We start from the raw sequence: 101,372 nt of genomic DNA, 5'->3' as shown, positions 1-101,372 counted from the left end.
ACACCTGTTCCCATGCCGAACACAGTAGTTAAGCTTTCCAGCGCCCATGGTAGTTGGGGCTCGCGCCCCTGCAAGAGTAGGACGTTGCCAGGCAATTTTTAAAAACTTCTTAGTCATAGGACTAGGGAGTTTTTTTGTATGCTAAAATAATGTTTAAAGAACCGTTTTTTTGGCTCTATACTAAATCTGGTGGTGCTTCCTAAAATGATAGTGGTTGAAAGAAAAGCAAAAAAATACACCCATACTCTCGCTATCGAGAATAGGCTTAGGGATAATAGATATGACCAGCGTGGGTAAAACCCCAACTGATCATGATTATAGTCTCACTTTATAGATTATTACCGACATTGTACGAAGCAAATGCAAAAGTACTGCCTTATTCTATGAAGGAACATAAGCTGTGAAATTTACATTTATCAGGGCAGAACGGAATATATATAATAGAACAAAACCAAGGGAAAGAAGGGGTAATGGAAATGAACAATATTACGAAGCTAGATGAAACGTACTATAGGGAAATTATGGATTTATCACAATATGCCTTTCAATATAAATTGTCAGATGAAGAAATAGTAGCAAATAAAGAACAGATGAAAAATCATACTGTTTGGGGATGGGTGGAAAATAATCAATTGGCTGCGAAGGTTCATGTCATCCCACTAAAAGCACATATTCAAGGTAGAATAATGAAAATGGGAGGTGTCGCATCAGTTGCATCATGGCCTGAATATCGAAGAGGAGGAAAAGTGAAACAACTATTAAAGAAAGCACTACAGGAAATGAAAACGAAAGGACAAATTATCTCCTATCTACATCCATTTTCTGTACCATTCTATCGAAAGTATGGTTGGGAAATAACTTTCGACAAAGCAAATTGTAAAATACCAATTCGAAGCTTAGCGAAACGATGGGATGGAATTGGATTTGTAAAAAGAGGTAATAATAATGATCAAACAATATCAATGCTACATAGTATTTATACAGAATATGCGAGTGCATTTACAGGTCCATTAGCAAGAGATCAGCATTGGTGGAAACATCGGATCCTTAACAAAGATGACTTTATAGCAATTGCATACCGGGATGATCATACACCAGAAGGATACCTAGTATACAACGTAAAAGAGAATATATTCACAGTAAAAGATATCGCTTTTTCAACTATAAATGGGCAGAAGTTGTTGTTACAATTTATGCATGATCATGATTCCATGGTGGACGACATAGTTGCTAGTTTACCAACTAACGACGGGGTTACGCTTTTGGTCGAAGAGCCTAGATTTGAACAGAAGGTAACACCTTATTTTATGTCTCGTATTGTCGATGCAGAGGCATTTCTTGCACAATTTCCATACAATAAGTCTGGTCATTTTTCTTCTTTTGCTATCCATATAGAAGATGAATTTCTTCCAGAGAATACAGGGACGTATCAGTTATCCATGAATGAGCATGATGAGATGATAATTGATCGAGTAGATAATCAAAATTCCTTACCAACCGTAACAATGAAGATACAGCAAATGACACAGATGTTTCTTGGTTATAAACGTGCTCATGAATTATTGAGTTTAGAACTTTTGGATGGTGATCAAAAGGCTATTGGACAGTTGGAGGAAATCATTCCAACAAGTCATCCATACTTTCCAGATTTCTTCTAGCAAAGGTCGTTTTTGTACTGTCCCTGTGTACGTTTCTATGTTTTTTATAGTACAGGGTATATGGTTGGTATCAAGATTTATATATATAAATGTAAAGGGGGCGCCTTTATGTGGGATCAGCTCTTTGATGCGGAGTTTGTAGAATCTGTTACAAAGCTGATGATTTCGCTTTTTTTATCAGGATTGATTGGTTTTGAACGGGAGGTAAATAAACATTCTGCTGGCTTTCGAACACATATACTAGTTGGGGTCAGTTCCTGCTTGATGATGCTTTTATCTGTTTACGGGTTTCAACACTTTATTGAAAATCACCAGAACATTCAATTTGATCCAGCTCGTATACCTTCCTATGTCATTAGTGGTATTGGATTTTTGGGGGCAGGTACGATTATTGTTCATGGGGGTACTATTAGAGGTTTGACAACAGCTGCATCTATATGGGCAGTTGCTGGCTTAGGATTGATTGTTGGCATTGGTATGTATAAAGAGGCCTTTGTGACAACTTTGATTATTTTAATTAGTTTAGTTGTCTTGAATAAATTTGAAAAAAGGCTACACCGTAAAAGTCATCATATTGTCTTTGAAGTAAAGCTTTCTAAGGAACAAAAAGCTTCAACTTTCCTTAACCGTGTACAGTCATTTCCGATCGAAATTCGCGAGTTTGATATCTCTAATGAAAGTTCCGATACAACAAAAATCAAAATGTATATTGATGCCATTCATCAGAAAAAACGCGAAAATTTGTATGAATGGTTATTAGAGCAGGAAGAAGTAAAAAAGATTAAAATCCGTTTTCGTTCATAAGGGTTTGAGAGACAGCAAGAAAGGTTATAATAATGAAGACCAAATAGTTTTCAACCAAGCCAACTTACAGTATAATAAAAATATATAGTCAAATATAGTCAAAGTCAGATTGGAGGAGGGAAAATGCGTAATATTTCAGATATTATTGAAGAATATTTGAAAGAAATCATGCACAGCAACCATCATAAAATCATTGAAATAAAGCGAAGTGAAATTGCTGATCGCTTTGAATGTGTACCTTCTCAAATTAATTATGTCATCAACACTCGGTTTACTTTGGAGAAAGGTTACTTAGTAGAAAGTAAACGTGGTGGTGGGGGCTATATCCGCATTAGTCGTATTACCAATGAAGACAAAGCAAAATTAATAGACGAAATTATTGAAATGATCCAACCTAAAATATCACAGCAAAAAGCGGTCAATATATTAGAGCGCCTCTTGGAAGAAGAATTAATTACCGAACGAGAAGCAAAATTAATGGTTGGTGCGATTGATCGTAATACGCTCTCTTTTCAACTGCCAATTCGGGATGAGATTCGTGCTAGAATTTTATCAGCAATGCTCAATGCCTTAAAATATCAATTTTAGGAGGTGTACGGTATGGAATGTCAAGAGTGTAAACAAAATCCGGCAACCGTTCATTTCGCACAAGTAATAAACGGTGAGAAGACAGAAATTCACGTCTGCCAGCAATGTGCAAAGGAAAAGGGTTATGTGTCACAAGAAGAAGATGCCTATTCATTACACCACCTTTTATCAGGACTGTTCAACCCAAAATCTAGTGCTATGCATCACCAGTCACATAAAGCAACAGATAAGGAGTTACAATGTGATAAATGTGGCATGACGTATCAACAGTTTGCTAGAATTGGAAAGTTCGGGTGTGCAACTTGCTATCATACATTCTCTGAACATTTAAATCCGCTTTTTCGAAAAGTGCATAGTGGTAACACTGCTCATGAAGGAAAAGTACCAAAACGAGTAGGATCTGATATTTTTCAACGTAAAAAGCTACGAGACTTAAAGGTGAAATTACAACAAGCAATCGCTGAGGAAGCTTTTGAAGAAGCAGCTGAAATTCGCGATGAAATAAGGTCATTAGAGAAGAATCTAAACCACCACGAGGAGCGTGATGATTCGTGAGTTTAGAGCAATTTATCAATGAAGCAATTAGTCCTTGGTTAAAAGAGGACGGTCCTGACAGTGATATTGTAATGAGCAGTCGTGTTCGTTTAGCTCGAAACTTTGAGCAATCCCCTTTTCCATTAATTGCGGACGAAAAGCAAATGGAGAGTATTCTTTATTTTATGGAAAAGGAATTTAATCACCGCTCTTATTTACAATATAAAGATTTAGAATTTGTCAAAATGGCTGAGTTAAAGCAAGTAGAAAAGCAAGTATTAGTAGAAAAACATTTAATAAGTCCACATTTAGCTGATAAATCGAAGCAGGGTGCTGCGCTTATCTCTAAGAATGAACAAGTATCGATCATGGTTAATGAAGAAGACCATATTAGGGCTCAATTATATTTTCCTGGTTTTCAATTAGAAAAAGCCTTGGAACAGGCGTTTCAATTAGATGACTGGTTAGAAGAAAAAATAGATTATGCCTTTGACGAAAATAGAGGATATCTTACAAGCTGTCCTACGAATGTAGGTACTGGCTTACGAGCATCTGTGATGATGCATTTACCAGCGCTTGCGATTACTCGTAAAATTAACCGGATGATCCCTGCTATCAATCAGTTAGGTCTGGTTGTTCGAGGTATTTATGGTGAAGGCAGTGAAGCGCTAGGTAATATTTTTCAAATTTCCAATCAGGTAACATTAGGTCGGTCTGAGGAGGATATTATCGAAGACTTAAAAGGCGTTGTCGATAAATTAATTGAGCATGAACGTCATGCTCGGAATTTACTGATGGAACAATCAGAACTGGAATTAGAGGACCGAGTATTTCGTTCCTATGGGATATTGCAGCATAGTCGTATTATCGAATCGAAAGAAACGGCAAAATGCCTGTCTGATGTCCGACTAGGTATTGATTTGGGATTCATCCATCACATATCTAAATCTATTCTGAACGAATTGGTTGTTTTAACACAACCGGCGTTCTTACAACAATATGCAAAAAAAATGCTGACACCGAATGAACGCGATGTGTTTCGTGCATCCTTAATTCGGGAACGCTTTACATTGGAGCAAAAGGAGGAATATTAAAATGATGTTTGGACGCTTTACAGAAAGAGCGCAAAAAGTTTTAGCATTATCACAAGAAGAAGCTGTACGATTAGGTCATAATAATATTGGCACTGAACATATTTTATTAGGACTTGTAAGCGAGGGAGAAGGTATTGCAGCAAAAGCACTTCAAGCGATTGGTCTTGGCGCAGATAAGATCAGAGATGAAGTAGAATCTTTAATAGGTAAAGGCAGTGAAGTATCCCAAACTATTCACTATACCCCTCGAGCAAAGAAAGTCATTGAGTTATCGATGGATGAAGCTCGTAAATTAGGACACTCTTATGTAGGTACAGAACATATATTGTTAGGGCTAATTCGAGAAGGAGAAGGGGTAGCTGCTCGCGTTCTAAATAACTTGGGCGTTAGTCTAAATAAAGCACGTCAACAAGTGTTACAACTGTTAGGAAGCTCAGAATCAGGTGGTTCTCAAAATGGTCGTAACAGTTCAAGTAATAGTGCAAGTACCCCAACGTTGGATTCGCTTGCCCGTGATTTAACCTCCATTGCAAAAGAAGGGAACATCGACCCTGTTATCGGCCGTGAGAAAGAAATCGAACGCGTTATCCAAGTATTAAGTCGCCGCACAAAAAATAACCCTGTCTTGATTGGTGAGCCAGGTGTTGGTAAAACAGCGGTAGCGGAAGGTTTGGCACAACAAATTGTTCAAAATGAAGTGCCGGAAATTCTTCGTGATAAGCGGGTGATGACTCTTGATATGGGGACGGTAGTAGCAGGTACTAAATATCGCGGTGAATTTGAAGATCGCTTGAAAAAAGTGATGGAAGAAATACGTCAGGCGAATAATGTGATCCTTTTTATTGATGAGTTGCACACATTAATTGGTGCAGGTGGTGCAGAAGGTGCTATTGATGCATCTAATATTTTAAAACCATCATTAGCTCGAGGAGAATTGCAATGTATCGGTGCAACCACATTAGATGAGTACCGCAAGTATATCGAAAAAGATGCCGCATTAGAACGTCGTTTTCAGCCAATTCAAGTCGATGAACCATCTGTAGAAGAATCTGTACAAATCTTACAAGGCTTAAGAGATCGTTATGAAGCACACCACCGAGTGACGATTACAGATGAAGCAATTGAAGCAGCAGCAAAGCTTTCGGATCGTTATATTACTGATCGTTTCTTGCCAGATAAGGCCATTGATTTAATTGATGAAGCAGGGTCCAAGGTAAGATTACGTTCTTATACAACACCTCCTAATTTAAAAGAGTTAGAACAGAATTTAGAAGAAGTACGTAAAGAAAAAGACGCCGCTGTTCAAAGTCAAGAGTTTGAAAAAGCTGCTGCATTACGTGATGATGAACAACAATTAAGAAAAGAACTAGAAGAGACGGAAGCGAAATGGAAAGAGAAACAAGGACAGGAGAATTCAGAAGTCAGTGTAGAAGATATTGCTAGTGTTGTATCGACATGGACCGGGGTACCGGTATCGGCACTTACTAAGGATGAGAGTGAAAGGTTATTACACATGGAAGACATTTTGCATGATCGATTAATTGGTCAGGAAGAAGCAGTAAAATCTGTTTCCAAAGCAATTCGACGAGCAAGATCTGGCTTAAAAGATCCAAAGCGTCCAATTGGTTCGTTTATTTTCCTAGGACCAACTGGTGTCGGTAAAACAGAGTTGGCACGTGCGTTAGCTGAATCCATGTTTGGTGATGAAGACGCGATGATTCGTATTGATATGTCAGAGTATATGGAGAAGCATGCAACATCACGACTTGTAGGTTCACCTCCTGGATATGTTGGTTATGAAGAAGGTGGACAGTTAACCGAAAAAGTACGAAGAAAGCCATATTCTGTAGTACTATTAGATGAGGTAGAGAAAGCACACCCAGAAGTATTTAATATATTACTCCAAGTCTTAGAAGATGGTCGCCTAACGGATTCTAAAGGACGTACGGTAGACTTCCGAAATACGGTGTTAATTATGACATCCAATGTTGGAGCAAATGAATTAAAACGTAATAAATATGTAGGTTTTAGCCTTGGTGATGAAGAACAAGATTATAAAGACATGCGTTCTAAGGTAACGGCGGAATTGAAGAAAGCCTTCCGTCCAGAGTTCTTAAATCGTATCGATGAAACGATTGTTTTCCACTCATTAGAGAAGAAACACATGAAGCATATTGTTGAGCTAATGGTAAAAGAATTACAGAAACGTTTAACTGAACAGGAAATAGACTTTGTATTATCTGATAAGGCAATTGAAAAAATAGCAAATGAAGGATTTGATCCTGAATATGGTGCAAGACCATTACGCAGGTCGATTCAAAAGAACGTGGAAGATTTACTATCAGAAGAATTGCTAAAAGAAACCATTAAAAAAGGCCAAAAAGTAACCATTGACCTTGATGACGCAGGCGAATTCCAGGTTGTATGAATCTTAAAAATCGGAAGGGGGCTCCCTTCCGATTTTTTCAATAAGGATCATGCCTCTTCGATCACTTTTATACTGAGTGATAGGAAAGTTATTTTGCATGAAATTTGGGATTGCATTTTCAGTAGCCTCGGGTCGGAAACAGTCTGCCCAGCATGGTTTGTATTTAGAATAGTATATAAAATACAATATCTTTATGTGTAAGGAGACGAAATTTAAAGATTATCCTTTTTTTACACTTTTTACATACATCTTTAACTAAATTGATAGATCTCTGTAACTTATAAGGGAGTCTTTTCGTATATAATGAAAGGGAGCGATACTTTTGGCTAAGCGAAAATCTAAATTTGTTTGTCAATCTTGTGGTTATGAATCACCTAAATGGATGGGGAAATGTCCGGGATGTCATGAATGGAATACGTTAGTAGAAGAAGTGGAAGCTACCAAAACAGCAAGAGGTAATTGGGCAACAGGCTCAGGCACAACACACAAGCCAGAAAAGATATCCAGTATTCAAACACAAGAAGAACCAAGGATTAAAACGAAAATGCAAGAGTTAAACCGAGTGCTTGGTGGTGGTATCGTACCTGGTTCGCTAGTGCTAATCGGTGGAGACCCAGGTATCGGGAAATCAACGTTATTGCTGCAAGTTTCCAGTCAATTGTCACAGCGTGATTTAGATGTGTTATACATTTCTGGAGAAGAATCAGCAAGACAGACAAAACTAAGAGCAGACAGATTAGATATTTCATCAGAAAGACTATACGTACTTTCTGAAACAAATCTAGTAGATATCGCAAATCAAATTGATCAATTAAAACCAGGCTTTGTTGTGATTGATTCGATTCAAACTATTTATAAAGAAGAAGTAACCAGTGCTCCGGGTAGTGTTTCACAAGTTCGCGAGTGTACTAGTGAACTGATGCGCATTGCGAAGCAAAATCATATACCTGTTTTTATTGTTGGGCATGTGACGAAAGAAGGATCTATAGCTGGACCCAGATTGCTTGAGCATATGGTAGATGCTGTATTGTATTTTGAAGGGGAAAGACACCATACTTTTCGAATCTTACGGGGAGTCAAAAACCGATTTGGCAGCACGAACGAAATGGGCATATTTGAAATGAAAGAAGAAGGGTTAACAGAAGTATTAAACCCATCTGAAATTTTTCTAGAAGAACGATCACAAGGTGTCGCTGGTTCAACTATTGTCGCATCGATGGAAGGAACAAGACCAGTGCTAGTGGAGATTCAGGCACTAATTTCCCCTACCAGCTTTGGTAACCCAAGGAGAATGGCGACAGGAATAGATCATAATCGTGTTCCATTATTGATGGCTGTATTAGAAAAAAGAGTAGGTTTAATGCTGCAAAATCAAGATGCATATGTGAAGGTAGCCGGTGGCGTGAAATTAGATGAGCCTGCCATTGATTTAGCGGTTGCGATTAGTATTGCTTCTAGCTTTAGAGATCGAGCTCCACATACAGATGATGTATTGATTGGCGAAGTTGGGCTTACGGGAGAAGTAAGAAGAGTATCGCGAATTGAACAACGTGTACAAGAAGCCGCTAAATTAGGATTTAAAAGAGCTATCATTCCTGCTAAGAACATGGATGGTTGGACAGTCCCGGCGTCTATTGAAATCATAGGGATAAATTCTGTGCAAGAAGCAATTAAAGAAGCATTAGGAGATTGAAAGTTTTTAGGTGTATTGTTTCAAAATGTGCTCTCCAAGGAAGATTTATTCTTTCTTAAAAGTACTAAAAAAATGTTTAAAATTTTAGTAATAGGAGAGACTAATCTATAGGAGGTGACTGTGGTGCTAAAACGATTTGTGCAACTATTTTTTATTATTGCAGGTGGTACCGCTGGATATTTATATATTCCAAGATTATTGGAATTAATAGGGTTAGCTGAAGGTACATGGTTAACATCTAATTATGTAGGACCCTATGTGGGGTTAGTATTAGGAGCAATTATTTTATTTATTCTATCTTTATGGATTTCTGATTACATTATGAGATTCCTTGCTTGGATTGAAGAGCTATTAATGAAAGCCCCAGTGTCGGATTTATTGTTTGGTAGTTTAGGTATTATTATTGGTTTAATTATTGCGTATTTCTTAAATGACCCGATTCAATCAATTGATATACGGGTTGTGTCACAGGTGGTGCCGATCTTTTTAAGTGTCTTATTTGCCTATTTTGGATTTCAAGTAGGCTTTAAAAGAAGAGATGAATTCTTAAATCTATTTACTTTACCGAAAAAGGAAAAGAAAAAAGCTTTGATGCCTGAAGAATCTCACGCAGATCCAGAATTACCAAAACCGAAGATTTTAGATACAAGTGTAATCATTGATGGACGAATTGCAGATATATGTCAAACAAACTTTTTAGAAGGAACGATTATTATTCCTCAATTTGTTTTAGAAGAATTACAGCATATCGCGGATTCATCAGATGCATTAAAACGAAACAGAGGTCGCAGAGGCTTGGATATATTAAATCGTATCCAGAAGGATCTACCGATTAATGTAGAAATTTATGAAGGTGATTTCGAGGAAATCCAAGAAGTCGACAGTAAATTAGTTAAGCTTGCAAAAGTGATGAACGGGATTGTTGTAACGAATGACTTTAATTTAAATAAAGTTTGTGAGTTTCAGAAGGTACCTGTCTTAAACATTAATGATTTAGCAAATGCTGTTAAACCAATTGTGTTACCAGGTGAAGAATTAGCAGTACAGGTTATTAAGGACGGTAAAGAACAGAACCAAGGTGTTGCTTACTTAGATGATGGAACGATGATTGTAGTAGAAGAAGGTAAGAACTATATTGGACAGAACATCGAAGTCGTGATTACAAGTGTGTTGCAAACATCAGCAGGCCGAATGATCTTCGCCAAACCAAAATTACTTGAAAAAGCACTCTAAAAAAGGTATAACTTATAAAGGATAGACAAAAGTGATAACATGATTGTTATCACTTTTTGTTAGTTTATAATTCACTTTCGGATACATGCAAAATGAATACAAACCTACAGATCAACTATAAACTGCGAAGTAAAGTGAGCAGGGATATGTTCTCCTCCGTACTGAATTTTGATGAGTGTATAATCGTCGCTGCGGAAAGCGCAGTATTCTGCCGGAGGGTATGTGAGCACTCATCATTAGGTAGAATGGGAGAAAGCCTCACTTTTTCTCCTTTCACTAGTTCGCAGTATATATCTAATTCGAACTATATAGAACACGTAAATAGAATTCGATTCATTCTGTTATATGCAGATGTTATAATCAATGGAGATGATCTCTGGAACGAGATTGGGAGAGCATTATAAGCTAGTTAATTAGAGATTGGGGTGGCCGCATGATAAAATATAATGTGATCGTGTTAGCGGCAGGACAAGGTAAGCGAATGAATGTAGGCAAAAACAAACAATTTATCGAACTATTAAATGAGCCTTTAATTATACATACGTTAAAAAATTTTATAGATGACAACTGGTGTCAAAATATTTACTTAGTCATCAATCCAAATGAGCAAAAGCAAATGAAAGATTTAATAGTTTCTTATCAATGGCAAGACCAAATCACTTTTGTTCACGGTGGTAGAGAACGACAAGAGAGCGGCTATCAAGGGTTGCTCGCCATCAGTGAAGAAAACCAAGACATGATTGTCATGATCCACGACGGAGCTAGACCTTTTGTGGAGGAGTCACATTTACACGAGCTTGCTCACGCCGCAAAAGAGAATAACGCAGCATTGCTCGCCGTTCCTGTTACCGATACAATAAAACGAAAAAATGGGGACAAAATAGAAACATTGGATCGTTCAACATTATGGGCTGCACAAACACCACAAGCCTTTAGTTATTCATTAATTAAAAAAGCACATGAGCAAGCAATTGCATCAGAATATCTTGGAACAGATGATGTGTCGCTCGTCGAAGCATTAGGAAAACCGGTAGATATTATTCATGGCACTTATCAAAATGTAAAATTAACTACTCCAGAGGATATTATGCGAGCAGAAATGATCTTAGAGCGACAGGAGGGAAAATAATGTTCCGTATCGGACAAGGTTTTGATGTACATCAGTTAGTCGAAGGAAGGCCTTGTATTATCGGCGGTATTGATATACCGTTTGAATATGGTTTGTTAGGACACTCTGATGCAGATGTGTTATTACATACGATTTCAGATGCGTGTCTAGGTGCAATTGGTGAAGGGGATATTGGGAAGCATTTTCCCGATACAGACCCCGCATTTAAAGATGCTGATTCACAAAAATTATTACAAGAAGTATGGAGACTAGTAGAAGAAAAAGGTTATAAGCTTGGTAATGTCGATTGCACAGTGATTGCACAAGCTCCTAAGCTTGCACCGTATATCCCATCAATCCAAGATAATATCGCTAGTCTATTGAGAACTGATAAAGAGAAAGTCAATGTCAAAGCCACAACGACAGAAAAGCTCGGTTTTACCGGAAGAAAAGAAGGAATAGCGGCACAAGCTGTTGTTCTTCTGATGAAGAAATAAAAACGTAACATTATGTCGAAAATAATGATAAAATAAGATAATAGGTGAAAAGACCGTTACAAATGATGGAGGGACAATAATCATGGGAAATGAAGTACGCGTACGTTATGCACCAAGTCCAACAGGGCATTTGCATATCGGAAACGCTAGAACAGCACTTTTTAATTATTTATATGCCAAACATTTAGGTGGATCATTCATTATCCGTACAGAAGATACGGATGAAAAGCGTAACGTGGAAGGTGGCGAAGAAAGTCAATTACGCTATTTGAAGTGGCTCGGATTAGAATGGGATGAAGGTGCAGATATCGGTGGTGAATACGGACCTTACCGTCAAACAGAACGTTTGGATATTTATCAGAAATATGTCGATGAGTTGTTAGAGCGCGGTTTAGCATATAAATGTTATATGACAGAAGAAGAATTGGAAGCAGAACGTGAAGAACAGCGTGCTAATGGACAAGTGCCGAAGTATTCTGGAGCACATCGCAATTTAACCGAAGAACAAATAAAGCAATTCGAAGCGGAAGGACGTAAGCCTAGTATTCGTTTCCGTGTCCCAGATAACAAAACATACACATTCAATGATATTGTACGTGGTAATATTAGATTTGAATCCAGTGATTTTGGTGACTGGGTAATGGTGAAGAAAAATGGTATTCCAACTTACAATTTTGCCGTTGCACTTGATGATCATTATATGAAAATAAGTCATGTATTACGTGGGGAAGAGCATATTTCGAACACACCAAAACAAATGATGATTTTTGAAGCATTTGGTTGGGAGGCGCCTCACTATGGTCATATGACATTAATTTTAAATGAAAATCGCAAAAAGTTAAGTAAACGTGATGAGCATATCTTGCAATTCATTGAACAATACAAAAATCTTGGTTACTTACCAGAGGCATTGTTCAACTTTATTACCTTGCTTGGCTGGTCACCAGTTGGGGAAGAGGAACTGTTTACTCAAGAAGAGTTTATTAAGATATTTGATCCAGAACGTTTGTCAACATCACCAGCAATCTTTGACCCGGCAAAATTAAAATGGATGAATAATCAATATATTAAACAGGCTTCTTTAGACGAAGTGGTGGAACTAAGCTTGCCACACTTAATCGAAGCAGGTAAATTGCCAGCTGACATGAACGAAGAGCAAAAAGAATGGGCAGTGAACTTAATCAGCTTATATCATGAGCAATTGTCTTATGGTGCAGAAATTGTCGAGTTAACAGATCTTTTCTTCCAAACAGAGATTAACTATAATGAAGAGGCAATGGCTGTATTAAAAGAAGAACAGGTACCAGAAGTGTTAGAAGGATTCTTAGAGCAGTTCAGCAATATAGAAGAATTGTCACCAGAAGCAATTAAAGCAAGTATTAAGGCAACTCAAAAAGCTACGAAACAGAAAGGTAAAAAGCTATTTATGCCGATCCGTGTTGCAACTACTGGACAGGTGCATGGTCCTGAATTGCCGAATGCAATTTATCTTTTAGGAGAAGATATTGTCAGAGCAAGAGTGGAAAATGTGTTACAATTAATCAAATAAGTAGCAAATTTTAGCAAATTCACTATAATAGTAAGTAATAAGGTACGTTGACGAGGAGAAGTAAAAGAAAGACCGCTTGTACAGAGAAAACCATCACAGGCTGAGAATGGTTGAAGCAAGTTTCTTTGAAATGCACCTCAGAGTTTCTTCCTGAATGGAGTATGGAAGAACGGTTTACCGCCGTTATCGGTCCAAAGTGGAGGGGAGAATTTTTCCCTAAACAGAGTGGAACCGCGCCAAAAGCGTCTCTGAGGTATTAAACCTTGAGACGCTTTTTTTGTTAGAAAAAAGAACACGGTTAGAAGCAATCATATATACGCAATAGGGGGGATAATGATCCGTGGGTTTCTTCAAATTACTCAAAGAAGACATCGAAGTTGTTTTTGATCAAGACCCGGCCGCAAGAACCTATTTTGAAGTTTGCTTAACATATTCCGGTTTACATGCCATCTGGGCACATCGAATCGCACACGCCTTTTATCGTAAAAAATTCTTTTTCATCGCTAGAGTCATTTCACAAATTAGCCGCTTTTTTACTGGTATCGAGATTCACCCAGGTGCGAAAATTGGCAAACACTTCTTCATTGACCATGGGATGGGCGTAGTTATTGGTGAAACATGTGAAATCGGAGATAATGTCACGATATACCAAGGTGTAACATTAGGTGGTACGGGGAAAGAGAAAGGAAAGCGACACCCAACGCTTAAAGATAATGCACTGGTTGCCACAGGAGCAAAAGTATTAGGATCGATTACAATCGGAGAAAGTTCTAAAGTAGGTGCCGGTTCTGTTGTGTTAAAAGATGTTCCGGATCATTCAACCGTTGTCGGGATACCAGGCAGAATCGTCATACAAAACGGAGAGAAAGTACGTAAGGATTTAGATCATCATAAGCTTCCAGACCCTATTAGTGAAGTATTGAAGGGAATGGATGAGGAGATAAACCGATTAAAAAAAGAGCTAGAAGACTTAAAAGGAGCGAATCGAGATGACCATTAATATATACAACACACTTACACGAAAAAAAGAGAAATTTCAATCCATTGAGCCGAATCGTGTCAAAATGTATGTGTGTGGCCCTACTGTGTATAACTACATTCATATCGGAAATGCACGTCCAGCGATTGTTTTCGACACCGTGAGGAGATATTTTGAATATAAAGGCTATCAAGTAGACTACGTTCTCAACTTCACAGATGTCGATGATAAGCTAATCAACGCTGCTAAGGAATTGGGAGAAGAAGTACCAACTATTGCAGAACGTTTTATTCAAGCATATAAAGAAGATGTCGGTGTATTGGGTGTAAAGGAAGCTGTTCATCACCCTAGAGTAACCGAAACAATGGATGATATTATTAGCTTTATTTCTACCTTAATCGACAAAGGGCATGCTTATGAAGCAGATGGTGATGTTTATTTTAAAACAAGGTCATTTGATAAGTATGGTAAGCTATCTCACCAATCAATTGATGAATTAAGATCAGGTGCGCGTATTCAAGTAGGCGAGAAAAAACAAGATCCGTTAGACTTTGCTTTATGGAAACAAACAAAAGATGGAGAAATAGCTTGGGACTCGCCGTGGGGGGAAGGTCGACCAGGCTGGCATATTGAATGCTCAGCAATGGCTAAAAAGTATCTCGGTGATACGATTGATATCCACGCTGGTGGTCAAGATTTAACATTTCCGCATCATGAAAATGAAATTGCCCAATCTGAAGCAGCTAATGGGAAATCATTCGCAAATTATTGGATGCACAATGGGTATATTAATATCGATAATGAAAAAATGTCGAAATCACTCGGTAACTTTGTGCTAGCTCATGATCTCATTCAAAAACATGACCCAAAAGTATTGCGTTTCTTTATGTTAAGTGTCCACTATCGTAACCCGATCAATTTTAGTGATGCATTATTAGAAAGTGCGAAAAACAGCTATGATCGTATTGAAAATGCGTTAACAAACTTGGAGCACCGTAAAGAGTCAAGTGTGAATTTAGCTGATGATAACCAACAATGGTTGGATAAAATAGATGGACTGAAACAACAATTTGAACAAGAAATGGATGATGATTTTAATACGGCGAATGCAATAGCGGTAATTTTTGATCTTGTTAAAGAAGCCAATGTATATCTGAAGTCAGATCATACACATGCAGCCGTGATCGATACATTTATCGATACCCTTACAACTTGGTTAGAAGTGTTAGGTATTCCACAGAATCAAGAAGATCAACTACTCGATGAAGAGATAGAAGCGTTAATAGAAAAAAGAATTGAAGCACGAAAAAACAAAGACTTTCAACTGGCAGATAAAATTCGAGATGACTTAAAAGAACGTAATATCATTCTAGAAGATACACCACAAGGTACAAGATGGAAGCGAGGTTAATGATGACAAAGCAGCAGCCAAGAGAAATGAAGAGTCTAGCTCTCGCTTATATGGGCGATGTTATTTACGAGAAATATGTGAGGGAATATTTAATCCACATGGGTACTGTCAAAGTACAACAATTACATCAACATGCTGTCCGATTTGTAAAAGCAACTTCCCAAGCAAAAGTAGTACATCATTGGATGGATACCAATCAGCTTACAACAGAAGAATTGGCTGTACTAAAAAGGGGACGAAATGCCAAATCTGGATCCGTCCCCAAGAATACAAGCGTACAAGCTTATCGTTACAGTACAGCTTTTGAGGCATTAATCGGGTTCCTATACTTGGACCAGCAGCATGAACGGTTAGAGCTACTAATCAAACAGGCGATAGCCATTACAGAGAAGGGAGATGGTCAAGAATGAGCGGAGAATGGATCATTGGAAAGAATACCGTAATGGAAGCATTGGAATCTGAACGTTCTATCCAAAAATTATATTTGACTGAAAACCTGAATACTTCCTTGGCAAAAAAGTTGCAAGGACTAGCGAAGGCAAAAAATGCCCCTGTACAACGTGTGCCAAAAAAGAAACTGGATCAAATGGTTGAAGGGAATCATCAAGGTATTGCTGCGCTGGTTGCCGCTTATGACTATGCATCACTAGATCAGTTATTCGAAATAGCAGAAAAAAAAGATGAACCGCCATTCTTTTTAATTTTAGATGAAATAGAAGATCCACATAATTTAGGTTCCATTCTTCGTAGTGCTGATGCAACAGGTGTCCATGGCGTGATTATTCCCAAGCGAAGAGCTGTTGGCTTAACCGCTACGGTTGCCAAAACATCTGTTGGAGCGATTGAACATATTCCGGTTGTAAGAGTAACCAATATGGTACAAACAATAGAAGAATTAAAGTCGCGAAATGTATGGATTGTTGGTACAGAAGCAGAAGCGACAGAGGATTACCGTAAACTAGATGGTCAGCTCCCTGTTGCACTTGTCATCGGTAACGAAGGAAAAGGGATCAGCCGTTTAGTGAAGAAAAATTGTGATTGGACGATCAGTTTACCAATGATAGGGTCGGTTTCATCATTAAACGCCTCTGTTGCGGCAAGCCTATTAATGTATGAAGTATTCCGAAAAAGAGATAAACATGGTGAATCCTAATGGATGTACTTTTAGTAGATGGATACAACATGATTGGCGCTTGGGAAGAATTAAAAGCTTTAAAGGATAAGGACTTAGAGCAAGCCAGATTGCTGTTGATCGACAAAATGGCGGAATACCAAGCATACCGCAAAAGGAAAGTAATCGTTGTTTTCGATGCCTATGAAGTGAGAGGGGTGGAGAATAGACAACAGCAGTATAAAGTAGAGGTTATCTTCACGAAAGAGAATGAAACAGCTGACCAATGTATTGAGCGTCTTGTCAAAGAGTTTAAGAATGTGCGGACAAAGGTTTTTGTAGCCACTTCTGATTATACAGAACAGCGTACGATTTTTGCGCAAGGAGCATTTCGAATCTCTGCAAGGGAACTGGATATTGAATTAAAAAATATTCAAAAGGAGATTGAGGTAGATATAGAAGAACATCAACAAAATAAAATAAAGAGTAAAATTCCGTTGGACGACACCGTGTTGCAGGTGTTTGAGAAATGGCGCCGTGGTAATAAATAACAAAAGAGCAGTTGACGTAAATAAAGCGCTTCCTGTATAATGTTGCTATTATGGTCTGCAATACCTAATTTTTGGCATTGAGCCGGGAGGAGTCCCAATAACTATCATGCGAGTAGAAAATAGAGATACTGACTTTCAGCATTTAGACGATAATGAATTAGTATTGCTAGTGCAGGACGGAGACACACAAGCGCTCGAATTTTTAATTCAAAGGTATAAATCATTCGTTCGAGCGAAAGCCAAGACGTATTTTCTCGTAGGAGCTGATCACGAAGATATTGCACAAGAGGGTATGATCGGTCTTTATAAAGCGATTCGTGATTTTCAAGAGGACAAGCTTTCTTCCTTTAAAGCTTTTGCAGAATTATGTATTACCAGACAAATTATCACCGCTATTAAAACAGCTACAAGGCAAAAACATATGCCATTGAACTCTTATGTGTCTTTGGATAAACCGATTTATAACGATGATTCTGAGAGGACGTTGTTAGATGTTTTAGAAGCAACTATTGCGATGGATCCACAAGAATTGCTAGTTAATAGAGAACGTTATGGTGATATGGAAAATAAGTTAGCAGAATTGCTAAGTAAGTTAGAGCGGGAAGTATTATTACTTTACCTGGAAGGGAAATCTTATCAAGAAATCTCTGCTGAATTAAATCGTCATGCTAAATCTATTGATAATGCTTTGCAACGCGTCAAAAGAAAGCTAGAAAAATATCTAGAAGCGAGCGGTATTCACATATCTTAAACTATTCTACTAGTTGTCGTTGACAGTAATCTTTAACCATGCTACATTATAATAAGTGTGAAAACCCATATAAGAGGTGGGAAGTTTGGGTAAAAAACTAGCATTAGCGTGCGAGGTTTGTCATAGTAGAAATTATAGTACGGAAAAGAATCCATCGATTTCTGACCGGATTGAAATAAAGAAATTTTGTAAGAGATGCAACCGACATACCATTCATCGCGAAACAAAGTAGATCATGACGGTAGTTAGAAGACAGTTTGGAGGTACCTTCTGTGAAACCAGTTACTTTTTTAAAGAACGTCAACCGGGAAATGAAGAAAGTTTCATGGCCAAGAGGTCGTGAATTAACTCGTTATACGATTACAGTAGTATTAACCGTTGCTTTTGTAACAGTTTTTTTTGCGCTTATTGACTTAGGTATTACACAACTTCTTAATATGTTATTTGAATAATTCGCTATAATATATGTTATACTGTAACTAAATATGTAAGAAAAGAACCCGTTTGGCGGGTTTTTTAAATGCAAAGAAATCGACCGAAGGAGAAGTTAAATTAAGGGAGGGAAGGCCGAGCAAAGGCCCTCGATATTATGGAAAAAAGATGGTATGTCGTGCATACTTATTCAGGTTATGAAAACAAAGTGAAAACCAACCTAGAAAAACGATTAGAATCTATGGGGATGGAAGATAAGATTTTCCGTGTATTAGTCCCAGAAGATGAAGAAACAGAAATAAAGAACGGAAAAAAGAAAGTAGCGAAAAAGAAAGTATTCCCAGGTTATGTGTTAGCGGAAATGGTCATGACAGATGACTCTTGGTATGTCGTGCGTAATACACCTGGTGTAACAGGTTTCGTAGGGTCTGCGGGTTCAGGATCCAAACCGACACCACTATTGGAAGAAGAAGTGGAAATGATCTTGAAGCGAATGGGCTATGATGAGCCTGTTACGGAAATAGACTTTGAAATGAAAGAAACGGTAGAAGTAATAGATGGTCCATTTAACGGCTTTTCAGGCTCTATAGAAAACATAGATTTAGATAAACAAAAAGTAAAAGTCCATGTTAATATGTTTGGAAGAGAAACACCAGTTGAATTGGACTTTTCTCAGGTTAAGAAGTTGTCATAAGGAGCTTCAAATATAAAAATATAGGAAAACCACTTGCATTTTTACTTATATAATGCTAAAATTCTTATGTTCTTTATGCCTCGAGTATAAGGTTATTTTTTGCATATGTAATCGAGTGGGAGGGCAAGAGCCCTATTACCACATCACGGACTTAAGGAGGTGTGTCTCGTGGCTAAAAAAGTAGATTCAGTTGTAAAGCTACAAATTCCAGCAGGAAAAGCAAATCCCGCACCACCAGTTGGGCCAGCTTTAGGTCAAGCAGGTATTAACATCATGGGATTCTGTAAAGAGTTTAACGCTCAAACCCAAGATCAAGCTGGTATGATTATTCCAGTAGAAATCACGGTATATGAAGACCGTTCATTTACATTTATTACGAAAACTCCACCAGCAGCAGTATTGCTTAAAAAAGCAGCTGGTATTGAAACTGCGTCAGGTGAACCAAATCGTAACAAAGTGGCAACACTAAACCGCGATAAGGTTAAAGAAATCGCAGAATTAAAAATGCCAGACTTAAACGCTGCTGATGTTGAAGCTGCAATGCGTATGGTCGAAGGTACTGCACGTAGTATGGGTATCGTTATCGAAGACTAATCTCACAGCGTTGTACAAAAGCGGAAGGTTGCGGTAGTGGAGAATGCTTCATCAACCGCAACCTTTATCTTTGAGGTTTAGTTAGTAACGGGTTTCGCCGTTCAAATCTAACTTTTCCGCTTAAGTAAGTGGGAGGTATAACCGTTAAAACCACAGAAGGAGGAAATTAAAAATGGCAAAGAAAACAAAAAAGCAACAAGAAGCATTAAAACTTGTTGACCGTACAAAAACGTATGAAGCAAAAGAAGCATTAGAGCTAGTACAAAAAGCTTCTACAGCAAATTTTGACGAAACTGTTGAAGCTGCATTCCGTCTTGGGGTAGATCCTAAGAAAGCAGATCAGCAAATTCGTGGAGCGATGGTGCTACCACACGGAACAGGTAAAACACAAACCGTTCTTGTATTTGCAAAAGGGGACAAAGCGAAAGAAGCAGAAGCTGCTGGTGCTGATTATGTAGGAGATCAAGAATTAATCAACAAAATCAACCAAGGTTGGTTTGAGTTTGATGTTGTTGTAGCAACTCCTGACATGATGGCAGAAGTAGGTAAACTTGGTCGTGTATTAGGACCAAAAGGTCTTATGCCAAACCCTAAAACAGGAACAGTTACTTTCGAAGTAGAAAAAGCTGTGAATGAAATCAAAGCAGGTAAAGTAGAATACCGTGTAGATAAACAATCAAATATTCATGTACCAATTGGTAAAGTATCATTTGATCTTGACAAGCTTGTTGACAACTTCAACGCATTAGCAGATACAGTTGTAAAAGCAAAACCACAAGCTGCCAAAGGTACGTATATTCGCAACGTAGCTGTTTCGTCTACAATGGGACCTGGCGTTAAAGTAGATTCATCAAATTTCGCTAAATAATTTGCTTGACTTTTGCTGAAAGGTTTTATATAATTCTTAAGGGTCAAGTTGACTACTTTAAAAATAAATGAATAACATTATACCGTAGACAGTAGGTGCTCATTAAGCTTAATTTCCTACCGAGGTGTGTCTGAATAAATGACAGAAATCCTTTTTTATAAGGGATCCTGTATGCAGTCATAAACCTCCATGTCTACCAAGATATGGAGGTTTTCGTTTTATACGGGCGGTATAATGATCGCGTTCTAGGAGGTGGAATCATGTCAAAGGTGATTGAACAAAAGAAACAAGTTGTTTCTGAAATCGCAGAAAAACTTCGTGACAGCCAATCAACGATCCTTGTAGACTACAGAGGTCTTGATGTAGCAGAAGTTACGGAATTGCGTTCACAACTACGTGAAGCAGGCGTGGAATTCAAAGTGTACAAAAACACAATGACTCGTCGTGCGGTAGAAGAAGCTGAACTTACTGACTTAAATGATGTTTTAGTAGGTCCTACAGCTATCGCATTCAGTAAAGATGATGTTGTGGCTCCTGCCAAAGTTTTAAATAACTTTGCGAAAGAGCATGAAGCATTAGAAATTAAAGGTGGCGTGGTTGAAGGATCAGTAGCATCACTTGAGCAAATCAAAGAACTTGCAGATCTTCCAAATTACGAAGGAATGCTTTCTATGCTACTCAGTGTACTACAAGCACCAGTACGAAACTTTGCATATGCGACGAAGGCTGTTGCAGAGCAAAAAGAAGAGCAAGGTGCGTAAGAGTTTCTTATCAGAAGACAAACGATGTTCGTGAATATAAAATAAAATTAGGAGGAATTGAACATGTCTAAAGAACAAATTATCGAAGCAATTAAAGAAATGTCCGTTCTTGAATTAAATGACTTAGTAAAAGCAATTGAAGAAGAATTTGGAGTAACTGCAGCAGCTCCTGTAGCAGTAGCAGGTGGAGCAGCAGGCGGAGAAGCAGCTGAAGAGCAAACTGAATTTGATGTAGTACTTGAAAGTGCTGGATCTTCTAAAATTAAAGTTGTTAAAGCTGTTCGTGAAATCACTGGTCTTGGACTTAAAGATGCTAAAGACCTTGTAGATAACGCACCTGGAGCAATCAAAGAGGGCGTTGACAAAGAAGAAGCGGAAGAAATGAAATCTAAGCTAGAAGAAGCTGGCGCAACAGTAGAATTAAAATAAGTAAGAAACACAGAAAAGCTCGCTATGCACAATGGCGAGCTTTTCTTTACAACTAAGAATTTTAACAATCATCATATAAAACATAAACTGCGAAGTAACGTGAGTAAGGATATGCTCTCTTCCGTACTGAATTTTGATGAGTGCATAATCGTCGCTGCGGAAAAATACTCCCTTTCCGGGGGCACGGCCTCAGCTAACTTTGCAAAGAAAAACACTTTGCAAAGTGGATCTTCGGCTCGTGCTGTTCCCCCAGGAGTGTCGCATTTTTCCGCAGCTTCGAATAGTGTTCTGGAAAAAAGAGAGGGAAGCAAGCGTAAATATTCTAGGTGATTCTTTCCAATCTCTAATTCAGAACACTAAATGTAGCGGAGGCAGAATATGGAGACTCCTGTGGGACAGCGAGAGCTGAAGATCCACTTGGTGAAGTGCTTTTCTTCACCAAGTTAGCTGAAGCCGAGCCCACGGAAAGCGCAGTATTCTGCCGGAGCGCATGTGAGCACTCATCATTAATCAGGATGGGAGAAAGCCTCACTTTTCACCTTTCATTACTTCGCAGTATGTATCTATAGGGAATTAGATTTAACAATGGAAAGTGGGTGTGGAAATGGATCAGTATTTTTCGCGGTCTCCTGATGTTGCTAGTGATCCGCAAACGTGGGAATATCTATTAAGGGGAAAGAAGTTCACTTTTACTACAGATAACGGTGTTTTTTCTAAGGGTGAAGTCGATTTCGGCTCACGTGTTTTAATTGAGGCTTTTCACGCGCCTGATATAGATGGCCCATTACTAGACTTAGGTTGTGGTTATGGCCCTATCAGTATTGCCCTAGCTGCAACACTCCCTGAACGTTCAGTTGTTGGAGTAGATGTAAACGAAAGAGCATTATCATTAGCAGAAAAAAATGCTAAACAAAATAAAATCGCCAATGTATCCTTTAAAGAGAGTGATATATTATCCGATGTAACGGACCAGTCATTTGCCGCCATTTTAACCAACCCACCAATCAGAGCTGGTAAACAAATTGTACACAAGATGTTTGAAGAAGCAAAAAAGGCTTTGCTACCAAATGGCGAACTGTGGGTTGTTATTCAGAAAAAGCAAGGAGCACCTTCAGCAAAGAAGAAGCTAACAGAATTATTTGAAGAGGTAGAGGTAGTAAAGAAGGAAAAAGGATACTTTATTTTTCGCGCAAAATAATTTGACTCTGTTAGATGTTTGTGGTAGTATTGAAAAATGCCAATAGGACGGAAGGTTTGTCAAGTGAAAATGTTGGAAAAATGTATATTTTTTTAAAAAATAGGTAAAACTATTCAACATGAGACTTTTGTAACTTGGCATCTTTGTTGTTACTATTAAACGGCTATTAGCTAATAGAGATTGTCTACTTAACCTTTTAGAAATCCTTTTATTATTTTCCACAGAACTATTAGTAATTGAATAACATTTGCTTATCGCAAATGTCTATATAAAGCTTGTGTCCTAAAAAGATCACAGGTTTGTTCGGTATGCTAACCGGACGAGTGTTTAACACTTACTAAATTTATACGATCTATAGAAAAATGTCAAATGCCTATAGTAAGTTATGTATAAATAGTAAGTGTGGTTTCATTTGTGCTATTTTTATAGCAACTATCTTTAATATTGATCGAGGGGTGAATCAGTTGACAGGTCAACTAGTTCAATACGGACGACACCGCCAACGCAGAAGCTACGCGCGTATCAGCGAGGTATTAGAATTACCAAATTTAATTGAGATTCAAACTGCATCCTATCAATGGTTCTTAGATGAGGGCTTAAGGGAAATGTTTCAGGATATTTCTCCAATCGAGGATTTTGCCGGCAATTTGTCACTAGAATTTGTTGATTATAGCCTTGGAGAACCAAAGTATCCAGTCGATGAATCCAAAGAAAGAGATGTAACATACAACGCTCCTCTTCGAGTAAAGGTTCGTTTATTGAATAACGAAACAGGTGAAGTGAAAGAGCAAGAGGTCTTTATGGGTGATTTTCCATTAATGACGGAAACAGGTACTTTTATTATTAATGGTGCAGAGCGTGTTATCGTTTCACAGCTTGTTCGTTCACCTAGTGTTTACTTTAACCAAAAAATTGATAAGAATGGAAAACGTGGTTATGGCGCTACTGTTATCCCAAATAGAGGTGCTTGGTTAGAATTTGAAACAGACGCAAAAGATGTTGTACACGTACGAATTGATCGTACTAGAAAATTACCTATTACGGTATTACTCAGAGCGTTAGGTTTCGGTGATGACCAAGAAATTTTAGATTTATTTGGCGAAAACGAGTATTTAAAGAATACATTGGAAAAGGACAACACAGAAACAAGTGAAAAGGCATTATTAGAAATTTATGAACGCCTTCGTCCTGGAGAACCGCCAACAGTAGAAAATGCTAAAAGCTTATTGGTTTCCAGATTTTTTGATCCAAAAAGATATGATTTAGCACATGTTGGTCGTTATAAAATAAATAAAAAGTTACATTTAAAAAACCGTTTATTTAACCAAATCCTTGCAGAACCACTAGTGGACCCGGAAACGGGTGAAGTGATTGCTAACAGAGGTGATAAGTTAGATAGACGCTTGTTAGATAAAATATTACCAATACTAGACTCTGACGAAAATCGCTTCGGTGAGAGAGTGCTAGAACCGAATGAAGGTGTATTAGAGGATCCGATTCGTGTTCAATCGATTAAAATTATGGATCCAACTGATCCAGAAGGTGAAAGAACACTAACTGTATTAGGCAATTGTAATGTGGATGACGGTATTAAAAACATTACACCAGCTGACATTCTTTCTGCAATCAGTTATTTCTTTAACATTTTACATCAGGTTGGGGACACCGACGATATTGACCACCTAGGGAATCGACGTCTTCGTTCAGTTGGAGAGTTACTGCAGAATCAATTTAGAATTGGTTTGTCACGTATGGAACGTGTGGTTCGTGAGAGAATGTCCATTCAGGACACATCTTCTATCACTCCACAACAGTTAATTAATATACGACCGGTTATTGCATCTATCAAAGAGTTCTTTGGTAGTTCACAGTTATCTCAATTTATGGATCAAACTAACCCATTAGCAGAATTAACACATAAACGACGTTTATCTGCATTAGGACCAGGTGGTCTGACTCGTGAACGTGCTGGTTTTGAAGTGCGTGACGTTCACTATTCTCACTATGGACGCATGTGTCCAATCGAGACACCTGAGGGACCTAACATTGGGTTAATTAACTCTTTATCATCTTATGCGAAAGTTAATAAATTTGGTTTTATTGAGACACCTTATCGCAGAGTTGACCCTGAAACAGGTCGCGTCACTAACCAAATGGATTACTTAACGGCGGATGAGGAAGATAACTACGTCGTTGCACAGGCGAATGCGAAGTTAACTGAAGATGGTACCTTTGCTGATGAGGAAGTAATAGCAAGGTTCCGTGGTGAAAATACGATTGTAAAACGTGAAAAATTAGACTATATGGACGTTTCACCTAAGCAGGTTGTATCTGCTGCGACAGCATGTATTCCGTTTTTGGAGAACGATGACTCTAACCGTGCGTTAATGGGAGCAAACATGCAACGTCAAGCAGTACCACTTATGCAACCTAAATCACCGATTGTTGGTACGGGAATGGAATATGTATCAGGTAAAGACTCTGGTGCAGCTGTTATTTGTAAGCATGAAGGTGTTGTAGAAAGAGTGGAGGCGAAAGAAGTTCTGGTTCGTCGAATTACAGAAGTAGACGGGAAAGAAGTGGAAGGTGACTTGGACCGTTACCGTCTGCAAAAATTCATTCGTTCCAACCAAGGTACTTGTTACAACCAACGCCCAATCGTATCTAAAGGTGACCGTGTAACCAAAGGCGAAATTTTAGCTGATGGTCCTTCTATGGAAAAAGGTGAACTGGCACTTGGTCAGAACGTGCTTGTAGGCTTTATGACATGGGAAGGTTATAACTACGAGGATGCGATCATCATGAGTGAGCGCCTTGTAAAAGACGACGTCTATACTTCTATTCACATTGAAGAATATGAATCAGAAGCGCGCGATACGAAATTAGGGCCTGAAGAAATCACACGCGACATCCCTAACGTCGGGGAAGACGCATTACGTGACTTAGATGAGCGTGGCATTATCCGTGTAGGTGCTGAAGTTGAAGACGGTGATTTATTAGTTGGTAAAGTTACACCTAAAGGGGTAACAGAATTATCAGCCGAAGAACGCTTGTTACACGCTATTTTTGGTGAGAAAGCACGAGAAGTTCGTGATACTTCACTTCGAGTACCTCACGGTGCAGGTGGAATTGTACTAGATGTTAAAATCTTCAACCGTGCAGATGGTGATGAATTACCACCAGGTGTAAACCAGTTAGTTCGTGTATATATTGTTCAAAAACGTAAGATTCACGAAGGGGATAAAATGGCTGGTCGTCACGGTAACAAAGGTGTTATCTCGAAAATTTTACCAGAAGAGGATATGCCATTCTTACCAGACGGTACACCGATCGATATCATGTTAAATCCATTAGGGGTACCATCTCGTATGAACATTGGGCAAGTACTTGAACTGCACTTAGGTATGGCAGCAAGACAACTAGGCATTCACGTTGCATCACCAGTATTTGATGGTGCACGCGAAGAAGATGTTTGGGAGACTTTAGAAGAAGCTGGTCTGCCAAGAGATGCGAAAACAATCCTTTATGATGGACGTACAGGTGAACCGTTCGATAATCGTGTATCTGTTGGTGTGATGTATATGATCAAGCTAGCACACATGGTGGATGATAAGTTACACGCTCGTTCAACAGGTCCATATTCACTTGTTACGCAACAACCACTAGGCGGTAAAGCACAATTTGGTGGTCAGCGTTTCGGTGAGATGGAGGTATGGGCATTAGAAGCCTACGGTGCAGCCTATACACTACAGGAAATTTTAACGGTTAAATCAGATGATACAGTAGGTCGTGTAAAAACATATGAAGCGATCGTTAAGGGCGATAATGTCCCTGAACCTGGAATTCCAGAATCATTTAAAGTATTGATTAAGGAATTACAAAGTTTAGGTATGGATGTAAAAATGCTATCTGGAGATGAGCAAGAAATCGAACTTCGCGATGACGAGGAAGATGATAATCAATCAGCAGATAACTTTAACCTAGAAATCGAAGAAACTACTAGTTAAGGAAATATTCAAACCCGATCATTCCTCTTCCAAGGCTGATCGGGTGAGAGTTGTCTATAAATCTTAGAGTGAACGAAAACCCAAAGACTAAAAGGGAGGTTTACCCTTGTTAGATGTAAATAATTTTGAATTTATGAAAATCGGATTAGCATCACCAAATAAAATTCGTTCTTGGTCATTTGGTGAAGTAAAAAAGCCTGAAACTATTAACTACCGTACACTTAAACCAGAGAAAGATGGTTTGTTTTGTGAACGTATTTTCGGTCCACAAAAAGACTGGGAATGTCATTGTGGAAAGTATAAGCGTGTAAGATACAAAGGTGTCGTATGTGATCGTTGTGGTGTCGAAGTAACAAAGGCAAAAGTTCGCCGTGAACGTATGGGTCACATTGAATTAGCGGCTCCTGTTTCACATATCTGGTACTTCAAAGGTATCCCAAGCCGAATGGGGCTAGTATTAGATATGTCACCTAGAGCGCTGGAAGAAGTTATTTACTTTGCAGCATATATTGTGACAGACCCAGGTGATACAGCATTAGAGAAAAAACAATTATTATCTGAAAAAGAATACCGTGCTTATCGTGATAAATATGGTAATTCTTTCAAAGCAGCAATGGGTGCTGAAGCAATCAAAAAAATCTTACAAGATATCGATCTTGAAAAAGAAGTAGAACTGTTACGTGAAGAATTAAAATCTGCACAAGGTCAACGTAGAACTCGTGCAATCAAACGTTTAGAAGTATTAGAAGCATTCCGTAACTCTGGTAATGACCCAAGCTGGATGATTATGGACGTTCTACCGATCATTCCACCTGAATTACGACCAATGGTGCAATTAGATGGTGGACGCTTCGCAACTTCTGACTTAAACGACTTATATCGTCGTGTAATCAACCGTAACAATCGTCTAAAACGCCTGCTTGACCTTGGAGCACCTAGCATTATCGTGCAAAACGAAAAGCGTATGCTTCAAGAAGCAGTAGATGCATTAATCGATAATGGACGCCGTGGACGTCCGGTAACAGGACCAGGTAACCGTCCGTTGAAATCTCTTTCCCATATGTTAAAAGGGAAGCAAGGTCGTTTCCGTCAAAATCTACTAGGTAAGCGTGTTGACTATTCCGGTCGTTCCGTAATCGTAGTAGGTCCACACTTGAAGATGTATCAATGTGGTTTGCCGAAAGAAATGGCTGTGGAGTTATTTAAACCGTTTATTATGAAAGAATTAGTAGAGCGAGGTTTAGCTCATAACATTAAATCAGCAAAACGTAAAATTGAGAGATTGCATGAAGAAGTATGGGATGTCTTAGAGGACGTTATTAAAGAACATCCAGTACTATTAAACCGTGCACCAACACTACACCGTTTAGGTATTCAAGCATTTGAGCCGACGCTTGTAGAAGGTCGTGCAATCCGCTTGCACCCACTTGTTTGTACTGCATATAACGCAGACTTCGATGGCGACCAAATGGCGGTCCACGTTCCTTTATCAGCAGAAGCACAAGCAGAAGCACGTATTTTAATGCTTGCTGCCCAAAACATTCTAAATCCGAAAGATGGTAAACCAGTTGTTACTCCATCACAGGATATGGTACTTGGTAACTATTACGTAACAATGGAACGTGAGAATGCTATTGGTGAAGGTATGGTGTTTAAGGATATAAATGAGGCTTTAATTGCATATCAAAACGGTTTTGTGCATTTACACACACGTGTTGCGATTCAACCAGCTTCACTAAATAAAGAAGCATTTACTGAGACGCAAAAAGATAAATTAATGATCACTACCGTTGGTAAGTTAATCTTTAACGATATGCTTCCAGAATCATTCCCATACATGAATGAACCAACGCAACAAAACTTAGAGGTTGCAACACCGGATAAGTATTTCGTTGAGCCTGGAGCTAATATTAAAGAAGAAATTGCCCAACGAGATATTATCCCACCATTTAAAAAGGGAATTCTCGGTGATATCATTGCCGAAGTATTCAAGAAGTTCAAGATCAGTGAAACTTCAAAAATGTTGGACCGTATGAAAGACTTAGGATTTGCTTATTCTACAAAAGCTGGTATCACAGTAGGTGTATCAGATATCGTCGTGCTTGCTGAGAAAGAAGAAATTCTAGCAGAAGCACAAGATAAAGTAGATAAAGTATTGAAGCAATTCCGCCGAGGTTTAATTACCGATGAAGAACGCTATGACCGTGTAATTTCTGTATGGTCACAAGCGAAAGATACCATTCAAGAGAAGCTGATGAAATCCTTGAACCCGTGTAACCCGATCTTTATGATGAGTGATTCAGGTGCACGTGGTAACGCATCTAACTTTACACAGTTAGCAGGTATGCGTGGACTAATGGCGAACCCGGCTGGTCGAATCATTGAATTACCGATCAAATCCAGCTTCCGTGAAGGTTTAACAGTATTAGAGTACTTTATTTCTACACACGGTGCTCGTAAAGGTCTTGCCGATACAGCTCTTAAGACAGCAGACTCTGGTTATTTAACAAGACGTCTTGTTGATGTTGCACAAGATGTGATTATCCGTGAAGAGGATTGTGGAACAGACCGTGGTTTAACTGTATCTGCTATTAAAGAGGGTACAGAAATGATCGAACCACTTATTGATCGTCTTATCGGTAGAACAGTATTCCAGAATGTGAAGCATCCTGAAACAAACGAATTAATCGTTGCGAAAAACGAAGTGATTTCTGAAGATGCGGCAAAAGAAATCGTAGAATTAGGAATTGAAGAAGTAACCATTAGAACCGTCTTCACATGTAATACTAAACATGGTGCATGTAAAAAATGCTATGGCCGTAACTTAGCTACTGGTGAGGAAGTAGAAGTGGGCGAAGCTGTAGGTATTATTGCCGCTCAGTCTATTGGTGAACCAGGTACACAGCTAACAATGCGTACATTCCATACCGGTGGTGTAGCAGGAAGCGATATTACCCAAGGTTTACCGCGTATTCAAGAGATCTTCGAAGCGCGTAATCCGAAAGGTCAGGCAGTTATTTCCGAGATTTTCGGTACTGTCCAAGATGTGACCGAAGTGAAAGACAAACAAGAAATTGTTGTCCAAGGTGCGATAGAAACCAAAACCTATACAGCGCCGTATGGTGCTCGACTTAAAGTTTCTATCGGAGATGAGGTAGAAGCAGGTCAAGCACTAACGGAAGGTTCCATTGATCCAAAAGAACTCTTGAAAGTTAAAGGTATTGACGGCGTACAATCTTACTTATTAAAAGAAGTACAGAAAGTATACCGTATGCAAGGGGTAGAGATCGGCGATAAACACGTCGAAGTAATGGTTAGACAAATGCTTCGCAAAGTGCGTGTAGCTGATTCCGGAGATACAGAAGTATTACCAGGATCTCTACTGGAAATCCACCAGTTTAAAGATGCAAACAAACAAGCGTTAGTAACAGGCGGTCAGCCAGCGGTTGGTCGTCCGGTACTACTAGGTATTACCAAAGCATCACTTGAAACAGATTCATTCTTATCTGCTGCTTCCTTCCAGGAGACTACAAGAGTCCTAACAGATGCAGCGATCAAAGGTAAACGAGATGAGTTACTCGGACTGAAAGAGAATGTTATCATTGGTAAACTAGTGCCAGCAGGTACCGGTATGCAACACTATCGTCGTATCCAGGAAAAACTGGCCGTTGATCCCGCACAAGAAGAAGAAACAGACTCTGAAGAAGTTATTCAGTAACAATAAAAGCTCTAGATACTAACGGACGCTTGAGCTAGGCAATACAACAGGATTACCTGCAAAAAAAATGCAGGTAATCCACTATTACATTTACTTGAAAGAAAACAAGGTATGAATGAAACACTTTAAATAATTATTTATTTTTACAAATAAAAGTTGACATTAATTTTTTGTGATGATAGTATATTTAAGGTGCTTCCGTTATCCCTTGTTACTTTGGAGGATATGGAGATGTCTTATGAAAAAGTGGCACAGGTAAATACTGAAAAGATAGTCGGAACGAAACAAGTTTTAAAAGCCATAAAAAATGGTTATGCAAAAGAAGTAATAGTTGCTAGTGATGCTGATTCACATATTACTAGTAAAGTTTTGCGAGTTGCGACTGAACATAATGTCCCTTACTACTATGTTGATTCTATGAAGGAACTTGGAAAAGCATGTGGGATAGATGTCGGTGCAGCAACGGTAGTGATCAAACAATAAAGTTTTGGCAATTATTTGCGAAGACTTTGTTTTTTGCTCTATTATGAACCACCTGGATGTGTGGTATTACATCTTAAGAACAGAGAGGAGGAAAAATAGATGCCAACTATTAATCAATTAGTGCGTAAAGGTCGTGTAACTAAAGGTAAAAAATCAGATTCACCTGCTTTAAATAAAGGGTACAATAGTCGTAAAAAAATTGCGACTGATCAATCTTCTCCACAAAAACGTGGTGTATGTACTCGTGTAGGAACACTTACACCTAAGAAACCGAACTCTGCACTTCGTAAATATGCGCGTGTTCGTTTGTCAAACCAAATCGAGGTTACAGCTTATATTCCTGGAATTGGTCACAATCTTCAAGAACACAGTGTTGTATTAATTCGTGGAGGTCGTGTAAAAGACTTACCAGGGGTGCGTTATCACATTGTTCGTGGTGCGCTTGATACTTCAGGTGTAGAAGGGCGTATGCAAGGCCGTTCAAAATACGGTGCGAAAAGACCTAAAAAATAAGTGATTTCTGATAAAAACACAATAGAAAGGAGGGGAAGATATGCCACGTAAAGGACCAGTACCAAAGCGTGATGTCTTACCAGATCCGTTATACAACTCAAAACTTGTTACACGTTTAATCAATCAGATCATGATTGATGGAAAAAGAGGTAAAGCACAAAAGATTTTGTATCGTGCTTTTGAATTAGTTCAAGAACGTAGTGGTCAAAACGCTATGGACGTGTTTGAACAAGCTATGAAAAACGTTATGCCAGTACTTGAAGTTCGTGCTCGTCGTGTTGGTGGTTCCAACTACCAAGTACCAGTAGAGGTTAGACCAGAACGTCGTCAAGCATTAGGTTTACGTTATATTGTAAATTATTCTCGTCTTCGCGGTGAAAAAACAATGGAAGAGCGTTTAGCGAATGAAATCCTAGATGCTTCAAATAATACAGGTGCATCTGTTAAAAAACGCGAAGATATGCACAAAATGGCAGAAGCAAACAAAGCATTTGCTCACTATCGCTGGTAATCATCAAACTAACAATATTTCATGTAGGAAGGAGAAAGATTCATGCCTAGAGAGTTCTCCTTGGAGAAAACACGTAATATCGGTATCATGGCACACATCGATGCTGGTAAAACAACTGCAACAGAACGTATTTTATTCTATACGGGACGTATCCATAAAATTGGGGAAACACATGAAGGTGCTTCTCAAATGGACTGGATGGAGCAGGAACAAGAACGCGGTATTACCATTACTTCTGCGGCAACAACTGCTCAGTGGAAGGGTCACCGTATCAACATCATCGATACACCTGGACACGTAGACTTCACAGTTGAAGTTGAACGTTCATTACGTGTACTTGATGGTGCGGTAGCTGTACTAGACGCACAGTCCGGTGTAGAGCCACAAACAGAAACAGTATGGCGCCAAGCGACAACATATGGTGTACCACGTATCGTTTTTGTAAACAAAATGGATAAAGTAGGAGCTGACTTTCTTTATTCTGTAGGTACAATTGGCGATCGTCTGGGAGCAAATGCTCACCCAGTACAACTCCCTATCGGTGCTGAAGATGAATTTGAAGGAATCATCGATCTTATCACGATGGAAGCTTACTACTACTTGGATGACTTAGGTACTCGTGCAGAAGCGAAGCCAATTCCTGATGAGTACAAAGAGCAAGCTGAAGAATACCGCACAAATCTAGTTGAAGCAGTAGCTGAATTAGATGAAGATCTAATGGAACGATACTTAGAAGGTGAAGAGTTCTCTAATGATGAATTAAGAGCTGCTGTTCGTAAAGCAACTTTAAGTGTTGAGTTCTATCCGGTATTCTGTGGATCTGCCTTCAAAAACAAAGGGGTACAATTGCTAATCGATGGTGTTGTGGATTACTTACCATCACCATTAGACATTCCTCCGATTGAAGGTATTGTTCCAGGAACAGATGAAGAAATAGTTCGTAAGGCAGACGACAAAGAGCCATTCTCTGCACTTGCATTTAAAGTAGCAACAGACCCGTTTGTAGGTAAACTTACATTCTTCCGTGTGTACTCTGGTTCATTAAAATCAGGTTCATACATTAAAAACTCTACGAAAGATAAACGTGAACGTGTAGGACGTATCCTACAAATGCACGCAAACTCTCGTGAGGAAATCTCTGAGGTTTATGCTGGTGATATTGCTGGTGCTGTTGGTCTAAAAGATACTAGTACTGGTGATACGTTATGTGATGAGAAAAGCGTGGTTATTCTAGAATCTATGGAATTCCCTGAACCAGTTATCTCTGTAGCAATCGAGCCTAAATCAAAAGCTGACCAAGACAAAATGGCAGTTGCATTAGGCAAGCTTGCTGAAGAGGATCCTACATTCAAAACAGAAACAAACCAAGAGACTGGTCAAACGATCATCTCAGGTATGGGTGAGTTACACCTTGATATCATCGTGGATCGTCTAAAACGTGAGTTTAAAGTTGAAGCTAATGTTGGTAATCCACAAGTATCTTACCGTGAAACTTTCCGTGGCTCTGCGGAAGTGGAAGGTAAATTCGTTCGCCAATCAGGTGGTCGTGGTCAATATGGTCACGTTTGGGTTAAATTCGAACCTAACGAAGAAGGTGCAGGCTTTGAATTTGTCAATAAAATCGTTGGTGGTGTAGTACCACGTGAATACATCCCATCTGTTGAGGCTGGTATTAAAGAATCAATGGAAAATGGTGTAGTAGCTGGTTATCCATTAATCGATGTGAAAGCAACACTTTATGATGGAAGCTATCATGATGTTGACTCTAACGAAACAGCATTTAAAGTAGCAGCATCAATGGCGTTGAAAGCTGCCAAAAATAAATGTAATCCTGTTATTCTCGAACCTATCGAGAAAGTCGAAGTGGTTATACCTGAAGAATACATGGGAGACATTATGGGTGATATAACTTCTCGTCGTGGACGTGTTGAAGGTATGGAAGCTCGTGGCCCAGCACAAGTAGTAAAAGCCTTCGTACCTCTTGCAGAAATGTTTGGTTATGCAACTTCACTTCGTTCTAATACACAAGGTCGTGGTACTTACACTATGCACTTTGATCACTACGAAGAAGTTCCTAAGAGTGTAGCGGAAGAAATTATTAAGAAAAATGCTGGTGAATAATTGATTTTTTTCTTAATCTAAAGTATAACTTGTATTATAGGCTTAGATGACAAATGTCTAAGCCGAGATACATGAAAATATAAAAAACTTTTTACTTATTTAAAGGAGGAAATATACATGGCTAAAGAAAAATTTGACCGTTCCAAAGACCACGTTAATATTGGTACAATTGGACACGTTGACCATGGTAAAACAACTTTAACTGCAGCAATTACAAACGTTCTTTTCAACAAATATGGTAGCGGGGAAGCTCGTGCATATGACCAAATCGATGGTGCTCCAGAAGAGAAAGAACGTGGAATCACAATTTCAACAGCACACGTTGAGTATGAAACTGATAACCGTCACTATGCACACGTTGACTGCCCAGGTCACGCTGACTATGTTAAAAACATGATCACTGGTGCTGCACAAATGGACGGTGCTATCCTTGTAGTATCTGCAGCGGATGGTCCAATGCCACAAACACGTGAGCACATCTTACTTTCTCGTCAAGTAGGTGTACCTGCGATTGTTGTATTCTTAAACAAATGTGACATGGTAGATGACGAAGAACTTCTAGAACTAGTTGAAATGGAAGTACGTGATCTATTAAGCGAATATGACTTCCCTGGTGATGATGTACCAGTAATCAAAGGTTCTGCACTTCAAGCACTTGAAGGTGACGAGCAGTACGTTAACGCAATCCTTGAACTTATGGATGCTGTTGATGACTATATTCCTCGTCCAGACCGTGACACTGAAAAACCATTCATGATGCCAGTTGAGGACGTATTCTCAATCACTGGTCGTGGTACAGTTGCAACAGGACGTGTTGAGCGTGGTGTTGTAAAAGTAGGTGACGAAGTAGAAATTATCGGTCTTGCTGAAGAAGCTTCTAAAACTACTATCACTGGTGTTGAAATGTTCCGTAAGCTTCTTGACTATGCAGAAGCTGGCGACAACATTGGTGCACTACTTCGTGGTGTTGCACGTGAAGAAATCAACCGTGGTCAAGTACTAGCTAAGCCTGGTTCTATTACTCCACATACTAAATTCCGTGCAGAAGTTTATGTACTTTCTAAAGACGAAGGTGGACGTCATACTCCATTCTTCTCAAACTATCGTCCACAATTCTATTTCCGTACAACTGACGTAACTGGTGTTATCGAGTTACCAGAAGGTGTGGAAATGGTAATGCCTGGCGATAACATTGAAATGACAGTATCTCTTATCTCTCCAATCGCGATCGAGGATGGAACTAAATTCTCAATCCGTGAAGGTGGACGTACGGTAGGTGCTGGTGTCGTAGCAGAAATCATTGAGTAATCAATGATCGATTATATAAAACAGGTAGCTAGACGCTACCTGTTTTTTTAATAAGTAAAGAAATTATAACTATTGATATCACAACTTTTATAAGCAAGCATGTATAGGAAAAAGTGATTGAATACATATATTTAAGAAGCAGGAATAGCTATAGAGATGGGGTTGCCATTTTGAAAGCTAGCTAGTGCAGTCAACCGCTACGGCTGACCGTTTCGCTTTCCAAAGAGCATGCTAACGCTAAAGGAGTCGAAACGGTCGGCCTTCGCTATACTTTCTTCTACAACGAATAACAGCAAAAGCATATTGGTTTTATAACCCCTATTAGTGATTTCCTATGCCATATCTTACCCTTTCACAGGAATAATAACCCAAGTTACTTGGTCTGACAAATGTTGTAGCACATGGATAAAGCGGAGGCAGCCCACTTCCACTCCTGTGCCTGAAGATCCACTTTTTCGAGCGGCTTTTGCTCGAAAAAGTTAGCTGAAGGGCAAACCACACGGAAAGGGAAGTGGGCAGCCGGAGTGGTGGTCAAGCTGTTCAAATATTACATCATTACTATCAAAGTAATCAACATCTACATAGCATTAAATAAAGAAGGATCAGATTTTATTTGTCTGACCCCTCTTCCTTTATTTATTCATAGATTTCTTCTTCTGTGAAGTGGCCTGATTCTATAATTGTCTCGTTTATATTATCTTTGTTTACACGGATAGGTTCTAATAAGATAGAGGGTACGTCTATTTTTTGGTTATTTACAGTTCCATCTGTTGTAATTTCTGTCCCGTTTGCTACATCCATTGCCAGATTAGCCGCTTGATCGGCTAAATCTTCAATTGGCTTGTAAACTGTTCCAGCTTGTGTTCCTTCAAGAATTCTTTTAATTGCGTTTAACTCTGCATCTTGACCAGATATGGGAATATCCTCTGCTTGGTCACCAAGAACATTAACTGCTCCTTCCGCTAGTCCATCATAGCCTGTTACGATACCATCTAATTGAATGTTATTACTATTTAGAAACTCACTAAGTTGTTCTTCTGCAATATCTTTCGACCAATTGTCGGTATATTTATCATAGACAAGGTCTATATCGCCTTTATCAATTAGTGGTTGCAATACCTTCATTGCACCGTTTCGAACAAGTAATGCATTATTATCTGTTTCTGCCCCGCCAACATAAGCAAAGTTTCCGTTATTGACTTTGTCGAGTACAATCTGTGCTTGCAGCTCTCCAACTTTTTCATTGTCAAATGAAACATAATAATCGAGTTCTGTTCCTAGTATTAATTTATCATAGGCAATTACCTTAACACCTGCATCATGTGCTAATTCAACTGCTTCACTTGATGCTTCTGAATTAGAAGGGACAATAATTAACACATCAATTCCTTCATTGATCAACAGCTTTACCTGTTCTATCTGTACCTCTTGATTACCATTGGCAGCTAATGTTTTAATATTGCCACCAAGTTCCTTTACTTTACTTTCTACATATTCCTTGTCGCGGTACCACCTGTCCTCTTTCAAGGTATCTAATGCAAATCCGACATATACTTTATCTTTATCTGTGCGAAGCTTTGTTACAGCATTTTGCTCATCACTAGTAATATCACTTGATGTACAGGCAGCTAATAGTAACAAGATAATCAAGCTAAGCCAACCAATATGTTTCATATTCTAACCCCCAATTGTAGATTAAACTTTAAATTTATTTACTAACTCACGCATTCTATTAACAAGTTGTCTCAATTCGTTAGAACCATTTGATACATGCTCGATTGCTTCTTTTTGTTGAATGGCAGAAGCAGAAATTTCTTCAGAACCTGCAGCAGATTCTTCTGAGATAGCGGCTATGTGTTCAACAGATGTATTGATTTCATCCCCCGCTTTCTGGAAGTATGCCAAAGTACTAGAAATATCATCGACTTTTTCTGAGATTGTAGTAATTTTATCTTTTATCTCAAAGAAATACTGACCAGAAGTTTCAATTTGTTCTTTTCCTCTATTTACTTCACTGTATCCATTATTTAAATCAGTGACCATGATAGAAATGTCCTCTTTTATTTCATTTACGATAGAAGTGATACTATCTGAGGAATCACCGACTTCTTCTGCAAGCTTTCGAACTTCCTCAGCAACTACAGCAAAACCTTTACCAGCTTCACCAGCACGTGCAGCCTCAATGGATGCGTTTAAAGCTAATAGATTAGTCTGTTCTGAAATGGAACGTATTACAGTTACAAATTCTGAAATCGCTGAAGTTTGCTTTTCTAATGCATTTACTTTCTGAACAGATTCCTGGACTGTTTGAGTAATTATCTTCATTTGACTTAATGATGCCTTCATTTGTTTGTCTCCATCAATCGATACAGAAAGTACATCCTTTGAATATTGCGCAAGACTCTCACCATTTTCATTTGCTGAGCTGATTTTTTCATTAAATGCCTGCATTTGTTCAGAAATAGTACTTGATTCATCAGCCTGGCTTGTTGCACCGTTGGCCAATTCCTCAATGGTAATCGCAACTTGCTCACTACCTTCTTTTACGTCTGAGGCTATAGTGTGGAAGCTATTAATATGTGTATTTACAGTATCTGTGACACTAGATATTTCTTGAATCATATTTTTTAAACTACTTTTCATAAAATTGATGGAGTGGGCTAGTCTACCAATTTCATTTTTGCTGTTATCGTCTAAATCGTCGACATTTAAGTTTCCATTAGCAATCTCATCGCTAATGTCTACTACATTATTTAAGCTTTTTCTAATTGCTCGGTTAATAAACAACATCAAAGTAATCGAAAGCATAAGTGAAACAAGTAGAGATAAAATTAAAGTAAGAATCGTTGTTTGGATATTATTTTCAGCATTTGTTATTGATTTATTGTTTGATACAGTCGCTTCATCGGTTAATGTTTTTCCTAAAGCTAACGTTTCACTTTTTAATTCACTTGCTTCTTTCTGTAGTTCTGTAAAAGTGCTTGTATTAATTTGTTGAACATTTGGTACAATTTCACTAAAGAAATACTCGTCTAATAAGTGATTATTTTCGATAATTTTATTTAATGCTTCATGCTGACTATCGGATGTTAACTTTGTGCTTAGCGTTTTTGCTTGGTTCACAAAAGCCTCGCTTTTTTCTAAGTAATCAAGTAAGTACTGATCTGTTTCATTAACTAAAAATTCAGGCACAAATAAGTATTTTTCCTGATATAGTGACATTAAATTATTGACATCCACAACAATTTCATTTTTTGTTCGAGTGTTCTTTATTGAATGGTTGGTTCGGTCTAATAAGAAATATGTAATAGATACGGATGCGATAAAGAATAGTATTACAATTGTAAAGACAAAACCGTATTTCCAACCAATGGATTGGTTTTTCCAAAAACCATTAACCCTCATGTTAAATGCCCCCTGTGTTAGTATAATAATAGTTCCTAAATTATATATCGGATTTCACAGTAGTTTCTTAATCAAAACCGACTTATTTCGACAAAATTCTCGAATGTTAAATTAAATTTAGATAAATCCGTATTTTATCTTGCATTTTGCCGCTGGTTTTAATATAATAAACAATGTTGGTCATAAAACAGGCGATGATGCGGAAGGTTGTTGGCACACCCGGCCCCTTTGCCATGGCGGGTGTCTCAAGGAATTTTCGCGGAGAAAGTCTATTATCTAAATGGGCGAAAAGGAGGGAAAATAATGGCAAAAGAAAAAATTAGAATTCGTTTAAAAGCGTATGATCACCGTATTTTAGATCAGTCTGCAGATAAAATTGTAGATACTGCAAAAAGATCTGGTGCAGGAGTTTCAGGACCGATTCCATTACCAACGGAAAAATCGGTATACACAATCTTGCGTGCGACTCACAAATACAAAGACGCTCGTGAGCAATTCGAAATGCGCACACATAAACGTCTAATTGATATTGTAAGTCCAACACCAAAAACGGTTGATTCATTAATGCGACTTGATTTACCGTCAGGTGTAGATATTGAAATTAAACTATAATATAAATTTAACATTCTAGGAGGTGTAACGGATGACGAAAGGAATCTTAGGTCGCAAAGTCGGCATGACGCAAATTTTCTCTGAAGAGGGCGAGTTAATCCCTGTAACAGTAGTTCAAGCTGAACCAAACGTTGTGCTGCAAAAGCGAACAGAAGAAAACGATGGATATGAAGCAATTCAAATTGGTTTTGCTGACGAAAAGAAAAATCGTGCGAATAAACCAGAGCAAGGGCATGCTGAAAAAGCAAATACTACTCCTAAGCGCTTCGTTCGTGAAATCCGTGACGTAAATCTTGATGAATATGATTTAGGTCAAGAGATAAACGTAGAGGTTTTTGAAGCGGGAGATAAAATCGATGTAACAGGTACTTCTAAAGGGAAAGGGTTCCAAGGTGCGATTAAGCGCCACAATCAACAACGTGGACCCGAAACTCACGGTTCTCACTACCACAGAGCAGCAGGTTCAATGGGAGCTGCCGCTGACCCAGCGCGAGTTTTTAAAGGTAAAAAACTTCCTGGACAAATGGGTGGAGAACAAATTACAATCCAAAACTTAGAAGTTGTTAAAGTTGACGCAGAGCGTAACCTGTTATTAATCAAAGGTAACGTTCCAGGTGCAAAAAAATCATTCGTGAAAGTAACGAGTGCAATAAAGGCTAACTAATTATTAATCGAAGGGAGGATATGTCATGCCTAAAGTAGCACTATATAATCAAAGTGGATCACAAGTTGGTGATGTAGAAATCAACGACGCGGTGTTCGGAATCGAACCAAATGAACATGTACTACATGACGCTGTTTTGATGCAACGCGCATCATTACGTCAAGGTACACATGCAGTAAAGAATCGTTCTGACGTACGTGGTGGTGGACGTAAACCATGGCGCCAAAAGGGAACAGGTCGTGCACGTCAAGGTTCCATTCGCTCGCCACAATGGGTAGGCGGTGGAACTGTATTTGGACCTACGCCAAGAAGCTATAGCTACAAACTACCTAAGAAAGTGCGTAGATTAGCGCTTAAATCTGCTCTTTCTTCTAAAGTGAAAGAAGATAGCTTAGTAGTATTAGAAGGAATTGCAATCGAAACACCAAAAACAAAAGAAGTTGTTTCTATGCTTTCTTCATTAAACGTTGATGCGAAAGCATTAATCGTTACAGCAGATAAAGACGATGTATTAGCGAAATCAGCTAATAATCTTCAAAACGTAAAAGTACTATCAGTAAGCGAAGTAAATGTATTAGACTTGCTTACGCATGACAAGCTGATCTTAACGAAAGAAGCAGCTGAAAAAGCAGGGGAGGTGCTTGCATAATGGCAGATGCACGTGATATTATTAAGCGCCCGATCATTACAGAACACTCTGCAGACTTAATGGCAGAAAAGAAATATACTTTCGAAGTAAGTAAAGAAGCAAACAAAACACAAATCAAAGATGCTGTAGAAGAAATCTTTGGTGTTCAAGTCGTAAATGTAAACACATTAAACAAAAAAGGTAAGTTCAAGCGCATGGGACGTTATGGCGGCTATCGCCCTAACCGTAAAAAAGCAATTGTTCAGTTATCTGAAGACAGTAAAGAATTAGATTTCTTTGAAACATTATAATTTGAATTATAAAGGAGGGAAAACAGATGGCGATTAAAAAGTATAAACCAACTTCCAATGGTCGTAGAGGTATGACGGTATCTGATTTTGCTGAAATCACTACTGATCAACCAGAAAAATCTTTACTCGCACCATTGAGTAAACGTGGTGGTCGTAATAATCAAGGTAAGTTAACAGTTCGTCATCAAGGCGGTGGACATAAGCGTAAGTATCGTATTATCGATTTCAAACGTGACAAAGATGGAATACCAGGCAAAGTTGCTACAATCGAATACGATCCAAACCGTTCTGCAAACATCGCATTAATCCATTATGCAGATGGAGAAAAACGTTATATTATTGCACCAAAAGGTATCCAAGTAGGTCATGAAATTGTATCTGGTCCAGATGCAGATATTAAATTAGGTAATGCTTTACCTCTTGGAGATATCCCAGTAGGTACAACTATTCATAACATTGAATTAAAACCAGGTCGTGGTGCACAATTAGCTAGATCTGCAGGTGCTCAAGCACAAATTCTTGGTCGTGAAGGTAAGTACGTATTAGTACGTTTGGCTTCAGGTGAAGTACGTTTAGTCTTAGCGACTTGCCGCGCGACTGTTGGTCAAGTAGGTAACTTAGAGCACGAATTAATCAATGTAGGTAAAGCTGGACGTTCTCGTTGGCAAGGCAAGCGCCCAACAGTTCGTGGTTCTGTAATGAACCCTAACGATCACCCACACGGTGGTGGTGAAGGACGTGCGCCAATCGGACGTAAATCACCAATGTCACCTTGGGGTAAACCAACACTTGGTTACAAAACACGTCAGCGTAACAAACAATCAGATAAATTTATTGTACGTAAACGTAAAAAATAACGGGGTTGAACGACGGGCATTAATTCCCGTCCGACAATCGCGAAGGGAGGCTTATCCATGGGTCGTAGCTTAAAAAAAGGACCTTTCGCAGATGACCATTTAATGAAAAAGATCGACAAATTGAACGAGGATGACAAAAAGACAGTAGTGAAGACGTGGTCTCGTCGCTCTACTATTTTCCCTAACTTTGTCGGTCATACGATTGCGGTATATGATGGTCGCAAACATGTTCCAGTATACGTAACAGAAGATATGGTTGGACACAAATTAGGTGAATTTGCTCCAACACGTACGTATAGAGGACACGCTGGAGACGACAAGAAAACAAAACGTTAATTGAGAGGAGGTACTCCTAATGCAAGCAAAAGCTGTTGCAAAATCAGTTCGTATTGCTCCTCGTAAAGTCCGCCTAGTGATCGATTTAATCCGAGGCAAAGAAGTAGGAGAAGCAATTGCGATTTTAAAACATACACAACGCGGTGCTTCACCAGTTGTGGAGAAATTATTAAACTCTGCTATCGCAAATGCAGAGCACAATTATGAAATGAATCCTGAGAATTTAGTAGTGTCAGAAGCGTTTGTAAACGAAGGTGTTACTTTGAAACGTTTCCGCCCACGTGCACAAGGTCGTGCAACACAAATCAATAAACGAACTAGCCACATTACAGTGGTTTTATCTGAGAAAAAGGAGGGATAATCTGTGGGTCAAAAAGTAAATCCAACTGGTCTTCGTGTCGGAGTTATCCGTGATTGGGAATCTAAGTGGTATGCAGGTAAAGATTACGCAGACCTTTTACATGAAGATATTAAAATTCGTGAATATATCGAAGAACGTTTGAAAGATGGTGCTGTTTCTAAAGTTGAAATTGAAAGAGCAGCAAATCGTGTGAATATCTCTATTTCTACAGCTAAACCAGGTATGGTAATTGGTAAAGGTGGTTCTGAAGTAGAAGCATTACGTAAATCCTTAAACCAACTAACTGGTAAAAGAGTACACATTAATATTGTCGAAGTGAAAAAAGCAGATTTAGATGCTAAATTAGTTGCAGAAAATATCGCTCGTCAATTAGAAAACCGTGTATCATTCCGTCGTGCACAGAAACAAACGATCCAACGCGCTATGCGTGCAGGTGCGAAAGGTATTCGTACACAAGTATCAGGTCGTCTTGGTGGTGCAGATATGGCGAGAGCTGAAAGTTATAGTGAAGGAACTGTTCCACTTCATACTTTACGTGCAGATATCGATTATGGTACTGCAGAAGCAGACACAACTTACGGTAAACTAGGTGTTAAAGTATGGATTTATCGTGGAGAAGTCCTTCCAACAAAAAACAATAACTAAGGAAGGGGGCAAAGCATTATGTTAATGCCAAAACGTGTAAAACATCGTAAGCAACATCGTGGTAATATGAAAGGTAAAGCGAAAGGCGGTACGTCAGTAGCATTTGGTGAATACGGTCTTCAGGCTGTTGAAGCTGCATGGATTACTAGCCGTCAAATCGAAGCAGCTCGTATAGCGATGACTCGTTATATGAAGCGTGGTGGTAAAGTATGGATCAAAATTTTCCCAGATAAACCTTATACAGCTAAGCCTCTAGAGGTTCGTATGGGTTCTGGTAAAGGTGCTCCTGAAGGATGGGTAGCAGTAGTAAAACCTGGTAAGATAATGTTTGAGATTGCGGGTGTATCGGAAGAGGTAGCACGTGAAGCACTTCGTCTTGCATCTCACAAATTACCAATCAAAACGAAATTCGTAAAACGAGAAGAAATTGGTGGTGAAATCAATGAAGGCTAATGAAATTAGAGAACTAACCACTGCCGAAATTGAACAAAAGATCAAGTCATTAAAAGAAGAGCTTTTTAATTTGCGTTTCCAACTTGCAACAGGTCAGTTGGAAAACACAGCACGTCTACGCGAAGTGCGTAAGTCCATTGCACGTATGAAGACTGTTGTTCGCGAAAGAGAGCTAAGCGTAAATAACTGATAATAAAGGAGGTTAGCCTCAGATGAGTGAGCGTAATAATCGTAAGGTCTATACCGGACGTGTCGTATCTGACAAAATGGATAAGACAATCACTGTTGTAGTTGAGACATATAAATTTCACACTTTATATGGCAAACGTGTTAGATACTCTAAAAAATTCAAAGCACATGATGAAAACAATCAAGCAAAAATCGGCGATGTTGTACGAATCATGGAAACTAAGCCACAATCTAAAACAAAACGTTTCCGTCTAGTTGAAGTTGTGGAAGAAGCAGTAATTATTTAATTTAAGTTCGCTCGGATAAGTTCCGAAGGGAGGGTACACGAATATGATCCAACAAGAATCTCGTTTAAAAGTAGCAGATAACTCTGGTGCTCGTGAAGTACAAGCGATTAAAGTACTAGGTGGTTCTGGTCGTAAAACAGCGAACATTGGTGATGTAATTGTTTGCTCGGTAAAACAAGCAACACCTGGGGGCGTTGTTAAAAAAGGTGAAGTCGTAAAAGCAGTAATTGTACGTTCTAAGAGCGGAGTAAGACGTAAAGATGGTTCTTATATTCGATTTGATGAGAATGCAGCTGTCATCGTTCGTGATGACCAAAGTCCAAGAGGTACTCGTATTTTTGGACCAGTTGCACGTGAATTGCGTGATGCGAAATTCATGAAAATCGTATCTCTAGCTCCAGAAGTATTATAAGCACGTTACGGAAAAACCGTGTAAGGAGGTGCGGATAGCATGCATGTCAAAAAAGGTGATAAAGTACAAGTAATTACAGGTAAAGATAAAGGAAAGCAGGGTACTGTTTTAGCTGCATTTCCGAAAAAAGATCGTGTGCTTGTAGAAGGTGTTAATGTTGTGAAGAAACACGCAAAGCCTTCTCAGGAAAACCCACAAGGTGGTATCTTGAATCAAGAAGCAGCGATTCATGTATCCAATGTAATGCCATTAGATCCTAAATCTGGCGAACCAACTCGTGTTGGATATGAAGTACGTGATGGAAAGAAAGTTCGTATCGCTAAAAAATCTGGTGAATCTTTAGATAAATAGTCTTAGCGGTGAAAGGAGGTTTACGTGATGAACACTTTAAAAGAAAAGTACAATAATGAAATTGTTTCTTCATTAGTTGAAAAATTTAATTATGAATCCGTAATGGAAGTACCAAAGGTCGAAAAAATTGTTGTGAACATGGGTGTTGGTGATGCAGTGCAAAACTCTAAGGCACTTGATGCTGCAGTAGAAGAATTGGCACAAATCACTGGTCAAAAACCTGTTGTAACAAAAGCAAAGAAATCAATCGCAGGCTTCCGTTTACGTGAAGGAATGCCAATCGGTGCGAAGGTAACATTGCGCGGTGAGCGTATGTATGACTTCCTTCAAAAGCTTATCGATATATCACTACCACGTGTACGTGACTTCCGTGGTATCTCTAAAAAAGCATTTGATGGCCGTGGTAACTACACTTTAGGTGTAAAAGAACAATTAATTTTCCCAGAAATTAATTATGACCAAGTAAACAAAGTGAGAGGGATGGACGTTGTTATCGTTACAACAGCTGATTCTGACGAAGAAGCTGCAGAACTCTTAACACAACTTGGCATGCCTTTCCAAAAATAAGCGAAAAGCTAAAATAAGGAGGGAAAAGAGTGGCTAAAAAATCAATGATCGCAAAGCAACAACGCAAAGCGAAATTCAAAGTGCAAGAATATACTAGATGTGAACGTTGTGGACGTCCACACTCTGTAATCCGCAAATTCAAGCTTTGCCGTATTTGTTTCCGTGAACTTGCATATAAAGGTCAAATTCCTGGTGTTAAAAAAGCAAGCTGGTAAATCCCCGTTTAGGGAAGGAGGTAATGAGAAATGGTTATGACAGATCCAATTGCAGATATGCTTACTCGTATTCGTAACGCTAACATGGTTCGCCATGAGAAATTGGAGTTCCCAGCGTCGAAACTTAAGAAAGAAATTGCAGATATTTTAAAACGTGAAGGGTTTATCCGTGACTATGAGTATGTTGAGGATAACAAACAAGGAATCCTTCGTATCTTTTTGAAGTATGGTACAAACGAAGAACGTGTAATCTCAGGTTTAAAACGAATCAGCAAACCAGGTTTACGTGTTTATGCAAAAGCAGAAGAGCTTCCTAAAGTATTGAATGGTTTAGGTATTGCGATCGTTTCTACTTCAAAAGGGGTATTATCTGATAAAGAAGCACGTGCACAAGCAATCGGTGGCGAAGTGCTAGCATATATTTGGTAAGATATTCTTAGAAGACAGGAGGTGTAGTAGCATGTCTCGTATAGGTTTAAAACTTTTAGAGATTCCAGAAGGTGTGGAAATCAAAGTAGACGGAAACAACATTACTGTTAAAGGACCAAAAGGTGAATTAAGCCGTTCTTTTGACAGTGAAATGAAAATAAATATTGAGGATAATGTGTTGACTGTTGAGCGTCCAAGTGACTCAAAACAGCACAAGGCATTACACGGTACAACTCGAAGCCTAATCGGTAATATGGTTGAAGGTGTCCATAAAGGTTTCGAAAAAGCTCTTGAAATTCAAGGTGTAGGATACCGTGCGCAAAAACAAGGAAATAAACTTGTTGTTAATGCTGGTTATTCTCACCCGGTAGAAGTGGAACCAGTTGACGGTATCGACATTGAAGTTCCAGCTAATACAAAAGTAGTTGTTAAAGGTATCGACAAAGAATTAGTTGGTGCTGTTGCAGCAAACATCCGCGCTATTCGCCCACCTGAGCCGTATAAAGGTAAAGGTATCCGTTATGAAGGTGAATATGTACGTCGTAAAGAAGGTAAAACTGCTAAGTAAGTTTACGTAGCAAGCAGAAAGGAGTGACCTAGATGATCACAAAGCCTGATAAAAATAGTGTACGTAAAAAAAGACATCAGCGTATCCGTAAGAACCTATTCGGAACACAGGAACGCCCGCGTCTAAACGTATTTCGTTCAAATAAACACATCTACGCACAACTAATCGATGATGTTAACAATGTAACATTAGTTAGTGCATCTACGGTAGATAATGAGTTAAACTTAGAAGCAACAGGAAATGTAGAAGCTGCTAAGCAAGTTGGAGAGCTTATCGCTAAACGTGCAATCGATAAAGGATTGACAAATGTTGTTTTTGATCGTGGTGGATATTTATATCATGGTCGAGTTAAATCTCTAGCAGATGCTGCTCGCGAAGCAGGTCTTGAATTTTAATCAAAAAAGGAGGGACATATGTTGCGTACTAACATCGACCCAAACAAATTAGATTTAGAAGAACGCGTTGTAACAATCAACCGTGTAGCAAAAGTTGTAAAAGGTGGACGTCGTTTTCGTTTTGCTGCATTGGTAGTAGTCGGAGATAAAAATGGCCATGTAGGATTTGGTACTGGTAAAGCACAAGAGGTACCAGATGCTATTAAAAAGGCAATTGATGATGCAAAGAAAAACTTAGTCAATGTACCGATCGTTGGTACTACAATTCCACACGAAATTCACGGTCAGTTCGGAGCTGGTAACATCTTAATGAAACCAGCTATTGAAGGTACCGGAGTTATCGCAGGTGGACCTGTACGTGCCGTATTAGAACTAGCTGGTGTAGGTGATATTTTATCTAAATCACTAGGTTCTAACACACCAATCAACATGGTTCGGGCAACAATCAATGGACTTAGCGAATTAAAACGTGCTGAAGAAGTGGCAAAACTTCGTGGCAAGTCTGTAGAAGAATTGTTAGGATAAGGAGGGAAACGAAATGTCTAATAAGATAGAAATTACCCTCAAACGCAGTGTCATCGGTAGATCAGAAGTACAAAAAGCTACTGTTCAAACACTAGGTCTTAAAAAGATTCATCAATCAGTAGTCCGTGAAGATACTCCTGTCGTGCGAGGCATGATTAACAAAGTATCACATTTAGTTGACGTGAAAGAAGTTTAATAAAAATTGTTGTAAAGAGGAGGTGCTCGCATGAAACTTCATGAATTAAAACCATCACAAGCGAAGAAACAACGCAACCGCGTTGGTCGTGGTATGTCATCAGGTAATGGTAAAACATCTGGGCGTGGTCACAAAGGTCAAAAGGCACGTTCTGGTGGAGGTGTACGTCCAGGATTTGAAGGTGGACAAATGCCACTATTCCAACGTATACCGAAGCGAGGTTTTACAAACATCAACCGTAAAGACTTCGCAATTGTTAACCTTGAAACATTGAATAATTTTGACGAAGGTACCGAAGTGACACCTGAGCTTTTACTTGAGACTGGTACCATTAGCAAGGTCAAATCTGGTGTTAAGATTCTTGGAAACGGCACGTTAGAAAAGAAATTAACCGTAAAAGCTCATAAGTTTTCTGCTTCAGCTAAAGATGCAATTGAAGCAGCGGGCGGTCAAACTGAGGTGATTTAATGTTTCGTACAATCTCCAATTTTGTGCGTGTGGCTGATATTAGACAAAAGATTATTTTTACACTTCTCATGCTAATAGTATTTCGTCTTGGAACGTTTATTCCGGTTCCTTTTACAGATCGAACTGCTATTGACTTCATGAATGAACAAAATGTTTTTGGGTTACTGAATACATTTGGTGGTGGAGCATTACAAAACTTCTCCATTTTCGCAATGGGGATTATGCCTTACATCACGGCATCCATCATCATGCAATTATTGCAAATGGATGTCGTTCAAAAATTCTCTGAGTGGAAAAAACAAGGGGAAATGGGACGTAAGAAGCTCGCACAGGTTACTCGTTATGCAACCATTGGGTTAGCATTTATTCAAGCCTGTGCCATGTCAGTAGGCTTTAATGCTATGTCTGGTGGCCTTTTGATTAATGATCCTGGTGTAGGGAAGTTCCTAGTAATTGCGCTAGTATTGACAAGTGGTACTGCATTCTTAATGTGGTTAGGGGAACAAATTACTGCAAATGGTGTAGGTAATGGTATCTCTATCCTTATCTTTGCCGGTATCGTAGCAGCCATTCCAAATGGTATTAATCAAATTTACGCACAATATTTTGGATCTGGTGTAGGAGATGAACTTTTCCTAAACATCGTCATCGTGCTGTTGATTGTATTGCTTGTACTTGCTGTAATAGTAGGTGTAATTTTCATTCAACAAGCGTTACGTAAAATTCCAGTCCAATATGCGAAACGTTTAGTGAATCGTTCACCAGTAGGAGGACACTCTACTCATTTACCATTGAAGGTAAATGCTGCAGGGGTAATTCCAGTCATTTTTGCAATTTCATTTATCATCGCACCACGTACAATTGCAGGGTTCTTTGAGAATAATGAAGTAGCGATGACGATCTCCAATATTTTCGATTATTCAAACGTAACTGGTATGATTATTTACGTTGTGCTAATCATTGCATTTACGTATTTCTATACATTTGTTCAAGTTAACCCTGAGCAAATGGCTGATAACTTAAAGAAGCAAGGTGGCTATATCCCTGGTATTCGTCCAGGAAAAACAACGGAGACTTATTTAACACGTGTTATGTATCGACTAACATTTGTTGGATCTTTATTTTTAGCTGCTGTCGCTGTTTTACCTTTAGTATTAGGTGATGTGGCAGGTCTTCCACAATCCGTGCAAATCGGTGGAACAGGACTTTTAATTGTTGTTGGTGTTGCTTTACAAACCATGAAGCAATTAGAAGGGCAGTTAGTAAAACGTAACTATAAAGGCTTTATTAAGTAGAGTTTTTGTAGATCGGACTAGACAGAGAGCGAGGGGAAAATCGTTGAATCTAATCCTTATGGGACTACCTGGTGCTGGTAAAGGGACGCAGGCAGAAAAAATTGTAGAAAAATATGAAATCCCTCATATTTCAACTGGAGATATGTTTCGGTTGGCTATTAAAGAAGGAACTGAGCTTGGACAAAAAGCAAAAAGCTATATGGATGAAGGTGCTCTTGTTCCAGACGAAGTAACAATTGGTATCGTGAAAGAAAGATTAAGCAAAGATGACTGTCAAAAGGGTTTTTTGTTAGATGGTTTTCCACGTACTTTGGCACAAGCTGAAGCATTAGATGAACTACTCTCTAGCATGAACCGCTCGATTGATTATGTTTTACACGTTGACGTTGAGAAAGATGAATTAATTGAACGTCTTACAGGACGTCGAATTTGTCCAGAGTGTGGCACAGCTTATCATGTAATCTTTAACCCTCCTAAGGTTGAAGGGATATGTGACAAGGATGGTGCGAAACTTATCCAGCGTGAAGATGATCAACCTAGTACAGTTAGAAATCGTTTAGAGGTTAATCTTGAACAAACACAACCAATGTTAGACTTTTACTCTAATAAAGGTGACTTAGTGACAATTAACGGCTCTCAAGAAATTAATGCAGTATTCAGCGATATTGATGAGAAATTAAAAACAATTTCTTAATGAAATGTCGCCAAAGTTGGTATAATGTTACTAACAATGAAAATAGGTATAACGTAAAACCTAAATGAAGGTGATGATGGTTGAGCGAGACGGAGAGTTATCCGGAATTAGGTCAGGTTGTTCAAATCCTACAGGGACGCGAAGCAGGTCAGTTTGCAATTGTAATTGGAAGAGTAGACAGTCGTTTTGTGTTGTTGGCGGATGGAGATAAACGCAAATATGATCGACCAAAGAAGAAGAATGTGCATCATGTTGCGTACACAAGCTTTATATCTCCTGAAGTTCAAAGAAGCCTTCTCGAAACAGGGCGCGTAACCAATGGTAAATTGCGTTATGCTATTAATAAATTTGTCGAAGAAACGAAGACAGATTTGAAGAAGGGAGATCAACTCGATGGCGAAAGACGATGCAATTGAAGTCGAAGGTACGGTAATTGATACATTACCGAATGCAATGTTTAAAGTAGAACTAGAGAATGGTCACACCGTGTTAGCACATGTTTCTGGTAAAATTAGAATGCACTTCATTCGAATTTTACCTGGTGACAAAGTAACGGTTGAACTTTCTCCATATGATTTAACAAGAGGTCGTATTACGTACCGTTATAAATAAAATGCTCCGACACAAGAGGAGGTATGGAAGATGAAGGTAAGACCATCTGTAAAACCAATTTGTGAAAAATGCAAGGTTATTCGTCGTAAAGGAAAAGTAATGGTAATTTGCGAAAACCCTAAGCATAAACAAAAACAAGGATAAGGAGGTGTAATCACTCTATGGCACGTATTGCTGGTGTAGATGTTCCGCGTGATAAACGCGTAGTGATTGCTTTAACCTATATTTACGGTATTGGAAAAACAACTGCTAAGAAAGTATTGGAAGAAGCTGGTGTTAATGAGGACACTCGTGTTCGTGATTTAACAGAAGAAGAATTAGGTCAAATTCGTCAAACAATTGACAGCTATACTGTAGAAGGTGACCTTCGTCGTGAAGTATCCTTAAACATTAAGCGTCTGATTGAAATTGGTTCCTATCGTGGTGTACGTCATCGCCGAGGTTTACCTGTTCGAGGACAAAAAACGAAAAACAACTCACGTACTCGTAAAGGTCCAAGAAAAACAATGGCTAACAAAAAGAAATAAGATAAAAGGAGGTTTGCTTACTTATGGCTCGTAAAACTAATACACGTAAACGTCGTGTGAAAAAGAATATAGACACGGGTATTGCACATATTCGTTCTACATTCAATAACACAATCGTAACGATTACTGATGTTCAAGGAAACGCGGTTAGCTGGAGCAGCGCAGGAGCGCTAGGTTTCAAAGGTTCTCGTAAATCTACTCCTTTCGCAGCGCAAATGGCTGCTGAAGCTGCAGCAAAAGCGGCTCAGGATCACGGTGTAAAATCTTTAGAGGTTACAGTGAAAGGACCTGGTGCTGGACGTGAAGCAGCAATCCGTTCACTTCAAGCAGCAGGTATTGAAGTAACTGCCATTCGTGATGTAACACCAGTTCCTCACAATGGTTGTCGCCCGCCAAAACGTCGTCGAGTATAATCACAGTATATTATTTGTTAATCTGTCTATAATGGTTTATGATAGCTTAATAAAGTTTTTTAGATGTTTATTAATGACACCATTGCTTTCGACAGACACAAAATCACAATTGCATAGTGCAGAAACGGGAACTGCCTACCTGGGGAATTTCGGTTAGACCCTGAGTCTAACCGGGGTTTCGACGTTTTAGAGGAGGGTTTAATAGATGATCGAAATTGAAAAACCAAAAATAGAAACAGTAGAAATCAGTGATGATGCTAATTATGGCAAATTCGTTGTAGAACCACTAGAGCGTGGTTATGGTACTACACTTGGTAACTCCTTGCGTCGTATCCTATTATCTTCACTTCCTGGCGCTGCTGTTACATCTGTTCAAATTGATGGAGCGTTACATGAGTTTTCGACGGTTGAAGGTGTTGTCGAAGATGTGACAACTATTATCTTAAACTTAAAGAAACTAGCTCTTAAAATCTATTCAGATGAAGAGAAAACACTTGAAGTAGATGTACAGGGAGAAGGGAAAGTTACGGCTGCGGATATCATTTTTGATAGTGATGTCGAAATTTTAAATCCGGATCTTCATATTGCTACGGTTGGTAGTAATGGCCATTTAAAAATGAAAATTTCAGCTCAAAGCGGCCGAGGATACCGCCCAGCTGACTCTAATAACCATGAGGATCGTCCTATTGGTGTTATTCCAGTGGACTCTATCTTCACTCCAGTTTCAAAAGTAACCTATCAAGTAGAAAATACCCGTGTTGGTGAAGATGCCAATTATGATAAGCTTACTTTTGATGTGTTAACAGATGGAAGTATTCGTCCTGAAGAAGCAGTTTCTCTAGGAGCTAAAATCTTCACGGAACATATGAATATTTTTGTTGGTTTAACAGACGAAGCGAAAAACGCTGAAATTATGATCGAGAAAGAAGAAGACCAAAAAGAAAAAGTTCTTGAAATGACAATCGAAGAGCTTGATTTATCTGTAAGGTCTTATAACTGCTTGAAACGAGCAGGAATTAATACTGTACAGGAATTAGCTCATAAATCAGAAGAAGATATGATGAAGGTGCGAAACTTAGGTCGTAAATCACTAGAAGAAGTGAAGCATAAATTAGAAGATCTAGGTCTTGGACTACGAAACGAAGATTAATCACAACACCTTTTAGAGATTTCGAACGAAGGAGGGATATTCCATGGCTAGAAAATTAGGACGTACAACGGATCAACGTATGGCTTTGCTTCGAGGTTTAGCAACGGACCTTATTATCCATGAACGTTTAGAAACAACAGAAGCAAAGGCTAAAGAACTACGCTCAGTTGTTGACAAAATGATTACACTTGGTAAGCGCGGTGACCTTCACGCACGTCGTCAAGCTGCATCTTTCTTATACAATGCTGAAGCGAACGAAAACGAAGATGCTGTACAAAAGCTTTTCAACGACATTGCAGGTCGCTACGAAGATCGCCAAGGTGGATATACAAGAGTGCTGAAATTAGGACCTCGTCGCGGTGACGGAGCTGAAATGGCAGTAATCGAGTTAGTATAATTCCATAGCAAAGCAAAGCAAGGCAAGGGCAGGAGCAGATCTCTTTAAGAGGTGCATCCAAGCCCTTTTTTTGTTGAATTAAAAGAATTGAAGTCTCTTCACAAAAACTACGAATGCCGTTGCCGGACATTGGTTCCGCTATTTGTGACAATAATGCCGTTTTTGTTAAGTTGGTGGACATCTATTCCGCTATTCAACCAAAATTGTGTTAATTTTGGCCAAAAACCATCAAATAAAGGATTATATGTCCGCCAACATGGATAAATGGTGATAATTTGATCAAATAACGCACTAAATGTCCGTCTGCATTTTCTTTACCAAAAAATTCTAGTGTCATCTAAGTAAAATTGTCTTGATGTCATCAACTTCCACTCGTTCCCTAATTAGCTGGGCACCGGTAAACTTAGCACCAGTTGGCTGGGAGATCATGCGAAAACAAGAAAAAGTTTGTGAGATAAGCAGTGATTGGTCAGCTGTTATTTCACGAGAAGAGCATCGTTTTCGTTCTGTTGTGAGCTTATTAAAGGAAGAAGAATGGATACCAGAAGAACAATTAACTCAATTGGAAGAGATCTCGGATGAGCGTAAACAAGCACTTGAAGCTTTAAACGCTACATTATGAGATGAAAACAAAACACTAGTAGATACCGAAGCAAAAGAAATAAAAGAAGAAGTAGAAGAATGAATTGAGGAGATAGGCGAATTAAGAGAAGAGACTTCCTTGTGATTAGGGATTTTGGAAAGAGGCTAGTATATTGGCCTCTTTCTTTAGAAATATAGAGTACTCACTTGAACACTGCTTAGAAGATGATGAAACATTACCCTTCTCTTATTTCCCATTTATCTCCATATGATTCGATAGCTTTAACCAACTCGTTATCACTTATGATGTGATAATTGTACCTATCTCCTTCGATAAATAGGTTATCCTTATCATCAATACTGATCGAATAAGCACCTTTACTAGTTCTAACTGTCATTAAATATATTGGGTTTCCTCGTTGTGTTGTTTTTTTTAATTTCATATTTGCAGAATGCTCCATTATTTTCATTATCTCATCATTGTTGTTAAGATACATGTCTTTCCGTTCACGTCCGACTTCATTATTGTTAATATAGGTAATGTCAATTGCTCTAATTTCTTCATCTTCCGGAATTAAATCCGATAGTACTTCTTTATAAGTAGTTGTTCTCCATTGATCTACTATGAAAGTCCCCACAATGATAATGAATAATACTACAACAAGCTTCCAAAGTAATCGGTTATTTTTCAAAATCATCTCTCCTAAATGCTGAAGATATGTATTTACATTTTATCATGATAAATGGAAAGATGTAACAATTTGATTTCTTGTTAGTGGTGGGTTTATCTAGAATAGTGGTCTACGTCAATTTTCTTAATTTGAGAATCAAAATAAAATCACTATCAGAATATCTCAAAAAAATGAACCGGAACAAGATTTGTAGAACTTAATAAAGGGTGTATTATGATACAATAGACGTTGATGAATATTACCCGGGAAATAATGACTTTAAGGAGAAGTAATGATGACTGCGATAGAATTTCGTGATGTTTATTTTCGATATAATGAAGATGCCCCATGGGTATTAAAAAAGTTCAATTTAAAGATAGAAGAAAATGAGACTGTTGCTATTATCGGTCATAACGGATCAGGTAAATCGACCATCGCAAAATTAGCAAATGGTTTACTAGTACCACAAGCTGGGGATATCCTGGTTAATGGCAGAAAGCTGACCGCTTCTAACGTATGGGAGATACGGCAGAACATCGGAATGGTGTTTCAAAACCCTGAAAATCAATTTGTTGGAACAACGGTAAGAGACGATGTAGCGTTTGGTCTGGAAAACCGTGGTATACCTCGTAAGGAAATGATCGAGCGAATTCATACTTCTTTAACCCAGGTCGGAATGGAAAACTATCAAAATCATGAACCACACAACCTTTCAGGTGGACAGAAGCAACGGGTAGCGATTGCGAGTGTCATGGCGACATATCCAGAGATCCTTTTGTTAGATGAAGCCACCTCTATGTTAGACCCAAGAGGTAGAAAGGAAATACTGTCGACCATTCATGATCTGAAGGAAGAATTAGAGATTACGATGGTGATGATCACCCATGATTTACATGAGATTATCTTAACTGATCGGGTTATTGTCATGAATCAAGGACAGATTTATAAAGATACTACCGTAGATCATTTATTCAATGATTATCAAGGGCTGCAGTCTATCGGCTTGTCATTACCATTAACGGTCGAGTTAGCAATAGAATTAGAGCGGCAATATGATTATCAATTTACAACATATCCATTAGATAATGAGGAGTTTTTGGAAGCATTATGGACATCCAATTTGAAAGAGTGAGTTATACGTATCAAATGAATACACCTTTTTCCTATCAAGCACTAAAAGATATTAACATGGAAATAAAAACAGGGGAATTTGTGGCAGTAGTGGGACATACAGGTTCTGGAAAGTCAACACTTCTCCAACATATCAATGGATTGCTTCTTCCTACTGAAGGTCAAGTACAAGTAGGAAATTTCCGACTCTCAAGAGACAATAAGAGACAAGATTTGAAGAAGTTGCGGGAGAAAGTAGGGGTTGTTTTTCAATATCCAGAACATCAATTGTTTGAGGAGACAGTAGAACGTGATATAAGCTTTGGTTTGAAAAACTTTCAAGTGCCAGCGGAAGAAACACAAGCAAGAATTGCCAGTGCGCTAGAAAAAGTCCATTTATCAGATGATGTTTTACAGAAATCTCCGTTTGAATTAAGTGGGGGGCAAATGCGTAGGGTGGCGATTGCTGGTGTGCTTGCGATGAATCCAGAAGTATTAATATTGGACGAACCGACAGCAGGTCTTGATCCTAAGGGACAACATGATATCATGAACATGTTTTATGATTTGCATAAAACGAAAAATATGACAACGATCTTAGTTACACACCAGATGAATCATGCACTTAATTATGCAGATCATATCTTTGTACTTGCGGATGGTCGTGTGCATATGAAAGGAGCTCCTGAGCAAATCTTTTCGCAAGTGGAATCGCTAGAAGAGGCGAACCTTGATATGCCTGATATCCTTTCATTAATGAATCAAATCAATCAAAAATTCGGTACTGATCTTTGCTATAAACGGCAAAAACCAGATGAACTAGCTAAAGAAATAGTGGAGCAATTAAGGGAGAACAAGCCATTATGAAGTCATTTATGATCATAGGACAATATGTACCAGGTAATTCCTTGATTCATCGCTTAGATCCTAGGACCAAATTGATTGTTATCTTTACATTTGTCATTATTGTCTTCTTCGCAAACAATAGTTGGAGTTACGGTTGGTTAACTTTATTCGCACTTATATTGGTCCTATTAACGAGATTACGTATCGGTTATATCTTAAAAGGTATTACACCTGTATGGTTTTTAATTTTCTTTACCTTTATCCTTCATCTCATTATTACAAAGGAAGGGTCTGTTTTAATAGAAATAGCCGGCTTTACTATACATGAGGGTGGAGTTCTCCAAGGGTTAACGATCTCGTTGCGTTTTTTCTTGCTGGTGTTAGTCACTTCTTTATTAACGCTAACGACATCCCCGATGGAAATTACAGATGCAATCGAAGCGCTTCTGGGACCATTAAAGAAGATAAAAGTACCGGTACATGAATTAGCACTTATGATGTCAATCTCACTCCGGTTTATTCCGACATTGCTAGATGAAACAGAGAAAATCTCTAAGGCACAAGCGTCTCGAGGTGTGGACTTACGAACAGGATCGATAAAAGACCGTATTTATGCGATAGTTCCATTATTAGTACCATTATTTATTAGTGCCTTTAAACGTGCAGAGGAGTTAGCGATGGCTATGGAAGCCAGAGGTTATCGAGGAAGTGAAGGTCGAACGAAACTAAGAAAATTACAGTTTAAGTCGTTAGATTTTATGGCGATGATCATCTACGTTTCGATTATCATTATCTTTTTCAGTCTGCGTAATTAAGGAGAAAAGTAAAATGAGATTAAAAGCAATTATTCAATATGATGGTACGTTTTTTTCAGGCTATCAAGTACAGCCAAATGGCCGAACGGTACAAGGGGTAATCGAAAAGGTTCTAACAAAAATGCATAAAGGTAATCATGTCCGTGTAACGGCATCAGGCAGAACCGATCAGGGAGTTCATGCAGTGGGACAGGTGCTTCACTTTGATACGGAATTAGAGATCCCATCTGAAAACTGGTTACGAGCTTTAAACACCATGCTTCCAGATGATGTCGAGGTGGTATCCATTACAGAAGTTCCGGATGATTTTCATGCTCGGTATGATGTTAGTGAGAAAGAATATCGTTATTATATCTTGAACGCACAGGAGAAAAATTTGTTTCGCCGCCATTATACCCATTTTGTAGAAGGCGAGCTTGATCTGGAAGCAATGTATGAAGCAAGTCAACATTTTCTAGGCAGTCATGATTTTTCCTCTTTCTGTGCAGCAAACAGTAATGTAAAAGGAGATAAGGTACGTACGATTACAGACATTACGGTCAATCAAGAAGAAAACGACATCATCGTTCGAGTAAGAGGTACTGGCTTTTTATATAATATGGTACGGATTATTGTTGGTACTTTAATTGATATCGGACTAGGTAAACGAGAGCCAGAGGAAATTACAGAGATCATCGCTGCCCAAGATCGTTCAAAGGCTGGCAAAACCGCTCCTCCACAAGGGTTGTATTTATGGGAAGTAAGTTATGATAAAAAAAGCTGATAAAAACAACGAATCCTTGCGTACTATCTATTGACATTTGGGGTTGTATATTATATTATGGTCTATGGCATTTTATTTTCTAAACCACGAATAGCCCCGGAAAGTTACTCGTGTTAGAATATAAATTCGGAACTAGAAAAGCGAGATAAAGGAATCACAGCGACGAAGGAGCTGATGATGACTTATCGTACAGAGCGCAAGTGTTAGGCACTAGTTTTTTGGGCGCTCGGAGCTATACAAATTAAAAAACACTTAAGAAACATTGATTTAGGAGGTAACCGATCATGCGCACAACTTTCATGGCAAATGAAGATAATATTGAACGCAAATGGTTTGTTGTCGACGCAGAAGGTCAAACGTTAGGTCGTTTAGCAAGTGAGATTGCTACAATCCTTCGCGGTAAGCACAAACCAACATATACACCGCATGTTGACACTGGTGATCATGTGATCATTATCAACGCGGAAAAAATCGAACTTACAGGTAAAAAACTTAGCGATAAGTTATATCACCGTCACTCTAATCACCCAGGTGGTTTAAAAACACGTACTGCTAACGAAATGCGTGAAAAATATCCTGAACAAATGTTAGAACTAACCATTAAAGGGATGCTACCAAAAGGTAAATTAGGACGTAAAATGGGTAAAAAACTACATGTTTATCGTGGAGCAGACCATAAACATGAAGCTCAACAACCAGAAGTTTACACACTTCGCGGATAATTAAAAGGAGGTAACGAATAGTGGCACAAGTACAATACTACGGTACCGGACGCCGTAAAACTTCAACTGCACGTGTACGTTTAGTTCCAGGTACTGGACGAATCGTTGTAAATAACCGTGATGCGGAAGATTACTTCCCATATGAAACACTACGTACAATCATTAAGCAACCATTAGCATCTACTGAAACAGAAGGTAGCTATGATGTATTAGTAAACGTTGATGGTGGAGGATACACTGGTCAAGCTGGTGCAATTCGTCATGGCGTTGCTCGTGCATTATTAGAAGCTGACCCAGAATACCGCACAACACTTAAACGTGCAGGATTCTTAACTCGTGACGCGCGTGCTAAAGAACGTAAAAAATACGGTCTTAAAAAAGCTCGTCGTGCACCACAGTTCTCAAAACGTTAAGTTTATATGTTTTACGAAGTCCCCAACCGCCTATGGTTGGGGATTTTTACTATATATAGATTTGTTTAAATTTCTACAAAAAATCACTCGTAATATACACGAAATATACAGGTAATAGACACTTATTTTAAAGAGGAAAACAGCCTTCCTATAGCATGTCTATCGCTATGAGTAGCTGCTCAATATCTTTGTGTGTATAGACTTTATCTGTGATGTCTTTTGAGGCATGTCCCATTATTCTTTGAATAGCAACTTTATTAGCTTCAGCATTGTTCATTAATGTTGCAAAGGTATGTCGACAATCATGAGGTTTGTGATTAAGTCCTAATTGTTCCATCATTTTCTTCCAGCGATTATGGTAATACGTATAGTAACTCAAATGCTTATTATCCTGGTTAACAATTAGATACTCATTTTCCGGATCCATTCGCTTTTCAATTAATGTATGGATTTTTTTATGAATAGGAATGATCCTGTTTTTACCTGCAGCAGTTTTTATTCCACCTCGGAAGTGTCTTTCTTTAAGATGGATGTCTTTATTCTTTATCTCTATAAGCTCGCCTGGACGCAATCCTGAGTAAATCATAATTAAAGCAGTATCAACGTCTTCTATGTGACCTATATTATCCCATAATAAATTAATTTCATGTTGCGTAAATGGACTACGGTTACTTCCTGATTCATTTTTAGGCATAACAATATATTTAGAGTAATCTTTAGAAACCATGTCATTTTTCATTGCGAATTTATACATTTGGTTAAAAAGAACTTTTATTTTCCTTTTGGTACCATGCCCTTTTTCGCATTTATCAATTAAATCTTGAAGGTGACTGGTTTTAATATCGATAAATCGCATCTCGTGTAAATCTTTCGAATGATTGTATGCAGCACTATATCCATTTTTACTTGATTTTTCTTTATGATTAGGGATATTCTTAAATTTTTCTTTATAAAACATCTGGTACATAGATGCAAATGTTATTTTTGTTGATTCTAGCGCATAAGGATTCTCATTGTACTCAGCTAATGCAACCATCGCTTCTTTTCTGCTTGCATAATAACCTAAATAATCGTATTGTTGTTTACCTTCGTCATCCCATCCTACTGTTATTCTTACAGCGAATGGTCTTCTTCTTTTCCCGGATAATTTAAAAACAGATCCGTATCCGTTTGGATTTTTCATAACCTATCACCTTTTTATTTTTGGTTTATTGTAACTGGAATATTTGTGAGTTATCATCATTGAAAAATTACAATTTCTTATCTCTAATCATTTCAGCTATCTCCAGAGAATGCATTATTTGACGCATAACTAGTTTCGATTCCGCTCTAGATAACTCAACCCCTCCACTAACGTAGTTGTTTCCTAAGTAATAAATAGCTATTAACCTTTCTAATTTGCGAATTGAATCATCCAAATTCATTCGACTAGCTCCTTCCAAAAGAAAATTAATTTCCTTGTTGTGAATGAGTGGCAGCTTCTTTACGTTTAATTTGATTCACTATATTTTTAATCTCATTTTCTTTAAATCCTGCTTTCTCTAAATCTGCTAAGAATGATTTGAAGTCGGGTTGTTCCCAAAAAGGTAAATCATCATATAGGTCGATCGAGTCAGGTTGCTCTTGTATTTGTTGATGATTAGTAAAGTGCATGTTCAACTCCTTTAAAAATAATGCTCCTGTGATTTGATTTTCAAAATGTGTTAATCGCTCTTTAGCGAATTCATAAGTAACCTGAAAAGTAGTTGCTATATACTCAATTGCTGCAAACCGAGATTCAGGTAAGTCTAGATGATGTAGCATAAATGTGGGTATTGCATAATGTAAAGCGAAATTTCTAGCTTTATACTCCTGCAAATCCTTAAAGGATTTCGGTAATTCTTGTTGATCGCCATAGTGATATAAGACATGGCCAAGTTCATGGAAAAATTGCTGTCTTGTGCTAAGTAATGCAATCGTGAATCCACTTTGATTATTTTCACTCCCGAAAAAATACCAGATACAGATGGTCCTCTATGACTTTTTAATAAAATGTTATATTTATACGCTATACCTTCTATATCTAACAGTTGTATTGGAGAAATGACATTTAATCTTTTCAGTTCTTTTTCGACTTCCATTTCTAAATTTGTTGGGATGTAATCCATAGGCAAACAGCTCCTTCACAGAATGTATGTTCCTTTTAGAGTGAAAAATAAACACCTCGTATAAGGAGGTAGGGAATTACCAAAAGTAATTCCTGCATAGTAATAATTTAGTAGTGCTTATTCATATTATAGAACATACGTTCCTTTAGTCAATCAAAAATAATTAGATCGAAATAGAATGTTTGTTCTTGTATAATTAAGAAAACAAAAGAAAATTAAAATAGATGTAGATGAAAAGCTTAGAATTGGTAACCAGGAGGTGACTTTAGGTGGTTATAGCGTTGGTTTCGGATGGGTACCAAAGATACCTGCATTAGCAACTGGTGGTGTAGTAGACAAGCCAACAGTAGCAATGGTCGGGGATGCTGGTGCTGGTAACCCTGAGATTGTCGCACCACAGAAAATGTTAAGATCAATCATCCAGCAAGAATTAAAAGGTGTGTTGGGCGAATTGGTTCGTGCAATTAAAGGAGATGCTACAGGAAGTGCACCACAAGCCTTGCATCTTACATTACGTTTAGCTGGTCGTGATTTTGAGGTATTTGTAGATGATATAACGAAATTGCAACAAAGAAAAACATACCGTTTGAGAAGGTCATAGTAGGTGGTGAGAATACATGTTAGTGGTAAACGGAATTAATTATGAAGAAGAATTTGATTTTATTGTCACTGCTATTCGTGGCAGAGGTCCAGTTAATCAGGAAATCAATGCAACCGAAATAGCAAATAAAAAAGGTTCTTTATATCGAGGTGCAACAAGACCTCCGAGAATTTTAGAGGTAGACGGTACATTATCTGCCAGTAGTCCCGAAGCATTAAGAACTGAGATCGAAAGAATGAATGGTCTACTGTATAGCGAAAAAGAACGAGAAATCTATTTTACAGATGACCCTGTAAAGAAGTATTACGGTATTAATGAGCAAACTAGCGAATCGGAAGAAGAAGTATCAAACAAACCGATTACGCTAGTTTTTTATTGCAGTGACCCTGATAAATATGGAGCAAATAAAACGAATCAAACTGGTACAACGATTACTTTAAATAGCACTGCAAAAACACCACCTATTATTACCGCAACTATTCAGGAATCAACTAATTCTTTATCGGTAGTACATCAAGAAACAGGAGAAGAAATCGTTATTAACTATAACTTAGTGGCAGGCAATGTGGTGGAGATAGATTGCGAAAATAATAAGGTTTCTATTGATGGTGAATTACAGATGAATGCTATCGATTTGATGAAAGCAGATTTTCCAAGTTTAGTAGCAGGGGAAAATAATTTCACATTAACCCCTGCTTCTACCACATTAAGCACAGATTATATTGAGAGGTGGTTGTAATGGGATTTGAAAAGACACCCATTTACATTTTTGATAAGCAAGATAACCTTTTAACCATTACAGATAACTATATAGAAGCACCTTTCGAGGAAGAAACCGAGAAACCTGTTGCACTTACGGTTACTTTTCCTGCTGAGGATGAAGATGCAAAACATTTAATAGGTGGTAACCAAGTAGCCTTTAAGGATTTACAAGGTAGATTTCGATTGTTTGTGATCAGGGAAGAAGATGACGAACATGCAGATACAGTCGAGAGGACTGTTAAATGCCTTCCTTGTATTCAAGAATTAGACGATGTATTGATAGAGGACAGACGATTGTCAGATGCAACAATGGCAGAGGTATTAGATGCTATTTTAGAAAAGTCTCGATGGAAACGAGGAAATGTGGCTGATTTAGGGTTACAATCTATGAATTTCTATTATGTCTTTGGTTATGCCTCTTTACAAGAAGCATCAAAACAATTCACAGGGGAATTTATAGATCGTATTGAGGTAGACGACACAGGCATAGCAGGTAGATATGTTGATATTGTGGCCAGCAAAGGAGTAAATAACGGTAAACGGTTTGAAATCGGCAAGGATATTACAAGTATTAGAAGAACGAAGCTGTTTTATCCAAAAACCGCGTTATATGGTAGAGGTTCAAGTGTTGAATCAGGGGATGGATACAGTAGAAAAATCACATTTGCAGATATAGAATGGTCAACAGCAAACGGCGACCCTGTAGACAAGCCACTTGGTCAGGAATGGGTAGGAGATGAAGAAGCCAAACAGGCATATGGTATTTGGAATCCTGATACTCAACAAATGGAACATCGTTTCGGACATGTAGAATTTAATGACGAAACGGATAAAGAAGCCTTGCTGCAATCTACTTATGAGAATTTACAAACTAAAAAAGAAACACAAGCGGAATATGAAATGTCTATTGCAACTTACTATAAGATATCAGGAAAAGAACATGAACAGGTTTTTGTAGGGGATACAGGCATTGCTAGGGATATGAAAATAAAGCCTATTATTGTAATTGAATCACGAGTTTTAAAGTTAGTATATGATATCGGTGACCCTTCAACTGGGGATGTAACACTAGGAAATTTCTTACAGTTGGATGAGAGAGATCAAGATATCGAGTGGGTTGTAGAAAAGGTTAAAAACAATTCAGGTATGTGGGATGAAAGTACCGACCCTACTGTAGATGATGATAACTTTCCCTATACTGTACCTTTAACACCTACTGGATTAACAGCGACAGGAGCATTTAAGACTGTTCAGTTAAGTTGGGATTATGACGCATCTAGTTATATTGCTGGTTATGAATTATACGCTTCTCAGACGTCGGGATTTGTACCTGATGATGATACTAACCTTGTGTGGAGAGGAAAAAGCGGTGGATATGTGTTCGATGCTAATACTAATGAGCAATGGTATTTCAGGCTAAGAGCATTTAATACACATGGAACGAGATCGGACTTATCAGGAGAGGTAACAGCACAAACGTTACAAATAGATGCTAATACAGACATCGCAGATCAAACTATTACTAGATCATTGCTAGCAGAAGAAGCGATTATTGAAAAAGTACACCTAAATGAAGCGATCATAACCGATGCACATATCGATGGAAGATTAAGCGCAGGAAGCATTACTGTAGGTTCTGATACTTCTTACGACCCTAATTATGACCCAAGCACAAAAGAAACTCCAAGCGGTGCACAAACAAAAGCGGATGAAGCATACAAACAAGCGTTAAATGAAGCATTGGCTAAAACGATGGATAAAAAAGCGTCCATGGCAAACGGTGCATTTTCTAAGCGTGTTGTATTACATTCTGCTACTATTCGTTATGCTTGTTTTGATAAATCTACAAAGATATATATAAATGGCACATTACAGATCGATTCTAGTCAGGATGATATCTTTGGAACCTTTTCATGTGACTATGAAGATGAGATAACAAGTAATAAACCTATTGCTTTGATTTATGCAGATAAGCCTTCTCCTGTTCCTTCTATGAATCTAAAAACAAAACGTACAGGTTTTATTACAGACAGGTATAGTCCACACAGGGTACGTGTTTATGCAGAAGAAGATGGGGTTATTGAAGTAAGACAAGACGACCCAACCAAAGCAACACCTGATTATACTATTGACGTTACAGCTTACCAACGTGCAAATATAACGATTGATGATGACGATAATGGGCATCAATACTATTTGACAAGTAACATTGAATTTATTGGTGAGAAAGATGGTAATAACGGTTCAGGGGATTGTATAACATTTTTCCCTGCTTCAAAAGAGATTTTAATATGGACTTCACCAAATGAAGGTATTCTTGATTTTGATGGAAAAGGATTCACCAATCATGGTAATGGTTTTTATTCATCAGATGGATATATCTTGGCAATGAATACTGCTGATGGTGCAGGCGGAGACGGTGAGAGTGCTGTAGCTTGGGAAGCATGTTCAGATAATTACGTGACACCTCACCCTGTAGATGGGTATGAGATACGAACCATTGAGCCTTGTACAGTTAACACTTACTTGTGGGATAACAATGCAGGAAAATGGACGTTATATAATACGCATGATTTAACAAGTGCATCAAGAAATAACCCTATGGATGTTTCTGTAGGAGATGATTCTGGTAGCGGTACACAAATAGGTTCGTCTACTGCAATTATGAAATTTCAAGCAGATGGTAAGTTTTACGTTAGAACAAATGATGTAAATAATGATGGTGAGTATCCACCAATCGGTTATTTACCATCTTTAACAAACGATATTCTTAGTTCTGTAGATTACGCTGAGATTCAAGCGAATATTTCAGAAAAAAATTCAAAAAGCTACACAGATCAAAGGGTATACCATTATCCTAATAACACCTTTACAGAAAGCGATGACGCTTCTGCATATAACCCGAAACCTAGTGTAGCTGTAATGCAGGTTACTAGCGGTTGGAGCGGTGCGACAGGTTCTACGTATGGAGTTGTTACTACTTATTGGAGTGCTGAGCAACGTGCTAGACAAGAATATGTCGATGCAGATAATAAGGTAGTAGTGAGAGAGGTTCACCCTTCAACCTATCCTGTTTGGTCAAATTGGAGAGAGGTAGAAGATACAGAAGGAGCGCAAGCAAAAGCTAATCAAGCGTTAAATGATGCTAAAGAATATCGGGATTTATGGGCATATCCCGGCACTACTAAAATAAATGGTGGAGATATCTATACTAATTCAGTAACTGCAAATGAAATAGATGTATCCCGATTATCTGCATTAAGTGCAGACTTAGGCGATATCTATGCTGGTAACATCTATACTGATGATGTAGTGATTGGTAATAACACAGTAACTATAGACGATGTAGGTATTGAGATATTAGACGGTAATTTAATTTTGAAAGATTCAGTTACAAATATGATCAGTACAGCCATGTTTAAAAACAACCTTGTAGCAGACCACTCTTTTGAAAGTATAAGAGCAGGTTCCCAACAGACAGGTCAGTATGTATTCGAAGCAATAGCGCCTAAACAGCAAAATATGGTCAATGGGTGGAGTGCTGTGGGTAGTCCAAGGGTAATGAGCATATATCAGACAGGCGGAGATAAATTATGGATAATGTTTGGTTTGAAACAGGCTTTAGTAAACAGTAGTAACTACCTACGACAAAGAATTGCAGCAACAGGTAATGCTACGTTTAATTTGTCTGCACATTTCAGAAAACATCCAGATTATACTTCAGCAACACCTAGATTATATGTACAATTTCTAGACTATGACTATAATGTTTTGAGTTCTCACTCGGAAGATTTTACAGCGCCTTTTAATAGTAGTACAACATATAGATATGACACTACCTTCACAACACCATCTAATACATCATTTATTGAGTTGCGACCTAGAACAGCAGGCAGTAACTGGTTGTTGATAGACGGAGTACAGCTAGTAGAGCATGACATAGCCACTCCGTATGCTCCAGAAAATGAGTTGTCTAATATTATACATGGTTTATCAGAACCAGAGGTTATTACTTCTAGGTCATTTCAAGCAACTGATCACTTTAGTGTCACTAAGAGTGGTGCTTATGGATATTTAGCTTTTTCACGTGATGACCCTAATTACTGGGGTAATTGGCAGATAGACTTACCATATGGAGACTTTGGTATTTCAAAAGAATCAGGAGGCGATAGGTACTTTCTTATACGAGATAGTGATGGTTCTGTAGAAATAATTAACGGTGTCCATTCAAGTAATTATATAGTCAACGGTTCTAATAACTTATATTTACAGCCTAAAGGTGCTGTGTGGGTTTCTGAGACTGGTTATAATGGCGGAAACCCTGACTATAGAGAAGTCAGAGCATCCGACTTTGTAACAGCTTCATCTGTCACAGGAAAAACAAATATACAAAGTTTTGAGGAAACTTTTGAATCTACAGCTACAGAGGTGATAATGGATCAGAATTTCCATACCTATTACCGACAATCAGATTTAGATAGAGGGATTTATGACAAGTTGAAAATCGGGTTACTTGCAGAAGAATCTCATAGAGCTTTTCGAGACGAGAATGGAATTAATAACTACTCACTAACTTCTGCACTTGGTGTAATGAATCAAGAGCAAGAATTGAAAATAAGAAATCATGATAAGGAATTTGACAATGTTTACGAAATCTTAGATCAGTTAACATATGAAATTAATCAATTAAAAGGAGCGTAATGTAATCATGGTACAGAATCAAGGTAATGCAGTAGAGGGAAATAAAGTGATCGATGTGTTAACTCGTAAAAATAGCGATATGGTTAGCGATATCAATAAGGAAAATGCTATTTTACACGTTAGAGTAGATGATTTATACCAAGAATTACAAACCTCTGACGCTAATAAGAAACAATTAGAGAAGGATAATGCAGAGTTACAGAAAAAGGTGGAACATTTAGAAAAGCAATTAAAAAAGTTGAATGATGAAAAAGAAAAGTCTAAAGAACATAATAAGGTCACCAAAACAGCTGAACAGATTAAAAAAGAGCATGAAAAAGTGAATAAGAAAGCGAACAAAGACAGCGGAAAGTAATCCGTTGTCTTTTTTACATACTTGAAAGGGGTGATGTGTATGCTGGCAAGCATTAACGCAATCACATGATGTAATAAGGAGGTCGAGCATGAGTGTAGAAGTTATGTCCGTAATTATTGCAGCACTTGCTTTACTTGTTGCTTATCAGGGGTACCAACTGAAAAAGCAAACCAACTCAGATCACAATTTGAAGTCAGACACGAAAAATGACACCGAACTAAGAACGTCACTCCAATATATAAGCCGAGGGGTGGACGATATCAAGGTTGATTTGAGGGCAAACGAGAAGATCACACAAGAAGTAGCCGAACGAGTTACAAGAGTTGAAGAATCTGCAAAACAAGCACATAAGCGTATAGACAATTTACAAGGAAAGGAGGGATAACATGAAAAAGTTTATTGAATATCGAAGTCCTAACAAAACAGGATGGAAAGGATGGATTGAAGATCAAGCAGGTAAAGTGATTGCCTTGGTTCGATTGAATGGGGAAATTGTCACCGAACGGTAATAGAAAATTGGAAAGGTTGTGATCGTGTGAAGGAGAAATTAAAAAAGATCAATAACAAATGGGTAAGATTGATTGCGTGGCTTGTTGTTTCCGTTAATTCAAGTGCAATGATCATGGGATATGAATTACTACCGTTCAGCAATGGGGAAATTGTTAACGGTATTTCTATTGTCGCTATGCTGGGAACAGAAGCGTGGAACCACTGGAAAAATAACAGTTATACCAAAAAAGCGAAAATTGCTGACAATCATTTAGAAGCAATGAAGGAGGGTAAATAATGGTTAAAATATATATTGACCCAGGGCATGGTGGAACAGACCCAGGAGCAACAGCAAATGGTCTAAAAGAAAAGGATTTAACACTAGCAATCTCGTTAAAAATACGAGAAAAATTAAGAAAATATCAAGGTGTTTCTACTAGATTAAGTCGTACTACTGATAAAACACTATCGTTAAATCAACGTACGAATGATGCTAATAACTGGGGAGCAAATTATTTAATGTCTGTTCATATTAATGCTGGTGGTGGAACTGGCTATGAAGATTTTATTTACAATCGCTTGTCATCTAGTTCCGAGACAGAACACATGCGTGCAATTATGCACCAAGCGATCATTGATCAAGTCCATCTACCTAATCGTGGAAAGAAAAAAGCTAATTTCCACATGTTAAGAGAATCTAATATGCCAGCATTACTAACAGAAAACGGCTTTATCGATGCTAACAACGATGCATCGAGACTGAAAAAGGATTCGTTCTTAGATGACATTGCTCAAGGTCATGTAGATGGTTTGATTAAAATTTTCAATTTAAAAAAATCGAGTAAAGGTAGTGGTGAAAACTCGAAATCATCTAGTACAGCAAAAATCAAAGTAGATGGATGGTGGGGAGAGCTTACCACGCTTGCATTGCAAGCGGCACTTGGCACTGTGACAGATAGTGTAATTAGCAATCAATTACGAAATGCAGTTACTTCAAAGATCGTATCAGGTATTACTTTTGGTAAAGGTGGCAGCTTAGTCATCAAGGCTTTACAGAGTTTAATTGGTGCTAAGGTTGATGGTTATCTTGGACCACAAACAATCCGGAAATTACAACAATATCTAGGTACTGTGGTAGATGGTGAATTGAGTGAACCGTCACTGGTAGTGAAAGAATTGCAAAGACAACTGAATAAGGGTACATTTTAAATACTAAGTCGTGAATACAATATCTATGTAGTTAACAAAAGCCCAGGCGTGGAAAACCTGGGCTTAAAAATCTATTATATACTGTACAACTAAAGCAACCTGTTTAGTATAATAAGCAACACTTCGAAAATACTGGATTATCGTAGCATACTTTCCAATTTGTCCTTCACTAGCACCCATTCTTGGTCGATTATACTGTAAAAAACAGAGTCTCTTAGATAACCGTCAGGCATAACTACATGATTCCTAAGCACTCCTTCTTTTACCGCACCTATCCGTTCCATTGCCTGCTGAGATCGCACATTTCGACTATCTGTTTTCAATTGAACACGAATGGCCCCAAGTGTTTCAAAGCAGTGTTTCAAAAGAAGATACTTACATTCCGTATTTATTCTAGTTCGCCAAACAGTTGGAGACAGCCATGTCCAACCAATTTCTAAGTTCCGGTTTGGTATGGATATATTAAGAAAACGAGTGCTTCCCACAATTTTCCCTGAATCCTTATCAAAGATAACAAAAGGAAATTCGTTTCCTTGCTCTCTCGCTAAAAGTGCTCCATTCACAAGGTACTTCATATCTTCAATCGATTGAACCTTCATTGGCATATATGCCCATATATCTGGATTTTTCCCCGCATCAAATAATTCCTGTACGTGATAATCTTCCATTGGTTGTATCTTTACTCTATCCCCCATTAATTCTACTGGTGTTATCTCCATAATTTTTCTCTCCCTTTTTTAGTTGAAGTACATTCCTTCACAATCAACAATTTAATTGTATCATAAACTTTGCATGAAATAGAAAAAGCCCAGGTGTGGAAAGCCTGGGCTTGAAATATTTCACTTAATTCTGTTTATATATTTATAGGTCAGCTAATGGTGTAATGTTTAAGTCGGCAGCTACATTATTTACTCTGGAATACCATTCATGGGTTGTACCACCTTTATGTATCCCAAGTAAAGTGTTATTGTAATAAGTAAAAACTGTAGCTCCACTATCACCACCAACTGCAGTGTAGTCAGTCTGAACGCCGCAAAAATATCCATTATCAAAAGTGGCGCAACTATATGAATCTTCTATTATTCCACAGTTTGTACCTGATTTCATACCAGATATACAAGCAGCTCTACCCTCTACATGTTCGGAAGAACTGGCTGAATTGTTTAATTGAATATGTTGAGTATTGCCATTTCCGGCAACCCAGTTACTAGTGTTTACAGAAAGATGAATTGCACCAGCATCGACATTGCCATCTTCAACATCTTTACTACTTACCCAGTCCCCGATAAATGTACCACCTTGGTACCAATTTTGTCCACTTGAATCTGCACAATGCCCCGCCGTGATAACATAGTAATAAAAAGGCGATGCATAAGATCTTGCCGTAAACCCTGCAGAACAATCAGCATAAGTGTAGCTAGTAGATTCAGATCGGTCTTTAGCTATTGCGGCGCCTCCAAATATATAACCTGGGTGATTGAATCTATTAGATTCATAGGCATCATTTTTTTGTACGTACCCTTTTGACACTGTAATTAAATCCTTACCATAAAGTTCTTGTAATATATTAACTTTTTTATCTGTAGGTTCATTAATTTGAATATCAATAGTCTCACTTTGAATATCTGATGAAACTCCTAAAATCTCAATATTATAGTTACTAGCAATAGTCTTTCTATCTTCAGAAATTTCTTGTACTATAGTTGTTAAATCGTTGGATGTATAATTCACATTATAAAAGTTGATTTTATCATCATCTTCGAATAAAGATAAAATTTGATTTTTTTCAGAAGACTTTATAGATTCCTTAGTTCCTATATTTGTAATTCCACCGTTCTTTTGATCTATAAATAGTGTATAATCACTCCCCAATATTCTTTTTATCTGAGGGATAGATGATTCTTGCTCTGCAATTCTACTATTTAAATTCTCAAATTCTTCTTCGGTAAAAAAGTAACCGTATTTTTCTTTTGAAGAACTATTCTGAACAATATCTTTTACTCTATTTTCATGAGAGTTAAGACCAAACTGTTCTCTAAATGCAACATTCTTTTCAACCATTTCATTATTAGAAGGTATATTCTCTGAAGCGTCCAATTCGAAACCATATACAAAACTACTTAAAAGAAAAAACGTAAAAAATAACACTATTTTCTTCAAAATAAAACCTCCTCTAGTAATTTTTAAGAATATGACATTATAATACCATTATATTACTTAATTTACAATAATAGAAATATTTGTTAAATTGATTGGTTTTATGTTATAGTAATCGATACCAAGATCATTAAATTGGGGGGGGATAAAATATGAAGTACTTTTCTTTATACTTAATATTGTTTTTAACTCTTCTTTTAGTGGGATGTTTAGACAATAAGAATGAAGAACTTAAAGAAAATCCTGATGTTATTGGGGAGGTCATTTCTACAAGAGATTCGGAATTGTTATTGGATATACACACAGGAACAATTACTGACTATGGATATGAAGATGAAGTTTTAGTAGTTTATGATAATTCTTTAGATATGGAAAATATTCAAAATGGGGAAAAACTTGAAGTGTGGTTTGATGGAGAATTGACAGATAGTAACCCACCTAAAGGTAAGGTGAAGCAATATAAAGTTATCGATTAAAAATTTGTTTTATCAAAGGGAGTGTAATATAAACTGTGCGAGAACGAGTGTGTATGGCTTCCTACACATTTTTTAGACACAGTGCCAGTAAGGTAACACTGCCCTTGCTCCACCTCCATCACTATTAAGTGGTGGGTTTAGTCATGAATACGTAAAAAAAAGGAAACTAGTCGTGGTGTCATGAGAAATCTCCACGCACCGTTTCTTTACTATGGTGAAATCTTTTTGGTAATGTTAAAGGCAATCACAGTCCCCACTTTTACTCGACTTTTAATTTGTATTCCTGTTCCGAAGCCTTCGGTTAGTCTCCTATCAGTGTTTTTGAGTCCTATACCTTTAGAATTGACTAAATCCATGTGTTTAATAGAGCGAATGACGTCATTGCTCATTCCAACTCCATCATCTTTAATGATGACTCGCAAATAATCATATTTTTGAAAAACTTTAATTTCAATTGTTCCACCAGAAGCCCTTGGCATAATCCCGTGTTTTATTGCATTTTCAACAAGTGGTTGAATTGTCAGCGTCGGTAGATAAAATCCTTCTACATCTTCTACATTCCAATGAACTCTTAATTTGTCGCCAAACCTTACTTTCTCTATATACATATAGGATTCTACGACGGAAATTTCCTCTTCAAAAGGTATCCATTTGTTAAAGGAATCAGAGTCAAATTTACTCCTTAGAAATTCACTAAATTCATCTACTAATCGACGCATTTTTTCAACGTCTACGATGCTTAATGCATTAATAGAATTTAAGGTATTAAAAATAAAATGGGGCTGTATTTGTGCTTGCAGCCATTTTGTGTTCATTGCGGATTTCAATTCCTGTCTCATTTGATAAGATAAAGCCAGTCCTAATCCTAAAGGCAATCCAATGTAAAGAGGGATAATTAATAAAACTAATAAAACTTGGAATGAATGTTGTGTCGGTCCAATTAGCTGATCCTCGATTTGACCGCTAAATGCTAAATACCATCTATAAGAAAAAACTGGGACGATCAAAACGGCTGAAACAACTGCATATAAATGTACCAAAAATTGAACTTTATTTGTTTTATAAAGCATAGCCACTATCGAAATCACTGCAAGCAATACGACAATAAAATCATGGTAAAGATATCTCGCAGTAGGATTGGTTTGATTTATAAACGACATGATAACGGATAACAGAATTAACGCTATTATTAGTTTTTGTCTTTTTCTTTCATTACCAAAATTGCGAAATCTAAGGATTCCTTCCATTAATAGAATTGCACCGATCAATGTACAGCAATTGTTTAAGAATGTGATCAAACTTCCATCAAAAAAATAGATACTAATAAAGCTCACAAACCAGCTCACAGTCGCCCAAGTCCAGAAAGCAGGCCCTTTTACCATAGGGTTAATTCTCCATAAAAAAACCATTAATGTTAATGCCATAAAATTAATGATGCCCGTAACTAGTAGAAGTGTTGCTAGATCAAGTGCCATATAAGCCTCCGATTATCTTGGTGAATTCTTTGTTTATCGTTCCTTTATTATATAAATAATATATATGTAAAACAAGGATCTGAGAGGATGCTTTTATGAATATAATATATGTATAGTTTCATATAAAATTATAAATGGTCGTTTCTTCTTTATCAGGTAGAATGTTTAAGGTAATTATTTTATTTATAAATCCTTAATCAATTCCTCCAATATAACAAGCACCTTCTTCCGACTAGCCGGATTAAAATAATTCTTATTTTCTTTGTGTTTAACATAATTAGCGGGATCCCCATCAAATTTTTGCTAATAACTATTATCACCTACTCCAATTACATATGGTATAATGAAATAATCTAAAATAATTTTTTAAGATCAGTATTGTTGTATCTACCATTGAATCATGTAACCTTTTGTGCCATCTAAAGGATGCACAATTCATCTATTCTGTTGTCGATGGTTTGTTTATTATTTGTCAACTATATTTCCTTTGTTCATAATAAGGTCGACGAATTTCGTTAAAATTAATTAGTGTTAACCCTTTATTATAAATTTTAATAATTGATGTGTGTCGATGGGGCTTTAAAACCAAATTTCGATAATCTCAAAAAAGTCTGATTAATGTGAACGGAAACATCACTTTGCGAACGCAATCATTAATGGTAACTTGATGCATGCAACTATACCTTATTGGAGATGAATTATTACTTTTGAGTTAGGCGAAAATAACAAGAAAGTGCTAGTTATGATTTCTGTTCTTAAATGTAAGTACGATAGATACAATCACAGCCAATACGATAAAAGTAAAGAAAAAAATTATAAAGTATTCAATCTTAAACTTATTCACTTCGCGTTTCTCACCAACATATGGACCTTTACGTATTGCTTTATTGTATACTTCGTTTTCTGTTTCAACGGCAATAGCTTCATTTGTACTTGTGCCTTTAATCGAGAAATACTTGGTATTTTTGGGGTATTTATTAGAAAAATTACCTTCATATTGATACATATCAGAATACTTCGTTACTTCTCCTATTTTTTCATCAACCATCTCAACTTTTTCTTCAGTAACTTCATACACATAGCCATCCCAGACTACAAAATCATATGCCCAAGAAGTAGCTATAGATTTAATGGGAAAACAAATTACTATTAGGAATATTGTTACAAAAGATAGATGAAAAAACTTTTTGTTCAGCATAATATTCCCCTTTCTAGGATGTCATTGTAATATTACTATTTTTAGAACATCACTATTATATTATATTAACAATATATTGTTTTAGAAGGAAATTCGAATTCAGTAAATCTTGTAATACTTCATAAAAGTAGATTTTAATTAATTTATAGTATGAGTTGTGTATTCTATTACATAGAAAGGAGGAAATAAAACCAATATTCAGTGATTTTATTCCCTCAAAGTTAGATTGTTATTGAATATCAATTTTATAGCTATTTTTAATCTCTTCAAAAATTTTCTTTTTTATTTCAGTTTTATCAGGTCTAAACTCTAATAGTTTCTCACTATTGTATCCTCTCAAATCATCTTCATCTTTGCCTGACAGATCATATTTACCACCATTCAAGTTTATCACAGTATAATCGCCAAATGTATTTTCTTTAAGAAATATTACATATGTTGAATCTTTTTTCATATAGGAATATACATCTGTTGTAATAATTTTTTCTGTTCCCTCTTCCTCTATTACACTTATAGGCTCAATAACATCTAAAGTATTATTAGAGACAGCATTATTTTTGTCTTTAATAATATTCCTAACTTTAATATTGGTGATTGTATAAAAATCCATTAAGGCTTTATCATCTTCGTTGTATATTTCTTTATGTTCTCTATCGGTAAAGTCTTTAGTAGGTGTTCCTACAACAATTAGGTCGGCACTATCTTCCATGGGAGATAATTTCGTGTGTTCTAGGTAATCTGCTAGTGTTGGAATAACATCCAGTCCATTCTCCTTGCTCTTATCTAGTCCAGTTTCTTCATTTTGCTGTGTTTCTGAATCATCACTTGCTACCACTTGTGTTGCAACATAAGGAATTAAGAAAACTAGTGTTATAGAGATTAAGATCAACCATTTTTTCATATTAACACTCCTTCTTTTTAATTACCCCACTTTGATCTTAAACTAGACTTATCATACCAAGACAGAGTAGAATAATTTTTTTTGCCTTGCTCCATAATATTATTTAAATCAAGATTCGATTGAGGGTGTGCCAGTTTCAATGTGTGACCAATTTCATGTGTGGCAGTTGCAACTTTGTTAGTATAAGAAAAATTGGCTTGATACATATTATTATGATATAGCCACGCATGAACCCTTGTCCAATACTGCCAAGTTCCCACTACATTTCCCGAGGAATCGTACGGATAAATTCTCCCAGTAACATCACCTGCTGCTGTACCAACATAATACCTATCAGCAGTAGAAATAGCAGTATTAACTTTGTCGAAAACCACTTCGCTTGAAACTCCTTCCCATCTTGTTACAGCTGCTGAGAAAACAGAAGAGTATCCGTATTCACTAACTGAAGGACTAACCCAATAATCTGTATATCCACTTCCGTTTTTCCCCCCTCCCCAAACAGTAGCTGATGCAGACAACGGAAATACCAACAATAGGAACAGACACACCAGTAGAATTGCAAGCTTTGCCTTCTTTAAGACCATCTAGATCCCTCCGTTTAAATTATTTACGACTAATGAAACCGCATACAATTAAAATATCATGTTTTGTTATATTTGTAAATATGAGGATATTATAGTGGTAGATTTTTCTTTAATTTAATTAATCTAATTAAAATATACATAGTTCGGTATGCTAAATTATTATTTAGGTGATGCAGGTGCATAGGGAGTGTGCATTTACATATCCTCATATTAAATTGTTAATTTTATGCAAATTATAAAAAATGGGAGGATAGTGTCGAAAGTACTAGTATATATGTTGCGGATGGAAGGAGGTGATTGTTCATGCGTTATAAAAAGATACTTGATCTAATCAATCACTTCAATGAACTAGACAGAAGCTATAAGACTATGTCAACAGTTGAACGTAAACAATACGACGACGAACAAGAAGTACATAAAATGATGATCGATGTAAAATACAGAGAAAAAGTAGAAAATATGGCTAGTAGAATAAGCTTGAGGCATTGGAAAGTTCGTTGTAATGAGGAGCTTACTAGGTCGATTTAATAGTAGTGTTAAATAGATTTTTTATGTATAATTAAAATGACAAGAGTCATTAAAACTGTTTATAAACCTGTGGATAACTAAGCATAATACACATACAATATACAAAAATGGCTGAAACACTTGGTTTTACTAGACACCACAGTTCTCAAAACGTTAAGAAACCTTATATACAAGGGTTTACCCTCTTTGCTCTTATGGAGCAGAGAGGGTTTTTTATGTGTTTCTGAAAAAACTCGCCTGTTTTCTCCTTCGCTTCATCGGTCACATGGCTGTTCCATCGCTTTCTTCCATTTTTCACATTAATAGTTGTAATAACTTTTGGGAGTGCTATTCGAAAGATTTTCAAAAGAAAGGTTCCCTATACCCGTTTATTTTCGTAATAAGTCTCTTCCCTTCTGCATAAAATTACATAATTTTAACGTTTTTCCTATATTCATTTAATATACAGTCATTAACGTAGAAGTAGTGTGGTTAAGTGATTTAAAAATTTGCAGCAGAAAAGGAGAAATGAAAAAAGTTATGAAACTCATGAAAAAAATATCGATAATACTACTACTTGCAGTGCTAACTATGGCATCTTTTGAGCTTCCTGTTCAGGCCGCTAGTCAATATTCTGAAAAGGAGCTTTCAAAACCTTCAAAGCCACAAGGGACTACTGAAGAAATAAATACAGATGCTCCTGAAGTCGAGCAACCTTTACCAGCAGTGGATAATGGCGGAAATGCTAACGATCCTATCTTAAAGAATATAGCTGAAACTAACCCTTTTATCAATATTTTAGATGGTTTTGATCAAGTATGGTCTATGAATCAACCAGATTGGAGAGACGGAACAGCGTTAACTATACCAGGTGCAAATGGAGAGATTGCAAAATATGGTGATGGTCCTACCGTTTATTTTGATGGATATAAAAATGATAAGACAAAGGTAGTAGCAGAAAAGAAGACATATGCTAACGAAGAAATCAGAGCTCCAGAGACTTGGGAAGCTAATATAAAATATGTAGAAGAGGTTACTAAAAATAGAACGAATGAAGAGGCGTTAGCAGCCTATTATGATGATCAAAGAGATAAGGTATATAGTATGATGGATGCTTACGGGCCTTTAGCTAATGCCTACGTAGAGGTCGTTAACCCGATCACAAGTGTTGTCAGATCTGCAGAGGACATGGATAAAGTATTGGAAGAAGCGACTGTTGAAGACCAAGCCCAAGGGATGGGGCAATGGGAGGGATCTGCACTAGAAGATGCGATGGATTTAGTTCATTTAATTAGATTTAGGAATCCTTCTTCGTCTAATCCTTCTAAATACTTTTTTTCTTCTCCAAGACCTTACAGAATGAATGCAAATGGAGAAGTGAAAGAAATTGTTGATGAGAACGGTTTACCTGTTTGGGACACAATCGGCAGTGGTGAAAGTACAGTAGAAGCATTACCTTCAGGCGGTAAGAAAGAGACGGGAGAAAGACATTACCAGCAATATGAAACGAATGTGGAGGTAATTCCTGCATTAGAATATGTAAAAAGAAAAGCGGAAGACGGGAGAGGTAAAGATGGAGCTTTTCCAAGCGGACATACGAGTGCAGCTTATTTATCAACATTCGGATTTGCATACGCAACACCGGAAAGATATGCTGAATTCTTAACAAGAGCAGCTCAAATGGGAGAAAATAGAATAGTGACCGGCATGCACTCTCCGCTTGATGTTATAGGAGCAAGAATACAAGCTACAGCAATGACTGCCTACGCATACAATCTTTCAGAAAACCAAGAGGTATTGGATAAGGCTTATCAAAATGCAGGAGAAGTATTCGGTGAATTAGCTGCATCAAAAGAAATGAGCTTGTACGAATATGCACATACAGTAACAGAGGATTATACGTTTGAAAGTGCGTATGATGAAGAAAAGTGGGAAGATCATGAAGCAAATAAAGCATTCTATCGGGAAAAACTTACATACGGATTACCTCAAACAGGCACAAAAGGTTTAGACCCTGTAGTACCTAAAGGGGCTGAAGTTTTATTGGAAACTCGTCAGCCTTATTTGACCGATAAACAACGTAGGGAAGTATTGTATACCACAGAAATTGAATCAGGTTATCCTGTAATAGACGAATCAAATGGTTGGGGAAGACTTGATTTGGTAACAGCATCTGATGGATATGGTGCGTTTTTAAGCAATGTAACAGTAAATATGGATGCGTCAAAAGGAAGATTTAATGCCCATGATTGGTGGAGAAATGATATAACTGGCAGTGGTATGCTTACCAAGCAAGGAACAGGAACACTTACATTGACCGGAAATAATAGTTATTCAGGAGGAACATTGCTACAAGGAGGAACGTTAGAAGCTACTTCTGAGACTGCTTTTGGAGAAGGCGATCTTTATGTGGAGGATGGTACAGTTTTAGTTAATGTAGATGGACCTTTGAATGTAAGTGGTAACTTAACAATGGAAGCTGGAAACCTTGATATTGCAATGGATAATGACGAAATTCACCTAAATGTAGGTGGACTGTTATACCTTGATGGTGGGGATCTGAATTTGGATCTTTCTAATTATGAAATAGACAAGGCAGCAAATATTACTTTAATGACTGCCGACAAGGTGGAAGGTAAATTCGATAATGTGACTGCAGATGATTACAAGGTAACTCTCACCTATAATAATAATAGTGTCGTTGCACATATCCAAGAAATCGATACTTCTAATCCCGTTTCACCAGACCCTGAAAATCCTGTCAATCCGGAAGATCCTAAAGACCCAGCCGATCCTGAAGATCCTGAGAAACCAGAAAAACCAAAGAAACAAACCCGTATTACCGTAATGCCTGATGTTACGAATGACGAGACAACGATCGAAACAGGTTCGTTCGATCAACTAGCTGATGACGGTGAATTATGGATTGATTTACGTGATCATAATGATACTGTTAACCTAGCATTTACTTCTGACCAAATAAAATGGCTGAAGGAACACCGTATAACGATCAACATTCAGTTAAAAAATGTTAGCTTGCAACTAGCTGCCTCCAATTTCACTAATGCATCCGAGGCTGCAACAGTCCAGTTAGAGCGTTTAGCTGACATTGATCAAGCATTGAGTGTGGTCTATGACTTTGAGATCAAACAAGGCAAAAAACAATTGGATACCTTCGACGAAAAAGTGACACTGACTTTTTCTGTTGATAGCGACAAAGTAAATGATAAAGATCAGGTGCAACTGTTCTATTGGAATCCAGAACTTGAAGAATGGGAAGCAATCGGCGGAGAATGGCAAGATGGAAACGTGACAGCACAAACCGATCACTTCAGCACCTATACCGTTTTTGAACAGGAAGCAATGGAACAACAGCCTGTTACGGACGACGGGCAAAAACTACCGGAAACTGTCACTACGGTCTATCAGTACTTATTAGCAGGATTTTTCCTCTTCTTAAGTGGCATGTTCTTCCTCTTCATGAGAAGAAGAAAAGCTTAAGTTTATGTATATATGAAATATCAGAATATATAAGTCATGATTAGAAATAAAATAACACTTAGTATTATATTCAACTAACATCTATCATTTTGGTTCAAATTGGTTCAAGTAATATCATTTTAAATCCTTTTTCATACATTTTTCCTGAAATGTTGATATAAATGGATTGCAATGGACTCAATATACTTTAAATGGACAAGTATATTTCTCAAAACGTTAAGATTATATGTTTCACGAAATCCCCAACCGCCTATGGTTGGGGATTTTTGCTATATATAGATTTGTTTAAATTTCTGCAAAAAATTATTCGAAATATACAGAAAAATCCTAAAGCAGCCCCTTTCTCATAGCATATCTATTGCAATGAGTAGCTGCTCTTAATGAAATGGATGGTAAAAATGAGAAAACCATAACTCATAACACAGTCTTTTAAAAGGGGAAATGTGTATACGAATCATCAAAGGATAACATATGATGTACAAGGGGGTGTGCTCATGAGCGTAGAATTTATGGGGACTATTATTGCAGCACTATCTCTGATTATTGCCTACATGGGTTATCAAATCAATAAACAAAGACAACAATTGCAATCAGATCAAAGTTTGAAATCAGAAACTGAGAAAGATGCTGAAGTTAGAACATCGCTTCTTTACATTAGCAGAGGAATTGATGACATAAAAGTTGATCTGAAAGCTAATGAAAAAGATGTTGCTGAAATCTCGGAAAGAGTAACCAGGGTAGAAGAATCTACTAAACAAGCACATCAAAGAATTGACAAAATCAGTCCGGATTAGGACTGATTTTTTATATGAAGGAAGTGAAGAGCATGGATCAAAGTACAGCCATAAGAACAATAGCTTTAGCAATTACATGGGTTAAGGTAGTCAATGGATTTCAGCCTTCATTGAAAAAGAAAGAACTGTTTATAAACATGTGGATAATTACACATTATACACCATATATATAAGTAAATGAAACGCTTAATAGACACCATAGTTAATTATATACCAAAACATGCAAGGCCTCTTTCCTGTACCAAAAGCAAAGAGGTCTTGCAGATGGCGTAATTAATTCCCACCCGTCGTATTTAAGTCATGTACCTACCTAGGAGTTACGTTCTTCCATATGTCACAATGAAAATAGTAGTTCAGCGAAACCATTCTGTCAGAAGAATCATGGTAATAAAGCCAATAATAAACGCCCAGGTAGCCGTTCTTTCATTACCATCACCATGGCTTTCCGGAATTAATTCTTTATAGACCACAAAAAGCATAGCACCTGCCGCAAAAGCTAATCCAAAAGGAACAATATTTTCAAACGCTCCTCCAAAGATAAAACCGACTAATCCTGCACACATTTCAATTAGTCCAGTAAGGCTGGATAAAAGAAAGGCTTTGATAGGTCTTATACCTTGGGTTACTAAAAATAAAGCTACTAGAAATCCGTCTGGCACATTTTGCAGTCCGATTGCAAAAGCAACAAGTGAACCTATGCTATTCACATTATTTAGGGTGCTTATCCCAACTGACAATCCTTCAGGTAGATTATGAATAGACATAGCGATAAGAAATAATAAGATAACTGTTGAATTACCAGAGGAATGATTAGAATGATCTAGATCAATGTGCGGCAGTAAGCTCTCTATTAAGGTTAGAACAAAAGTACCCACTAAGATGCCGCTGACCAAAACAACCAAGTTAGACAATTTAAGCGCAGATGGTATTAGACCATAGGCAGATGCAGCAACCATAATACCAGCAGTATAAGCGAGTAGAGTATCTTTACTTTTATGGGATACATTTTTTACCAATAAAATTGGAAGAGCTCCTAGGCTTGTACAAAGTGATGATATGAAAATAGGTAATAACAGCATGAGTAACCTCCTGACAGTATTAATTCATTATATGCTGCTATGGACAAAACTTTCACAAACTTAGTGGTTCAGCACTGTTTTGTATAATATCTGTAATGTTTACCAAAAACTCACACGTGGAATTATTGAAAACAAAGAGAATATTAATTCTATTATTTAAGGAGGAGTAATAAATAATGGCTAAAATAGCAACAGTGATTACAGATATGTTTGAAGATGTCGAGTACACATCACCAGCGAGGGAATTTGAAGGTATAGGTCATAAAGTAGTAACGATAGAAAAAAATGCAGGCAAAACAGTAGAAGGTAAACAAGGTGACGCAACAGTTTCTATTGATTATGGAATCGATGATGTAACGCCAGAGGATTTTGATGCATTGTTTATTCCAGGAGGGTTCTCTCCTGATATGCTGAGAGCGGATGACCGTTTTGTGACATTCGCTAAACATTTCATGGATGAGAAGAAACCGGTCTTCGCTATCTGTCACGGACCACAGCTACTAATAACAGCCAAAAAATTAGAGGGTCGTGATGTCACTGGTTTCAAATCAATACTAGTAGACTTAGAATACGCTGGCGCTAATGTGCATGATGAGAGAGTGGTTGTTTGTGGTGATCAATTGGTTACCAGTCGGCAACCTGATGATATTACTGCATTTGTTGAAGAATCACTTCAACTATTGCCATAAAGATTAATCCCCCGTGAGTCAATGAGGCTTACGGGGGTTTTTACTGTCAATTAGAAAACGAATGATTTCATTTAATCGTCCAATTCCTCCATGAAGAGGACATGAACATTGTCTCTTAACGGTCACTGTTGTTTTTGTATATAAATTGTGAGAATAGTTAGTTGTTAACGCTTACGTGTGCATTTAACCTAAAAGGGAAGCACCTAACTATTCTATAAATAGAGAGGAGGAGTGGATTCCCTATTGAAAAGTTATATAAAAAAAGAAACTGCTACCAATTGTGACACTAAAAAAACGGAGGTATTTTATGAGGAAATTATTTTATAGTATGCTATGTTTTACTGTCTGTTTTTTCATGCTTCCTTTTGTGAATCCAATTGTCAATGCTACTGAAGATGAAGAACTTCTAGCCTTTCCTGGTGCTGAAGGATTTGGGCAGTATTCCAAGGGTGGTCGTGGTGGTGAAGTTTATCATGTAAATAGTTATGAGTTGACAGGTCCTGGAACGTTTCATGATGCACTGACAACTGCTGGTGATATCCCTCGAACCATTGTATTTGATATATCCGGAGAAATTAGGATACCACAAATTATTGTTCGTAATAAATCCAATATCACCATAGCTGGTCAAACTGCTCCAGGAGATGGTGTAACCATAAAAGGAAATAATGTTCGTTTTATTGATAGTAACGATATCGTTATCCGCTTCATGCGATTTCGTTTAGGAAAGAATGATTTCCAAGATGATGCTTTATATTTTGAAGATAGTCAGAATGTGATCATTGATCATTCCTCATTTTCTTGGGGAACTGACGAAAACTTATCTATATTAAGTAAGGATTATGATAATCCAGAATCAAAAAATATAACCGTACAATGGTCTATCATCTCAGAAGGACTTTTAACACATTCAATGGGTGGACTAATTGAGATGAATACTATCACCATGCATCATAACCTTTATGCCCATAATAATGATAGAAATCCTAAAACAAAAGGGCAAATCGATTTTGTAAATAATGTTGTATATAACTGGGGTCAGTATCCTTATGTTGCTGGTGGTGAATCAGGAACGAAAGGCTATGGTAATGTGGTAGGCAATTACTTTATAGCGGGTGTGAATTCAGGAAATCCAGAATATGCCGTAGTACGCGGAAATGAAAATTATAGCTTATTCCTAGAAAACAACCGAATAGATAGTAATAAGAATGGTATTTTAGATGGAGCGGACACGGGAGCAGAAATGATGGAAGTGGAAAGACCAAGTGTTATTGTGGATAAACGTTTTGAATATCCGTTAACTAATATAGAGGAGCCTGAAAAAGCTTATCAACATGTTTTAGATTATGCAGGTTCTTCATTAGTAAGAGATAGTGTGGATCAAAGAGTGATTCACGATGTTAGAAATCAAACGGGCGCTATTATTGGGCATGAAGAAGATGTTGGTGGTTTCCCAGAATTAGAGAAGGGAACTGCTCCAAAGGATACGGACCGGGATGGAATGCCAGATGAATGGGAGCTAGCAAATGGATTTGACCCAAATAACCCAGAGGATAGAAATGGAGACAAAAATGGTAATGGCTATACTAATTTAGAGGAATATTTAAATGAATTAGCTACTTCATCTTTTCCAAATAATTATCCAATGGAACCACCAGCATGGTCAGGTGATCCATTTGTACCGCCAGAAGAAGATACAGAACCCGAACCAGACACAGAACCTGAACCATTACCAGTATTGAATGGAGAAATCACGAAAAACCTCATGATTAATGATAACAGTAGTGGAGGAGGTCAAAATGCAAGGAATTGGTCCATTGAAGAGAACCTCCAAGAGGGGGACCTGGTAGCTGGTGATCGAGATGGTTATCGATTTACCGATATACCAGAAGAGTTACTAGGTGTGGAATGGATTCGCTCAGCAGTGAATTCAAGAAGTGCTACAAGTGAAGATCTCGTTACCTTTTATCTAGCTGCAGATGCAGATGTATATGTTGCTCATGATTCAAGAGTAAGTTCAAAGCCAGAATGGTTATCATCAGAATACGATAACACCGGACAAACGATTGAAGATGATCAACCTGTAACATTTGAGCTCTATAAGAAGCATTACCCGGCTGGATCCTACGTAGTAATGGGGCCAAATAATAACAGTAGTCGCATGAATTATTTTGCATTAATTCAACCGACGAGTCAGGAGGAGCCACCAAATGAAGTACCTAAGGACTTAGAGGGAGAGATTGCAGTAGACGAGGTTTCATTGAATTGGTCGTCGGTTAATGAAGAGGAATTGTATTTAATCTATCGCTCATCGTCCAAAGACCCTTCGTTTAGAGCAATTGCAAGCACGGAAGAAAGTAATTACAAAGATGATACAGTTGAATTAGGTGTGACATATCAATATAAGATTTCTGCAATAAATGCTGGTGGAGAATCTGAACTGTCTAAACCAACAGAAATCTTTTTCTTTGATCCTAATGAACCCACCCCAGATACACCAGCTGAACTAACCGTCACCGAAACCAAGAGTATAACAGTTGAATTAGAATGGAAGGAGGTTGAAGACGCTATTAGTTACGGCGTTTTCAGAACTACTGAACCTGATGGAGAATTTAAAAAAGTAGCAGATACAATAAGTCCTTCTTACACGGATAAGCCTGTCGATTCTTCTACGACATATTACTACAAAGTATCAGCAACAAGTATTGGCGGAGAATCTGACATGTCAAATGCAGTAAGTACAACTACAGAAGAAGCTATTGATCTTCCAGAAGTGCCGCAAGGACTTTCAGCAGGGGAAATAACTAGTTCTACATTTGAAATTAACTGGGACTCTATAGAAGAGGCAGAAAATTATGATATTTACCGCAAAGCGAATGAAGAAAGTACATTTAGCAAAATTGCTAGTACAGATTCATCAGACTATAAAGATGATAGTGTAAGTATAAATCATACCGGATACAGTTACAAAATATTGGCAGTTAATGAAATGGGAGAGTCAGAGTTCTCGGAAGAGCTTCATATTGACATGCCTCGTCCTAATACACCATCTGATTTAATCGTTAGTTTAATAGGAACGGATGTTGTTGGTTTGACTTGGACATCACAAGGTGGAGCAAATCAGTATAATGTTTATCGAAAAGCAGATGGAGAGGTTGAATATCTTGGATATGCCAAGGTAGATACTTACTTTGATCGTACGGCAGAACCAGGTGTACATTATACGTATTACATTAAAGCAGAGAATGCCAGTGGCGAATCAGACGAATCAAATATAGTAGAAGTTACTCCTGGGCACATTACGGTTTTAAAGAATTACATGCAGCAATATGACCAGACTGGTGATATAACTGGACCAATTGTACCTCAACTAACTAACACATTAAAACAAGTGGAACATCATGTAGAAAAAGGTTCAACACAAAAAGCAATAAAATTCCTTTCTAAGTATAGAGAGCAACTTACTAAAGAAAAAAACAAGGAACATATTTCACCGCTAGCAAGTACAGTGTTAAATCACTATGCAGAGTCATATATGGAAGAATTGAAATAAAGGTTTGTGAAGAAGGGCAACAACCTATCCTTAAGGGTTATTGCCCTTCCTCCTAATCATCCATGCTGTTCTTTTAACTTCTCCTGCTTATGCAACGTATGTTTTACACCCCATTCGTGCATGGCCTCCAAAATAGGTTGTAGACTCTTCCCGTATTCCGTCATAGAATATTCAACTTTTGGCGGTACCTCTGGATATACTACACGTTCGACAATATCTTCCGCTTCTAGCTCACGTAACTGTTTGGTCAACATTTTTTGTGTGATTCCGGGCATACTTCTCTTTAGTTCATTAAAACGTTGTGTGCCATGATTCAGCAAATGAAGTAAAATGATAGGCTTCCATTTGCCGACAAGTATACTTAAAGCATCTTCTACCCTACAAGCATTCGGTTCGTACTTCATTATCCATCACCCTATCTGACAGTATATTTTTGGATACTATATATCCTTTAAGTGCGTACTTACATTTTACACTTCTATGCTTCATAATAACATATGATAGCAAACTTTGATGTTAGAAAGGTTGTTGAAAATGGAAAAATATCGTATCGATCCTAGGAAAGGATTAGAATTTGGTTTATATACATTAGGTGATCATTTACCCAATCCGGAGACAGGTGAACGGATTCCGGCAAGTCAGCGTTTAGATGAAATTATTGAATTGGCGAAAATAGCGGAAGATGCTGGTATTGACTTCTTTAGTGTTGGGGAGAGTCATCAAGATTATTTCACGACACAGGCACACGCTGTTGTACTAGCTGCGATAGCACAAGCAACAGAGAAAATAAAAATTGCCAGTTCATCAACCATTATAAGTACACTGGATCCTGTCAGAGTGTATGAAGACTTTGCCACCATTGATTTAATTTCGAAAGGACGTACGGAAATTGTTGCAGGCAGAGCTTCTCGTGTTGGAAACTTTGATCTTTTAGGTTATGATTTGCATGATTACGAAGAATTATATGAAGAAAAGTTTGATCTATTATTAAAAATTAATGAAAACGAATATGTGGATTGGGAAGGTCAGTTCCGTGCACCACTAAAAAATGCTCATGTGCTGCCCCGGCCGCTAAATGGCTCATTACCAATTTGGCGAGCGGTTGGTGGTCATCCTTCTAGTGCTGTTAAGGCTGGATATGCAGGTGTACCGATCTTTGTAGCGATGTTAGGAGGACCGGCTACATTATTCAAGCGGACTATTGACTCTTATCGTGATGCACTAGAGCGAGTTGGACATGATCCGAATGAGTTCCCGGTATCTACAGCAGGGTTCTTCTATTTAGCAGAAACAACACAGCAGGCACAACGAGAAACATATCCTTTTATTAATGCAGGTATGCAAAAGACTAATGGCAGAGGCTTTGCGAAACAGATTTTTGCTCAAGGTGCTAATCCGCACGATGTAATGAACATCGGTAGCCCGCAGGAAGTTATTGAAAAAATATTATATCAACACGAAACATTTGGTCACCAACGATACATTGCGCAAATGGATTTTGGTGGAATTCCGTTTGATAAATTACGAAAAAATATCGAAATAATTGGAAAAGAAGTTTTACCAGCAATTCGAAAATACACAGTGAAATAAGGAGGTTTACCATGAAGGTAGTTGCAATAGCAGGTTCGATAGTCGGTTCTAAAACAAAAACAGCTATTCAATATGCAGTCGAAACAATCACTAATAAATATCCTGATATAGATACGACATTGCTAGATTTAGCTGATTATGACATTCAGTTTAGTGATGGCAGGAATTATCTAGATTATAAGGGCGATACGAAGAAAGTAACCGAAACAATTATGAAGGCCGATGCTTTACTGATTGGGACGCCTATTTTTCAAGCATCGATTCCAGGAACGTTAAAAAATATTTTTGATCTATTACCAACTAGTGCACTCGAGGGTAAAGTGGCAAGCATGATCGTCACAGCAGGTTCACAACGCCATTATCTTATTCCGGAACAACAATTAAAACCAATATTAGGTTATATGAAGGCACAAGTAGTTCAAAGCTATGTCTATATAGAGGATGTGGATTTTTACCGAAAAGAAATTACCAATGATGACGTAATCTTTCGCATTGAACGTCTCGTTGAAGATACTATTACACTAACAAAAACATATCAACAAATCCAGGCAGAAAAAGAAGCAGAGTATGATTTTTAAAACAGGTTGGGACAAAATGATGAAATTTTCCATGAAAGAAACGAATGATTCAAGGTAGAAAGTATAGCATTTTGCTTTTAAAAAAATCACATACTTATTCATAGTAGATACAAACTGCGAACTATTGGAAATTCTATTTAGTTGCAAAGTTAACAGGACGGTCCTTCCGGGGATATATCTTTCCGTTCCATGGATATCTCCTTCTCTTCCCTGGATATATCTATCCGTTCCGGGGATATGACTTTCCCTTCCCTGGATATAATCACTTATCCTCGGAAGAGAAGATTTTTTCCTCGGAACAGGACGTCGCTTCCGGGGATATCTCCTTCCGTGGGATGCGAGACTGCATAGAAAACTCTACGAAAGTTCACTTTTGTGAAAGCACAGCACTCTCAAGAGAAGAAGGTCCACTTTACTTCGCAGTTTATAGATAATTCACCAAGATACTAGGAAAAAGATAAATCCGAACTGCTCCGTTCACGGCGGAATCATCGTTCGGATTTATTTAGGACTAAGATACACTTTTATTTAATAATCCTTACTTGCTTTATCGTTCGGCCGTCTGTATCTAATATTTGGTAGCTTAGATTATTTATTTCGAATGTTTCCCCCTTTTTAGGGAAATAATTCAATTCTTTTAGAATATAACCAGCTAGAACATCCTCTTCCTCAGGAATTTCAGTATGGAAAATGGAATTTAAGCGACGTAAAGAAATTTTTCCGTCACAGACCATTTCCGTATCGGTCAGTGTGTCAACTAACCCTTCATTTTCTAAATCTGTTTCATCTTCAATTTCTAAACCGATCATTGCTTCAATAATATCCTCATGGGTCAGTATCCCCTCTGTTCCACCGTATTCATCCAGAACGATTGCCATGTGCTTTTTTTCCTTCGTCATTTCGCGAAAAACCCATTCGATCGACTGAAATTCATATACAAGTAATGGATTGGTATCGCTATAGGATTCAAGGGATTTGTTAGGTTCTGTTGACCATGATAATAAGTATTTGGAATGAAAAACTCCTATGATCGTATCAATATCTTCTTCATAGATGGGGTACCTTGTAAACGGATTTTGAATTGCAATATCTCTGATTTCTTCAAAGCTTGCTGTACTAGCCAATGCCACAACTTCTACTCGGGGAGTTTTTAATACATCCTTGACAGTTAAATTATAAAAGTCAAGCACCCCTTTGATCCGATATGATTCTTCTTGGTGAAACATTCCTTCTGAGTCAGCTATATCAACCATTGCTCGTAGTTCATCTTTTGAAATCGATGCATCTTGCTGCTGCCCTCTTGACAACACCTTTGCAATAAAGTCTGTTAATTTGTTTAGTAGGATAGTTATAGGTTTTAATATGACAACAACAGTCTTTATAATAGGATAAACTATGTATGCGATCCGATCAGGAAATGTGGCAGCAATGGACTTCGGAATAACTTCCGCAAAAACAATAATAGTAATAGTCAGAATCGCAGAAGCAAGCCCGACATTAAACCCGTATTCAATTGCAATGGTTGTGACTAATGTTGGTAATAATATATTCGCAATGTTATTTCCAATTAGGATCGCAGTAATAAATTCACTTGGTTTGGAAATAAGGTTAAGTAGTTTTTCTGATTTTTTATCTTGATTGCGGGCTTTTGTTTGTAGCTTCATTTTATTTGTAGCAGTTAAAGCAGTCTCACTTCCAGAAAAAAACAGTGAGACAAATAAAAGGGCGGTGATGGCGACAATCATGAAACAAATTCCTCCTTAACATTTGAACAAACACCATTTCATGAAAAAAGTTATATAATTACATTCTACTAGTAAAGCGTTGGGCTGTACAGTTTTAACAAAAAGGATTACAATAAAATATGATGAGAGAACCATTGCAGATGTAATTGATTCAACCTTATAAGTAGTATTTCAAAATGCTTTAGTATTATTTTTTGCCTGATTAGTATATAATAGTGATGTAAACGTTTAAAATAAAAAATAGGAGAGTGAGTTTTTTTGGACGATATACCACTGAGTGCCATTACGCTATTAGTAATCTTGATTATGTTGTCAGCTTTTTTTTCATCGGCGGAAACTGCTTATTCAAGTGTCAATAAAATTAGGTTAAAGCATTTCGCAGAAAAAGGAAGAGCGGGAAGTGAAAGGGCTCTTCACATTGCAGAGCATTTTGATCAAACATTATCTACCATATTAGTTGGAAACAACATCGTAAATATTGCGGCGGCAAGTATTTCTGCTACAATAGCTGCAGAATTGTTTGGAGGAAGTCTTGCGTTAATAGGTAGTACGATAATGATGACGATACTGATTCTTATTTTTGGTGAAATTCTTCCCAAATCATTAGCTAAAGAACATGCAGAATCCTATTCACTGATCATTTCCAATGTTCTATATGTTTTAATCAAAATATTAACTCCTGTTAATTTTCTTTTTCTACAACTAAAGGCATTGGTATCAAAAATCTTTGCTAAAAAGCATCAGCTTCCATCTGTAACAGAAGAGGAAATTAAATATATGTTGGACATTAGTGAAGAAGAGGGAGTAATTGATAAAGAAGAACGTGAACTTTTATATCGTTCTATGGACTTTGATGACACGGTTGCGGAAGAGGTTTTAACTCCACGTATTGATATGGTGGCAATCGAAGTCAACCAGTCTATCGATGAAATTAAACAAGTATTCTTTGAAGAGCGATTTTCAAGGATACCAGTGTATGAAGATACAGTTGACAATATTATTGGTATATTATCAGAAAAAGAATTTCTTACTCATTTAGTAAAATATGAGAAAGTAAATATTCGGGAATTACTAAGAGAACCTTTATTTGTGACGGAATCAATGAAGGTATCAGCATTACTACCACAATTACAAAAAGAAAAGATCCATATAGCTATTGTGTTAGACGAATTTGGCGGCACATCTGGTTTAATTACATTGGAAGATATTTTAGAGGAAATTGTCGGAGAAATATGGGATGAGCAGGATGAAAAGGTTAATGCTATTTCTAAAATTCATGACCACTTATATGTGTTTGATGCACAATTTCAATTAGATGATTTTGCTGAAGTATTTAATATTAAACCACCCGAAAGCTCCTATCATACTATAGGAGGTTGGGTGATCGAAAACATTGAAACGATACCTTCAAAAGGAGATTCTTTTCAATATAACAATTTCTTAATTATAGTTGAAGAAGTGTCAGATCGACGAGTGAAAAAAGTTAAAATAGAGTTGCAAGAAAAAGAATATAACCATAGTACGTTTTTTGAAACAAAATATTTAAGTGAGGCACAATAGTTTACCCCTTTTCCTCCGTTATTGGAGGGAAAGGGTTTTTTTCTTGAGTAAGTTTTTTTACAAAAAAGGGATGATTCAATCATTTCATGCATACATCTTAAAGTAAGAATTTTACTAAAAAGAGGGGGATCTTTTATGGGGAAAAAGTTTTGGTTGGTAGCCATGTTACTTGCTTTAGGGTTGATTCTAGTGGCATGTGGTGATGCTTCGGATGACGCGGTGGATAATGGTGATAGCGATAGTGAAGAATCGCCAGAAAGTTCAGAGGAGCCCCAAGAGGAATCATCAGAGGATACAGAAGAAGAGAATGTAGCAAATACAGATGGATGGGTAGAAGACGTTACGCTCTTAACAGGTGGTGAAGCAGGTGTCTACTTCCCATTAGGCGTAGCAATGGCAGAAATTATTGATGAGCATGTCGATGGTGTTAGTGCAACAGGTATTACCAGTGGTGCTTCAGTTGTTAATGCAAATGAGGTAAGTGGTAGCCAAGCACAGTTGGCATTGATTCAAAATGATATCGCCTACTATGCACAAGAAGGCTCGCATATGTTTGAAGAGGTAGTCGATGGATTTAGTGGGATCTTTACGATTTATCCAGAAACCATTCAGATTGTAACATTGGCTGACAGTGGTATCGAAACAGTTGAAGACTTGGAAGGGAAACGTGTAGCAGTTGGAGATGTGGGGTCTGGTACAGAAGCGAATGCAAGTCAGATATTGGCTGCCCATGATTTAACATTTGAAGATCTAAGTGCTGAATGGATGGGCTTTGGTGATGCTTCTACTAACCTGCAGGACGGTAATATCGATGCTGCATTTGTAACTGCTGGTACACCGACTGGAAGTATTCAAGAACTAGCGGCAAGTGCAGATATTCGTATTGTAAGTATTAATGAAGAGAAAATCGAACAAATAACAGAGGAATACCCATACTATACAAAAGTAGAATTAGATGAGAATACGTATGAAAATTTTGACGCTACCGCAACTACCATTGCGCCACAGGCGATGTTAATTGCTAGTGATGAACTTCCAGATGATCAAGTCTATGAAATGGTAAAAGCTATATTTGAAAATATAGATGCGATGGAAAATGCCCATGAACGTGGAAAAGACTTAACCATTGATTCGGCGTTAGACGGAATGTCCATTGACTTACACCCTGGTGCACAGCGCTATTTTGATGAACAATAATAGTAAGAGAAAGGCATTGCAACGGCGCAATGCCTTTCTTGCAACAAGTTTAGTAGTAATATTGCTGGTGGCAGGTGTATGGTTATTAGTTCCGTCTCACTATCAGTTGGTTATAAGAGATATGAAAACGAAGGAAATTTTATGGACAGACACCATTGAAAAAGGAAATAGATTTGCTCATCGATATATTCACTCGGTCGAAAAGTCCCCCGTAAAAGAAGTATTCCAATTTTCTGATACGGGAGAAATAATGACATTGGAAAGTTGGACAAAATCCTTTGGAGCAGGATTACCATATCAAAGGGAAGGTGAGGTTGCAATGGAGGATGGTTACTATGTGTTAAAAAATATTAATCGTCCGATCCATGATGATGTGTTAAGAATGAAGCCATCTAACTTGTATCCGCATACATTTTCCTTTCAGAATCAAACCATCTATCTTTCGAAACAGCCTTTTGTTGGCCGTGTGATTGAAATAGATGTAATACGTTCTTCATTGTGGAAGAGTTTGAATTTGAATAAAGAGAGGGATAGAGATGGATGATCGTCAAAAGAAGATGTTACAAGAATTAGAGGGAAGTGATCGAGAGCTTCGTAAGCTTTGGGGTATTGTTGTGTTAGCCATTAGTGTTTTTTTATCTGCTTTCCACTTATATGTTGCAGGATTTGGATTACCTGGTATAGGCTCCAAGACATTTTTAATAGTGCATTTAACCATTGGGCTAATACTTGTTTTTTGTATTTTTCCAATCAAAAAAGGTCTGCGCCAAACCTCAATACCTTGGTATGATGTTGTACTAGCCATTATCTCTTTAGCGGTTGGTACATATATTATTCAAAAACAAACAGCAACTTCCATTATGTCAGGCCAGCCTACAGACCTCGATTTATTTATTGGTTTAGCTTTAATTATTTTAGTGCTTGAAGCGACACGCCGCGTAGTAGGAAAACCGCTCGTTATCATCGCTCTTGTTTTTATAGCTTATTTCTTTTTAGGTGAATATATGCCAGGTCAGTTTCACCATACACGAGGTGACTTCGAACGATTTGTTTATGAAATTTCGTATCGTAACAATGGCATATTTGGAACACCGATTTATGCCTCTGCCCAGTTTGTGTTTATATTTATCCTATTTGGTTCGATTCTCGAGTCTACAGGTGCGGGAAAGATGTTTATTGACTTGGCCTTGCGTATGTTTGGTCGCTATAAAGGTGGGCCGGCAAAGGCTAGTGTTGTAGCGAGTGGACTAATGGGCAGTATTTCCGGAAGTTCTACAGCAAATGCCGTTACTACTGGTACTTTCACGATCCCATTAATGAAGAGAGTCGGCTTCAAACCGCATGTAGCTGGTGGAGTAGAAGTGGCGGCATCCTCAAGTGGCCAATTCTTACCCCCTATTATGGGTGCAGCTGCATTTATTATGGTTGAGTTTACGGGAATTCCGTATTATCAGATTATTCAAAGTGCGATTATTCCAGCTTTACTAGCCTATATTGGTATATTATTTATGGTGCATTTTGAGGCATCCAAACACGGTATTACCGGGATTGATAAAAGTGAATTGGCATCAGGCAGGAAATTGTTAATGCAACAAGGCTATTTATTAATCCCATTAATTGCTTTACTCTATTATTTGGTATATGTTCGGGTTTCAGTTAATAATTCGGCCTTTTTCTCAATTATTGTGTTATTGGTTCTATCGTTATTTGTACAACGGTTTAAAGATAATCTTGGTCGTACTTCTATCATTGCATTGGCGGTAATAGCGATAACTGTATTATTACAATTTTTGATTGGTCCCATTAATCAAGGGTTACACGCTTTAAATGATATCTTTCATATCAATTTCTTCAGTACTGAGATGATCAGATGGAAGTCAGAGATCTTAATCTTACTACTCATTAGTCTAGGGATAGCGTTTATCTTTGCTTTGTCACAGAAAAAAATGAAGATAGATTCACCACCAGTACATTTTGGCTGGAAGCAAACACTGGCTGGCTTTGAAACTGCTGCACGAAATGCGCTATCCATTATTGTAGCATGTGCGACTGCAGGTATTCTGATTGGTGTAATCACAACTTCAGGTTTATCTACTAAATTTACCAGAATTGTGATTGGCTTTAGTGAAACATTAACGAATGCGATGCCAAACTTTTTAGTAACAGATAATACTCAGTTATACTTTGCATTAATATTAACGGTGTTTGCTTGTTTATTATTAGGTTTAGGTCTACCGACTACGGCAACCTATGTTGTCCTGGCAGCAATTGTCGCTCCCGTCTTAACAGATATGGGTGTTCATGTGTTGATCGCTCACCTGTTTGTACTATATTACGGGGTGTTAGCGGATGATACACCACCGATTAATTTACCTGCTTACGCAACAGCAGGTATAGCTAAGGCAGGGCCAGTTTCGACTGGTGTTCAAGGGTTTAAATATGATTCAGCAGCATTGTTATTACCGTTTGTTTTTACATTGAACCCAACTATTCTTTTGCTCACGGATGTAACGTGGTATCAAATCATCTGGGCAATTATTACAGCAATAATTGGAATGATTGCTTTTGCTTCGTTCATTCAAAACTGGTTAATCAGACCATATCATTGGTATGAAAGGTTATTAGCGCTGATTACAGCATTATTGTTTATCCAAAACAACTTACTGACAGATATTATTGCCATAGTGACACTTGCTATTATCTTCATCCTGCAGTTGTTTCTTTCCAAGAAGCAGAAGAATAAAGAGTAAACGGTATAATGATAAAAACCCTCTCTCCATTTTATGGAAGGGGTTTTTTTGATGGATTGACTACGTTCGAAGCAGTAAAAGAGGCTGGATATATAAGAAAGGAAGATACATGCAGAATGATGTAACATCGTTATGAGTATCGAAAAGCAGGACATAATGATACATGATCATCAAAATGAATTATCTTTATAAAATATATTTAAGCTGGCATAACTTTCCCGCTTGTCCCATATAGTGGTTACAGGAGAATTATAGGGGGAAAAGCGGATGCCGAAGATATTTAAAGTTGTCCTGTGGTTAGTTGGATTATTTTTATTAATTATTTTGATGCAATACCCGATGCAACGATCGTTGGATTCGTGGCAAACATGGTCATTACCTCTAGCTGGTAAAACGATTGTCCTTGATCCAGGTCATGGTGGCGTCGACGGAGGTGCCGAAGCATCAGATGATACAATGGAAAAGGATATTGCACTCGACGTATCCAAGATGCTTAGGGATTATTTGCAGCAGGCAGGAGCAATTGTTTATCTTACGAGAGAAGGCGACTATGATTTGGCCCAAGATGGAACCACTGGTTTATCTCGGAGAAAGTCAGAAGATATTCAAAACCGGGTAGCATTTATCAAAGAGAAGGAAGCGGATCTTTTTCTTAGTATTCATTTAAATGCTTTACCTGAAAAGCAATGGAAAGGTGCTCAGACTTTTTATCACCCTGGAAGAGAACAAAATGAATTGTTAGCAAAAGCAATTCAGTCTGAAATTCGTCGTAATTTAGAGAATACCAACCGAGAAGCCTTGGCCATGAGTCAGGTGTTTATTTTAAAATACGCAGAAACGCCGGGAGCATTAGTAGAAATTGGTTTTTTATCGAATGAAGAAGAGAAAGAGTTGCTGAAATCTGCTAATTATCAGAAAAAAATGGCGGCAAGCATATATGAAGGCATTTCACAGTATGTCATCGAACAAACCCGATAGCCGTTGATGCATCTCACTTAGTTAATGGTCAATTTGTGTTATACTAGCAAATAGGACTAAATAGTTTTAAATTGAGGTGACCTATTTTGCTAACAGAACAAAGTGTAATTGATCTTTTGCATAAAATGAAAGACCCCTTCTTACATAAGACGTTTAAAGAAACCGATGGTATTGAAGAGGTCTCTATTAAGGAAGAAAAAAATCATGTGAGTGTCAAACTTGCGATTGCAAAGACGAATACTGCAGAGCAAATGCAATTACAACAAGAATTAGTTGGTGCATTAAAACAATTAGGAGCGGCTACAGTTGGGCTGCGCTTTAGTCAATTGCCTGAAGAAGTAATCGCTAAATTCCAGCCAACTAAAGAAGAAGACCCTTCTTTACTTAGCAAAGATTCCAACACAAATTTCTTGGCAATTGCCAGTGGTAAAGGTGGCGTTGGAAAGTCAACCGTTACAGTAAATACGGCTGTTGCTTTGGCGAGGTTAGGGAAAAAAGTAGGAATTATAGATGCTGATATTTATGGCTTTAGTGTACCAGATATGATGGGCGTGGAAGAAAGACCGAAGTTAAACGGCAATAAGATCGTCCCGGTGGAGCGTTTCGGTGTCAAAATTATGTCCATGGGCTTCTTTGTAGAAGATAATTCTCCAGTTATTTGGCGTGGACCAAGACTAGGCAAAATGTTGACAAGCTTCTTTAAGGAAGTGGAGTGGGGAGAACTCGACTATCTCTTATTAGACTTACCCCCTGGAACAGGCGATGTTGCATTAGATGTACACAATATGATTCCGTCATCAAAAGAATTAATTGTTACTACACCACACCCTACTGCGGCATTTGTAGCAGCACGTGCCGGTCAAATGGCGATAAACACCGATCATGAAATTTTGGGTGTAGTCGAAAATATGGCATACTTTGAGAGTTACGTAACCGGTGAAAAAGAATATGTTTTTGGTAAAGGCGGAGGCGATAAGCTAGCAGAAGTATTAGATACACAAGTAATCGGTCGACTTCCTCTGCAGCAGCCATTTGAAGAAGAAGGTGTATTTGCGCCATCCGTATATCAAGAAGACCATCCTAATGGTAAAGAATATCTGGAAGTTGCGAAACAAATCATGAACCAATTTTAAAGATAAACTAAGGCTTTCGCTGGGCTAGTTGCGAAAGCCGTATAATGATGAAGTGGAGCCAATGGTCGAAAGGCTCCACTTCTTTTTAGTTACTTGGTTGTTGCTCTTATTCTTGCCCTTTTTGCTCTTCCTCTTGCTGCTGTTCTTCACCGCCGGAACCACCCGAAGCTCCACCTGATCCTCCGCCTTCACCTCCACCTTGTTCTGAAGGTTTCATTTCTTTAGCAGCTTTTAAAAGTAAATCGGTTATTTTTGCTTGGAACATTGGAGAATCAAAGGTTTCTTCCATTATCTTTTCTAAATGACTACGAAATTCTTGACTAGTTAGGGCTGTCATTAATTGTTGTTCCATTTCTGGATTTTTGAGTACTTCCATTAATTTTTTCTGATATTCTGAGTCACTCATTAATTTTTTGGTGACATCCTCTTGTTTATCCTGTAAAGCTTTAGCAAATGATTCTACAAATTTCGGGTCTTGGAACATTTTTTCCCAAAATTCTTTACCTTTATCAGAAGAGAGTGTTTCTGTTATTGCATCTTTTACGACTTTTGAATCGACCACATAAGTTTGCTGCATGTCATCGCTAGACAATACTTCTGTAATCGCCTTTTTTCCTTCATCTGTTTTAAGAATGTCTGCGACCATTTTTTTCGTTCCTTCATAGCCGTCACTCTCTTGATTACCTGCATTGTTTCCACCGCCACCACATCCTGAAAGCAGCAGTAGAGTAATACCTAACATATATAAAAATCGGTTCATATTTACCGCTACCTTTCTTATAAAAAAATAACCTGTATTTATAATATGGAGTCATTTATAATTAATATGTATGACAAGCGAAAAAAAATGATGTTCGTGGTAAAATACGTAACAAGATAAGAATGTAGGGGGATTTTATTTTGAAAAGTCGTAATGTTGTGCGGTTGTTTTTTTCTACTTTGCTTTTAGGTGGGGTTTCTACCTTGATTGCGAGCTTTTTCGTGAAAGCGGGAGTTTATGCAGAAAACCTTAATCCAATTGATTGGTTCGAAATATTAGGCTTGCTTATTTTCTTCACTGGGTTGGGCTTTGTTTTTAGTTTGATCAGTCAAATGGGCTTTTTCGCTTATTTAACTGTTAATCAATTTGCTTTAGGGGTTTTCCGCCGTTATTGGCCAACCGTTCAGGTAGTATTAATCGCCTTTGCCCTGTTTGATCTAGTTTATTTCCGCTATAGAAGTGTGGAAGATGGCACGATCACACCGTTTTTGTTAACTGCGATTGCATTATTTATTTATAGCTGGTTTATTGCAGGGATTAAGGCAAAAGAAACCAACAAAAGAGCATTTATTCCAGCTCTTTTCTTTATGGTTGTCATTACATCGATTGAATGGGTACCGGGATTACGTACAGAAAACGGGGACTATGCTTGGCTAATGATTGTACCATTGATATTATGTAATACATATCAGATGTTAATACTACATCGCTTAACCGAAAAGAAATAGACCTGCCCTTTAAGGAGCGGTCTATTTCTTTTCAGATTGAAGTTCTTCTTGGTTTGTTTCTGCTTGTGTAATCAATTCAGAAATAGTCAAAAACTCTTTGTCACTTTTGACCTCTGGGATGACAGCCTCAAGTGCCTGTTCTGTTTGTTTCACACTATCTGAAGCATGAAGTAAAATGATCGACCCATTGCGAACATTTTTCAAAATATGATTGGTAATCTTTTCAGTTCCAGGGTTCTGCCAATCATTTGGATTAATACTCCAATGGATCACTTTAAGACCTTGACTCTCAGCTAAGCTAATCACTTCTTCATTTAAATGGCCATTAGGTGCTCTTAACAAATAAATATCTTCATAACCTAATTTAGAGAAGATATCTTTTGCTTTGTTCAAATCGCTGCGTACTTCATCTATCTCTTGCTCGACGTATGATTGGTATTGGTAACCAAGCATTCCAATCTCATGTTTGTCCTCGGCAATTTGTTCTAAAATATCAGGATGGCGTTCAGCCCATTCACCACTCACAAAGAAAGTGGCTTGAACATCTTCTTTCTTTAACCTTTCTAAGATAGGGGTAACTTGTTCTTCACCATGACTGATGTTAAAAGTTAAAGCGACGGATGGGTGGTCCTTGTTCCCAGCATTCAATGCGCGTGGGTTATCCTGATTAGAAAAAACCGTAGAGGTGTAATTAAATTCTAAAAATAAAAACAGGGCAACAAAAAAAGCGACTGGAATAATGAGGAATGCTTTTTTTTGTTTCTTCATATCTACAATATATAAACGCCTCACCGAAAATCCCCTCCATTTAGTTGGGCTTGTCTCCATTATATGTAGAGTATTTCTTTAATATGATGTCTAATTATGTTTAATTTTGAAAGAAAACAGGAATATAGATATTAAATAGTGGGGAGATTATCATTATTAAAATAGATTTTAGGGGTGGACAAGATGTTAGGCTTATTAATTAATGATAAGGAGCAAAGTGAATTGCAGTATATGATAAAAAGAGAGTTAGAAGAATTACTGCTGGACTTAGAAGATCATCGAATAGATAAAATGGTGAAACAAGCAATGTGTGAAAGATATAAGGTTATATTTCAATTGTATACTCGGGTAGCTAGTGAAGAAGAGATAAAGAAATATATACCTAAGAAAGTGCAAATTGAATAAGGAAAGTAGATGCTATATCTTCTTTGTATTAAGAGATATAGTATTTTTATTAACAAACAACGACTGTAAGACCCCGCTTCAAGTGAGATAAGGAAGCGAATTGGAGGATAACAGACACTAACATCCTGATATGTTTCGATAATGATCAGTGGGGTTCACCCCCTAGTGATCATAGCCTCACTTTATGTATAGAAAAAAAGTCAAAAAATCTCTTGTCTGCTATATAAGTTTATGGTATATTATCTTTTGTCGTCGTTAGAAAACGAAGTGATGAACAGCTAAGAAAAAAATCAAAAAAGGCATTGACTTCTTTTTTGATACATGATATATTATATTTCGTCGCAAAAAACGACACAACATTGATCTTTGAAAACTGAACAAAACAACCAGTATGATTTAAACATGAAACAAGCTAGCTTATAGAAGCGAGCGCAAGTCAACTTTTATTGAGAGTTTGATCTTGGCTCAGGACGAACGCTGGCGGCGTGCCTA

At 37.7% G+C, this 101,372-nt stretch carries 111 protein-coding genes, 1 rRNA gene and 2 other annotated features; of the genes, 95 read left to right on the top strand and 17 right to left on the bottom strand.

Going from position 1 to position 101,372, the window contains the following annotated elements:
• From rrf to tuf, 33 genes are all read left to right on the top strand, one after another.
• Window positions 1-93 (top strand): 5S ribosomal RNA (rrf, locus tag J5J03_RS01840); the annotation flags it as partial.
• Between the two features lie 383 nt (window positions 94-476).
• On the top strand, window positions 477-1,658 hold the full coding sequence (locus tag J5J03_RS01835; protein ID WP_208585814.1) for a GNAT family N-acetyltransferase: 1,182 nt from the start codon (window positions 477-479) through the stop codon (window positions 1,656-1,658).
• 108 nt (window positions 1,659-1,766) lie between these two features.
• Window positions 1,767-2,462: an MgtC/SapB family protein gene (locus J5J03_RS01830; RefSeq protein WP_208585813.1), complete on the top strand. Its 696-nt coding sequence runs from the start codon at window positions 1,767-1,769 to the stop codon at window positions 2,460-2,462.
• Window positions 2,463-2,585: 123 nt separating this feature from the next.
• Window positions 2,586-3,050, top strand: coding sequence for a CtsR family transcriptional regulator (locus J5J03_RS01825; RefSeq protein WP_208585812.1), 465 nt, complete (start codon window positions 2,586-2,588; stop codon window positions 3,048-3,050).
• A 12-nt stretch (window positions 3,051-3,062) separates the two neighbouring features.
• On the top strand, window positions 3,063-3,605 hold the full coding sequence (locus tag J5J03_RS01820; RefSeq protein WP_208585811.1) for a UvrB/UvrC motif-containing protein: 543 nt from the start codon (window positions 3,063-3,065) through the stop codon (window positions 3,603-3,605).
• Window positions 3,602-4,678, top strand: a complete 1,077-nt coding sequence (locus J5J03_RS01815) for a protein arginine kinase (RefSeq protein WP_208585810.1) — start codon at window positions 3,602-3,604, stop codon at window positions 4,676-4,678. Before J5J03_RS01820 ends, J5J03_RS01815 begins: the two co-directional genes overlap by 4 nt.
• A gap of 1 nt (window position 4,679) precedes the next feature.
• A complete protein-coding gene (gene clpC, locus J5J03_RS01810) occupies window positions 4,680-7,106 on the top strand; it encodes an ATP-dependent protease ATP-binding subunit ClpC (RefSeq protein WP_208585809.1) in 2,427 nt (808 codons plus the stop codon).
• Window positions 7,107-7,428: 322 nt separating this feature from the next.
• Window positions 7,429-8,799 (top strand): DNA repair protein RadA, encoded by a 1,371-nt coding sequence (gene radA, locus J5J03_RS01805; RefSeq protein WP_208585808.1) that lies wholly within the window; start codon window positions 7,429-7,431, stop codon window positions 8,797-8,799.
• A 123-nt stretch (window positions 8,800-8,922) separates the two neighbouring features.
• Window positions 8,923-10,032: a PIN/TRAM domain-containing protein gene (locus J5J03_RS01800; protein WP_208585807.1), complete on the top strand. Its 1,110-nt coding sequence runs from the start codon at window positions 8,923-8,925 to the stop codon at window positions 10,030-10,032.
• Between the two features lie 436 nt (window positions 10,033-10,468).
• Window positions 10,469-11,161 (top strand): 2-C-methyl-D-erythritol 4-phosphate cytidylyltransferase, encoded by a 693-nt coding sequence (gene ispD, locus J5J03_RS01795; protein WP_208585821.1) that lies wholly within the window; start codon window positions 10,469-10,471, stop codon window positions 11,159-11,161.
• Window positions 11,161-11,637 carry a 2-C-methyl-D-erythritol 2,4-cyclodiphosphate synthase gene (gene ispF, locus J5J03_RS01790; protein WP_208585806.1) on the top strand — a complete coding sequence of 159 codons (477 nt, stop codon included), beginning with the start codon at window positions 11,161-11,163 and terminating at the stop codon, window positions 11,635-11,637. Before ispD ends, ispF begins: the two co-directional genes overlap by 1 nt.
• Window positions 11,638-11,719: 82 nt before the next feature.
• Entirely contained in the window at window positions 11,720-13,186 is a 1,467-nt protein-coding gene (gltX, locus tag J5J03_RS01785) for a glutamate--tRNA ligase (protein ID WP_208585805.1), read from the top strand.
• Between the two features lie 38 nt (window positions 13,187-13,224).
• Window positions 13,225-13,439: a binding site (T-box leader), on the top strand.
• An 87-nt stretch (window positions 13,440-13,526) separates the two neighbouring features.
• Window positions 13,527-14,186, top strand: coding sequence for a serine O-acetyltransferase (gene cysE / locus J5J03_RS01780; RefSeq protein ID WP_208585804.1), 660 nt, complete (start codon window positions 13,527-13,529; stop codon window positions 14,184-14,186).
• Window positions 14,176-15,576 carry a cysteine--tRNA ligase gene (gene cysS, locus J5J03_RS01775; RefSeq protein WP_208585803.1) on the top strand — a complete coding sequence of 467 codons (1,401 nt, stop codon included), beginning with the start codon at window positions 14,176-14,178 and terminating at the stop codon, window positions 15,574-15,576. Before cysE ends, cysS begins: the two co-directional genes overlap by 11 nt.
• Window positions 15,576-15,986: a Mini-ribonuclease 3 gene (locus J5J03_RS01770; RefSeq protein ID WP_208585802.1), complete on the top strand. Its 411-nt coding sequence runs from the start codon at window positions 15,576-15,578 to the stop codon at window positions 15,984-15,986. Before cysS ends, J5J03_RS01770 begins: the two co-directional genes overlap by 1 nt.
• Window positions 15,983-16,729: a 23S rRNA (guanosine(2251)-2'-O)-methyltransferase RlmB gene (gene rlmB / locus J5J03_RS01765; protein WP_208585801.1), complete on the top strand. Its 747-nt coding sequence runs from the start codon at window positions 15,983-15,985 to the stop codon at window positions 16,727-16,729. The genes J5J03_RS01770 and rlmB overlap by 4 nt, the downstream gene beginning before the upstream one ends.
• Window positions 16,729-17,238, top strand: coding sequence for an NYN domain-containing protein (locus tag J5J03_RS01760; protein ID WP_208585800.1), 510 nt, complete (start codon window positions 16,729-16,731; stop codon window positions 17,236-17,238). The genes rlmB and J5J03_RS01760 overlap by 1 nt, the downstream gene beginning before the upstream one ends.
• Window positions 17,239-17,344: 106 nt before the next feature.
• Entirely contained in the window at window positions 17,345-17,989 is a 645-nt protein-coding gene (gene sigH, locus J5J03_RS01755) for an RNA polymerase sporulation sigma factor SigH (RefSeq protein WP_208585799.1), read from the top strand.
• Window positions 17,990-18,074: 85 nt separating this feature from the next.
• Entirely contained in the window at window positions 18,075-18,221 is a 147-nt protein-coding gene (gene rpmG / locus J5J03_RS01750; protein WP_208585798.1) for a 50S ribosomal protein L33, read from the top strand.
• A gap of 40 nt (window positions 18,222-18,261) precedes the next feature.
• A complete protein-coding gene (gene secE / locus J5J03_RS01745) occupies window positions 18,262-18,441 on the top strand; it encodes a preprotein translocase subunit SecE (protein WP_208585797.1) in 180 nt (59 codons plus the stop codon).
• Window positions 18,442-18,578: 137 nt separating this feature from the next.
• The gene (nusG, locus tag J5J03_RS01740; protein WP_208585796.1) at window positions 18,579-19,115 is read left to right on the top strand and encodes a transcription termination/antitermination protein NusG; all 537 of its coding nucleotides are present in this window, start codon (window positions 18,579-18,581) and stop codon (window positions 19,113-19,115) included.
• A 168-nt stretch (window positions 19,116-19,283) separates the two neighbouring features.
• The gene (gene rplK / locus J5J03_RS01735) at window positions 19,284-19,709 is read left to right on the top strand and encodes a 50S ribosomal protein L11 (protein ID WP_018934198.1); all 426 of its coding nucleotides are present in this window, start codon (window positions 19,284-19,286) and stop codon (window positions 19,707-19,709) included.
• A 172-nt stretch (window positions 19,710-19,881) separates the two neighbouring features.
• Window positions 19,882-20,577, top strand: a complete 696-nt coding sequence (rplA, locus tag J5J03_RS01730; RefSeq protein ID WP_163582588.1) for a 50S ribosomal protein L1 — start codon at window positions 19,882-19,884, stop codon at window positions 20,575-20,577.
• A 64-nt stretch (window positions 20,578-20,641) separates the two neighbouring features.
• Window positions 20,642-20,802 (top strand) — a sequence feature (ribosomal protein L10 leader region).
• A gap of 35 nt (window positions 20,803-20,837) precedes the next feature.
• On the top strand, window positions 20,838-21,338 hold the full coding sequence (gene rplJ / locus J5J03_RS01725; protein ID WP_208585795.1) for a 50S ribosomal protein L10: 501 nt from the start codon (window positions 20,838-20,840) through the stop codon (window positions 21,336-21,338).
• A 63-nt stretch (window positions 21,339-21,401) separates the two neighbouring features.
• Complete coding sequence (gene rplL / locus J5J03_RS01720; RefSeq protein WP_018934201.1) at window positions 21,402-21,767, top strand: 50S ribosomal protein L7/L12; 366 nt, start codon at window positions 21,402-21,404, stop codon at window positions 21,765-21,767.
• Between the two features lie 604 nt (window positions 21,768-22,371).
• Window positions 22,372-22,965, top strand: coding sequence for a class I SAM-dependent methyltransferase (locus J5J03_RS01715; protein WP_208585794.1), 594 nt, complete (start codon window positions 22,372-22,374; stop codon window positions 22,963-22,965).
• Window positions 22,966-23,429: 464 nt separating this feature from the next.
• Window positions 23,430-26,972: a DNA-directed RNA polymerase subunit beta gene (rpoB, locus tag J5J03_RS01710; RefSeq protein ID WP_208585793.1), complete on the top strand. Its 3,543-nt coding sequence runs from the start codon at window positions 23,430-23,432 to the stop codon at window positions 26,970-26,972.
• A gap of 106 nt (window positions 26,973-27,078) precedes the next feature.
• Window positions 27,079-30,690 (top strand): DNA-directed RNA polymerase subunit beta', encoded by a 3,612-nt coding sequence (gene rpoC / locus J5J03_RS01705; RefSeq protein WP_269435774.1) that lies wholly within the window; start codon window positions 27,079-27,081, stop codon window positions 30,688-30,690.
• A 231-nt stretch (window positions 30,691-30,921) separates the two neighbouring features.
• Window positions 30,922-31,173, top strand: coding sequence for a 50S ribosomal protein L7ae-like protein (locus J5J03_RS01700; protein WP_208585792.1), 252 nt, complete (start codon window positions 30,922-30,924; stop codon window positions 31,171-31,173).
• Window positions 31,174-31,272: 99 nt separating this feature from the next.
• Entirely contained in the window at window positions 31,273-31,686 is a 414-nt protein-coding gene (gene rpsL, locus J5J03_RS01695) for a 30S ribosomal protein S12 (protein WP_208585791.1), read from the top strand.
• Window positions 31,687-31,726: 40 nt separating this feature from the next.
• The gene (gene rpsG / locus J5J03_RS01690) at window positions 31,727-32,197 is read left to right on the top strand and encodes a 30S ribosomal protein S7 (RefSeq protein ID WP_018934207.1); all 471 of its coding nucleotides are present in this window, start codon (window positions 31,727-31,729) and stop codon (window positions 32,195-32,197) included.
• A 42-nt stretch (window positions 32,198-32,239) separates the two neighbouring features.
• Complete coding sequence (fusA, locus tag J5J03_RS01685; protein ID WP_208585790.1) at window positions 32,240-34,318, top strand: elongation factor G; 2,079 nt, start codon at window positions 32,240-32,242, stop codon at window positions 34,316-34,318.
• Between the two features lie 117 nt (window positions 34,319-34,435).
• Complete coding sequence (gene tuf / locus J5J03_RS01680; protein ID WP_208585789.1) at window positions 34,436-35,626, top strand: elongation factor Tu; 1,191 nt, start codon at window positions 34,436-34,438, stop codon at window positions 35,624-35,626.
• Between the two features lie 636 nt (window positions 35,627-36,262).
• Here the strand turns inward: tuf and J5J03_RS01675 are convergent.
• Entirely contained in the window at window positions 36,263-37,300 is a 1,038-nt protein-coding gene (locus J5J03_RS01675) for a sugar ABC transporter substrate-binding protein (RefSeq protein ID WP_208585788.1), read from the bottom strand.
• A gap of 21 nt (window positions 37,301-37,321) precedes the next feature.
• A complete protein-coding gene (locus J5J03_RS01670) occupies window positions 37,322-39,031 on the bottom strand; it encodes a methyl-accepting chemotaxis protein (RefSeq protein ID WP_208585787.1) in 1,710 nt (569 codons plus the stop codon).
• A 303-nt stretch (window positions 39,032-39,334) separates the two neighbouring features.
• Between J5J03_RS01670 and rpsJ the strand changes: the two genes are divergently transcribed.
• The 31 genes from rpsJ (at window position 39,335) to J5J03_RS01515 (ending at window position 54,210) form a co-directional block, all read left to right on the top strand.
• Window positions 39,335-39,643, top strand: coding sequence for a 30S ribosomal protein S10 (gene rpsJ / locus J5J03_RS01665; protein ID WP_208585786.1), 309 nt, complete (start codon window positions 39,335-39,337; stop codon window positions 39,641-39,643).
• Window positions 39,644-39,674: 31 nt separating this feature from the next.
• Window positions 39,675-40,307, top strand: a complete 633-nt coding sequence (gene rplC, locus J5J03_RS01660) for a 50S ribosomal protein L3 (protein ID WP_208585785.1) — start codon at window positions 39,675-39,677, stop codon at window positions 40,305-40,307.
• A 25-nt stretch (window positions 40,308-40,332) separates the two neighbouring features.
• A complete protein-coding gene (gene rplD, locus J5J03_RS01655; protein ID WP_208585784.1) occupies window positions 40,333-40,956 on the top strand; it encodes a 50S ribosomal protein L4 in 624 nt (207 codons plus the stop codon).
• Window positions 40,956-41,246, top strand: coding sequence for a 50S ribosomal protein L23 (gene rplW / locus J5J03_RS01650; RefSeq protein WP_208585783.1), 291 nt, complete (start codon window positions 40,956-40,958; stop codon window positions 41,244-41,246). The genes rplD and rplW overlap by 1 nt, the downstream gene beginning before the upstream one ends.
• Window positions 41,247-41,272: 26 nt before the next feature.
• Window positions 41,273-42,103, top strand: a complete 831-nt coding sequence (gene rplB / locus J5J03_RS01645) for a 50S ribosomal protein L2 (protein ID WP_208585782.1) — start codon at window positions 41,273-41,275, stop codon at window positions 42,101-42,103.
• A 57-nt stretch (window positions 42,104-42,160) separates the two neighbouring features.
• Window positions 42,161-42,439, top strand: a complete 279-nt coding sequence (gene rpsS, locus J5J03_RS01640) for a 30S ribosomal protein S19 (protein ID WP_018934215.1) — start codon at window positions 42,161-42,163, stop codon at window positions 42,437-42,439.
• A gap of 19 nt (window positions 42,440-42,458) precedes the next feature.
• Entirely contained in the window at window positions 42,459-42,800 is a 342-nt protein-coding gene (rplV, locus tag J5J03_RS01635) for a 50S ribosomal protein L22 (protein ID WP_208585781.1), read from the top strand.
• A gap of 3 nt (window positions 42,801-42,803) precedes the next feature.
• Window positions 42,804-43,445 carry a 30S ribosomal protein S3 gene (gene rpsC / locus J5J03_RS01630; protein ID WP_208585780.1) on the top strand — a complete coding sequence of 214 codons (642 nt, stop codon included), beginning with the start codon at window positions 42,804-42,806 and terminating at the stop codon, window positions 43,443-43,445.
• 18 nt (window positions 43,446-43,463) lie between these two features.
• On the top strand, window positions 43,464-43,898 hold the full coding sequence (gene rplP, locus J5J03_RS01625) for a 50S ribosomal protein L16 (protein ID WP_018934218.1): 435 nt from the start codon (window positions 43,464-43,466) through the stop codon (window positions 43,896-43,898).
• Entirely contained in the window at window positions 43,888-44,088 is a 201-nt protein-coding gene (gene rpmC / locus J5J03_RS01620; RefSeq protein ID WP_018934219.1) for a 50S ribosomal protein L29, read from the top strand. The genes rplP and rpmC overlap by 11 nt, the downstream gene beginning before the upstream one ends.
• Before the next feature lie 22 nt (window positions 44,089-44,110).
• Complete coding sequence (gene rpsQ / locus J5J03_RS01615) at window positions 44,111-44,374, top strand: 30S ribosomal protein S17 (RefSeq protein ID WP_208585779.1); 264 nt, start codon at window positions 44,111-44,113, stop codon at window positions 44,372-44,374.
• A gap of 43 nt (window positions 44,375-44,417) precedes the next feature.
• Entirely contained in the window at window positions 44,418-44,786 is a 369-nt protein-coding gene (rplN, locus tag J5J03_RS01610) for a 50S ribosomal protein L14 (RefSeq protein ID WP_018934221.1), read from the top strand.
• Between the two features lie 39 nt (window positions 44,787-44,825).
• Window positions 44,826-45,137: a 50S ribosomal protein L24 gene (rplX, locus tag J5J03_RS01605; protein ID WP_208585778.1), complete on the top strand. Its 312-nt coding sequence runs from the start codon at window positions 44,826-44,828 to the stop codon at window positions 45,135-45,137.
• 27 nt (window positions 45,138-45,164) lie between these two features.
• Window positions 45,165-45,704, top strand: coding sequence for a 50S ribosomal protein L5 (gene rplE / locus J5J03_RS01600; protein WP_208585777.1), 540 nt, complete (start codon window positions 45,165-45,167; stop codon window positions 45,702-45,704).
• Between the two features lie 29 nt (window positions 45,705-45,733).
• Window positions 45,734-45,919, top strand: coding sequence for a 30S ribosomal protein S14 (gene rpsN, locus J5J03_RS01595; protein WP_018934224.1), 186 nt, complete (start codon window positions 45,734-45,736; stop codon window positions 45,917-45,919).
• Between the two features lie 30 nt (window positions 45,920-45,949).
• Window positions 45,950-46,348 (top strand): 30S ribosomal protein S8, encoded by a 399-nt coding sequence (rpsH, locus tag J5J03_RS01590; protein ID WP_208585776.1) that lies wholly within the window; start codon window positions 45,950-45,952, stop codon window positions 46,346-46,348.
• A 31-nt stretch (window positions 46,349-46,379) separates the two neighbouring features.
• Entirely contained in the window at window positions 46,380-46,916 is a 537-nt protein-coding gene (rplF, locus tag J5J03_RS01585) for a 50S ribosomal protein L6 (protein ID WP_208585775.1), read from the top strand.
• 32 nt (window positions 46,917-46,948) lie between these two features.
• On the top strand, window positions 46,949-47,311 hold the full coding sequence (gene rplR, locus J5J03_RS01580; RefSeq protein ID WP_153835623.1) for a 50S ribosomal protein L18: 363 nt from the start codon (window positions 46,949-46,951) through the stop codon (window positions 47,309-47,311).
• 18 nt (window positions 47,312-47,329) lie between these two features.
• Window positions 47,330-47,836 (top strand): 30S ribosomal protein S5, encoded by a 507-nt coding sequence (gene rpsE, locus J5J03_RS01575; protein ID WP_331460404.1) that lies wholly within the window; start codon window positions 47,330-47,332, stop codon window positions 47,834-47,836.
• Between the two features lie 13 nt (window positions 47,837-47,849).
• Complete coding sequence (gene rpmD / locus J5J03_RS01570) at window positions 47,850-48,032, top strand: 50S ribosomal protein L30 (RefSeq protein WP_208585774.1); 183 nt, start codon at window positions 47,850-47,852, stop codon at window positions 48,030-48,032.
• Between the two features lie 30 nt (window positions 48,033-48,062).
• A complete protein-coding gene (gene rplO, locus J5J03_RS01565; protein ID WP_208585773.1) occupies window positions 48,063-48,500 on the top strand; it encodes a 50S ribosomal protein L15 in 438 nt (145 codons plus the stop codon).
• Complete coding sequence (gene secY, locus J5J03_RS01560; protein ID WP_208585772.1) at window positions 48,500-49,795, top strand: preprotein translocase subunit SecY; 1,296 nt, start codon at window positions 48,500-48,502, stop codon at window positions 49,793-49,795. Before rplO ends, secY begins: the two co-directional genes overlap by 1 nt.
• A gap of 43 nt (window positions 49,796-49,838) precedes the next feature.
• On the top strand, window positions 49,839-50,489 hold the full coding sequence (locus J5J03_RS01555; RefSeq protein ID WP_208585771.1) for an adenylate kinase: 651 nt from the start codon (window positions 49,839-49,841) through the stop codon (window positions 50,487-50,489).
• Between the two features lie 80 nt (window positions 50,490-50,569).
• A complete protein-coding gene (locus J5J03_RS01550; protein WP_208585770.1) occupies window positions 50,570-50,905 on the top strand; it encodes a KOW domain-containing RNA-binding protein in 336 nt (111 codons plus the stop codon).
• Window positions 50,883-51,101: a translation initiation factor IF-1 gene (infA, locus tag J5J03_RS01545; protein ID WP_018934234.1), complete on the top strand. Its 219-nt coding sequence runs from the start codon at window positions 50,883-50,885 to the stop codon at window positions 51,099-51,101. Before J5J03_RS01550 ends, infA begins: the two co-directional genes overlap by 23 nt.
• Window positions 51,102-51,131: 30 nt before the next feature.
• Window positions 51,132-51,245, top strand: a complete 114-nt coding sequence (rpmJ, locus tag J5J03_RS01540; protein ID WP_003156543.1) for a 50S ribosomal protein L36 — start codon at window positions 51,132-51,134, stop codon at window positions 51,243-51,245.
• A gap of 17 nt (window positions 51,246-51,262) precedes the next feature.
• A complete protein-coding gene (rpsM, locus tag J5J03_RS01535) occupies window positions 51,263-51,628 on the top strand; it encodes a 30S ribosomal protein S13 (protein ID WP_018934235.1) in 366 nt (121 codons plus the stop codon).
• A 23-nt stretch (window positions 51,629-51,651) separates the two neighbouring features.
• The gene (rpsK, locus tag J5J03_RS01530) at window positions 51,652-52,041 is read left to right on the top strand and encodes a 30S ribosomal protein S11 (protein WP_018934236.1); all 390 of its coding nucleotides are present in this window, start codon (window positions 51,652-51,654) and stop codon (window positions 52,039-52,041) included.
• A gap of 205 nt (window positions 52,042-52,246) precedes the next feature.
• Window positions 52,247-53,191 (top strand): DNA-directed RNA polymerase subunit alpha, encoded by a 945-nt coding sequence (locus J5J03_RS01525; RefSeq protein ID WP_208585769.1) that lies wholly within the window; start codon window positions 52,247-52,249, stop codon window positions 53,189-53,191.
• A 43-nt stretch (window positions 53,192-53,234) separates the two neighbouring features.
• Window positions 53,235-53,588, top strand: coding sequence for a 50S ribosomal protein L17 (gene rplQ / locus J5J03_RS01520; protein ID WP_018934238.1), 354 nt, complete (start codon window positions 53,235-53,237; stop codon window positions 53,586-53,588).
• A 355-nt stretch (window positions 53,589-53,943) separates the two neighbouring features.
• A complete protein-coding gene (locus tag J5J03_RS01515) occupies window positions 53,944-54,210 on the top strand; it encodes a hypothetical protein (RefSeq protein ID WP_208585768.1) in 267 nt (88 codons plus the stop codon).
• 196 nt (window positions 54,211-54,406) lie between these two features.
• Here J5J03_RS01515 and J5J03_RS01510 read toward each other — a convergent pair whose 3' ends face one another.
• Window positions 54,407-54,862: a hypothetical protein gene (locus J5J03_RS01510; protein WP_208585767.1), complete on the bottom strand. Its 456-nt coding sequence runs from the start codon at window positions 54,860-54,862 to the stop codon at window positions 54,407-54,409.
• 274 nt (window positions 54,863-55,136) lie between these two features.
• On the opposite strand from J5J03_RS01510, the gene J5J03_RS01505 reads away from it, so the two are divergent.
• The 6 genes from J5J03_RS01505 (at window position 55,137) to rpsI (ending at window position 59,510) form a co-directional block, all read left to right on the top strand.
• Window positions 55,137-55,973 carry an energy-coupling factor transporter ATPase gene (locus J5J03_RS01505; RefSeq protein ID WP_208585766.1) on the top strand — a complete coding sequence of 279 codons (837 nt, stop codon included), beginning with the start codon at window positions 55,137-55,139 and terminating at the stop codon, window positions 55,971-55,973.
• Window positions 55,949-56,818 (top strand): energy-coupling factor ABC transporter ATP-binding protein, encoded by an 870-nt coding sequence (locus tag J5J03_RS01500; protein WP_208585765.1) that lies wholly within the window; start codon window positions 55,949-55,951, stop codon window positions 56,816-56,818. Before J5J03_RS01505 ends, J5J03_RS01500 begins: the two co-directional genes overlap by 25 nt.
• Window positions 56,815-57,612 carry an energy-coupling factor transporter transmembrane component T family protein gene (locus J5J03_RS01495; RefSeq protein WP_208585764.1) on the top strand — a complete coding sequence of 266 codons (798 nt, stop codon included), beginning with the start codon at window positions 56,815-56,817 and terminating at the stop codon, window positions 57,610-57,612. Before J5J03_RS01500 ends, J5J03_RS01495 begins: the two co-directional genes overlap by 4 nt.
• Before the next feature lie 13 nt (window positions 57,613-57,625).
• Window positions 57,626-58,375 (top strand): tRNA pseudouridine(38-40) synthase TruA, encoded by a 750-nt coding sequence (gene truA, locus J5J03_RS01490; protein ID WP_208585763.1) that lies wholly within the window; start codon window positions 57,626-57,628, stop codon window positions 58,373-58,375.
• A 284-nt stretch (window positions 58,376-58,659) separates the two neighbouring features.
• Window positions 58,660-59,097 carry a 50S ribosomal protein L13 gene (gene rplM / locus J5J03_RS01485; RefSeq protein WP_208585762.1) on the top strand — a complete coding sequence of 146 codons (438 nt, stop codon included), beginning with the start codon at window positions 58,660-58,662 and terminating at the stop codon, window positions 59,095-59,097.
• 20 nt (window positions 59,098-59,117) lie between these two features.
• A complete protein-coding gene (rpsI, locus tag J5J03_RS01480; RefSeq protein ID WP_018934245.1) occupies window positions 59,118-59,510 on the top strand; it encodes a 30S ribosomal protein S9 in 393 nt (130 codons plus the stop codon).
• 148 nt (window positions 59,511-59,658) lie between these two features.
• Here the strand turns inward: rpsI and J5J03_RS01475 are convergent, their stop codons facing one another.
• From J5J03_RS01475 to J5J03_RS01465, 3 genes are all read right to left on the bottom strand, one after another.
• Entirely contained in the window at window positions 59,659-60,693 is a 1,035-nt protein-coding gene (locus J5J03_RS01475; RefSeq protein WP_208585761.1) for a tyrosine-type recombinase/integrase, read from the bottom strand.
• 67 nt (window positions 60,694-60,760) lie between these two features.
• The gene (locus J5J03_RS01470; RefSeq protein WP_208585760.1) at window positions 60,761-60,934 is read right to left on the bottom strand and encodes a hypothetical protein; all 174 of its coding nucleotides are present in this window, start codon (window positions 60,932-60,934) and stop codon (window positions 60,761-60,763) included.
• Between the two features lie 25 nt (window positions 60,935-60,959).
• Window positions 60,960-61,466 (bottom strand): ImmA/IrrE family metallo-endopeptidase, encoded by a 507-nt coding sequence (locus J5J03_RS01465; protein ID WP_331460405.1) that lies wholly within the window; start codon window positions 61,464-61,466, stop codon window positions 60,960-60,962.
• A gap of 450 nt (window positions 61,467-61,916) precedes the next feature.
• On the opposite strand from J5J03_RS01465, the gene J5J03_RS01460 reads away from it, so the two are divergent.
• The 8 genes from J5J03_RS01460 (at window position 61,917) to J5J03_RS01430 (ending at window position 69,774) form a co-directional block, all read left to right on the top strand.
• Complete coding sequence (locus J5J03_RS01460; RefSeq protein WP_208585822.1) at window positions 61,917-62,258, top strand: hypothetical protein; 342 nt, start codon at window positions 61,917-61,919, stop codon at window positions 62,256-62,258.
• A 16-nt stretch (window positions 62,259-62,274) separates the two neighbouring features.
• Window positions 62,275-62,997, top strand: coding sequence for a distal tail protein Dit (locus tag J5J03_RS01455; RefSeq protein WP_208585759.1), 723 nt, complete (start codon window positions 62,275-62,277; stop codon window positions 62,995-62,997).
• Window positions 62,997-67,721 carry a phage tail spike protein gene (locus J5J03_RS01450; protein ID WP_208585758.1) on the top strand — a complete coding sequence of 1,575 codons (4,725 nt, stop codon included), beginning with the start codon at window positions 62,997-62,999 and terminating at the stop codon, window positions 67,719-67,721. Before J5J03_RS01455 ends, J5J03_RS01450 begins: the two co-directional genes overlap by 1 nt.
• 7 nt (window positions 67,722-67,728) lie before the next feature.
• Complete coding sequence (locus J5J03_RS01445; RefSeq protein ID WP_208585757.1) at window positions 67,729-68,076, top strand: hypothetical protein; 348 nt, start codon at window positions 67,729-67,731, stop codon at window positions 68,074-68,076.
• A gap of 88 nt (window positions 68,077-68,164) precedes the next feature.
• The gene (locus tag J5J03_RS01440) at window positions 68,165-68,461 is read left to right on the top strand and encodes a hypothetical protein (protein WP_208585756.1); all 297 of its coding nucleotides are present in this window, start codon (window positions 68,165-68,167) and stop codon (window positions 68,459-68,461) included.
• 1 nt (window position 68,462) lies between these two features.
• Window positions 68,463-68,585 carry a hypothetical protein gene (locus J5J03_RS22120; protein WP_269435773.1) on the top strand — a complete coding sequence of 41 codons (123 nt, stop codon included), beginning with the start codon at window positions 68,463-68,465 and terminating at the stop codon, window positions 68,583-68,585.
• Between the two features lie 26 nt (window positions 68,586-68,611).
• On the top strand, window positions 68,612-68,863 hold the full coding sequence (locus J5J03_RS01435; protein ID WP_208585755.1) for a phage holin: 252 nt from the start codon (window positions 68,612-68,614) through the stop codon (window positions 68,861-68,863).
• The gene (locus tag J5J03_RS01430; protein WP_208585754.1) at window positions 68,863-69,774 is read left to right on the top strand and encodes an N-acetylmuramoyl-L-alanine amidase family protein; all 912 of its coding nucleotides are present in this window, start codon (window positions 68,863-68,865) and stop codon (window positions 69,772-69,774) included. The genes J5J03_RS01435 and J5J03_RS01430 overlap by 1 nt, the downstream gene beginning before the upstream one ends.
• Window positions 69,775-69,911: 137 nt before the next feature.
• Here the strand turns inward: J5J03_RS01430 and J5J03_RS01425 are convergent, their stop codons facing one another.
• Together J5J03_RS01425 and J5J03_RS01420 are read right to left on the bottom strand one after the other, a co-directional pair.
• Window positions 69,912-70,493 carry a GNAT family N-acetyltransferase gene (locus tag J5J03_RS01425; RefSeq protein ID WP_208585753.1) on the bottom strand — a complete coding sequence of 194 codons (582 nt, stop codon included), beginning with the start codon at window positions 70,491-70,493 and terminating at the stop codon, window positions 69,912-69,914.
• Window positions 70,494-70,635: 142 nt separating this feature from the next.
• A complete protein-coding gene (locus tag J5J03_RS01420; protein WP_208585752.1) occupies window positions 70,636-71,934 on the bottom strand; it encodes a S1 family peptidase in 1,299 nt (432 codons plus the stop codon).
• A 149-nt stretch (window positions 71,935-72,083) separates the two neighbouring features.
• Between J5J03_RS01420 and J5J03_RS01415 the strand changes: the two genes are divergently transcribed.
• Window positions 72,084-72,407 carry a DUF3221 domain-containing protein gene (locus tag J5J03_RS01415; RefSeq protein WP_208585751.1) on the top strand — a complete coding sequence of 108 codons (324 nt, stop codon included), beginning with the start codon at window positions 72,084-72,086 and terminating at the stop codon, window positions 72,405-72,407.
• Window positions 72,408-72,616: 209 nt separating this feature from the next.
• On the opposite strand, the gene J5J03_RS01410 is transcribed toward J5J03_RS01415, so the two are convergent.
• The 4 genes from J5J03_RS01410 to J5J03_RS01395 form a co-directional block, all read right to left on the bottom strand.
• Window positions 72,617-73,882, bottom strand: a complete 1,266-nt coding sequence (locus J5J03_RS01410; RefSeq protein WP_208585750.1) for a sensor histidine kinase — start codon at window positions 73,880-73,882, stop codon at window positions 72,617-72,619.
• Window positions 73,883-74,618: 736 nt separating this feature from the next.
• A complete protein-coding gene (locus J5J03_RS01405) occupies window positions 74,619-75,080 on the bottom strand; it encodes a hypothetical protein (RefSeq protein WP_208585749.1) in 462 nt (153 codons plus the stop codon).
• 229 nt (window positions 75,081-75,309) lie between these two features.
• Complete coding sequence (locus J5J03_RS01400; protein ID WP_208585748.1) at window positions 75,310-75,981, bottom strand: hypothetical protein; 672 nt, start codon at window positions 75,979-75,981, stop codon at window positions 75,310-75,312.
• Between the two features lie 17 nt (window positions 75,982-75,998).
• Window positions 75,999-76,565 (bottom strand): zinc metalloprotease, encoded by a 567-nt coding sequence (locus J5J03_RS01395; RefSeq protein WP_208585747.1) that lies wholly within the window; start codon window positions 76,563-76,565, stop codon window positions 75,999-76,001.
• Window positions 76,566-76,868: 303 nt separating this feature from the next.
• Here J5J03_RS01395 and J5J03_RS01390 point away from each other — a divergent pair, with 303 nt between their 5' ends.
• From J5J03_RS01390 to J5J03_RS01375, 4 genes are all read left to right on the top strand, one after another.
• Window positions 76,869-77,093 carry a hypothetical protein gene (locus J5J03_RS01390; RefSeq protein ID WP_208585746.1) on the top strand — a complete coding sequence of 75 codons (225 nt, stop codon included), beginning with the start codon at window positions 76,869-76,871 and terminating at the stop codon, window positions 77,091-77,093.
• A 519-nt stretch (window positions 77,094-77,612) separates the two neighbouring features.
• On the top strand, window positions 77,613-80,573 hold the full coding sequence (locus J5J03_RS01385) for a phosphatase PAP2 family protein (RefSeq protein WP_231710558.1): 2,961 nt from the start codon (window positions 77,613-77,615) through the stop codon (window positions 80,571-80,573).
• Between the two features lie 494 nt (window positions 80,574-81,067).
• Entirely contained in the window at window positions 81,068-81,367 is a 300-nt protein-coding gene (locus J5J03_RS01380) for a hypothetical protein (protein ID WP_208585744.1), read from the top strand.
• Window positions 81,368-81,399: 32 nt separating this feature from the next.
• Window positions 81,400-81,540 carry a hypothetical protein gene (locus J5J03_RS01375; RefSeq protein WP_208585743.1) on the top strand — a complete coding sequence of 47 codons (141 nt, stop codon included), beginning with the start codon at window positions 81,400-81,402 and terminating at the stop codon, window positions 81,538-81,540.
• A 180-nt stretch (window positions 81,541-81,720) separates the two neighbouring features.
• On the opposite strand, the gene J5J03_RS01370 is transcribed toward J5J03_RS01375, so the two are convergent.
• Window positions 81,721-82,446, bottom strand: coding sequence for a ZIP family metal transporter (locus J5J03_RS01370; RefSeq protein WP_208585742.1), 726 nt, complete (start codon window positions 82,444-82,446; stop codon window positions 81,721-81,723).
• A 176-nt stretch (window positions 82,447-82,622) separates the two neighbouring features.
• Between J5J03_RS01370 and J5J03_RS01365 the strand changes: the two genes are divergently transcribed.
• Both J5J03_RS01365 and J5J03_RS01360 read left to right on the top strand, forming a co-directional pair.
• Window positions 82,623-83,135, top strand: a complete 513-nt coding sequence (locus J5J03_RS01365; protein WP_231710557.1) for a type 1 glutamine amidotransferase domain-containing protein — start codon at window positions 82,623-82,625, stop codon at window positions 83,133-83,135.
• Window positions 83,136-83,442: 307 nt separating this feature from the next.
• Window positions 83,443-86,688 carry an FIMAH domain-containing protein gene (locus J5J03_RS01360; RefSeq protein WP_208585741.1) on the top strand — a complete coding sequence of 1,082 codons (3,246 nt, stop codon included), beginning with the start codon at window positions 83,443-83,445 and terminating at the stop codon, window positions 86,686-86,688.
• A gap of 56 nt (window positions 86,689-86,744) precedes the next feature.
• On the opposite strand, the gene J5J03_RS01355 is transcribed toward J5J03_RS01360, so the two are convergent.
• Complete coding sequence (locus J5J03_RS01355) at window positions 86,745-87,092, bottom strand: winged helix-turn-helix transcriptional regulator (protein ID WP_208585740.1); 348 nt, start codon at window positions 87,090-87,092, stop codon at window positions 86,745-86,747.
• Window positions 87,093-87,222: 130 nt separating this feature from the next.
• On the opposite strand from J5J03_RS01355, the gene J5J03_RS01350 reads away from it, so the two are divergent.
• A complete protein-coding gene (locus J5J03_RS01350) occupies window positions 87,223-88,278 on the top strand; it encodes an LLM class flavin-dependent oxidoreductase (protein WP_208585739.1) in 1,056 nt (351 codons plus the stop codon).
• Between the two features lie 11 nt (window positions 88,279-88,289).
• Window positions 88,290-88,856 carry an NADPH-dependent FMN reductase gene (locus J5J03_RS01345; protein ID WP_208585738.1) on the top strand — a complete coding sequence of 189 codons (567 nt, stop codon included), beginning with the start codon at window positions 88,290-88,292 and terminating at the stop codon, window positions 88,854-88,856.
• A gap of 524 nt (window positions 88,857-89,380) precedes the next feature.
• Here J5J03_RS01345 and J5J03_RS01340 read toward each other — a convergent pair.
• Window positions 89,381-90,601 (bottom strand): hemolysin family protein, encoded by a 1,221-nt coding sequence (locus J5J03_RS01340; protein ID WP_208585737.1) that lies wholly within the window; start codon window positions 90,599-90,601, stop codon window positions 89,381-89,383.
• Between the two features lie 258 nt (window positions 90,602-90,859).
• On the opposite strand from J5J03_RS01340, the gene J5J03_RS01335 reads away from it, so the two are divergent.
• The 6 genes from J5J03_RS01335 to J5J03_RS01310 all read left to right on the top strand — a co-directional run bounded on the left by J5J03_RS01335 (window position 90,860) and on the right by J5J03_RS01310 (window position 98,219).
• Window positions 90,860-92,161, top strand: a complete 1,302-nt coding sequence (locus J5J03_RS01335; RefSeq protein ID WP_208585736.1) for a hemolysin family protein — start codon at window positions 90,860-90,862, stop codon at window positions 92,159-92,161.
• A 135-nt stretch (window positions 92,162-92,296) separates the two neighbouring features.
• Window positions 92,297-93,358, top strand: a complete 1,062-nt coding sequence (locus J5J03_RS01330; RefSeq protein WP_208585735.1) for a TAXI family TRAP transporter solute-binding subunit — start codon at window positions 92,297-92,299, stop codon at window positions 93,356-93,358.
• A gap of 16 nt (window positions 93,359-93,374) precedes the next feature.
• Complete coding sequence (locus J5J03_RS01325; RefSeq protein ID WP_231710556.1) at window positions 93,375-93,902, top strand: DUF1850 domain-containing protein; 528 nt, start codon at window positions 93,375-93,377, stop codon at window positions 93,900-93,902.
• A complete protein-coding gene (locus J5J03_RS01320) occupies window positions 93,895-96,108 on the top strand; it encodes a TRAP transporter permease (RefSeq protein ID WP_208585734.1) in 2,214 nt (737 codons plus the stop codon). The genes J5J03_RS01325 and J5J03_RS01320 overlap by 8 nt, the downstream gene beginning before the upstream one ends.
• 267 nt (window positions 96,109-96,375) lie before the next feature.
• Entirely contained in the window at window positions 96,376-97,086 is a 711-nt protein-coding gene (gene cwlD / locus J5J03_RS01315) for an N-acetylmuramoyl-L-alanine amidase CwlD (RefSeq protein WP_208585733.1), read from the top strand.
• Between the two features lie 86 nt (window positions 97,087-97,172).
• Entirely contained in the window at window positions 97,173-98,219 is a 1,047-nt protein-coding gene (locus J5J03_RS01310; protein ID WP_269435772.1) for an Mrp/NBP35 family ATP-binding protein, read from the top strand.
• A 106-nt stretch (window positions 98,220-98,325) separates the two neighbouring features.
• On the opposite strand, the gene gerD is transcribed toward J5J03_RS01310, so the two are convergent.
• A complete protein-coding gene (gene gerD / locus J5J03_RS01305) occupies window positions 98,326-98,979 on the bottom strand; it encodes a spore germination lipoprotein GerD (protein ID WP_208585732.1) in 654 nt (217 codons plus the stop codon).
• Between the two features lie 140 nt (window positions 98,980-99,119).
• Here gerD and J5J03_RS01300 point away from each other — a divergent pair, with 140 nt between their 5' ends.
• Window positions 99,120-99,707, top strand: coding sequence for a KinB-signaling pathway activation protein (locus tag J5J03_RS01300; RefSeq protein WP_208585731.1), 588 nt, complete (start codon window positions 99,120-99,122; stop codon window positions 99,705-99,707).
• Between the two features lie 21 nt (window positions 99,708-99,728).
• Here J5J03_RS01300 and pdaB read toward each other — a convergent pair whose 3' ends face one another.
• Entirely contained in the window at window positions 99,729-100,499 is a 771-nt protein-coding gene (gene pdaB / locus J5J03_RS01295) for a polysaccharide deacetylase family sporulation protein PdaB (protein WP_208585730.1), read from the bottom strand.
• Window positions 100,500-100,658: 159 nt separating this feature from the next.
• Between pdaB and J5J03_RS01290 the strand changes: the two genes are divergently transcribed.
• Complete coding sequence (locus tag J5J03_RS01290) at window positions 100,659-100,880, top strand: hypothetical protein (protein ID WP_208585729.1); 222 nt, start codon at window positions 100,659-100,661, stop codon at window positions 100,878-100,880.
• Window positions 100,881-101,372: the final 492 nt, after the last annotated feature.

The organism is Gracilibacillus suaedae (assembly GCF_017599345.1).
In the GTDB taxonomy this organism is placed as follows: Bacteria; Bacillota; Bacilli; order Bacillales; family Amphibacillaceae; genus Gracilibacillus; species Gracilibacillus suaedae.
The sequence above is the reverse complement of the archived record's forward strand: the minus strand, read 5'-3'. Positions and strand labels throughout refer to the sequence as shown.

Bases quoted from the DNA above. Each gene is read 5' to 3' on its own strand.
- J5J03_RS01835 (WP_208585814.1), top strand. From the start codon at position 477: ATGAACAATATTACGAAGCTAGATGAAACGTACTATAGGGAAATTATG.
- J5J03_RS01830 (WP_208585813.1), top strand. From the start codon at position 1,767: ATGTGGGATCAGCTCTTTGATGCGGAGTTTGTAGAATCTGTTACAAAG.
- J5J03_RS01825 (WP_208585812.1), top strand. From the start codon at position 2,586: ATGCGTAATATTTCAGATATTATTGAAGAATATTTGAAAGAAATCATG.
- J5J03_RS01820 (WP_208585811.1), top strand. From the start codon at position 3,063: ATGGAATGTCAAGAGTGTAAACAAAATCCGGCAACCGTTCATTTCGCA.
- clpC (WP_208585809.1), top strand. From the start codon at position 4,680: ATGATGTTTGGACGCTTTACAGAAAGAGCGCAAAAAGTTTTAGCATTA.
- ispF (WP_208585806.1), top strand. From the start codon at position 11,161: ATGTTCCGTATCGGACAAGGTTTTGATGTACATCAGTTAGTCGAAGGA.
- gltX (WP_208585805.1), top strand. From the start codon at position 11,720: ATGGGAAATGAAGTACGCGTACGTTATGCACCAAGTCCAACAGGGCAT.
- cysS (WP_208585803.1), top strand. From the start codon at position 14,176: ATGACCATTAATATATACAACACACTTACACGAAAAAAAGAGAAATTT.
- J5J03_RS01770 (WP_208585802.1), top strand. From the start codon at position 15,576: ATGATGACAAAGCAGCAGCCAAGAGAAATGAAGAGTCTAGCTCTCGCT.
- rlmB (WP_208585801.1), top strand. From the start codon at position 15,983: ATGAGCGGAGAATGGATCATTGGAAAGAATACCGTAATGGAAGCATTG.
- J5J03_RS01760 (WP_208585800.1), top strand. From the start codon at position 16,729: ATGGATGTACTTTTAGTAGATGGATACAACATGATTGGCGCTTGGGAA.
- sigH (WP_208585799.1), top strand. From the start codon at position 17,345: ATGCGAGTAGAAAATAGAGATACTGACTTTCAGCATTTAGACGATAAT.
- nusG (WP_208585796.1), top strand. From the start codon at position 18,579: ATGGAAAAAAGATGGTATGTCGTGCATACTTATTCAGGTTATGAAAAC.
- rplA (WP_163582588.1), top strand. From the start codon at position 19,882: ATGGCAAAGAAAACAAAAAAGCAACAAGAAGCATTAAAACTTGTTGAC.
- rplJ (WP_208585795.1), top strand. From the start codon at position 20,838: ATGTCAAAGGTGATTGAACAAAAGAAACAAGTTGTTTCTGAAATCGCA.
- rplL (WP_018934201.1), top strand. From the start codon at position 21,402: ATGTCTAAAGAACAAATTATCGAAGCAATTAAAGAAATGTCCGTTCTT.
- J5J03_RS01715 (WP_208585794.1), top strand. From the start codon at position 22,372: ATGGATCAGTATTTTTCGCGGTCTCCTGATGTTGCTAGTGATCCGCAA.
- J5J03_RS01700 (WP_208585792.1), top strand. From the start codon at position 30,922: ATGTCTTATGAAAAAGTGGCACAGGTAAATACTGAAAAGATAGTCGGA.
- rpsL (WP_208585791.1), top strand. From the start codon at position 31,273: ATGCCAACTATTAATCAATTAGTGCGTAAAGGTCGTGTAACTAAAGGT.
- rpsG (WP_018934207.1), top strand. From the start codon at position 31,727: ATGCCACGTAAAGGACCAGTACCAAAGCGTGATGTCTTACCAGATCCG.
- fusA (WP_208585790.1), top strand. From the start codon at position 32,240: ATGCCTAGAGAGTTCTCCTTGGAGAAAACACGTAATATCGGTATCATG.
- tuf (WP_208585789.1), top strand. From the start codon at position 34,436: ATGGCTAAAGAAAAATTTGACCGTTCCAAAGACCACGTTAATATTGGT.
- J5J03_RS01675 (WP_208585788.1), bottom strand. From the start codon at position 37,300: ATGAAACATATTGGTTGGCTTAGCTTGATTATCTTGTTACTATTAGCT.
- J5J03_RS01670 (WP_208585787.1), bottom strand. From the start codon at position 39,031: ATGAGGGTTAATGGTTTTTGGAAAAACCAATCCATTGGTTGGAAATAC.
- rpsJ (WP_208585786.1), top strand. From the start codon at position 39,335: ATGGCAAAAGAAAAAATTAGAATTCGTTTAAAAGCGTATGATCACCGT.
- rplC (WP_208585785.1), top strand. From the start codon at position 39,675: ATGACGAAAGGAATCTTAGGTCGCAAAGTCGGCATGACGCAAATTTTC.
- rplD (WP_208585784.1), top strand. From the start codon at position 40,333: ATGCCTAAAGTAGCACTATATAATCAAAGTGGATCACAAGTTGGTGAT.
- rplW (WP_208585783.1), top strand. From the start codon at position 40,956: ATGGCAGATGCACGTGATATTATTAAGCGCCCGATCATTACAGAACAC.
- rplB (WP_208585782.1), top strand. From the start codon at position 41,273: ATGGCGATTAAAAAGTATAAACCAACTTCCAATGGTCGTAGAGGTATG.
- rpsS (WP_018934215.1), top strand. From the start codon at position 42,161: ATGGGTCGTAGCTTAAAAAAAGGACCTTTCGCAGATGACCATTTAATG.
- rplV (WP_208585781.1), top strand. From the start codon at position 42,459: ATGCAAGCAAAAGCTGTTGCAAAATCAGTTCGTATTGCTCCTCGTAAA.
- rplP (WP_018934218.1), top strand. From the start codon at position 43,464: ATGTTAATGCCAAAACGTGTAAAACATCGTAAGCAACATCGTGGTAAT.
- rpmC (WP_018934219.1), top strand. From the start codon at position 43,888: ATGAAGGCTAATGAAATTAGAGAACTAACCACTGCCGAAATTGAACAA.
- rpsQ (WP_208585779.1), top strand. From the start codon at position 44,111: ATGAGTGAGCGTAATAATCGTAAGGTCTATACCGGACGTGTCGTATCT.
- rplN (WP_018934221.1), top strand. From the start codon at position 44,418: ATGATCCAACAAGAATCTCGTTTAAAAGTAGCAGATAACTCTGGTGCT.
- rplX (WP_208585778.1), top strand. From the start codon at position 44,826: ATGCATGTCAAAAAAGGTGATAAAGTACAAGTAATTACAGGTAAAGAT.
- rplE (WP_208585777.1), top strand. From the start codon at position 45,165: ATGAACACTTTAAAAGAAAAGTACAATAATGAAATTGTTTCTTCATTA.
- rpsH (WP_208585776.1), top strand. From the start codon at position 45,950: ATGGTTATGACAGATCCAATTGCAGATATGCTTACTCGTATTCGTAAC.
- rplF (WP_208585775.1), top strand. From the start codon at position 46,380: ATGTCTCGTATAGGTTTAAAACTTTTAGAGATTCCAGAAGGTGTGGAA.
- rplR (WP_153835623.1), top strand. From the start codon at position 46,949: ATGATCACAAAGCCTGATAAAAATAGTGTACGTAAAAAAAGACATCAG.
- rpsE (WP_331460404.1), top strand. From the start codon at position 47,330: ATGTTGCGTACTAACATCGACCCAAACAAATTAGATTTAGAAGAACGC.
- rpmD (WP_208585774.1), top strand. From the start codon at position 47,850: ATGTCTAATAAGATAGAAATTACCCTCAAACGCAGTGTCATCGGTAGA.
- rplO (WP_208585773.1), top strand. From the start codon at position 48,063: ATGAAACTTCATGAATTAAAACCATCACAAGCGAAGAAACAACGCAAC.
- secY (WP_208585772.1), top strand. From the start codon at position 48,500: ATGTTTCGTACAATCTCCAATTTTGTGCGTGTGGCTGATATTAGACAA.
- infA (WP_018934234.1), top strand. From the start codon at position 50,883: ATGGCGAAAGACGATGCAATTGAAGTCGAAGGTACGGTAATTGATACA.
- rpmJ (WP_003156543.1), top strand. From the start codon at position 51,132: ATGAAGGTAAGACCATCTGTAAAACCAATTTGTGAAAAATGCAAGGTT.
- rpsM (WP_018934235.1), top strand. From the start codon at position 51,263: ATGGCACGTATTGCTGGTGTAGATGTTCCGCGTGATAAACGCGTAGTG.
- rpsK (WP_018934236.1), top strand. From the start codon at position 51,652: ATGGCTCGTAAAACTAATACACGTAAACGTCGTGTGAAAAAGAATATA.
- J5J03_RS01525 (WP_208585769.1), top strand. From the start codon at position 52,247: ATGATCGAAATTGAAAAACCAAAAATAGAAACAGTAGAAATCAGTGAT.
- rplQ (WP_018934238.1), top strand. From the start codon at position 53,235: ATGGCTAGAAAATTAGGACGTACAACGGATCAACGTATGGCTTTGCTT.
- J5J03_RS01515 (WP_208585768.1), top strand. From the start codon at position 53,944: ATGTCATCAACTTCCACTCGTTCCCTAATTAGCTGGGCACCGGTAAAC.
- J5J03_RS01505 (WP_208585766.1), top strand. From the start codon at position 55,137: ATGACTGCGATAGAATTTCGTGATGTTTATTTTCGATATAATGAAGAT.
- J5J03_RS01500 (WP_208585765.1), top strand. From the start codon at position 55,949: ATGGACATCCAATTTGAAAGAGTGAGTTATACGTATCAAATGAATACA.
- J5J03_RS01495 (WP_208585764.1), top strand. From the start codon at position 56,815: ATGAAGTCATTTATGATCATAGGACAATATGTACCAGGTAATTCCTTG.
- truA (WP_208585763.1), top strand. From the start codon at position 57,626: ATGAGATTAAAAGCAATTATTCAATATGATGGTACGTTTTTTTCAGGC.
- rplM (WP_208585762.1), top strand. From the start codon at position 58,660: ATGCGCACAACTTTCATGGCAAATGAAGATAATATTGAACGCAAATGG.
- J5J03_RS01475 (WP_208585761.1), bottom strand. From the start codon at position 60,693: ATGAAAAATCCAAACGGATACGGATCTGTTTTTAAATTATCCGGGAAA.
- J5J03_RS01470 (WP_208585760.1), bottom strand. From the start codon at position 60,934: ATGAATTTGGATGATTCAATTCGCAAATTAGAAAGGTTAATAGCTATT.
- J5J03_RS01455 (WP_208585759.1), top strand. From the start codon at position 62,275: ATGTTAGTGGTAAACGGAATTAATTATGAAGAAGAATTTGATTTTATT.
- J5J03_RS01450 (WP_208585758.1), top strand. From the start codon at position 62,997: ATGGGATTTGAAAAGACACCCATTTACATTTTTGATAAGCAAGATAAC.
- J5J03_RS01445 (WP_208585757.1), top strand. From the start codon at position 67,729: ATGGTACAGAATCAAGGTAATGCAGTAGAGGGAAATAAAGTGATCGAT.
- J5J03_RS01440 (WP_208585756.1), top strand. From the start codon at position 68,165: ATGAGTGTAGAAGTTATGTCCGTAATTATTGCAGCACTTGCTTTACTT.
- J5J03_RS22120 (WP_269435773.1), top strand. From the start codon at position 68,463: ATGAAAAAGTTTATTGAATATCGAAGTCCTAACAAAACAGGATGGAAA.
- J5J03_RS01430 (WP_208585754.1), top strand. From the start codon at position 68,863: ATGGTTAAAATATATATTGACCCAGGGCATGGTGGAACAGACCCAGGA.
- J5J03_RS01425 (WP_208585753.1), bottom strand. From the start codon at position 70,493: ATGGAGATAACACCAGTAGAATTAATGGGGGATAGAGTAAAGATACAA.
- J5J03_RS01415 (WP_208585751.1), top strand. From the start codon at position 72,084: ATGAAGTACTTTTCTTTATACTTAATATTGTTTTTAACTCTTCTTTTA.
- J5J03_RS01410 (WP_208585750.1), bottom strand. From the start codon at position 73,882: ATGGCACTTGATCTAGCAACACTTCTACTAGTTACGGGCATCATTAAT.
- J5J03_RS01405 (WP_208585749.1), bottom strand. From the start codon at position 75,080: ATGCTGAACAAAAAGTTTTTTCATCTATCTTTTGTAACAATATTCCTA.
- J5J03_RS01400 (WP_208585748.1), bottom strand. From the start codon at position 75,981: ATGAAAAAATGGTTGATCTTAATCTCTATAACACTAGTTTTCTTAATT.
- J5J03_RS01395 (WP_208585747.1), bottom strand. From the start codon at position 76,565: ATGGTCTTAAAGAAGGCAAAGCTTGCAATTCTACTGGTGTGTCTGTTC.
- J5J03_RS01390 (WP_208585746.1), top strand. From the start codon at position 76,869: ATGCGTTATAAAAAGATACTTGATCTAATCAATCACTTCAATGAACTA.
- J5J03_RS01385 (WP_231710558.1), top strand. From the start codon at position 77,613: ATGAAACTCATGAAAAAAATATCGATAATACTACTACTTGCAGTGCTA.
- J5J03_RS01380 (WP_208585744.1), top strand. From the start codon at position 81,068: ATGAGCGTAGAATTTATGGGGACTATTATTGCAGCACTATCTCTGATT.
- J5J03_RS01375 (WP_208585743.1), top strand. From the start codon at position 81,400: ATGGATCAAAGTACAGCCATAAGAACAATAGCTTTAGCAATTACATGG.
- J5J03_RS01370 (WP_208585742.1), bottom strand. From the start codon at position 82,446: ATGCTGTTATTACCTATTTTCATATCATCACTTTGTACAAGCCTAGGA.
- J5J03_RS01365 (WP_231710557.1), top strand. From the start codon at position 82,623: ATGGCTAAAATAGCAACAGTGATTACAGATATGTTTGAAGATGTCGAG.
- J5J03_RS01360 (WP_208585741.1), top strand. From the start codon at position 83,443: ATGAGGAAATTATTTTATAGTATGCTATGTTTTACTGTCTGTTTTTTC.
- J5J03_RS01355 (WP_208585740.1), bottom strand. From the start codon at position 87,092: ATGAAGTACGAACCGAATGCTTGTAGGGTAGAAGATGCTTTAAGTATA.
- J5J03_RS01350 (WP_208585739.1), top strand. From the start codon at position 87,223: ATGGAAAAATATCGTATCGATCCTAGGAAAGGATTAGAATTTGGTTTA.
- J5J03_RS01345 (WP_208585738.1), top strand. From the start codon at position 88,290: ATGAAGGTAGTTGCAATAGCAGGTTCGATAGTCGGTTCTAAAACAAAA.
- J5J03_RS01340 (WP_208585737.1), bottom strand. From the start codon at position 90,601: ATGATTGTCGCCATCACCGCCCTTTTATTTGTCTCACTGTTTTTTTCT.
- J5J03_RS01330 (WP_208585735.1), top strand. From the start codon at position 92,297: ATGGGGAAAAAGTTTTGGTTGGTAGCCATGTTACTTGCTTTAGGGTTG.
- J5J03_RS01320 (WP_208585734.1), top strand. From the start codon at position 93,895: ATGGATGATCGTCAAAAGAAGATGTTACAAGAATTAGAGGGAAGTGAT.
- cwlD (WP_208585733.1), top strand. From the start codon at position 96,376: ATGCCGAAGATATTTAAAGTTGTCCTGTGGTTAGTTGGATTATTTTTA.
- gerD (WP_208585732.1), bottom strand. From the start codon at position 98,979: ATGAACCGATTTTTATATATGTTAGGTATTACTCTACTGCTGCTTTCA.
- J5J03_RS01290 (WP_208585729.1), top strand. From the start codon at position 100,659: ATGTTAGGCTTATTAATTAATGATAAGGAGCAAAGTGAATTGCAGTAT.